Source organism: Neopararhizobium haloflavum, assembly GCF_002750855.1.
Classification (GTDB): domain Bacteria; phylum Pseudomonadota; class Alphaproteobacteria; order Rhizobiales; family Rhizobiaceae; genus Georhizobium; species Georhizobium haloflavum.
In genome coordinates this window covers 227,321-341,556 of sequence record NZ_NWUC01000004.1, presented here as the reverse complement: position 1 = coordinate 341,556, position 114,236 = coordinate 227,321, and the positions used below count along the sequence as shown (strand labels likewise).

General features: G+C 63.1%; 109 protein-coding genes and 1 pseudogene (2 of these 110 running past the window's edge). 57 read left to right on the top strand and 53 right to left on the bottom strand.

Annotation, left to right across the window (positions count from 1 at the left end; genetic code table 11):
• Positions 1-46 carry the end of a LysR family transcriptional regulator gene (locus CN673_RS11620; RefSeq protein ID WP_030091718.1) on the top strand. It extends 863 nt beyond the left edge of the window, so 46 of the gene's 909 nt are visible here — the last part of the coding sequence; its start codon lies off the left edge, out of view; the stop codon is at positions 44-46.
• A gap of 15 nt (positions 47-61) precedes the next feature.
• Positions 62-398: pseudogene (locus tag CN673_RS21565) on the top strand (transposase family protein); the annotation flags it as partial.
• A 501-nt stretch (positions 399-899) separates the two neighbouring features.
• Here the strand turns inward: CN673_RS21565 and CN673_RS11610 are convergent.
• Positions 900-1,229: a hypothetical protein gene (locus tag CN673_RS11610; RefSeq protein WP_157928883.1), complete on the bottom strand. Its 330-nt coding sequence runs from the start codon at positions 1,227-1,229 to the stop codon at positions 900-902.
• Positions 1,220-1,948 carry a BA14K family protein gene (locus tag CN673_RS11605; protein ID WP_099866417.1) on the bottom strand — a complete coding sequence of 243 codons (729 nt, stop codon included), beginning with the start codon at positions 1,946-1,948 and terminating at the stop codon, positions 1,220-1,222. Before CN673_RS11605 ends, CN673_RS11610 begins: the two co-directional genes overlap by 10 nt.
• A gap of 227 nt (positions 1,949-2,175) precedes the next feature.
• Between CN673_RS11605 and minC the strand changes: the two genes are divergently transcribed.
• From minC to CN673_RS11575, 7 genes are all read left to right on the top strand, one after another.
• The gene (minC, locus tag CN673_RS11600) at positions 2,176-2,949 is read left to right on the top strand and encodes a septum site-determining protein MinC (RefSeq protein ID WP_099866416.1); all 774 of its coding nucleotides are present in this window, start codon (positions 2,176-2,178) and stop codon (positions 2,947-2,949) included.
• A gap of 32 nt (positions 2,950-2,981) precedes the next feature.
• On the top strand, positions 2,982-3,797 hold the full coding sequence (gene minD / locus CN673_RS11595) for a septum site-determining protein MinD (RefSeq protein WP_099866415.1): 816 nt from the start codon (positions 2,982-2,984) through the stop codon (positions 3,795-3,797).
• Entirely contained in the window at positions 3,794-4,057 is a 264-nt protein-coding gene (minE, locus tag CN673_RS11590) for a cell division topological specificity factor MinE (RefSeq protein WP_099866414.1), read from the top strand. Before minD ends, minE begins: the two co-directional genes overlap by 4 nt.
• A 71-nt stretch (positions 4,058-4,128) precedes the next feature.
• Positions 4,129-4,293, top strand: a complete 165-nt coding sequence (locus CN673_RS21115; RefSeq protein WP_198585980.1) for a hypothetical protein — start codon at positions 4,129-4,131, stop codon at positions 4,291-4,293.
• A gap of 93 nt (positions 4,294-4,386) precedes the next feature.
• A complete protein-coding gene (locus CN673_RS11585) occupies positions 4,387-5,124 on the top strand; it encodes a GntR family transcriptional regulator (RefSeq protein ID WP_099866413.1) in 738 nt (245 codons plus the stop codon).
• A complete protein-coding gene (locus CN673_RS11580; RefSeq protein WP_099866412.1) occupies positions 5,105-5,488 on the top strand; it encodes a carboxymuconolactone decarboxylase family protein in 384 nt (127 codons plus the stop codon). The genes CN673_RS11585 and CN673_RS11580 overlap by 20 nt, the downstream gene beginning before the upstream one ends.
• A complete protein-coding gene (locus CN673_RS11575; RefSeq protein WP_099866411.1) occupies positions 5,469-6,365 on the top strand; it encodes an NAD(P)-dependent oxidoreductase in 897 nt (298 codons plus the stop codon). The genes CN673_RS11580 and CN673_RS11575 overlap by 20 nt, the downstream gene beginning before the upstream one ends.
• Before the next feature lie 64 nt (positions 6,366-6,429).
• Here CN673_RS11575 and CN673_RS11570 read toward each other — a convergent pair whose 3' ends face one another.
• The 6 genes from CN673_RS11570 to CN673_RS11545 form a co-directional block, all read right to left on the bottom strand.
• Positions 6,430-7,296, bottom strand: coding sequence for a ferric iron reductase (locus CN673_RS11570; protein ID WP_099866410.1), 867 nt, complete (start codon positions 7,294-7,296; stop codon positions 6,430-6,432).
• Positions 7,297-7,375: 79 nt separating this feature from the next.
• Positions 7,376-8,572 carry a GNAT family N-acetyltransferase gene (locus CN673_RS11565; protein WP_157928882.1) on the bottom strand — a complete coding sequence of 399 codons (1,197 nt, stop codon included), beginning with the start codon at positions 8,570-8,572 and terminating at the stop codon, positions 7,376-7,378.
• A gap of 1 nt (position 8,573) precedes the next feature.
• Positions 8,574-9,881, bottom strand: coding sequence for an oligosaccharide flippase family protein (locus CN673_RS11560; RefSeq protein ID WP_099866408.1), 1,308 nt, complete (start codon positions 9,879-9,881; stop codon positions 8,574-8,576).
• Between the two features lie 87 nt (positions 9,882-9,968).
• Entirely contained in the window at positions 9,969-10,910 is a 942-nt protein-coding gene (locus CN673_RS11555) for a cupin domain-containing protein (RefSeq protein WP_099866407.1), read from the bottom strand.
• Positions 10,907-12,175 (bottom strand): GNAT family N-acetyltransferase, encoded by a 1,269-nt coding sequence (locus CN673_RS11550; RefSeq protein ID WP_099866406.1) that lies wholly within the window; start codon positions 12,173-12,175, stop codon positions 10,907-10,909. Before CN673_RS11550 ends, CN673_RS11555 begins: the two co-directional genes overlap by 4 nt.
• 476 nt (positions 12,176-12,651) lie before the next feature.
• Positions 12,652-12,978 (bottom strand): helix-turn-helix domain-containing protein, encoded by a 327-nt coding sequence (locus tag CN673_RS11545; RefSeq protein ID WP_099866405.1) that lies wholly within the window; start codon positions 12,976-12,978, stop codon positions 12,652-12,654.
• Between the two features lie 440 nt (positions 12,979-13,418).
• Between CN673_RS11545 and CN673_RS11540 the strand changes: the two genes are divergently transcribed.
• Positions 13,419-15,230 carry a DUF4214 domain-containing protein gene (locus CN673_RS11540; RefSeq protein ID WP_099866404.1) on the top strand — a complete coding sequence of 604 codons (1,812 nt, stop codon included), beginning with the start codon at positions 13,419-13,421 and terminating at the stop codon, positions 15,228-15,230.
• Positions 15,231-15,348: 118 nt separating this feature from the next.
• Here CN673_RS11540 and CN673_RS11535 read toward each other — a convergent pair whose 3' ends face one another.
• Both CN673_RS11535 and CN673_RS11530 read right to left on the bottom strand, forming a co-directional pair.
• Positions 15,349-16,095: a glycosyltransferase family 25 protein gene (locus CN673_RS11535; protein ID WP_198585979.1), complete on the bottom strand. Its 747-nt coding sequence runs from the start codon at positions 16,093-16,095 to the stop codon at positions 15,349-15,351.
• 20 nt (positions 16,096-16,115) lie between these two features.
• Complete coding sequence (locus CN673_RS11530; protein ID WP_157928881.1) at positions 16,116-17,480, bottom strand: O-antigen ligase family protein; 1,365 nt, start codon at positions 17,478-17,480, stop codon at positions 16,116-16,118.
• A 336-nt stretch (positions 17,481-17,816) separates the two neighbouring features.
• Between CN673_RS11530 and CN673_RS11525 the strand changes: the two genes are divergently transcribed.
• A complete protein-coding gene (locus CN673_RS11525; RefSeq protein WP_099866401.1) occupies positions 17,817-19,793 on the top strand; it encodes a DUF4214 domain-containing protein in 1,977 nt (658 codons plus the stop codon).
• Positions 19,794-19,799: 6 nt separating this feature from the next.
• Here CN673_RS11525 and CN673_RS11520 read toward each other — a convergent pair whose 3' ends face one another.
• Positions 19,800-21,248, bottom strand: a complete 1,449-nt coding sequence (locus CN673_RS11520; RefSeq protein WP_157928880.1) for a hypothetical protein — start codon at positions 21,246-21,248, stop codon at positions 19,800-19,802.
• A 182-nt stretch (positions 21,249-21,430) separates the two neighbouring features.
• Here CN673_RS11520 and gmd point away from each other — a divergent pair, with 182 nt between their 5' ends.
• Both gmd and CN673_RS11510 read left to right on the top strand, forming a co-directional pair.
• Positions 21,431-22,405: a GDP-mannose 4,6-dehydratase gene (gene gmd, locus CN673_RS11515; RefSeq protein WP_099866399.1), complete on the top strand. Its 975-nt coding sequence runs from the start codon at positions 21,431-21,433 to the stop codon at positions 22,403-22,405.
• 3 nt (positions 22,406-22,408) lie between these two features.
• Complete coding sequence (locus tag CN673_RS11510) at positions 22,409-23,359, top strand: GDP-mannose 4,6-dehydratase (protein ID WP_099866398.1); 951 nt, start codon at positions 22,409-22,411, stop codon at positions 23,357-23,359.
• On the opposite strand, the gene CN673_RS11505 is transcribed toward CN673_RS11510, so the two are convergent.
• Genes CN673_RS11505 through CN673_RS11495 form a run of 3 tightly spaced genes read right to left on the bottom strand, consistent with a single transcriptional unit; the run spans position 23,343 to position 28,418 of the window.
• A complete protein-coding gene (locus tag CN673_RS11505) occupies positions 23,343-25,745 on the bottom strand; it encodes a glycosyltransferase family 4 protein (protein WP_099866397.1) in 2,403 nt (800 codons plus the stop codon). The genes CN673_RS11510 and CN673_RS11505 overlap by 17 nt on opposite strands.
• Positions 25,746-25,747: 2 nt before the next feature.
• Entirely contained in the window at positions 25,748-26,815 is a 1,068-nt protein-coding gene (locus CN673_RS11500; protein ID WP_099866396.1) for a glycosyltransferase family 4 protein, read from the bottom strand.
• A 31-nt stretch (positions 26,816-26,846) separates the two neighbouring features.
• A complete protein-coding gene (locus CN673_RS11495; RefSeq protein WP_198585977.1) occupies positions 26,847-28,418 on the bottom strand; it encodes a methyltransferase domain-containing protein in 1,572 nt (523 codons plus the stop codon).
• 206 nt (positions 28,419-28,624) lie between these two features.
• Between CN673_RS11495 and CN673_RS11490 the strand changes: the two genes are divergently transcribed.
• The 3 genes from CN673_RS11490 (at position 28,625) to CN673_RS11480 (ending at position 31,135) form a co-directional block, all read left to right on the top strand.
• The gene (locus CN673_RS11490) at positions 28,625-29,542 is read left to right on the top strand and encodes a DUF4214 domain-containing protein (RefSeq protein WP_157928879.1); all 918 of its coding nucleotides are present in this window, start codon (positions 28,625-28,627) and stop codon (positions 29,540-29,542) included.
• Between the two features lie 99 nt (positions 29,543-29,641).
• Positions 29,642-30,274 carry a hypothetical protein gene (locus CN673_RS11485; RefSeq protein ID WP_099866393.1) on the top strand — a complete coding sequence of 211 codons (633 nt, stop codon included), beginning with the start codon at positions 29,642-29,644 and terminating at the stop codon, positions 30,272-30,274.
• Between the two features lie 75 nt (positions 30,275-30,349).
• Positions 30,350-31,135, top strand: coding sequence for a SapC family protein (locus CN673_RS11480; RefSeq protein ID WP_099866392.1), 786 nt, complete (start codon positions 30,350-30,352; stop codon positions 31,133-31,135).
• 54 nt (positions 31,136-31,189) lie between these two features.
• Here the strand turns inward: CN673_RS11480 and CN673_RS11475 are convergent, their stop codons facing one another.
• From CN673_RS11475 to CN673_RS11445, 7 genes are all read right to left on the bottom strand, one after another.
• Entirely contained in the window at positions 31,190-32,545 is a 1,356-nt protein-coding gene (locus CN673_RS11475) for an HlyD family type I secretion periplasmic adaptor subunit (RefSeq protein WP_099866391.1), read from the bottom strand.
• Between the two features lie 83 nt (positions 32,546-32,628).
• Positions 32,629-34,377, bottom strand: coding sequence for a type I secretion system permease/ATPase (locus CN673_RS11470; RefSeq protein WP_245409871.1), 1,749 nt, complete (start codon positions 34,375-34,377; stop codon positions 32,629-32,631).
• 111 nt (positions 34,378-34,488) lie between these two features.
• Positions 34,489-36,171: a hypothetical protein gene (locus CN673_RS11465; protein WP_099866390.1), complete on the bottom strand. Its 1,683-nt coding sequence runs from the start codon at positions 36,169-36,171 to the stop codon at positions 34,489-34,491.
• Positions 36,172-36,445: 274 nt separating this feature from the next.
• Complete coding sequence (locus CN673_RS11460) at positions 36,446-37,597, bottom strand: glycosyltransferase family 4 protein (RefSeq protein WP_099866480.1); 1,152 nt, start codon at positions 37,595-37,597, stop codon at positions 36,446-36,448.
• Positions 37,598-37,623: 26 nt separating this feature from the next.
• A complete protein-coding gene (locus CN673_RS11455; RefSeq protein ID WP_245409870.1) occupies positions 37,624-38,865 on the bottom strand; it encodes an ABC transporter ATP-binding protein in 1,242 nt (413 codons plus the stop codon).
• Entirely contained in the window at positions 38,862-39,656 is a 795-nt protein-coding gene (locus tag CN673_RS11450) for an ABC transporter permease (RefSeq protein WP_099866389.1), read from the bottom strand. Before CN673_RS11450 ends, CN673_RS11455 begins: the two co-directional genes overlap by 4 nt.
• A gap of 154 nt (positions 39,657-39,810) precedes the next feature.
• The gene (locus CN673_RS11445) at positions 39,811-40,917 is read right to left on the bottom strand and encodes an acyltransferase family protein (protein ID WP_099866388.1); all 1,107 of its coding nucleotides are present in this window, start codon (positions 40,915-40,917) and stop codon (positions 39,811-39,813) included.
• 140 nt (positions 40,918-41,057) lie between these two features.
• Here CN673_RS11445 and CN673_RS11440 point away from each other — a divergent pair, with 140 nt between their 5' ends.
• From CN673_RS11440 to CN673_RS11425, 4 genes are read left to right on the top strand one after another with little or no spacing between them, the layout of a single operon-like run.
• On the top strand, positions 41,058-42,194 hold the full coding sequence (locus CN673_RS11440; RefSeq protein ID WP_099866387.1) for a glycosyltransferase family 4 protein: 1,137 nt from the start codon (positions 41,058-41,060) through the stop codon (positions 42,192-42,194).
• On the top strand, positions 42,191-43,168 hold the full coding sequence (locus CN673_RS11435) for an NAD-dependent epimerase/dehydratase family protein (RefSeq protein WP_099866386.1): 978 nt from the start codon (positions 42,191-42,193) through the stop codon (positions 43,166-43,168). Before CN673_RS11440 ends, CN673_RS11435 begins: the two co-directional genes overlap by 4 nt.
• A complete protein-coding gene (locus tag CN673_RS11430; protein WP_099866478.1) occupies positions 43,168-44,238 on the top strand; it encodes an MraY family glycosyltransferase in 1,071 nt (356 codons plus the stop codon). The genes CN673_RS11435 and CN673_RS11430 overlap by 1 nt, the downstream gene beginning before the upstream one ends.
• Positions 44,213-46,132 carry a nucleoside-diphosphate sugar epimerase/dehydratase gene (locus tag CN673_RS11425; RefSeq protein ID WP_198585976.1) on the top strand — a complete coding sequence of 640 codons (1,920 nt, stop codon included), beginning with the start codon at positions 44,213-44,215 and terminating at the stop codon, positions 46,130-46,132. Before CN673_RS11430 ends, CN673_RS11425 begins: the two co-directional genes overlap by 26 nt.
• A 69-nt stretch (positions 46,133-46,201) precedes the next feature.
• On the opposite strand, the gene CN673_RS11420 is transcribed toward CN673_RS11425, so the two are convergent.
• The 8 genes from CN673_RS11420 to CN673_RS11385 form a co-directional block, all read right to left on the bottom strand.
• Positions 46,202-47,278 (bottom strand): DUF475 domain-containing protein, encoded by a 1,077-nt coding sequence (locus CN673_RS11420; RefSeq protein WP_099866384.1) that lies wholly within the window; start codon positions 47,276-47,278, stop codon positions 46,202-46,204.
• A gap of 143 nt (positions 47,279-47,421) precedes the next feature.
• Positions 47,422-47,769, bottom strand: a complete 348-nt coding sequence (locus CN673_RS11415; RefSeq protein ID WP_099866383.1) for an ArsR/SmtB family transcription factor — start codon at positions 47,767-47,769, stop codon at positions 47,422-47,424.
• Positions 47,770-47,893: 124 nt separating this feature from the next.
• Entirely contained in the window at positions 47,894-49,123 is a 1,230-nt protein-coding gene (locus tag CN673_RS11410; protein ID WP_099866382.1) for an energy transducer TonB, read from the bottom strand.
• Positions 49,120-49,518: an ExbD/TolR family protein gene (locus CN673_RS11405; protein ID WP_245409869.1), complete on the bottom strand. Its 399-nt coding sequence runs from the start codon at positions 49,516-49,518 to the stop codon at positions 49,120-49,122. The genes CN673_RS11410 and CN673_RS11405 overlap by 4 nt, the downstream gene beginning before the upstream one ends.
• A gap of 10 nt (positions 49,519-49,528) precedes the next feature.
• Positions 49,529-49,909: a biopolymer transporter ExbD gene (locus CN673_RS11400; RefSeq protein ID WP_099866380.1), complete on the bottom strand. Its 381-nt coding sequence runs from the start codon at positions 49,907-49,909 to the stop codon at positions 49,529-49,531.
• Positions 49,909-50,616: a MotA/TolQ/ExbB proton channel family protein gene (locus CN673_RS11395; protein WP_099866379.1), complete on the bottom strand. Its 708-nt coding sequence runs from the start codon at positions 50,614-50,616 to the stop codon at positions 49,909-49,911. The genes CN673_RS11400 and CN673_RS11395 overlap by 1 nt, the downstream gene beginning before the upstream one ends.
• Positions 50,617-50,626: 10 nt before the next feature.
• Positions 50,627-51,079: a hypothetical protein gene (locus CN673_RS11390; protein WP_099866378.1), complete on the bottom strand. Its 453-nt coding sequence runs from the start codon at positions 51,077-51,079 to the stop codon at positions 50,627-50,629.
• A 164-nt stretch (positions 51,080-51,243) separates the two neighbouring features.
• Positions 51,244-52,980 (bottom strand): VWA domain-containing protein, encoded by a 1,737-nt coding sequence (locus CN673_RS11385; protein ID WP_210200118.1) that lies wholly within the window; start codon positions 52,978-52,980, stop codon positions 51,244-51,246.
• 225 nt (positions 52,981-53,205) lie between these two features.
• On the opposite strand from CN673_RS11385, the gene CN673_RS11380 reads away from it, so the two are divergent.
• The 7 genes from CN673_RS11380 to CN673_RS11350 all read left to right on the top strand — a co-directional run bounded on the left by CN673_RS11380 (position 53,206) and on the right by CN673_RS11350 (position 60,473).
• Positions 53,206-54,477, top strand: coding sequence for an ABC transporter substrate-binding protein (locus CN673_RS11380; RefSeq protein ID WP_099866376.1), 1,272 nt, complete (start codon positions 53,206-53,208; stop codon positions 54,475-54,477).
• A 31-nt stretch (positions 54,478-54,508) separates the two neighbouring features.
• Positions 54,509-55,510 carry a carbohydrate ABC transporter permease gene (locus CN673_RS11375; RefSeq protein WP_370853030.1) on the top strand — a complete coding sequence of 334 codons (1,002 nt, stop codon included), beginning with the start codon at positions 54,509-54,511 and terminating at the stop codon, positions 55,508-55,510.
• Entirely contained in the window at positions 55,507-56,550 is a 1,044-nt protein-coding gene (locus tag CN673_RS11370; protein WP_099866375.1) for a carbohydrate ABC transporter permease, read from the top strand. The genes CN673_RS11375 and CN673_RS11370 overlap by 4 nt, the downstream gene beginning before the upstream one ends.
• A 7-nt stretch (positions 56,551-56,557) precedes the next feature.
• Positions 56,558-57,670: an ABC transporter ATP-binding protein gene (locus CN673_RS11365; RefSeq protein ID WP_099866374.1), complete on the top strand. Its 1,113-nt coding sequence runs from the start codon at positions 56,558-56,560 to the stop codon at positions 57,668-57,670.
• Position 57,671: 1 nt separating this feature from the next.
• Positions 57,672-58,997 carry a TIM-barrel domain-containing protein gene (locus CN673_RS11360; protein WP_099866373.1) on the top strand — a complete coding sequence of 442 codons (1,326 nt, stop codon included), beginning with the start codon at positions 57,672-57,674 and terminating at the stop codon, positions 58,995-58,997.
• Complete coding sequence (locus CN673_RS11355; protein WP_157928878.1) at positions 58,900-60,021, top strand: glycoside hydrolase family 31 protein; 1,122 nt, start codon at positions 58,900-58,902, stop codon at positions 60,019-60,021. The genes CN673_RS11360 and CN673_RS11355 overlap by 98 nt, the downstream gene beginning before the upstream one ends.
• Before the next feature lie 89 nt (positions 60,022-60,110).
• Complete coding sequence (locus CN673_RS11350; RefSeq protein WP_245409868.1) at positions 60,111-60,473, top strand: PRC-barrel domain-containing protein; 363 nt, start codon at positions 60,111-60,113, stop codon at positions 60,471-60,473.
• A gap of 114 nt (positions 60,474-60,587) precedes the next feature.
• Here CN673_RS11350 and CN673_RS11345 read toward each other — a convergent pair whose 3' ends face one another.
• The 6 genes from CN673_RS11345 to CN673_RS11320 form a co-directional block, all read right to left on the bottom strand.
• The gene (locus tag CN673_RS11345; RefSeq protein WP_099866370.1) at positions 60,588-62,081 is read right to left on the bottom strand and encodes a helicase HerA domain-containing protein; all 1,494 of its coding nucleotides are present in this window, start codon (positions 62,079-62,081) and stop codon (positions 60,588-60,590) included.
• A 152-nt stretch (positions 62,082-62,233) separates the two neighbouring features.
• Positions 62,234-63,763 carry a tripartite tricarboxylate transporter permease gene (locus CN673_RS11340; RefSeq protein ID WP_099866369.1) on the bottom strand — a complete coding sequence of 510 codons (1,530 nt, stop codon included), beginning with the start codon at positions 63,761-63,763 and terminating at the stop codon, positions 62,234-62,236.
• A gap of 53 nt (positions 63,764-63,816) precedes the next feature.
• Positions 63,817-64,344, bottom strand: coding sequence for a tripartite tricarboxylate transporter TctB family protein (locus tag CN673_RS11335; RefSeq protein ID WP_099866368.1), 528 nt, complete (start codon positions 64,342-64,344; stop codon positions 63,817-63,819).
• 1 nt (position 64,345) lies between these two features.
• Positions 64,346-65,299 carry a Bug family tripartite tricarboxylate transporter substrate binding protein gene (locus CN673_RS11330; RefSeq protein WP_198585974.1) on the bottom strand — a complete coding sequence of 318 codons (954 nt, stop codon included), beginning with the start codon at positions 65,297-65,299 and terminating at the stop codon, positions 64,346-64,348.
• Between the two features lie 173 nt (positions 65,300-65,472).
• A complete protein-coding gene (locus CN673_RS11325) occupies positions 65,473-67,962 on the bottom strand; it encodes an extracellular solute-binding protein (protein WP_099866366.1) in 2,490 nt (829 codons plus the stop codon).
• Positions 67,952-68,659, bottom strand: coding sequence for a response regulator transcription factor (locus tag CN673_RS11320; RefSeq protein ID WP_099866365.1), 708 nt, complete (start codon positions 68,657-68,659; stop codon positions 67,952-67,954). Before CN673_RS11320 ends, CN673_RS11325 begins: the two co-directional genes overlap by 11 nt.
• 282 nt (positions 68,660-68,941) lie before the next feature.
• Here CN673_RS11320 and CN673_RS11315 point away from each other — a divergent pair, with 282 nt between their 5' ends.
• From CN673_RS11315 to CN673_RS11300, 4 genes are all read left to right on the top strand, one after another.
• Positions 68,942-70,102, top strand: coding sequence for a DegT/DnrJ/EryC1/StrS family aminotransferase (locus CN673_RS11315; RefSeq protein WP_099866364.1), 1,161 nt, complete (start codon positions 68,942-68,944; stop codon positions 70,100-70,102).
• 52 nt (positions 70,103-70,154) lie between these two features.
• The gene (glmU, locus tag CN673_RS11310; protein ID WP_099866363.1) at positions 70,155-71,519 is read left to right on the top strand and encodes a bifunctional UDP-N-acetylglucosamine diphosphorylase/glucosamine-1-phosphate N-acetyltransferase GlmU; all 1,365 of its coding nucleotides are present in this window, start codon (positions 70,155-70,157) and stop codon (positions 71,517-71,519) included.
• 70 nt (positions 71,520-71,589) lie between these two features.
• Complete coding sequence (gene glmS / locus CN673_RS11305) at positions 71,590-73,416, top strand: glutamine--fructose-6-phosphate transaminase (isomerizing) (protein ID WP_099866362.1); 1,827 nt, start codon at positions 71,590-71,592, stop codon at positions 73,414-73,416.
• 354 nt (positions 73,417-73,770) lie between these two features.
• Positions 73,771-74,856 (top strand): porin, encoded by a 1,086-nt coding sequence (locus CN673_RS11300; RefSeq protein ID WP_099866361.1) that lies wholly within the window; start codon positions 73,771-73,773, stop codon positions 74,854-74,856.
• A 154-nt stretch (positions 74,857-75,010) separates the two neighbouring features.
• On the opposite strand, the gene CN673_RS11295 is transcribed toward CN673_RS11300, so the two are convergent.
• Complete coding sequence (locus CN673_RS11295) at positions 75,011-75,934, bottom strand: alpha/beta fold hydrolase (RefSeq protein WP_198585972.1); 924 nt, start codon at positions 75,932-75,934, stop codon at positions 75,011-75,013.
• Between the two features lie 25 nt (positions 75,935-75,959).
• The gene (locus tag CN673_RS11290) at positions 75,960-78,005 is read right to left on the bottom strand and encodes a lytic transglycosylase domain-containing protein (protein WP_245409867.1); all 2,046 of its coding nucleotides are present in this window, start codon (positions 78,003-78,005) and stop codon (positions 75,960-75,962) included.
• Positions 78,006-78,398: 393 nt separating this feature from the next.
• Here CN673_RS11290 and dapA point away from each other — a divergent pair, with 393 nt between their 5' ends.
• Together dapA and smpB are read left to right on the top strand one after the other, a co-directional pair.
• Positions 78,399-79,280: a 4-hydroxy-tetrahydrodipicolinate synthase gene (dapA, locus tag CN673_RS11285; protein WP_099866475.1), complete on the top strand. Its 882-nt coding sequence runs from the start codon at positions 78,399-78,401 to the stop codon at positions 79,278-79,280.
• Positions 79,281-79,390: 110 nt separating this feature from the next.
• Positions 79,391-79,867, top strand: a complete 477-nt coding sequence (smpB, locus tag CN673_RS11280; protein WP_245409866.1) for an SsrA-binding protein SmpB — start codon at positions 79,391-79,393, stop codon at positions 79,865-79,867.
• 55 nt (positions 79,868-79,922) lie between these two features.
• On the opposite strand, the gene CN673_RS11275 is transcribed toward smpB, so the two are convergent.
• The 4 genes from CN673_RS11275 to CN673_RS11260 form a co-directional block, all read right to left on the bottom strand.
• Entirely contained in the window at positions 79,923-80,816 is an 894-nt protein-coding gene (locus tag CN673_RS11275; protein WP_157928877.1) for a GNAT family N-acetyltransferase, read from the bottom strand.
• 167 nt (positions 80,817-80,983) lie between these two features.
• Positions 80,984-81,724: a hypothetical protein gene (locus CN673_RS11270; RefSeq protein WP_099866357.1), complete on the bottom strand. Its 741-nt coding sequence runs from the start codon at positions 81,722-81,724 to the stop codon at positions 80,984-80,986.
• Positions 81,725-81,887: 163 nt separating this feature from the next.
• Entirely contained in the window at positions 81,888-82,607 is a 720-nt protein-coding gene (locus CN673_RS11265; RefSeq protein WP_370853029.1) for a uracil-DNA glycosylase, read from the bottom strand.
• Positions 82,588-83,163, bottom strand: coding sequence for a LabA-like NYN domain-containing protein (locus tag CN673_RS11260; RefSeq protein ID WP_099866474.1), 576 nt, complete (start codon positions 83,161-83,163; stop codon positions 82,588-82,590). The genes CN673_RS11265 and CN673_RS11260 overlap by 20 nt, the downstream gene beginning before the upstream one ends.
• 196 nt (positions 83,164-83,359) lie before the next feature.
• Here CN673_RS11260 and rpoZ point away from each other — a divergent pair, with 196 nt between their 5' ends.
• The 11 genes from rpoZ (at position 83,360) to CN673_RS11205 (ending at position 93,143) form a co-directional block, all read left to right on the top strand.
• Complete coding sequence (gene rpoZ, locus CN673_RS11255; protein WP_099866355.1) at positions 83,360-83,773, top strand: DNA-directed RNA polymerase subunit omega; 414 nt, start codon at positions 83,360-83,362, stop codon at positions 83,771-83,773.
• Between the two features lie 104 nt (positions 83,774-83,877).
• Positions 83,878-86,139, top strand: a complete 2,262-nt coding sequence (locus CN673_RS11250; protein WP_099866354.1) for a RelA/SpoT family protein — start codon at positions 83,878-83,880, stop codon at positions 86,137-86,139.
• 149 nt (positions 86,140-86,288) lie between these two features.
• A complete protein-coding gene (locus CN673_RS11245; protein WP_099866353.1) occupies positions 86,289-86,891 on the top strand; it encodes a DUF2062 domain-containing protein in 603 nt (200 codons plus the stop codon).
• Positions 86,892-86,901: 10 nt separating this feature from the next.
• Positions 86,902-87,321: a holo-ACP synthase gene (gene acpS, locus CN673_RS11240; protein ID WP_099866473.1), complete on the top strand. Its 420-nt coding sequence runs from the start codon at positions 86,902-86,904 to the stop codon at positions 87,319-87,321.
• Positions 87,322-87,401: 80 nt separating this feature from the next.
• Positions 87,402-88,157, top strand: a complete 756-nt coding sequence (gene lepB / locus CN673_RS11235; protein WP_099866352.1) for a signal peptidase I — start codon at positions 87,402-87,404, stop codon at positions 88,155-88,157.
• A complete protein-coding gene (gene rnc / locus CN673_RS11230; protein ID WP_099866351.1) occupies positions 88,154-88,870 on the top strand; it encodes a ribonuclease III in 717 nt (238 codons plus the stop codon). Before lepB ends, rnc begins: the two co-directional genes overlap by 4 nt.
• A 22-nt stretch (positions 88,871-88,892) precedes the next feature.
• Positions 88,893-89,822 carry a GTPase Era gene (gene era, locus CN673_RS11225; protein ID WP_099866472.1) on the top strand — a complete coding sequence of 310 codons (930 nt, stop codon included), beginning with the start codon at positions 88,893-88,895 and terminating at the stop codon, positions 89,820-89,822.
• A gap of 18 nt (positions 89,823-89,840) precedes the next feature.
• Positions 89,841-90,629, top strand: a complete 789-nt coding sequence (recO, locus tag CN673_RS11220) for a DNA repair protein RecO (RefSeq protein WP_099866350.1) — start codon at positions 89,841-89,843, stop codon at positions 90,627-90,629.
• A complete protein-coding gene (locus tag CN673_RS11215; RefSeq protein ID WP_099866349.1) occupies positions 90,626-91,138 on the top strand; it encodes a PaaI family thioesterase in 513 nt (170 codons plus the stop codon). The genes recO and CN673_RS11215 overlap by 4 nt, the downstream gene beginning before the upstream one ends.
• Positions 91,139-91,349: 211 nt before the next feature.
• Entirely contained in the window at positions 91,350-91,853 is a 504-nt protein-coding gene (locus CN673_RS20900; protein ID WP_157928876.1) for a hypothetical protein, read from the top strand.
• A gap of 90 nt (positions 91,854-91,943) precedes the next feature.
• Entirely contained in the window at positions 91,944-93,143 is a 1,200-nt protein-coding gene (locus tag CN673_RS11205) for a PqqD family peptide modification chaperone (RefSeq protein WP_157928875.1), read from the top strand.
• Between the two features lie 3 nt (positions 93,144-93,146).
• On the opposite strand, the gene CN673_RS11200 is transcribed toward CN673_RS11205, so the two are convergent.
• Complete coding sequence (locus CN673_RS11200) at positions 93,147-94,388, bottom strand: MFS transporter (RefSeq protein WP_099866347.1); 1,242 nt, start codon at positions 94,386-94,388, stop codon at positions 93,147-93,149.
• A gap of 273 nt (positions 94,389-94,661) precedes the next feature.
• Between CN673_RS11200 and nadA the strand changes: the two genes are divergently transcribed.
• On the top strand, positions 94,662-95,738 hold the full coding sequence (nadA, locus tag CN673_RS11195) for a quinolinate synthase NadA (protein ID WP_099866346.1): 1,077 nt from the start codon (positions 94,662-94,664) through the stop codon (positions 95,736-95,738).
• An 81-nt stretch (positions 95,739-95,819) separates the two neighbouring features.
• Here the strand turns inward: nadA and CN673_RS11190 are convergent, their stop codons facing one another.
• Entirely contained in the window at positions 95,820-96,350 is a 531-nt protein-coding gene (locus tag CN673_RS11190) for a LysM peptidoglycan-binding domain-containing protein (protein WP_157928874.1), read from the bottom strand.
• Positions 96,351-96,453: 103 nt separating this feature from the next.
• On the opposite strand from CN673_RS11190, the gene CN673_RS11185 reads away from it, so the two are divergent.
• Both CN673_RS11185 and nadC read left to right on the top strand, forming a co-directional pair.
• The gene (locus tag CN673_RS11185) at positions 96,454-98,040 is read left to right on the top strand and encodes an L-aspartate oxidase (RefSeq protein WP_099866471.1); all 1,587 of its coding nucleotides are present in this window, start codon (positions 96,454-96,456) and stop codon (positions 98,038-98,040) included.
• 6 nt (positions 98,041-98,046) lie between these two features.
• Positions 98,047-98,925 carry a carboxylating nicotinate-nucleotide diphosphorylase gene (gene nadC, locus CN673_RS11180; RefSeq protein WP_370853028.1) on the top strand — a complete coding sequence of 293 codons (879 nt, stop codon included), beginning with the start codon at positions 98,047-98,049 and terminating at the stop codon, positions 98,923-98,925.
• A gap of 46 nt (positions 98,926-98,971) precedes the next feature.
• Here nadC and CN673_RS11175 read toward each other — a convergent pair whose 3' ends face one another.
• Entirely contained in the window at positions 98,972-99,760 is a 789-nt protein-coding gene (locus CN673_RS11175) for a DUF4394 domain-containing protein (protein WP_099866343.1), read from the bottom strand.
• A gap of 289 nt (positions 99,761-100,049) precedes the next feature.
• Here CN673_RS11175 and CN673_RS11170 point away from each other — a divergent pair, with 289 nt between their 5' ends.
• From CN673_RS11170 to CN673_RS11160, 3 genes are read left to right on the top strand one after another with little or no spacing between them, the layout of a single operon-like run.
• Positions 100,050-100,586, top strand: a complete 537-nt coding sequence (locus tag CN673_RS11170) for a sigma-70 family RNA polymerase sigma factor (protein WP_099866342.1) — start codon at positions 100,050-100,052, stop codon at positions 100,584-100,586.
• Positions 100,583-101,326 (top strand): anti-sigma factor, encoded by a 744-nt coding sequence (locus CN673_RS11165; RefSeq protein WP_245409865.1) that lies wholly within the window; start codon positions 100,583-100,585, stop codon positions 101,324-101,326. Before CN673_RS11170 ends, CN673_RS11165 begins: the two co-directional genes overlap by 4 nt.
• A gap of 10 nt (positions 101,327-101,336) precedes the next feature.
• On the top strand, positions 101,337-101,732 hold the full coding sequence (locus tag CN673_RS11160; RefSeq protein ID WP_099866340.1) for a VOC family protein: 396 nt from the start codon (positions 101,337-101,339) through the stop codon (positions 101,730-101,732).
• Positions 101,733-101,758: 26 nt separating this feature from the next.
• On the opposite strand, the gene CN673_RS11155 is transcribed toward CN673_RS11160, so the two are convergent.
• The 8 genes from CN673_RS11155 to CN673_RS11120 form a co-directional block, all read right to left on the bottom strand.
• Positions 101,759-102,733 (bottom strand): NUDIX hydrolase, encoded by a 975-nt coding sequence (locus CN673_RS11155; protein WP_099866339.1) that lies wholly within the window; start codon positions 102,731-102,733, stop codon positions 101,759-101,761.
• Entirely contained in the window at positions 102,733-103,257 is a 525-nt protein-coding gene (locus CN673_RS11150) for a tyrosine phosphatase family protein (RefSeq protein WP_099866338.1), read from the bottom strand. The genes CN673_RS11155 and CN673_RS11150 overlap by 1 nt, the downstream gene beginning before the upstream one ends.
• Positions 103,254-103,844, bottom strand: a complete 591-nt coding sequence (locus CN673_RS11145) for an HD domain-containing protein (RefSeq protein ID WP_099866470.1) — start codon at positions 103,842-103,844, stop codon at positions 103,254-103,256. The genes CN673_RS11150 and CN673_RS11145 overlap by 4 nt, the downstream gene beginning before the upstream one ends.
• A gap of 43 nt (positions 103,845-103,887) precedes the next feature.
• On the bottom strand, positions 103,888-104,730 hold the full coding sequence (gene ygfZ, locus CN673_RS11140; RefSeq protein WP_099866337.1) for a CAF17-like 4Fe-4S cluster assembly/insertion protein YgfZ: 843 nt from the start codon (positions 104,728-104,730) through the stop codon (positions 103,888-103,890).
• A 74-nt stretch (positions 104,731-104,804) separates the two neighbouring features.
• A complete protein-coding gene (locus tag CN673_RS11135; RefSeq protein ID WP_099866336.1) occupies positions 104,805-105,551 on the bottom strand; it encodes a hypothetical protein in 747 nt (248 codons plus the stop codon).
• Between the two features lie 64 nt (positions 105,552-105,615).
• Positions 105,616-105,873, bottom strand: a complete 258-nt coding sequence (locus CN673_RS11130; protein ID WP_099866335.1) for a hypothetical protein — start codon at positions 105,871-105,873, stop codon at positions 105,616-105,618.
• A gap of 106 nt (positions 105,874-105,979) precedes the next feature.
• On the bottom strand, positions 105,980-106,372 hold the full coding sequence (locus CN673_RS11125; protein ID WP_370853034.1) for a TIGR02301 family protein: 393 nt from the start codon (positions 106,370-106,372) through the stop codon (positions 105,980-105,982).
• A 165-nt stretch (positions 106,373-106,537) separates the two neighbouring features.
• Positions 106,538-106,972 (bottom strand): NUDIX domain-containing protein, encoded by a 435-nt coding sequence (locus CN673_RS11120; RefSeq protein ID WP_099866333.1) that lies wholly within the window; start codon positions 106,970-106,972, stop codon positions 106,538-106,540.
• 99 nt (positions 106,973-107,071) lie between these two features.
• Here CN673_RS11120 and CN673_RS11115 point away from each other — a divergent pair, with 99 nt between their 5' ends.
• A complete protein-coding gene (locus CN673_RS11115; protein ID WP_099866332.1) occupies positions 107,072-107,824 on the top strand; it encodes an SOS response-associated peptidase in 753 nt (250 codons plus the stop codon).
• A 21-nt stretch (positions 107,825-107,845) separates the two neighbouring features.
• Positions 107,846-108,463 carry a LysE/ArgO family amino acid transporter gene (locus CN673_RS11110; RefSeq protein ID WP_099866331.1) on the top strand — a complete coding sequence of 206 codons (618 nt, stop codon included), beginning with the start codon at positions 107,846-107,848 and terminating at the stop codon, positions 108,461-108,463.
• Positions 108,464-108,465: 2 nt separating this feature from the next.
• Here the strand turns inward: CN673_RS11110 and CN673_RS11105 are convergent, their stop codons facing one another.
• Entirely contained in the window at positions 108,466-108,654 is a 189-nt protein-coding gene (locus CN673_RS11105; RefSeq protein WP_099866330.1) for a hypothetical protein, read from the bottom strand.
• Positions 108,655-109,094: 440 nt separating this feature from the next.
• Here CN673_RS11105 and cysS point away from each other — a divergent pair, with 440 nt between their 5' ends.
• The 5 genes in view from cysS to rarD are tightly spaced (at most 10 nt apart) and all read left to right on the top strand, a layout consistent with a single transcriptional unit that may run on beyond the window.
• Entirely contained in the window at positions 109,095-110,522 is a 1,428-nt protein-coding gene (cysS, locus tag CN673_RS11100; protein ID WP_245409863.1) for a cysteine--tRNA ligase, read from the top strand.
• The gene (locus CN673_RS11095) at positions 110,519-111,013 is read left to right on the top strand and encodes a GFA family protein (protein WP_099866328.1); all 495 of its coding nucleotides are present in this window, start codon (positions 110,519-110,521) and stop codon (positions 111,011-111,013) included. The genes cysS and CN673_RS11095 overlap by 4 nt, the downstream gene beginning before the upstream one ends.
• Positions 111,010-111,969 carry a prolyl aminopeptidase gene (pip, locus tag CN673_RS11090; protein ID WP_099866327.1) on the top strand — a complete coding sequence of 320 codons (960 nt, stop codon included), beginning with the start codon at positions 111,010-111,012 and terminating at the stop codon, positions 111,967-111,969. The genes CN673_RS11095 and pip overlap by 4 nt, the downstream gene beginning before the upstream one ends.
• Entirely contained in the window at positions 111,966-113,582 is a 1,617-nt protein-coding gene (gene cimA, locus CN673_RS11085; RefSeq protein WP_099866326.1) for a citramalate synthase, read from the top strand. The genes pip and cimA overlap by 4 nt, the downstream gene beginning before the upstream one ends.
• 10 nt (positions 113,583-113,592) lie before the next feature.
• Positions 113,593-114,236, top strand: the 5' portion of a protein-coding gene (rarD, locus tag CN673_RS11080; protein ID WP_099866325.1) for an EamA family transporter RarD. 319 nt of this gene lie beyond the right edge of the window; 644 of the gene's 963 nt are visible here — the first part of the coding sequence; its start codon is at positions 113,593-113,595; its stop codon lies beyond the right edge, outside the window.

Below are 114,236 nucleotides of genomic sequence, written 5' to 3'. Positions count from 1 at the left end.
CATCGACACGGTGCTGGCTGCGTTCCCTCGCGAGCCGGAGGCGTAGCGGCAAGGAGTTCGCTACCTGACCTTCGACAGGACCATCGCGCAGGCCCACCGACACGCAGTAGGCGCAAAAATGTCTGATAATTCAGTATATTGTCCGCTCCCGCGGCGACCTTAGCACCAAGATCCACCTGGCCGTGCGCAGCCTTGACTGCCCGGCCAGGATCATCCTGACCGCCGGTCAGCGCGGCGATGCGCCCCAGGCTGCTGCCCTGCTCGGTGAGGATCGGCCCGACGGGCGGCTGGCCGATGCCGCCTACGGCGCAAATCACTTCCGCGAGGCCATCACCAAGGCTGGCGCTGTCGCGATCATCCCCAACAACCCGTCACGGATGAAGAAGCGTCCGATCGACCGCTTATTTGGGAGGGTAATAGAGGGCTATGGAGTAGATATCGTTCTCATCGCTATCCCGCATGGCCCGCCATCGCTCGAAGTTGCATTTAAAAACAAAGATTTAGCGGAATGTCGCGCTACTGGTCGGTCTGCGGCCGGTTCCACGCATGCGGTCAGTAATTCTCGATCGATATCGCATCGACAAAGTCTCGGCGAACGGCCAGAACGCCGGCAGATGCGCGGATCAGGCGGCATTTGTGGCGCATTTCTCCCGTAGATACTTGAGTGCTTCGCGCTGAAGAAGGTGGCCACTTGGCTTTCCGGGAACGTAGGCACCCTTCGCTTTCATCCCGCCGACCATCTGGTCCTTGAGCACGACCATCTCCCCGACGCCCGTTTCCAATACAACGCGCTCATGCACAAAGTCGCCGGGTATGGTGAGCGTGCGATAACTGGCCCCGTCTCTCTGGCCGGCGATCGGCAATTCCGTGACCTCGATTTCGTTGAAGGGGACGGCGGTTCAGTCGACCGTGGTCGTCGTTTTCACGGTTGTTCCGGGCGCCCCTCGATCAGCTTCCGTCCGCTCGATCGCGACCACGCAGCCTTGGCGCTTGTCCGCTCGCATCATGTCTGGAGCGACTTGGTCATTGGAAGCGTTGGCGGTGTCGGTGAAAACATAGGCGCTCTCGGTGGAGCGGAAGCCCGCTGCCGCGACCCAGAAAACCACGGTCAGTGTCGCTTCCTCCGTCGACCAGGCCAGCGCGGGAGCGCTCGAAGCGAGAAGCAGTGCCGTGCCAGCGCACAGCCCCTTCAACAGCTCGAACGTCGCCGCCCCGCGCCTTACTGGCACTGCTGGCGCGGGCCGCCGCCGTAGGGCTGGTAGGTGTTGTCTTCCATGCGGTAGGACCGGTAGCGATTGAAGCAATCCTGCACGTGCTCCATCGTCACGCGCTGACGCGGCGCGGCATCCTGAGCGGCATAGGCAAGGGGCTGTGCTGCGGTTTCGCGCTCTTCGGTTGGAGCGGGGGCGCTGCTCCGCGCTGCCTGCTGGCCCTCGAGAAAGGGCGAGACGCAGGGCTTGGTGCCGCCGCTATAGGGCCGGTAGCTGTTGGTCTCCCGGCGATAAGAGCGGAAGCGGTCCTCGCACCAGGCAACATGTGCGGCCGGCAGGCGATTGGCTTGCGGCTCCGGCTTCGTCGCCGCCGGCTGCTGATCTTTGGTCTCGTCCATCTCGCCGGCTGCTGCGGCCATCGTCAGTTGGTCGGGCGTCGTCGGCTCGCTCGCCGTAGCGGTCGCGTCGTTCGCCGATTGCGGATCGGCCATGGCGACGAGAACTTCCTCATCCTGCGTGTCGTCGGCTGGCGCAGCGGCCGTCTCGATGCGCTCGAAATCCTGTTCGCTCGGGTCGACGCGCTTGGGGTCCGCGCTCCACATCGCAGCGACGTCCTGCCTCTGCTCGATATCCCGAACCGGTTCGGCCGCGAGGTAATAGGCGGCCAGTCCGCCACCCCCTGCGAACATGGCGAACGAGACGACAAATCCGGTGACGATGGCGAAGAACGGTTTCACGAGCGCGATCCTTTTCCCTTTGGTTAAGAGAATGCGGACCCCGTGATTCGGGTTCCGAGATTTTCTGCCAGGGTCGGAGCAAAGGACCCGCCCGGTATCGGGCACGGCGCTGTCGTCGAGGGGTGGAACGCCTAATTTTCAACGTCCTGCCACTGTAGCGAGCAGGGAAATTAACCATTGGTTAACCACCCCGATTGTAGAAATCGAGCAACGGAAAATTAACGTAGATGACCAAAGTGCTAACCGATACGCGTCCGATCCGGCTGAAGGGCCGCTCCTTTCTGGCACTCGTTCTGACGCCGGAAAACCCGCTCGAAGGCTGGCTGGCGAGGCTCGATGATCTGGCGGCCCGTTCGGCGGGCTTCTTCCTCGGCCGGCCGATCGTCCTCGATCTGGAGGGCCTCGATATCGGCAAGGCGGGCTTGAAGGAACTGATCGACGCGCTGAGTGAGCGCGGCGTCCGGATCATGGGCGTGGAAGGCGCGCGACTGTCGCTGCTTGGTCCCGGCATGCCGCCAGCCATGAGCGGCGGGCGCCCGGCGACCGATTTCGATGCGGACGCCGAAGCCGAGGCGGCGGCATCGGCCGCGGCCACGAAGCCGTCTGATTCGCCGGCTGAAGCGAAGGAAGACGAGCCCAAGCAGCGTGTCGAACCTCAGGTCGTGCGCGCCATGCCGTCGGTCATCATCAAGGAGCCGGTGCGCTCCGGCCAGTCGGTCATATTTCCCGAGGGCGACGTGACCGTCGTCGGCTCGGTCGCCTCTGGCGCGGAGATCGTCGCCGGCGGCTCGATCCACGTCTATGGCACCTTGCGGGGCAGGGCATTGGCCGGTTCGGTGGGCAACGCCTCGGCGCGCATCTTCTGCCGCAAGCTCGAGGCCGAGCTTCTGGCGATCGACGGCCTCTACAAGATGGTCGACGACATGGATCCCAAATTGCGCGGCAAGGCCGTCCAGCTTTGGCTCGACGGCGACGCGATCATGGCAGAGACACTTATCTGAGCCGGCGGGCGGCCAGCATCGAGGAGAACGAGATGGCAAAAGTAATCGTGGTGACATCGGGCAAGGGCGGCGTCGGCAAGACGACGTCGACTGCCGCGCTCGGCGCTGCACTCGCGCAGCGCGGCGAAAAGACCGTGGTCGTCGATTTCGACGTTGGTTTGCGCAATCTCGATCTGGTGATGGGCGCCGAGCGCCGCGTCGTCTACGACCTGATCAACGTCATCCAGGGCGATGCCAAGCTGCCCCAGGCGCTGATCCGCGACAAGCGTCTGGAGACGCTGCACCTGCTGCCGGCCTCGCAGACCCGCGACAAGGACAACCTCACCTCCGAAGGCGTCGAAACGGTCATGGCCGAATTGAGGAAATCCTTCGACTGGATCATCTGCGACAGCCCGGCCGGCATCGAGCGCGGCGCGACGCTGGCAATGCGCCATGCCGATATCGCAGTCGTCGTCACGAACCCGGAAGTCTCCTCGGTGCGCGATTCGGACCGCATCATCGGTCTTCTCGACGCCAAGACGGCGCGTGCCGAGCGCGGCGAGCGGGTGGAAAAGCATCTGCTCCTGACGCGCTACGACCCGGCCCGTGCCGAACGTGGTGACATGCTCAAGGTCGACGACGTCCTGGAGATTCTCTCGATCCCGCTGCTCGGTATCATCCCCGAGAGCATGGATGTCCTGAGGGCCTCCAACATCGGATCGCCGGTCACGCTCGCCGACACCCGCAGCGCACCGTCACTGGCCTATATGGACGCTGCAAAGCGTCTGGCCGGAGAGCAGATCCCGATGAGCGTTCCCGGCGAGAAGCGCGGTTTCTTCGGCAAGATCTTCGGACGGAGGGCAGCATGAGCATCTTCGGCTTTTTCAATCGGAAGACGTCCGCGCCGCAGGCGCGTGAGCGTCTCCAGATCCTGCTCGCCCATGAGCGCTCGTCGGTCGGTCATTCCGATCTCGTGGCGCTGTTGCGCGAGGAGATCGTCGCGGTCATCGCCAAGCATGTGCAGGTCGACCGCGACAAGGTGAATGTGAAGATGGACCGCGGCGACCAGGTTTCCACGCTCGAGGTGGATATCGAAATCCCGCTCGACGCCAGCGTGCGCGCGGCCTGACCCATCGGAACGCTGTCCGGCGAGACGGTTCGCCCGTACCGCCTGACGGCCCGACCCGAAAGGAGACGAGCATGACCCGGGTAGCACTTCTCGATCGGCTCAAGGAGCTCCAGCAGATGCCGAAGTTCCAGAACCGCGACATTCGTACGATCAGCGCCTGTATGACGATCGAGGCGTTGGCCAAGCATGTGGAAGTCTGCGAACAGGCAGCCGGCCAGCCTTCGCGGGAGGCCTGAGCGAGCAAGATAGCGCCTGGGCGAGGCACCTTGCCCAGGCGCAGCATGTCGATTGCAGATTGACAGATTGTCAGACAATCATAACCTGTCGGCATGATGCGCCCTCATGCCGAAACCAGACTGGCGCTCTCGCGCACCGATGTGACGCTGAGCCTTCGCCTCGTTGGCGCGATGCGGGACGCGATCCTCGATGGAACGCTTGAGCCCGGCCGCCATCTGCCCGAACGCGAGCTCTGCGCGCTCTTCGATGTCAGTCGAAGCCTCGTGCGCGAGGCGTTGCAGGCGCTGGCGGCGGAAGGCCTCATCACCATCGTTCCTCATCGCGGGCCCAAGGTGACGCTCATAGACCGGGATGCGGCGCGCGATCTTTATCGCGTGCGCGCGGCGCTGGAGGGGCTGGCCTGCGCCGAATTTGCCGAGCGTGCCGACGCTAGTCAGCGCGATGCCTTCTTCGCCGCGGCAGCACGGCTTCAGACATTGAGCGAGGATGATCCGCCACAAAGGCTGATCGACGCCAAGAATGTCTACTATGAACGGCTCCTTTCCGGCTGTCGCAATCAGACCTTGGCCGACATGTTCACCCGGCTCAACAATCGCATCGTCCAGCTTCGCCGGCTATCGCTGTCGGCAGCCGGTCGTCTCGGTGACACGCTGCGCGAGATCGCCGCCGTCGTGGCTGCGGTCGAACGGCGTGATCCGGTCGAAGCGCGCCGGCTGGCAGAGCTCCACGTCGAAAGAGCCGCCGCGGTGGCGGATCGGTGTTTCGCAGAACGCCAAAGATCACAAGCAATTAGGAATCAAGGAGATGCCGATGGACAAGGCAACATATGAGAAGGGGATGAAGATCCGCCGCAAGACGCTGGGCGACGCCTACGTCGACAAGGCGATGGGCAACGTCAACGAATTCACCGAGGAGCTGCAGGAATTCGTCACGACCTATTGCTGGGGTGAGGTCTGGGGCCGCGAGGGGCTCGATCACAAGACCCGCTCGACCATCAATCTTGCCATGATCAGCGCCCTCAACCGGCCGCATGAACTGGCGGCCCATGTGCGCGGCGCGCTCAACAATGGCCTTACGGAAAACGAGATCAAGGAAATCCTGCTGCAGGTCGGCATCTATTGCGGTGTGCCGGCCATGGTCGACAGCTTCCGAATCGCACGCCAGGTGATCGATGATGTCCACGCCGGAAAGTAGGTCCGAAACGATCGGGTTCGTCGGCCTTGGCATGATGGGGGCGCCGATGGCGCGAGCGCTCGGTGCCGCCGGGCACGACCTGGTGGTCCATGATGTGCGCACGGACATCGCCGAAACGCTCGCGACGCAGATCGGCTGCAAGGTCGCTCCCGACCCTCGGGTCCTTGGTGAGATTGCCTCCATCGTCATTACGATGCTGCCGAACGGCAAGATCGTTCGAAGCGCCGTGCTGGACGGGGGGATTGCCGAGGCCCTGCCGGACGGTGCGGTCGTCATCGACATGAGTTCGTCCGAGCCGCTGGCGACCCGCGAGCTGGGCGAAATGCTTGCCGCGCGCGGCGTCACGCTGGTCGATGCGCCCGTCTCTGGCGGTGTGCGCAAGGCGGTCTCCGCCGAGCTTGCCATCATGCTAGGCGGCGATGACGACGGTGTGCTCGACCGGGTGAGCCCGGTTCTCGGCGCCATGGGCCGCGTCTTCCGCACCGGGAGGCTCGGCTCGGGTCATGCGCTCAAGGCGCTCAACAACTATGTTTCCGCCGCCGGCCTTGCTGCGGCTTGCGAGGCGCTCATCGTCGGCGAGGCCTTCGGCCTCGATCCGGAGCGCATGGTCGATGTCCTCAACCAGTCCACGGGCCGCAACAACTCCACAGAGAACAAGCTGAAGCCGTTCGTCCTGTCGGAAAAGTTCCGCGAGGCAGGGTTCGCGATGGACCTGATGGCCAAGGACGTCGGCACCGCCGCCGATCTGGCCGATGCCCTCGACCTGCCGATGCCCGGTCTTCACGATGCCAGCGACCTTTGGAAGCGGGCGAGCGAGGCATTGGGGCAGGGCGCCGACCACACCGAGATCTACCGGTTTCTGGATCGGATGCGATAGAACGCATGTATTCTACAAGGAAGCGATCGGGAGGCTGGTGAAGAGGATGGGCATACCCTGCTCGTCAGGAGGACGCAGCCTGGGCGCGCAACAATTCGTCGCGCGCCTCGGGCTTTTGCAGCACACAGGTTGCGCAGAGCGAGCCGCCGTCGGTCTTGTAGTAACGGCAGCAGCCGCCGCGCGAGCGGTAGCGGCGTTTGACGCTCGCGTTGCCCGGGGAACCCGGAACGTCGAGATCGAAGAAATGCATCTGCGGATTGGCAAGCGGTGATCCAGGTTGCTTCAAGATGGCAGTCGCTTCCGTGCAGGCCGCGTCGACGGCATCGGCACGTTGGCCAATATCGAGGAAGACCGCAGCGACCGAGTCGGAAACGAGGCGCCACTGCGCCGCAGCCGGCAGCCCCGTCATCTCCCCGATGGCGTCGATCAGTGGTGAGAAATGCGCCTCCAGTCGCTGGCAGGCCATCCGGCGCAGCGCAGCGCGGTCGTCGACCTGCATGACACCATCCCGGCTTTCCAGAACCGGATCGTCGCTGAGAACGCCGCTCTTGAGAAAACGAAGCGAGACAGCCGTATACTCGATGCGCCTGCCGTCCGCTTCGAAGCTGTCGGGCGTCAGCCGTATCGCCATGGACCGGTCCGAAACGTCGGCAAGAATGCCGCCATGCAGATAGGCCGGCCCGAACGCGAACGCCACGCAATAGCTGTGGCGTGCGATGAGATAGGCTGCGAGTGTGCGACGATCGATCCCGGAACGCCCCATGGCCTGCGCGACGAGGAGCCGGTCGAGCGCCGGCTCTTCGCGGGTGAGGGCGTCGACCGTTTGCCAGCCATCTTCCAGTGCGCCGAGCGTTACCAGTGGACGGGGCCAGTGGGCCGCCTGCCACTGCAGCCAATGTGCCAGCCGATGGTTTTGCGGAACGTCGAGCATGCATGGTCCATTGCGATCGCGGGCGTTGCCCTTTATTTATGGACTATCGCACTCATGATTTAGACGCAAGACGCCGGGCTCAGATCGGCATGCCCTGTTGACGCAGCTTGTTGCGCATCGAAACGGCGATCGATTGCGCAAGCAGCCCGGCACGGTTGGCGGCCAGTGCGCTGCGACCGAACAGGGTATCGGGCGCCAGAGCGATATCGGCCATCGGCACCGTATCGTTCCAGAACCCGCCGATGACGTGATCGTCGATGGTCGTCGCCGAATCCATCAGCGTCCAGCGCTCTTCCTGGTGAAATGCCTCGATAACGAGATACTCAAGCAGCATGCCCGGCCCGTACTTGCGATAGCGCTCGTCATAGGCGCATTTCGGCGTGACGACGTTTTGGCCATCGACGATGTTGATGCTGACGGCGATGGGAACCTCATCAAGGAGCAGACTGTCGATCACGGCCGCGCCCTCCGGCGTCGAGCCGGACGAAAAGGCGGCGCGCGCGAAGGCCGCGTGATCATCGCGCGAGAGAAACGATGTGCCCCGCTCGCCCTTCCAGCCCGTATGCTCGATGCGCAGGAAATCTTCCACGCGCCGGCTGACGAGTTCCGGTGCGCGCGCCCGCTCGAATCGCACCGCGCCTGCCTGGCCAAGCCGGCGCAGATTGCGTCTGATGTCCTTCAACCGGCTGCGCGAGAGCACGGTCTCGACATGCCGGTCGAAGCCGCCCGGCATGGGGCGCAGCACCGGCCGCTCATAGCGACGCAGTTCCTCCAGCACGACGCCGGCCTGACGGCACGCATCGCTGAGCAGCGCGGCGAAAGGCGATGACATATCGATATTCGGCATGCTCCAGGCGCGCAGCAATGACGGATCGTTACAAAGCCGGTCCACGAACGCGGAAACGACGCGGGGCGCATGGGAGGCCGCAACGAGCGGGGCCGCGTTGACCTGATAGCAATTGCCGGCAGAGCGGATCATGGCGAGCGGTCCCGCGCCGATCCAGCGGAAGAAGAAGAGCCCGACCAGGCCCGCATCCGGACAGGTGAAGGCGAGGGCTCTCAGCCCGCCATCCGCGTCGATCGTGTCGAGCCCGGCCATAATGTATTGCCGCCCGTAGAACGGGTTGGAAACGAGGCTGCCCCTGGCCAGCCGGTCCCAGGCCGCGGGATCGAGCGCGGCAATGCCGGCCGCATCGAGTATTGTTGCCGAAAGCCCGTTGCCGGCAGTTGGATGCGGCATGTGATTGACGCGCTCGATGGCCTGGCCCTGGATCATGTCACGTTCCCCCTCTCGTCCCCCGCGTGGCATTGATGGTGCTTGCGATCGCGCCGGCGGCGAAGAAGGCCGGCAATGTCAGTCCCAGCCTGCGCCGCGCGAAAAACGCCAGCAGCGCGCTGCGCACCGCCAGTGCGCACGCCGAGGCGATGGCCGCGCCAACCAGCCCGAGCCAGGCGATCAAAGTGAAGTTCAGCGCGACATTGACGGCCAGCGCGATGAGGAAAGCCAGCGAGCAGACCCGCTCTTCGCCCAGCATCGAGAGCACGTCCTCGCCCGGCCCGAAGAGGCAGATCAGCACCGGACCGAGACACAGCAGCGGCACCAGAACCGCGCCCGCCACATAATCCGGGCCGAACAGTGCCAACAGCGGCTCTGCCGAAACCGTCAGGAAGATCATGCCGCCAAGGGTGATCGTCGTGGAGATGAGCGCAACCTGATGGATGAGGGTCTGCAGCATCGCCCTGTCGCTCGGCGCCGCGAGCGCGGCAAAGCGCTGCGCCGTCACGGCGGTGACGCCATAGGGCACATAGCCGAGGATCTGCGCCAGACGCGAGGCAGCGAAATAGTAGGCGACGAGCTCCGGCTCGACGAAAAGCCCCAGAACCAGGATGTCGGCGTTGAGAAAGAGAACCTGAGCCGTGTCGACCAGGGCGAGCGGCAGCGCCGCGCGCGTCCAGACGCGCCAGGCATAGATCGGGCGGGCACCTGAAAGGCGCGCGCGGATCGGCCGGGCGACAAGCCCGTACTGGATGATGACGCTGGCGAAAAGCCCGCCGATCGTCAGCCCCATGATATGGGTCGCGTCGGCGTCCATGCCGAGGAGGAAGAGCCCGCACATGCCGGTCAGAAGCGCCAGATGGCGCAGCAGGAACGCCGGCGCGATGCCGAGCTCCGGCCGGTCCATCCCGCGTGCGATGCCTTCGAGGAAATCCTGAAGTGTCAGGAGCGGCACGGCGGCGAACGCCATCAGCGCCAGCATCTGGAAGGCGGGATTTAGACCGAACGGGTTGAGCGCGGTGATCAGGAGCGCGCCACCGGCCACCAGCCCGGCGATGGCCATGACGACGGCAAGGACGAAACGCATCAGCCCCGCCGCTTCCCCCGCCTGTCCGCGGTGAAGATACTGCGCCAGGAAGCGGCAGACCACCTGGTTGGTGCCGGCCGTCGCGCCATGCCCCATCAGCATCAGCCAGACGAGCAGGAGGCTGTATTGCCCGAAACCTTCTGCGCCGACCATGCGCGCGGCGAGGATCTGCGCCATGAGGCCAAGGCCGGCCGAGGCCACGCGGATGCCGATGACGGTCACGCCCTGGCGTCCGCGCCGCGTGCCTTCATTCGTCGCAATGGCCGCAGGGGCCCCGCTATGGGTGGCAGCGTTGGTGATGGCCCGCTCCTATTCGCCGGCCTGAAGCGCGCCACCGATCGGCACGAGATAGCCCGGTTCGCGCGAATCCAGCCGGTATTTCATCGTCCGGCGGAAGCTCTGTCGCTTCTGCTGGCCCGAAAGGCGCCAACCCACCGCCAGCGCGCATTTGGCGTAGGCGGCAGCGCCGTGCACCGAGGCCGATCGCGGCGCGAGCCCGGCGGAGCGCAGGATCCCGTTGCCGTACTGCACGCCGAAATGGCGGCGGATCTCCGGCGTCCAGTGTTCCGTCGTGATCGATATGTTCAGGCAGTCCTTGTTCTCAACCCGGTGCGGTCCGTTGAGCGGCCAGTGCAGCATGTCGCCCGGCGCAAGGTCGTGGACCGCGGCGTGGCGGTCGAACCAGGCGTGGTAGGGCACTTCCTCTTCGGTGCGCCCGCGAATGATGTTCTCAAGGTCCGCCGGCCGAAGGAACGGCTCGCGGTTGGGATAGATGTAGATGCGCTTTTCGCCGCGGATCTGCCACAGCGACTGTCCCGGCACGTCGGCGTGGTAGAACACCTGCGCATTGGGCGAGGAGATCAACAGTCCCATGGATTTGCGGATGACGTCGAGATCCGGCACGTTCGCCTCGATCTCGCCGAACATTTCGCTGAGCAGCGCACCGAATTCCGGCACGATCTCGTTTGCCTTGGTCACGTTGATCCAGATGCGACCAGCGTTCACCGCCTTGATGAGCTCTTCGCCGCTCATGTCGCCGCGCTCGCAATAGGACCAGCTGCGCACATCATGGCCGGTGCGCCCCATGGTGTTGATCGCCATCTGGCCGGGCGGGATCGCATCCAGGATGCGCCCGAGCGCCGCGTCGGAGAAAAGGGACCGCTCATGCAGCCGGTGACGGAGCTTGACGTCGTGATGTCCCCACAATGCCCGTGCTACCGCGTCGAAATCGCTGAATATGCCCTCGCTCATGCGCTGCGTGCCTCCCCGCTGGTCGTCATTCCATCCGTCTCGTAGCTGGTTTGCGGTGTCTCCACCGCGATCAGCCGCGCCGTGCGCCGCTCATGGTTGCGTGTCACGAAGCCGCGCACCGTCTTTGCCCATCGCCACAGCCGCGGATTTTGCTTGATCAGTCGCTTGGAGCCGCGCTCGCCCATCAGGACCGCGGCCGCCAGCCGGCCCGCCGGCGTCAGCGCGATCGCTCCGTCATACCCGGTGGTGCGGTCGGTCCAGTCGTTCTTGTAGTCGAATTCGCCGATCCCCATGTCGATCGTCTTGATCCCCGAGGCCGACAGCGCCTCGATCAGCGACAGCATCAGGATGCCCATCAGGCTGTAGCGGGACGCCGGCCCGCTGGAGATCGAGTTGATGTACTGCGAGAAATGCGTGCCGGAATACGTGCCGAACGACACCGCGAGGATGTCCTCGCCGGCAGTAAGCGCGTGCATGGAAAGCGTCGGCCGCTCGTCGCCGAGCGAACGGATCGCCGCATCCTTGAAGAAGGCGACGAAGCCCGGCTCCGCGAAGATGTTGCGGATGCCTTGCTGGCGGAACCGCGCGCCGCGCTGTTCGAGGAAGGCGGCATGGAATGCCTCGACATCCGCCCGGCTTGCCGCGCGGCGCAGTTCGACCGCGCCATGGGCTTCTTCCAGCCGTCGACAGCCACGCCGAATGTTGCGGATGCGCTTGGCATTCGGCCGCTCCATCTCCGGCCCGATCGCACCGAAATAGAACGGATCGGGCGAGGGATGATGAGGCAGGCGCAGCAGCGGATTGGCAATGCCCTGCCATGCCCCAGGCTGGTTTGTGAAGAAGGCGACGTCCAGCCCGCCAACCGCGTCGGCCGCAGCCTTGAGCGCTGCGCGCACCACCGCCGGCGTCATGGCATGAGCGCCTTCCGCCGAAAGCATGGGAAAGTCGCTGTTGGCGATCGCCGAGGTCGGCATGCGCGCGATGGTCACGCCATAGCGCCGCTCGAGCATGAGGGGCAGGGCCCCGATTGTCCGCCCGTCGGCTGCCATTGTCACCAGAACGATGTCGTCCGGCGAAAGCCCGTTCGCCCGCGTGTGGCTCGCCACCCAGCCCGGCCGCTGATAGGGCGTCATCACGAGCTCGTCTTCAAGGCGCCGCCATTCCGGCAGCGCTGCGGCAAGCCCGCGATGCACCGCTATGGCAACGGCTCCCGCTGACCTGCGGTCGTCCTGGTTTTCGCTGAAATCGGTTGCGGCAATCGCCATGGCGCGCTTTCACGGGGGTCTGGTTCATCGGCTGACACCCGGCGCTGCAGCGCATGCCGGTGACAGGGGCGACGCTAACCGCGACGGCTTACCAAAGGTTGAAATCAGACCGCGCCGCGCCTCGCACGGCCCCGCTTTCGCAGCGGATGCTTAATGCGCCCTTTCATGACCCGCAGCGATTCGAACGATCGGTTCGGGGAGAGCCGTCGTGCCCAACTCGGCCGTCGGTGAAGCATCGCCCGCATCGCTGCGGATGGGCCGGCAGATCTTCGGAAGAGGCCGAGGATGACGAAGGAGAGGGGGGACGTTTCAGGAAGGGAATCGGGCACCGCGCGTCACCCCTCCCCAAATTGGTGGAGGGCGCACCACCGGGATCTCGGCGTCAGCCAAGGTGCCGGGTTTTTTGCTGGTGAGGGCTGAGCCTTCGAGACGCAATCATGCGCGCGCGGCGTCCCTCCGCCACGCACGCCGAATCACTAGGCGCCGTTGGCGGTAGAGTGATCGCTGTCCGGAAAGAGGATGCCGTGCGTTACGGGGTCGTAATAGCGCATAAGCTCGCGCACGAAAAAGCGCGGCTCGACATTGTAGGCGCGGGCGAAGGCGGCGTAGCGCTCCGGCGGGATGCGGCCGCGGCCGGCCTCGATCTGCGAGATGAATGTATAGTAATCCACCCCCACAGCCTTGGCGAGCTGGCGCTGCGAAAGCCCGGAATTCTCGCGCAGAATGCGCAGCCAGCGTCCGGCGCGCTGGCGCAGTTGCAGAACCTGCTCGCTATCCATGGTCTGTTGCGGATGAGTGTACATGTTGAGTGTCCTTTAAACCCCAGTCCAGACCGAATTGTGGCGGCCGGACAGGCCCAATAGGTTTAAGTGTCGCTGTATTCACTGAATGCTGTATGGCGTGTCTCCGTCACAATTGCAAGAGCCCTCAGCGTCCATAAGGTGTGACTTATTAGGGCGGGAATAGGGCGCGGCGGCGGTTTTATCGGGATATTTCACCCTTTACAGACGGTTAATATCATCAAGGAAAACAAAATATTACCGCATTCCGTGACGTCCTTCGCGCCAGGCTTTGCGGGAAAAATCATCATCCACTCATGCCAAATGTATAGCAACTATGAAATTCAAAGTTGACAGTTCGGTATTCGCTAGATAGTCAGCGATAGACCGCTAACGGTCATGCGGCGGAGTCCCCGCTTTGCCGTCGAGCCCCATGGTCGGAACACTCAAGAGGAAAATCTTTCATGGCTTCTGTGCAGGGAATTTACATCGCGCTCTTCGGGCGCCCCGCAGACCCCGCTGGTCTCGCTTTTTATCAGGAAGCATCCAACGATGGTGCGAACCTCGATGCGATCGGCGCACTTGCCGGTCAGCCGGAATACCTTGACCGCTTCGTCAACCTGAACAACCGCGGCATCGTGAACTCGATCTACGAATCGCTGTTCAACCGTGCCGGCGACGCAGCAGACCTCGATTATTGGGCTGGCGTCCTGGAAGATGGCACCTACACGATCGAGCAGATCGCTATCGCAATCTTCAATGCCGCTCAGGGCACCGACCTTGAGACCGTTCAGGCCAAGGAAGCTGCCGCCAACCTCTTCACGGCATCGCTCGACACCGACGCTGAAGTTGCTGCCTATGTCGGCCCCGACGCCATCGAAGCCGGCGTAAACTTCCTTGCTGACGTAGACGCCGACAACGCGCCGACGCAGGCTGAAGTTGATCTTTATATCGCCACTGAAATCGAGCAGGAACCGGTTGCTTTTGCACTTGGCAACCTTGAGGCGGCTCAAGACGATCTGTCCGATTTCTATCAGGAAGCTGTCGCAAACGAAGACGTTGCTGCCGAACTAACGGGCGGCGCAACGGCCGAAACAGCTACTGATGCGCAAATCTCGGCGGCAATTGCAGCTAATTTGGCTCAGGCTGAATCAGATCTTCAGAGCGATATCACGACCAACGGAACAGACAGCGCACTGGCTGCAGGTCTGGCAGATGCTGAGGACGCACTTGCTGATGCCGAAGAAGATGTGGCCGCGGTAGAAGGTCTTGCAGAGGCAATTGCTACATATGAAGCCGCTGAAGATGCACTGGAAGCAGCGGATGCTGCTGAAGTAGCGGCTGGAGCGGACCTGACAGGTGAAATTGCAGCGTTTGGCGCGTTGAATGCGGACTATGCCAATGTCACCGCTTTGGCGGATGGTAGCGTCACGGCAGACGTCGATGATGGCGCAGGCGGAACTACTACAGTCACGCTTATTGGCGTGAACGGCGATGGTGATCTCGAAATCGATCCGGCATACGACGATGTCGCTGGGATTGCTGATCTTCTCGCGGCGACCACTGCAAACGAAGCTGCTCAGGAAGTCGCTTCTGACGCACAGACTGCCCGGAACGATGCACTTCAGGTTGTTTTCGAAACGGAGAACGATGCTTACGCTGGGACCGTCGTAGATGGCGATGCAGTCAATGGTACAGACTCACCATTGACAGATGCACTTTTCACAGAGCGTGAAGACCTTACTGACGCTCAAGAACTTGTCGATGCTCGTGCGGAACTCAAGGCTGATGTAGACACCGCTCAGTCATTTGTAGACGCAGAAGATGGCTTCGAAGACGCCGTTGCTGATGCACTCGACGGTTTTGCCGACATTGGCTATGAACAGCCGGCAGAACTTACTGCCGATGTCACGGCAACAGCCGAGTCAGACATCTATCTTTATGACGACGCTACCGCTGCGGCGACCATCACCGACTTCAGCACAGATGGCGACGATGTCTTCTTCATCGGAAGCGAGTTCTCCTTCGAAGTCGTCACGCTGGAAGGCACCGATACGATCGCAAACACGGACCAGGGCGATGTCGCGGGTCTCGACATTTTTGCGGTTCAGAATGGTGCAGATGTCGATCTCTACATTGAAACCGCCACGTTCGACGGTTCCGACGACAGCGGTGCTGCATTCGGTGGTAATGTCATCAAGCTCGCAAACGTTGACGTCGCCGGTCTGTCGTTCGACGCAAACGGCTTCCTGACCTACAGCGACACCGTAGCCTAAAACCTCTCCCGAGGGCGCTACGGCGCCCTCGCTTCTTCAAGCCCCGGTCCTTCTTGCGAAGGGCCGGGGTTTTTCGTTGTCTGATCGTGGCCGGAAAACTCCGCGCTCCGCCGCGGTTCTAGATGCGCTTCAGGGCGTAGGCGACGCGTTTGGCGTAGTCGGCGCCGCGGAAGGCGGCGGTGGGCCAGCGTTTGGCGATCGGCGGCTTGGCGCTGTCATAGGTGGAGGCGGCGTCGGTGTTGATGTTGGACTGCGCTCTCAGCCCCGAAAAGGCGACCAGCGGATCGCGCACCGTCAGGACGTTGGCGCCGAAGGCCCAGCCGCGCTCCAGCGCCACGTCATAGGGCAGCCACATCGGGGAAAGCCCGGCGCGCAGGCGCTTTGCCCCCTCCAGCGTAACGAGGTAGCAGGCAGCCGAGCCCTGCGGGCCGTGCAGGCAGCGCCCATAGGCGTCGCCTTCCTCGCTGACGCCCTTCTGGACGAAGCCCTGGACCCGGTGATTGATCAGCTTGATCGCATCAAAGGGCCGCGCGGCGCGCGCCAGCGCCTCGGCCCGCGCAATGAGGCGCGCGTTGAGCGTGATGTCGTCCTCGCAGATGATGGCGAGCGGCGCACCTTCTGCGATCACCCGGTCGAGCGCGGCGAGGTGGCCGCGATAGCAGCCATATTCGCCGGGCAGCATGCGCCGCCCATGGCAGGTGTTGAAGCGCTCGGGGTCGACTTCCTGCCAGTCGGCGGGCGCGACTGCCGCCCCGTCGAAGCCCGGCACGCGCGTTGCGGTCAGCCCGCTCTTTTCGGCCGAAGCGGTGACGACGCGCCAGCGCGCCTCGGAACGATCGAGATTGATGACGAAGATCGGCAGCATGGCGGTCGTCGATTTCTGTTTCAGTGGCGGCCGCGGGGCGGGAGCGGCTTGCTCCATATGGGATCGCACATCCTATAGCAGCAGAAGCCGAAGCCGCCAGCCATCAACATGAAGGATTCGCCGATCGCCAGCCGGTTGCTCGAATTGGTGAGGATGGCGATGAGGAAGAACAGGGTGGCTGAGACGTAGAAGATGAAGACCGTGCGGTCGATCAGCCCGGCGCCGAGCGCCTTGTGCGCCTGGACCAGCGACCAGACCGTGACGAGCGCGAAGAACAGGAGCCCAAAAACGCCGTAGCGCATGCCGATCTCGAGAAAGCCGTTGTGGATCAGCTGATAGCCGACATCGGCATAGCGCGTTTCTTCCCACAGGTTCTCCCAGTAGATGCCGGTGCCGAAGGCGATGTTGGCGCTCCAGATCTCGGCGGCATTGACCCAGAGCATCAGCCGGTCGCTGAAATTGTCCGGCACATGGCCCGCGATGATCGGCGTTGCCAGGCCGTTGCCCGAAAGCAGCGCGTCCGCGATGGCGAAAAGGCCGGTCACCGAGGGACCGATGACATCGATCACGGTTTCGCGGAAGACGAGGGTCGCGGCGAAGACGGAAAGAAGCGCTGCGGAAAGGACGAGGCGGGCGGCAAAGCGCTCCTCGTAATAAAGCACCAGCGCGCCCATCACCGGCAGCGCCGTCGCCACCGCGATCCATACGCCCTTCGACTGCGCGCCGAAGACGCCGATCAGCGCCAGCACCGCCGTTGCCGCACCGGCAAGCGCGCCGAGGAGCCGCTGCGGGCGTGAAAGCTCTCTGCCCGTCGCGGCGTAAAGCCCGAAGCAGATGGCCGCCAGCGCGATGAAGCCGCCGCCGGTCGCCGCATGGATCGGGTTGTTGTGGTAGAGAAACGCCGCCCGCTCGCCCGATACGGCGACAAGCGGATCGACGCTGGCGACGAGCAGGAGAAGGCTGACGGCGACGAACAGCATCGCGATGGCCGCCATCTGTCTGCGCAGATGGAAAAGGACCATGCCGATCGCCGGATAGAGCGCGGGAAAGAAATAGATGCCCTCGGCCGACCCGCCCGTGTTTTCTGGATGGGCATACCCCGTATAGGCCATCCTGAGGCCGACATAGAGCGCGAACGCCATGCACAAGACCGCCATCCAGGACGGGGCGGGCCGGAAGCCGTCGCGCGCCCATTCGACAAGGCCGGCAAGCGCGAGCAGTGCCGCCGCATAGCGGTAGAGATCGCTTTCCACCCAGGCCGCGGAGGCAAGGGCCAGCACCAGTGCGGCGCCGATGAAGGGGAGGATGGCACGTTGTCCCCGGCGGCCGGATGCGGGCGAGGCCATGGTGTCGGCGCCGGCCATGCGGGCATTGCGGATGTGCATAGAAGAACGGCCTTCACCTTGCATTACGGCCCGCTACGGCATCATGCCGTGCTGTCCCTCAGGCCGTGGCCGGCGGACCGGCGGCATCGCCGCCGCGCCGAACCTATGTGAGCGGTAGCCAAAACACGACGCTTTGTCCATTCTGCGGCAACAGGACGCCTTGTTCGCACCACGCCGCCGCACCCGCCCGAGCGGCCGTGGCCGGGCCCGCGTCTATCCGCTTCCTAACGCCAGGTTAACGCTCCCCACACATTTGTCGTGTTGCCGAGAGCAATCTGTGAAGACGGCTCGTGTAATGCCTTACGCACTGTACAACGAGCAGGCTGGGCAGGGGCAATGTCGAGCGTCAAATCCGTGCAGACGACGGGCAATTCCGTCGTCGATGATCTTCTTGCGTCTTACGCATGGAGCGATAAGCGCATCACCTTCGGGTTCACGAAATCGCCTGGCGACTATGGGCGGGGCTACGGCGGCGGCGAGGCCGACAACGGCTATGCACCGCTCAGCGCCATCCAGATGGCCGCCGCGCGCGACGCGTTCGCCGCCTGGGACGACCTGATCGCCATCGACATCGTCGAGGCCGCCGGCGCCACGGCCGATCTGAGGCTGGCCAACTCCAGCGTTCCCGCGACCGCCTGGGCCTATCTGCCGGGCACGTCGGACGTCGCGGGCGACATCTGGTTCGGCCGCGCCAAGGGCTATTACGACACGCCCGACGCCGGGAACTATGCCTACATGACCATGCTTCACGAGATCGGTCATGCGCTGGGGCTGACCCATCCTCATGATGCGGCGACGGGCTCGAATTTCAGCGCCGACGACGGCAGCGCCGGCATCGTGTGCCCGTGCTGTGCCGGTGCCGTTCACCGCGCACCGGGCGAGGGCGGCAGTCAGGCTATCTTCGGCCTCTTCGACGGCAGCGACGACGGCGCCAGTACCGGTCCGGGCACGACAGGCAGCCGCCTCGATGCCGCCTATTTCGGCACTGATGCGATGCCCGGCGCGGCCGATGCGATGGCCGCCACGCTCATGAGCTACGCCTCGTTCGTCGGCGACAGCGGTGGCTACAAGAACGAATATTTCGGTTATGCCCAGACGCCGATGCTGCGCGACATCGCCGCCGTGCAGTATATCTATGGTGCCGACTATTCGACGCGTGCCGGCGACACGGTCTACCGCTTCGACCCTTTCACCGGCGAGATGTTCATCGACGGACGCGGAGCGGGCGCGCCGGCTGACAACCGGGTCTTCGAAACCCTTTGGGATGGCGGCGGGCGCGACACGATCGATCTTGCGGCCTATGGAACCGGCCTTGTACTCGACCTCGGGCCGGGCAGTTGGAGCGATTTCGGCACGCAGACGGCCGGTCTCGGACGCGGCCATGAGGCCCCCGGAAACCTGGCACTCGCCTATCTCAGCCGCGGCGACGCGCGCGGTCTGGTGGAAAATGCGATCGGCGGGTCGGGCCATGATGTGATCACCGGCAACCGCGGCGACAACGTTCTTGTCGGCGGGGCGGGCGACGACCGGCTCGAGGCGGTCGCAGGCACCAACATTCTGGCCGGCGACGGTGTCGGCAATGCGTTCGCTTTGCTCGGTCTCCAGAAGGCGGATTGGATCACAGCCAGCCTGCCGGCCTCGGTCATGCCCGGAAACGACCGCCTGGTCGGCGGGGAAGGCAACGACATCTTCGTGCTCGCCGGTGGCAGAGACGTGGTGGAGGGCGGCGGCGGCGTCGATACGCTGGTCATCGACCTGGTGCATTCGGCCATCTCGATGGCAAAAGAGGGTCTCGGCCTCCTGCTGAGCTATGCCGGCGGCGAGGTCCTGGCCTTCGACGCCACCTATCTCGCGGCTCGCGATGGCATCTTCGCGCTGAGCGAACTCGGCAACGAATCGCCGCGCCAGTCGGTCTTCGACGAGGACATCGCGCTGCTTTATTCCGCCGGGCTTGGCCGCGAGATCGAGCAGTCGGGTCTCGACTACTGGTCGGCAACGCTGCAATCGGGCAAGCCGCTCGCCTATATGGCGGCACATATCATCGACAGCGACGAATTCTGCGATCGCTTTGGCGAGCCCGAGACGATGGGCGATCCCGAATTCATCGACAGGCTCTACATGAACGTCCTCGACCGCGGCGCCGATGGCGCGGGCGCCGATTATTGGTGCGACGCCATGTCGGACGGATTGAGCCGGCCGGATGTGCTGCTGCGCTTTGCCGTCAGCGACGAAAACCGGTCCCAGCTGGCACAGGACGCACCGGGGACAACGACCGGCCAGCCGGCGGACCTCTATCACGACCTGTGGGCTTGACCCTCATCACCGGCAACTGGTGCGGCGCAGATGCGCCAGATAGTCGTTCCAGAAGTCGTCGCGGTCGACGAAGCCGTGCATCGAAACGACCTGATCGCGATCGACAAACCGTGCGGCTGCCTCAACGGGCAGGAGCTGCGCCGGGTCGCAGGCGAGGTGCCGCGCCCGCTGCCAAACCGCTGACTTCGTGGCCATGTCTTCGGCCAGCCGCAGATTGTGGTGATGGACCATGCCCGCGCCGAGGCCAACAAGCACGGCGATGACGCCGGCAAGGCGCGACGTCGCGCGTGCATTCGACGGCAGGCGAAGCACCAGGGCCATCAACCCGACGAACATGGCGACGATGCCGATGAAAGCCGTCCGGCTGTCGAGGAACACACAGTACTGGCTCTGCGAGCACCATTCCTGCTGCATGATCGTCAGCGACGGCGGCAGGACGACATAGGCGGCAGCAGCGAGCGAAAGGGCGGCGAGCCATCCCGGACGCGGCAGCGAGGCCAGGACGGACCGACCCGTATAGACGGCAATGCCGGTCAGAGCCGCAACCGCGACGCTCAACAGCAGCCGCTCATCGTCGACCGTCGGCCAGTCGAGCGCGAACGCCGTATAGGGCAGGAGGTGCAGGCCGAACATGTGCCCGGCCATGGTGACCCCCGCCTTGGGCAACGCCGTCGCATCGGCCAGCATGTTGCCGACATAGGAGGAAGGGTGCGCGAGCCGCCACCCGAGATAGATCGCCAGCGAGGCCAGAACGGAGCCAACGTCGAGCCAGAATCGGCGATTCCTCAGCGTGAGAGAAAGCGCTGCCCGCCCGCGAACGAGCGCCCCGGCATATTCGCACCCCAGCATGGCCGTGCCGAGTAGGAATGCGTACTCCGTCGGCAGCATCGCGAGCGCGAAAAGCATGCAGAGAACGGCTTCACCCATGCTGATGCCAGGTTGGGGCGACCGGCTCCGCATGTGGACGAGCGCCAGCCGAATTCCGGCCACGGCGAGAAATGGAACCGTGTTCTGCAGCGGATAGGACGTGGGAGACAGATGCTGATAGTCCAGGACGCTGAAAGCAACCAAAAGCAGGAAGAACAGGGCCGCCACCGCTCGCCTGGCCAAGATTTGAAGCCAGAACGCGATCAGTAGGAAGACACCGAAGAACAGCGCCACGTAGAGGACGCGAAAAGCAAAGGAATCGGCGAAATAGGCGCCGTAGATGACGAGCGGCATCAGGACATAGCCGCCGATCCGGCCCTGGTCCGTGGCCGCTCGCTGCATGCTCGCCCATACCTCGGGCCAGCCGTCCATGCCGTGCTTAAGGCTCATCACGTCGTCGGCGGTCAGACGATAGCCGACCGTGAACAGATAGCCCTGCAGCACGCTGAGCACCACGGCCATCAGCCATAGCGTCCGATTGGGGCGTGCCGCCATTGAAGTGAGCAGTCCGGTAAGGCTCTGGATCATCGGCGCTGCCTACCAAGGCCGCTCCGCGCCTTCCACAAACTTTGACAAGCCGCCTCTCGAAGATCCAGACAGGTGATGCGCCGGAAACACATTGCTAAGCGCGGCGCAATCGTGGCAGAAGGCGACCACTCCGCCGGGGGGCACAGCGGTTCGATCAATCTTCGGAGATACGACACGTGGCGATGAAAGCGCTGATTACCGGCATCACTGGTCAGGACGGAGCCTATCTGGCCGAACTTCTGCTCTCCAAGGGCTATGAGGTCCATGGCCTGGCGCGCCGCTCTTCCACGGCCGATGTGAATCTGACCCGCCTGAAATGGCTGGGAATCGAGGATGATGTCCGCATCGTTGACGGCAATCTGAGGGATCTGTCGGGCCTCATCCGCACCATGCGGGACGTCAAGCCCGACGAAGTCTACAATCTCGCCGCCCAGTCTTTCGTGCGCTCATCGTGGCAGCAGCCCATCCTCACCGGGGAGGTGACGGCGATGGGCGTGACGCATGTCCTCGAAGCCCTGAGGATCGAGCGCCCCGATGCGCGCTTCTATCAGGCGTCCTCCTCGGAAATGTACGGGCTGATCCAGGAGGTCGAGCAAAGCGAGGCGACGCCGTTTTATCCGCGCTCGCCCTATGCCGTCGCCAAGCTTTATGGCCATTGGATCACGGTCAACTATCGCGAAAGCTTTGGCATGCATGCCTCGAGCGGCATTCTCTTCAACCATGAATCGCCGCTCAGGGGCATCGAGTTCGTGACGCGCAAGGTCACCGACGGGGTTGCGCGGATCAAGCTCGGCATGGCCGATGAGTTGAGGCTCGGAAACATCGACGCCAAGCGCGACTGGGGCCACTCCAAGGACTATGTACGGGCCATGTGGCTGATGCTGCAGCAGGAAACGCCTGACGACTACGTCATCGCCACAGGTCGCACCACCACTGTGCGCGACATGTGCCGCATCGCCTTCGAGCATGCGTCCCTTGTCATGGACGATCATCTGGTCATCGACCCGGACCTCTTCCGCCCGGCAGAAGTGGATGTCCTCCTTGGTGATCCGGCGAAGGCGCGCGAAAAGCTGGGCTGGGAGGCGACAATCTCACTCGATACCATGATACGCGAGATGGTCGATGCGGATCTGGAACGCCTGAAACCAACGCGCTGACCGATGGAAGGGGCACGGCGCATCGCAATCACCGGAGCCGGCGGCTTCGTCGGACAATGGCTCCAGTCGGCCTTTGCCGGCAAGGTGCATGCGGGTGAGGTGGAACTTCTGCCGCTCAGCGCTTCCGGCGAAAAAGGCCGCACGCTCGACATCACCCATGCCGGCGATGTGCGGGCCGCAATGCTTGAACTGCGGCCTGATGTCGTCATCCATCTCGCGGCGGTCGCAGCGCCTGCCGACGCCAGGCGCGATCCCGGTCACGCATGGCGCGTCAATGTCGACGGGACGCTCAACATTGCGCGGACATTGATCGCGGAGCTTCCCAAGGCGAGACTGATATTTGCCGGTAGTTCAGAGGCATATGGCGAAAGCTTCAACCGCTTCGGCGGCATCGTCGACGAGGCAGCGCCGCTGGAACCGATGACAGCCTATGCCGCCACCAAGGCCGCGGCCGATCTGGCGCTTGGCCAGATGCGCCGCGACGGGCTGGATGTGGTGCGGTTTCGCCCGTTCAACCACACCGGGCCGGGCCAGTCGGATGCCTACGTCGTCCCGGCATTCGCAAGCCAGATCGCGGCGATCATCAAGCGGCAGCGCGAACCCTTCGTCGACGTCGGCAATCTGGACGCCGTGCGCGACTTCCTCGACGTGCGCGATGTGGTGGCGGCCTATGTTCTGGCCTGCGACCCCGAGCGCGTCTTCGACGATCAGGCGATCAACCTCGCATCGGGCACAGGGCGCCCCGTCCGCTCCATTCTCGACAGGCTGATCGAACGCGCCGACATGCCGATCACGGTTCGCACCGACCCCGCGCGTGTGCGGCCCTCGGAAGTGCCGCGCGCACTGGGCCGGGCCGATCGCGCACAGGCTCTTCTCGGATGGACGCCGCACTACGGCTTCAACGAGACAATCGACGCCGTGCTTGACGCGATGCTGGTTACGCCTGCGTCTTAAAGGCCTTGAAGCGGGCGTCGCACGCCTTCATGAACGCGTCGGCGATCGATTCCCAGGAGTAGCGATCTTCCACGAGTGTACGCGCCGCGACGACCATTGCCGCAAGATCTGACTGCGGCATGTCGAGCGCGCGGCTGATTCCCGCCGAGAAATCGTCGTCGGGGGTCACGATGAGATGGCGGCCCGGATCAAGCGCCAGTCCGCGTGTGCCGAAGGCCGTGGAGATCACCGGGATGCCCGCCGCGAAATAATCGAGCATCTTCAGGTTGGTGCCTGATCCCTGCGTCATCGGATTCAGCGCTAGATCCGCCCGGGCGAACAGCGCATCGCGCGTGGCGTGATCGACCATGCCCATCAGTTCCACGTTTGCTGGCAACTCGCGTCCTGTGAACGGGCCACATGCCGTCCCGGCGACGAGAAACAGGACATCGGAAAATTCGGGAGCCACGCGGATGATGCGCTCGATCGCATCGATGTTCGGTGGATGCCAACTTCCGATGAAGAGCGCGCTGCGCGCCTTGCCAAGGGCAAGGGGGCGACGGTCTTGCGGCGGGGTGTGCACGACGTCGTCGAGATCGACCCCGTTGGCGACCTCCAGCAATTCGGCCCGTGTCGGACCGTAGAGCGCGCCGAGTCGGTCAAGATCTCGCTGTGCGCAGGCAAAGACGAGGTCGGCCTCGCGCCAGGCCAGAGCTTCCACCCGCACGACTTCCTCCAGAAGCTTCGCTCCTGCGGGCGCCCCCGCATAGGCCGCCGCCTTGAGATCCTGCTCGACGTCCTGAGCTTCGTACCAAAGGGGCTTGTTCGGAGCGGCCTTGCCGATCTCCTCGACCAGATAGGGGTGGCATACGATGACAGCGTCGCTGGAATGCGCCGAATAGGCGAGCGCGGCGCGATAATCGGGCGTAAGCGCCGTCAGCAGCGAAGCACAGACGTCACCCACCGGAATGCGGTCCATGGCCAGCGTGAGATCGCGCTCGTGCGCGGCATGCCGTGCCGAACGTGGAACGCGGATCTCGGTCATGCCCGGTGCGATGGCGATTTCCTGATAGGTGCTGCCGGCGGGTGCGAGCGTGACAAGGTCGACATCGTGGCCTTGCGCTATGTGACGATAAAGATGGAAGACGCGGAGTTGACCGCCGCCGCGAGGCGGATAGACGGGGAAGGTTGCGGCGACGGTGATCTTGCCGGCTTTGCGCTGTCTGGCGCGCACGCTCCTTCGCTCGCCGAGGAGGCCTCGGCAGACCACATCCCAGGAAATGCCGGCCACCCGGTCGCGTGCCTGTTCTCCCATGCGTCTTGCGGCGGCCGGCTCGTCGGCCAGCCACTGCAGTCTCTCGCCGAGTGCCTTGGGGTCCGCCGCGGTGGCAAATCCCGTGCGCCCGTCCTCGACGAACTCCCGAGGGCCACCCGAATCGCGCGTCGTGACGACCGGCTTGCCGCTTTTCATCGCTTCGATGGTGATCAGCCCGTAATCTTCGTCATACGGCACGAACGGTATGGCAAGGGCGTCGGCATATAGACCAGGCATCTTGCTGTCGGGCACGAAGCCGAGGAAGCGGATGCGTGGATCATCGCCCGCGAGCGCACGCAATTCCGTTTCGGCAGGTCCCGTCCCGGCGATCAGAAGCGGGACGTCCGCGCTGACATGCTTCATCGCCTCGATAATGAGGCCGACCCGCTTCGGCCCGTCTAGCCGGCTGCCGGTGAAGAAATAGTCCTGCCCACCGCATTTGAAATCCTTGCCGTTGGCGGGCGGATAGAGGACGTCTACGGGAACGTCCTTCGGAAAATAGCTGGCGCGCTTTCGAACCGTATTGGCGATGGCGGCATAGCGGCGGATACGGCGCGGGTCGAGCCCGTAATCATCGAGAAAATGTACGATCTCCCGCGCAAGGGGGCCGGGATAGGCGAAAGCTGCTTCGCTAACGCCGGAGCGGCGCAATGATCGATAGCGATCGAAGGTTGCGGCGATGTCGGCCTTTGCGGGTGGACCCGCCGCGCGGATGGCGCGCAGGGTCGCCACGAAGTCTCTCACGGCCGGTTCGCCACCATCGAAATCGCCGCTCTGAGGCGCAGCGAAGGGATAGGTATCGTAAAGACCGCGCAGGCGATGCAGCATGTAGACGATGTGATTGGGATGATCGATCATCCAGGCCGGATACTTGCCCGTGATGACGCAGTCGTACCGCGAAACATCGAGTTTGGTGAACGCCTCGTAGGACGCGACAACATCGTCCAGATTGCGCTCCGGAGAAACCATTCCGACGATTTCGCAGTCGTGCGGTGTGGCTTCGTTGATATGGTCCTGCAGTCCCCAGATCAGGTTTTCGGCCCCGCCAAGGCCAAACGGAATGGGATGCGGTGAGACGAGGGCGATGCGCACGACTAGTCTCCCATGCCTTCAGGGATGCGTCCCGCCGCCAATAATTTTTCCACGACGTTGTCCCAGCTGATTCCCATCGATGCGTAGCGATCGCGCCCGTTGCGACCGAGCTGGGCGGCTCTCCGGCGATCGGCGTAGAGCCGGTCGATGGCCGCGGCGACCGCCGCCGGCTGCGGATCAGTGACAAATCCGGTCTGGCCGTCGATGACGAATTCCAGCGGGCCACCGGAATCGCGGCAGGTGATGACCGGCTTGCTCGAAAGCATCGCCTCCAGCGTGACGTAGCCATAGTCCTCGTCGAGCGGACCGAAGAAGACGCCGAGGCTTTTCGCGTAGAGGGTTATGAGTTCCTGACGGGTCACGTTGCCGAGAAAGCGGACGCGCTCCGCGATGCCGAGTTCGTGCGCCAGCGCCTCGCACGTCTCGCGCCGTCCGCCGTTGCCGGAGATGAGGGCAACCGCTGGCGATTTCGTTTCCGCCAGCGCCCTGATGAGAAGATCCTGGCGCTTCAGGGCCTCGATGCGGCTGGGAACGAAGATATAGGGCTCGGCATCGGACACATGGAACGCTTCGGCATCGGCTGGCGGGTGGTAGAGCGGGGTGGATGCGACGCCATTGTTGGCCATGAGGCGTTCCGCCACGCGTCCGGCATTGGCGAAGACCGCCTGCGCCGAACCGAGCGCGCGTGTGTCGTCGGCGATGATGGCCGTGCGCAACGCCTCCGCCTGTGCATCGCCGGCAGGAAACCCGTACTCTGTGCCAAAAAGCTCATAGGCCGGGCGATGCTGATGCAGCAACCAGACCACCTTGTCGGGATGCGACATCAGATAGGTTGGGAATTTCAGGCAGATCATGCGGTCGATCTGGCCACCGCCATAGCGCGTGTGGTCCTGGCTCGCCCAGGCATCCATCGCATAGCGCGTCGCCTCGACCGGCGAGAAATGAAACGGTCCGGTGATGCGGTGGACCTGATGCCCGGCGCGCTTCAGGGCGTCGACAAGCCCGTCTGCATGAAGCTCCGCGCCGCCCGCGACATCCGGCGTGAAGACGGTGGCCACCCCTACGCGCATGCGTCCTCCGTCGCATGAAGACCGCCATCATTCATGATTTGAACGCCAGGACGGCATAGTCGAGCGGGACCTGGAACCAGTCGTTGATTTCTTTCGGATCGAAGCCGCGCGGCTCGCGCTCAAGATCGAGATCGTCGTCATAACGAATGATGCGCGCTCGCTCGAAGCCACGCGCCTCGGCGAGAAACTGCGTCAGGGCCGGGGGCAGGGGATTGCGGTGGGTCGGATCGAAATAGAAGGTGTAGGCGCCGACCGTCAGGCACTCCGGGTTCGGTGTCTCGAAAAGAATCGCGCCGCCCGGCGCAAGCGCCCGCCGTGCCTCATCGAAGAGCGTGATGAGTTGGTCGTAGCTGATGTGCTCGATGATATGAAAGCCGGTCACACCAGCCAGGCTCGCGTCAGGCGTCTCCTTGAGCAGCGCGATGGCATCACCGAGGTGGACCGTATGGCCCTTGGCCCGCGCTTCCTCGACCATGGCGACATTGAGATCGGCGCCCTGGACGGCTACGCCTGCATCGCGCAACTCACTCAGCCATTCGCCGCGTCCGCACCCGATGTCGAGCACCGGCAGCCCGTCCATGGCCGGTGGCAAGGTCTTCATCGCCGGAATGTAGCGCCGAACACGGGCCGTTATCTCTTCCCTGGAGCCGCGGAACCGGTTTTCGAAAGCCAGATAGAGTTCGTCCAGCTTGTGCTCGTCCAAAACCTCCACGGTTTGGCGTGCCGGCGTCGACGTCTCAGGGAGCGCGCGCCGCGCTTCCTCGATGAGGCGTGAAAGATGCTGGCTGCGATCGACAAGCATGGTCTGCGCCGCGCGGGCCGCCGAAGCCGCATTGCTGGAGGTCGCTGTCGCATCCGCGATCAGCGAAAGTGCCTTCTCGCTCTTCTCTTCCGTCTTGCCGAGCGCAACTTCGTGTTCGCGCATGGCGCGATCGACACCTGCCAGAGACCGGTCAACGTGCATGTCAAAATCGCGCAGCGTCCGGCGAATGGCCGAGATCGTCTCGTTCGCCTGGTCGACGAGATGCCCGTGCCGCTCATCCATCGCCGAAAGGCGCTGACGCAGCGCCAGCATGTCTGAGCGCAGCGTGACGAGCGAAACAAGGGGCGCGAGAAGGCGGCCGATCACCGGCACACGACCGGCAATATCGAGCAGCCGGCGCTTCTTGACCCCGGCGATCTCGACGGGACGCTTTTCGGCCTCCTGGGAACGCATCAGACCGGAGAGGACCTGGGCGCGCGTCGCAGTGCCTGCGCGAAGCGCATCCGTCAGTGTTTGATGACCGGTCTGGTCGGGCTCGCGACGCAGAATCAGGTGATAGGCGGCCTGGATGAATTGCGTGTCGGACAGCCGCTGAAAATCCATCAGGCCATAGGCGCGGTCGCCAATAGGCAGAAGCTTGGCGCCATCAGTGTCGGCGACGCCCGGAATATGGATTCCTTGCTGGAAAGCGCGATGATCCACCGCCGCGCCGGATCCGTCCTGCGGGCGGGCGTTGCGCCGCTCCAGTTCGGCCGCCTCGGCGCGGATCTCCGCGAGCATGGCGTCGATGTCCATGCCCTTGCTTTGACCGGAATGGTCCTGATCGTCGCGGTCAGTCATTACGTGGCGTTCCTGCGGCATTCGGCCGAGGCGAAGGCATCGGCGCCGGCCTCACATAGCTTCCGTATCGCCAAATCGCAAACCCTCCTGATCGGTGCGGAAATGCGACGGCCTCACCTGTCCGGGTGATGGACGAAACATCCGCTCTGCTGCTTATCGGAAGCACAAATGTTCAATGTGAACGGTATTGTTTCAAGGGGGACAACATGGACCAGACAGAATTGACCGTCGGTGATCTGAGAGGCTTTCTGCAGTTTGCCGCGAGCGGTGTCATTTCTTTCAGCCCGGATCAGATATCAACGTTCTTTGACCAAATTCGGACACTGATCGACAACCAGGGTCAATTGACCGACGAGTTGGATGCCCAGATCGATCTTGCCGAACAGGTCCTGATCGATTTCTTCTCGGCCGGGTCCGTCGCCTTCGATCTGAACGCGACGATCGAGATCCTTGCGGGCTATCCGGACGACACGCCTCTATCCCAAACAGCAGAATTCGCTTATCTTTTTGATGGGACGGACGGCACCGACGATGGCGATGACGGTGTCGTCGATCCGGTGGTCGACGGCGTGGACTATGTGGTCGGCGATGTCGGCTTCAAGACCGTCGACCTGTCCTTCGCCGAAGTCGAGACTGTGTTCAACGCCGCGACCGGCGACGTCACGGTGAGCGGGCCGGGCATCGCACTGACGATCGATATCGATGTCACGGCCCGTGTCGAGCTCACCGATGGATTTCTCGCTTTCGACATCGACGGGGCAGCGGGGCAGGGCTACCGGATCTATGGCGCGGCCTTCGATCGCGCGCCGGACGATGCCGGTCTTGGATATTGGATCCGTCAGCTCGACGAAGGCAACATCGATCTCGTGACGATGTCTCGCGCCTTTCTGGCGTCGGATGAATTCCAGGCGGTCTACGGGTCGGCCGTGGCCAATTCTGATTTCATCGAATTGCTCTACCAGAACGTGCTTGAGCGACAGGCCGACGATGCCGGTCTCGACTATTGGCTGGATGCGATGGAGGACGGCGCCGCGCGGGAAGTCCTGCTCGCGAGTTTCTCCGAGAGCCTAGAAAACAAGGTGAACGTCGAGGCGGAATACGCCGGCGGCATCTTCTACGTGTGAGTGTCGGCGGGAGCGAGCCATTCAGCCGTGCTCATACGGCCGGTCTTGCTCCCGCATTCCACCTTATTCTCGCTGCCGCACCGTGCTAACGCTCGGTGCATGAACGATCAGACAAGCACCCCGCCGCCCGCCGTTCCCGCAACGCTTGATGCTCAGGAAGCCAAATGGCAGCTTTCGATTCGCTACGAGCAGATGGCGGACCGCATGCGCTTCGTCATCACCAAGCATCTTCCCGGGCTTTCGGCCGACGCGCCGCTGAAAACGGAAACATGCGAATGCGCGCTGACACGAAGGCTCTGCGGCCGGATGATCGACGCATTCGCCTCTCTGCTTGAGAAGACGAGCAGCGCCGCTGCGACCGCGCCAGCCGAGATGCGCGACGACATGATCGTTTTCGAACATCAAGGCGCGCTGTCGGAGGGCAAGCAGACTGCCACGCCTTCCGCCAAGTCAGCGAGTCAGCGCGAGCCGGAGCACAGGCCGATGCCTGCGGATCGCCTGCCGCTGGTCGATTCCGTTGATGTCGCGCTGAGGGCGGGCCAATTTCATCTGGCCGTGAAGTCGGCAGGACATCCGCTCGCGCGGCTTTCGGTGGGCAGGGATGAATTGCACCGCATCGTCGAACTGATGGCGCGCCAAGCCGATCGCGCGGGATGGAACCTGCAGCCAGAGACGGGCTGGCTCGCACGCCTGTCACTGACGGCAGACACCGGCGCCATCACGCTGAACTGACGAGACCACTTGTTTGACGGTTGTCTGCCCGCCGGATAACGAGGATCAAGCCCAAAACGAACGCAGGGGAGCCCAATGCCCAAATACGTCGCGCTCAGCCACAGCAATCATCGCAATGCGCGCTGGAAGCGGTTTCAGTCCTACACCTTTGCCGCGAACGAGACCTTCGTGCCGTTGGTTGCCGCCGATCTGGCCAAGACGGCCATGGGCTTGCCTGTCGCCTTCATCGAGCGCGACGAGAGGCTGGTTCTGGTCGCCGTGACGTCGCTGACACCGGGCATCAATCTTTTCGTCTCGATCGACGGCCAGTGGCTTGGCGGCTACGTTCCATCCATCCTCCGCGGCTACCCGTTTCGTCTGGTCCCGGTAAAGGAGCGCAACGAGAGCGTGCTCGCCTTTGATGAAGAGAGCGGGCTGATCGGCGAGGGCGCCGAGTTCGAAGAAGGCGAGACGCTGTTCGAGGAGGAAGGCCGGCCCAGCAAGCGCGTCAGCGAAACACTGGAATTCCTCAAGCAGTGCGAAAAGAACCGTGCACTGACGGAGCGGGCGACCGCGGCCATCAAGGAGACGGGCATCGTCGAAGACTGGCCGATCAGTGTTTCGGTTGACGGCGAGGAGCGCCGCGTCGGCGGCTTGAAGCGGGTCAGCGAGAAAGCACTCAACGGACTATCGGATGCCGATTTTCTGAAACTGCGGCAGTCGGCTGCGATGCCGGTGATCTACGCCCATCTGCTGTCGATGCAGAATATCGGAAACTTCGACCGGATCATCCGCCTGCGCGACCAGCTCGCCGCCGCAAGGGCGCAGCAAAGCGCCAAGCCGGCATGGCAGGTCGCCGAAGACGACGAACTTCTTTTCTGACGATTTTCTTCCCTGAAAGTGAAAAGGACCGGCGCTGGCCGGTCCTTCCATTTCTCATTCCTCGTTCAGGCCGCGGGTGATCGCGTCTGAAAGCGGGCGCAACAGGTAATCCATGAAGGTTCGCGAGCCGGTTGGTACGATGATGTCGGCCGGCATGCCCGGGTGAACGGTCTGGTCGCCGAGCTTCTTCATTTCTTCCGGTGGAACGGAGACCTGAACCAGGAAATATTCCGTATTGTTGGACTGGTCGACGATACGGTCGCCCGATACCGAGCGAATCTCGCCGAAGATCGACGGCAACTTGCGCACATCGAGCGCGACGAAACGAACCTCGGCGCGCTGGCCGAGCTTGACGTCGTGAACGTCGAGCGGCGTGACCCTTGCGGCCACCACCAATTCGGCCTGTTCCGGCGAGATTTCAAGGAGCGGCTCGCCGGGGGAGATGACCGCGCCGAGCGTCGTCACCGCCACATTCTGCGCGACTCCGGTCGTCGGCGCGTGAATGTTGAGACGGCTCATCACGTCCTCGGCCGCCGTCAGCTGTTCTTCAAGGTCGGCGATCTGTGTTTCGACCTCGCGCAATTCTGCGACGACCTCCTCACGGAACTGCTGCTTGAGCTGTTCCATCTCCAGCCGCGCCTCGGTGGCGGACTCGTTCGCCCGCGCGCGCCGTGATTCGATATCGCCGACTTCGCCTTCGAGACGGGCCGCTTCACGCTCCAGAGCAAGCAGGCGGGAACGCGCCACGAGGCCCTTTTCCAGAAGCGGACGGAGGCTGTCGAGTTCCTCGGTGATCAGCCGGATCTGCTCGCGCTTGGAGCCTTCCTGAACATTGAGCCCGTTCACCTCGAGATTGAACTGGATGATTTTTGCCTCAAGCAGTTCGATCTGCCCTTCGAAGGACTGACGCCGTTCCAGAAAGAGGCGTTGTTCACCCTCGATCATCGCCTGAATGTCGCTGCTTTCCCTTTCAAGGATGTGCTCGGGAAAATCGATCTCCGCCCGATCGTCGCGTTCGGCCCTGAGGCGAGCGGCCTGAACCTGGCGTGCATGCAGCTGATTGCGGAAACGATCCGCGCGGGAAGCTGCCTGAACGGGGTCGAGCCTGAAGAGAACTTCGCCGCGTTCGACCATCTGGCCTTCGCGGACATTGACCTCGGCCACGATCCCGCCTTCGAGGTGCTGAACGACCTGTGTGCGGCCTTCCGAGACCACCGACGCCGAGGCCGTGACGGCGCTGGCGAGCGGCGCGTAGGATGCCCATGCTCCAAAGCCGAAAAAGGTGACCCCGACGATGACTGCGCCGGCAAGGACGGTGCCCTTGGCGCTGCGCGGCGGCCGGGCAGCCTTTGTCGGTCCGCTCTTCTGGTCGAAGCGTGCCGGTGGCTTTGGTGATTCCTGTGCGGCCATCTGGCCTCTCCGTTATTTCCCAGTGTTGCGTCTGCCGCCGCGACGCGACAGCAGGGTGGCAACCTAAATCATCGATGCGGCGCTCAGGAGGCGGAAATCACCTTGGCCTGAGGCGTGCGAAGCTGGCTCACATTGGCGGCCTGGCCGGTACGGGAGCCGAGTACGACTTCCGGACGATCGAACTTGGCCACCGCGCCATCGGCGAGCACCGCGACCTTGTCGACCACCGAAAGCAGCGACGTGCGGTGGCTGATGATGATGACCGTGCGATTCTCGCGCTTGGCCCACAGGATGGCGTCGGCCAGCGCCTTCTCGCCTTCCTGGTCGAGGCTTGAATTCGGCTCGTCGAGCACGATCAGCCGCGGGTCGCCATAAAGCGCCCGTGCCAGCGCGATGCGTTGGCGCTGGCCGCCGGAGAGTGACCGCCCGCCGTCGCCGAGCTTCGTCTCATACCCATCCGGCAGCTTCAGGATCATGTCATGCGCGCCGGCCGTCGCTGAGGCGTGGATCACGGCGTCGGGATCGACATCGCCGAACCGGGCGATGTTCTCCGCAACGGTTCCGTTGAACAGTTCGACTTCCTGCGGCAGGTATCCGAGATGGTTGCCGAGATCTTCCGGGTGCCACTGGCTGAGTTCGGCGCCGTCAATGCGCACCGAACCGGAAACGGGGAGCCAGACGCCGACGATGGCACGCGCAAGCGTGGTCTTGCCGGCGCCCGAGGCACCCACGACAGCGACGACCTCGCCGGCCTCGATCTTGAGGTTGATGTTCTTGATCGTCGGTGCGTTGGAGCCGGGAGGCGCAACGAACAGGCGCTCCAGCGTCAGTTCGCCCTTGGGCTTGGGCAGGGGCATGCGCTCTTCATTGTCGCTCGGCACGGTCTCGAGCAGTTGCTTGATGCGCCCATAGGCCGAGCGTGCATTGACGAACTGCTTCCACTGGCCGACGGCCGCTTCGACCGGAGCGAGGGCCCGGCCCATGATGATGGAGGCGGCGATCATGATGCCGGCGCTGACTTCGCCCTGGATGACGAGGTAGGCGCCGACGCCGAGGATGGCCACCTGCAGCGACATGCGAACGGCCTTGAAGCTGCCCATGATCACGCCGGCGCGGTCGCTGGCCTTGGCCTGCAGGCCGAGCGCATCGAGGTGCAGCGCGTTCCAGCGGCCGATCAGCGCCTTCGACATGCCGAGCACATGCACCGTCTCGGCATTTCTGAGGCTCGACACAACGTACTGGTTGGCAGCGACCGAAGCGCCGGAGGCCTGGCTGAGGATGCTGCGCGTCATCAACTCGTTCGATACCGCGAGGATGAAGATTATGATCGCCCCGACCAGCGCCACCATCCCGAGCCAGAAGTGCATCAGGAAGCAGACGGTGATGAAGACGGGAACCCATGGCGCGTCGCAAAAGGCGATCAGACCGGCGCCCGTCATGAACTCGCGGATCGAATCGACGTCGCGCGGCGCCTGGCTGTAGGCGTGTCCGGGCTGGCGGACGTGGCCGCGAAAGGCGGTGTAAAGGACGTTATCGGCGAGCAGTTCATCGAACATGACACCGGTGCGCACCAGAATGCGCGAACGCACGATTTCCAGCATCGCGAAGACCATGAGAAGGCCAATCGCAAGGCCGGTCAGAACGATCAGGGTGACCTCGCTGCGGCTCGCCAGCACGCGATCGTAGATCTGCAACATATAGAGCGGTCCGACGAAGACCAGCAGATTGACGAAGAAGCTGAAAACGATGACCGCGATCATGTTGCCGCGGCATTGGCGCATGGCATTCGTCAGCATCTTCAGGCTGTTGTCGGCCGCATCTTTGCGTTTCATGTCCTGCCCTTTTGGCATTAACTCTGGTCTTCGAACCCGGCGATGTGCTTGATCTTGATTGTCGAACCGCCGCAGTCGCCCGTCTGCGCGGTTGTCGTCATCTGAACGCCGCTAGGCAGCGATGACCGCCTCGTACAGCCATATCGAGTGCCCATCAACACCAACCAGATGCACGTCTTTGTCGACGATGGAGATCTCGTCGATCCACTCGGCCGTCATGACCTTCATCGAGCCCGGTGCGTCCGACACCATCAACTTGTCCTGATCGAAGCGGAAACCCCAATAGGAGGCATCGCCGCCATCATGGATGACGTAATCGGTCTGGTCGTCCTTCAGCTTGCTGCCATCACCGTTTTCGGTGGTGAAGTGCGACACGAATGCGATCGCCGAGCCTTCTTCGCCGTCCTTGTCTCCGATACCATCCGGCGTGTCTCCGACATCCGACGTCTCGGGCTTTTCGACTGATACGACAGGCTCCGAATCTCCGATCTCGATCTGATCGCGCCGCGAGCCAAGCAGATCAGACAAATCGAGACTGGCGACCACCAGTCCGTCGTCATCATCGGCATCGCCGTCGACGCTTTCGGAGCCGTCATTGTCGGCATCCGCCGTCTCGGTCGCAGTGGGCTGCTTTGCCTGACCGGAACTTGGCGAGGAAGAAGAAGCCGTCTTGGTGTCGTCCGGCTCCTTGGCGGTGGAGGAGGAACTTGTGCTCGAAGCCGAAGCAGTCGCGGTGCCCGATCCCGAACTGTGGGTCGCACCGGCTTCGGCCGTCTCGGATCGCGAAGAACTGCCGGCGGACTGTTTTGCCGGAGCCGCTTCCAGCTGTTCCGGAGCCTCGCTCTGCGCGCCGTTGAAATCGAGTGCGAGATCGAGGGTCTGTTTCTCGAGGATGTGGTGGCCGGTCGGGTCGTCGACAGCTTCCGGCTGCTCGATCTTGCGGGCAAGGACGCTCTCGTTCCGCGCCTGCATATCCTCCATCGCCGCCAGATTGCCGAAGGTCTCGCCGTTGCTCAGCACGACGCCGGTGCCCTGCGCTTGCGCCAGGGACGGGTCGGAGCCGGATTGACCGCGCTCGGCCGCTGCCGAGCGTTCGACGTCGGGCACGTCGCCGGCTTCCGGCACGGTGGCGACGTCAAGCGCCAGGTTGCTTCCCGCCGCGTCGCTGCCGCCGAGTTCGCTTGCCATCAGGTCGATCGCCAGGGCCGCTGCCCCGAGGGCGCCAAACGCGGTGAAACCGCCGGCCAGGCCCTGCGACTGAGAGCCGTTCTCGCGGCCGAAAAGACGGCTGAGCAGATGCGTGGCGGCGTCGTCGTCGGTATGGCCTGCAGCGTTTTCGGCGGCCTTGGCCGATTCGACGTTGCGTGCCAGTTCCGTCACGACGATCGCGGCAGCCACGAATGCAGTGAAGACGGCGCGCGGATGGATGACAACCTTGCTGTCGCTGCGCTGGCGGGGAAGGGCGAGCGGCGCATCCTGCAGCATCTGCTCGGTGACCGCTCGGAAATCGACGCCGTGATAGCTCTGCCCGGTGGCGTTGTTGACGACGACCACTTCCTCGTTGATGCGCGCGATGTGCACCATGGGTTCATACGTATCGTCGCGCTCGAACACCGCCCAGGGCTCGCCCTCGTCGGTAATGCCGCGATGCAGGGAAATATGAAGGCCCGCTTCGACCAGGCGGTCACGGACCCTGTAGAGTTCCGCCAGTTCCTGTGTGCCCCAATCGGCACTTGTCCGGCGATTGGCCGTCTTCTGACGGGCGCGAGCAAAGGAGAAGATCGAAGCACTCATGTGATCAGCCGCTTTCCAATCCGTATGGTTTCAGGCACGACGTCTCCCGTCGTGTGACGAGAGGGTGGCTGGAAGAGCTGCTGATCGGGCACCCCGAAATGCGATCATGATCCCTCATCCCCCTTCATCTTATAACGGCTTCCGCATCGGACGGAAAGCATCAAGAGCGTTTGAAAGTGCTGTGTTGCCTAATCTCTACAAGAATAAGGCACCGTTTTGACATTGTCTTTTGTTAAAATGGATGAAAGTTAAACAATTGACATAGTCCGAAGGGTTAGGCGCGGGCTGCACGAGCATAGACGGCGGCCGTTTCCGTTGCGCAGCGGCGCCAACTGAACAGCGCCGCGCGATCCAGCCCCTTGCGGATCGAATCGCTGCGCCATTGCGTGTCGTCGAGGCCGCGCGCGATCGCCTCTCGCAGTTCAGCCGTATCCTCAGCCTCCACGTAAAGCGCCGCATCCCCGGCGACCTCGGGCAGTGAGGAATTGCGTGACACGATGACCGGGGTCCCCGAGGCCATCGCTTCCAGAATGGGCAGGCCGAAGCCTTCGTAGAGCGAGGGAAGCACGAAAAGCCGTGCGCCGGCGAAAAGCAGCGGCAAATGCGCATTCGGCACGTAGCCGGGATAAACGGCCCATCCTTCGCGAACCGCCCTTTCTATCTTCTCGTGGGCCGCCTCGCTCTGCCAGCCGCGATGCCCGACGAGAACCAGAGGAAAGCGCGTGCGGATCGCCGCGGGCAGTCCCTCATAAGCGTCCAGCAACCGCATGACGTTCTTGCGCGGCTCGATCGTGCCGGCATAAAGGCAGTAGCCCTCGTGCTCGAGCCCCAGTTCGGCAAGAACGTCGCGCGTCTGTGTTTCGTCCCTCGGGCGGAAATCGTCCGAACTTGCAAGCGGGATTGCCGTCACCCGATCCTGTGGCCAGTCGAAATAAGCGGCGGTCTCGTTTTTCGTATAGTCGCAGTCGGTGATCAGATGGGTCGCGCGCTTCAGCGAAAGACGGATCTGCTTGCGCATGTAGCGCACCCGTGCCGGCGGGTGGCATTCCGGCATTGTGAAGATCGACAGGTCGTGGATCGTCACGACATTTGGGCCCTGGCGTGGCGGCAGATAGTAGTTGGGTCCGTGAAAGACGTGTTCGTCATGCGCCAGAAGAGCCCGCCGGCGTCGCCAGTCGAGCGCCGACTGGCGTAGCGCGACCACCGTGTTGCTCTTTTGCAGCGTGCGCTTGATCCAGCCGACTGCCGCGCTTCCCTCATCCGAAGGCTCCGGCGCGCTGTCGAGAAAGCCACCCATGCCGAAGTAGCGCAGGTCGTCGATCCCGCCGACATGCGGCAAGTGCCGCGACAATTCATAGGCGTAGCGCCCGGTTCCCGTCAGCGGATACCGCACCGCTTCGACTGACAGGATCACCCTCGTTCCCATTGCCGTCTTTCCATTGCCGTAAGTGATCAAGCTTGGTCCGCTGGCCGGTGCGTGACCTCGATGGTTGGCGGAATGAAGGCCAACCCGTCAAAGACCTGACGCGCCGTGTTGACCACCGAGAAGGTAGCGGCAAGGTCGCACCATTCGTAATTCTTGGAAACGTGGTTTTCCTTCTCGCTGAGCGAGGTCGTGATGGAATAGTCGCCCGCCGCGATATTGAGGGGGAAGGACACCGTCACGTCGACGCGGTCTCCGGCAGACAGATTCTCCAGTTCCTGGTCGGTATAGTGGGTGTTGATGCCGAAAAGGGTCTGACCCATGCGGTTCTTGATGGCGTAGCCGAAGACGAGGCGCTGGACCGGTGCGTGCACCGCGATGGTGGCTCGAATCTGCATCTGCGAGCCGACGCTCGCAACCTCGATGGGATGGCCTTCGGCATCGTGCAGCGCGATCGCCTCGACGGTTGCCTCATAGGTTCCCGATCGCGTGGCGACGCGGCCGCGCACGAGCTCGGTGCTGATATCGCCGTCGCTCTGCGTGCCGATCATGGCGTTGTAGTAATCCATGATCTCGTCGGGCGCACCGTCCTTGGCGATGCGTCCGCGATCGAGCAGGATCGCCCGCTCGCACAGATTGAGGATGGCGGCCCGATCGTGCGAAACCAGAATGAAGGCCGTGCCGGCTTCGCGGAAACGCTCCACCCGGTCGAAGCACTTCTGCTGAAAGTAGGCGTCGCCGACGGACAACGCTTCATCGACAATCAGGATGTCGGGCCGAAAGGCGGTGGCCAGCGCGAACGCGACGCGCATCTGCATGCCGCTGGAGTATACGCGCATGGGCTGATCGAAATAGCTGCCGATTTCGGCGAACGCCTCGATCTCGTCCATCTTGCCTTCCAGCGCGTGATGGCTGTGGCCGAGCAGTCCGCCGGCCTGGAAGACGTTCTGCCGTCCGGTGAGGTCTGGATTGAAGCCCATCCCGAGCTCGAGAATCGCTGCGATCTGGCCTTTCAGGTGGACCTGGCCCTCGCTGGCGCGGAGCGTCCCGGTGATCATCTTCAAGAGCGTGCTCTTGCCGGCGCCGTTCTGGCCGATGATCGCCAGCGACTGGCCCGGCTCGATCGCAAAACTGATGTCGCGCAGGATCCACTTTTCCTCGTACTGGCCATAGCGCGCCGAAAACCAGGACAGAACCCGCCCGAGTTCGTGCGAATAGGACTTGAAGGCCTTGCCGAGCCTGTCGACGCGAAGAACGGGATCCTGGATCAAAGGACGTCCACCATTTCTGGGCTTGCGCGTTTGAACATGAACATGCCGAGCGCGCCGACGATCAGCGTCAGCACGACAAGACAGAAAAGTGTCAGGGGATCGGGCGCCTGCTTGAACACCAGGACGTCCCGGTGCACCGCCACGATCCAGTAGATCGGATTGAGATAAAGCGCGCCGCGATAGGCCTCTGGAATGATGTTGGCCGTATAGACGATCGGCGTGAACCAGAACCCGAACTGGATGAAGATCGGCACCATCTGCCCGACGTCGCGGATGAAGACGTTGAGCGTGCCGAGGATGACGCCGAGACCTGTCGCAAGGCCGGTGTTGACCAGGATGAGCAGTGGCAGCCAGAGCGTCGCCAGCGACAGCCCATGGCCGAGCGCCAGATAGACGAGGGTTACGGCAAGAAAGAAGATCAGATTGTTGATGATTGCGATCGCGGCGATGACGACAGGCAGCGTCACCTTGGGGAATACGATCTTCTTCATCGCATTGGCGTTCTCGATGAACATCGTCGAACAGCGCGTGACGATCTCGGTGAAGAGATACCAAGGCAGGAAGCCGGCCATCAGGTAGATCGCGTAGGCGAACTGGTTGTCGATGCCCGGAATGCGGCCGCGCATGATGGCCGAAAGGATGAGGGCGAAGATCGCAACCTGCACGAGCGGCGATATCACCAGCCAAAGAATGCCCAGGCGGCTGCGATTGACGCGGTTGTTCAACTCCGCCGCGACGGAGGAGACAACGAAGGCGCGGTAGCGCCAGACGCCTTTCAGCATGGCTTGCATGGTGTCACTCGGCCTGAGACGTGGACGGACGATCATTGAGGAAAGGTGCGGGATGGTTCACCCCGCCCGCAAGGAGCGCATCTCCTCGTCGACGAAAATGGCACTGAAGTGGCACGATGCAAATGGTCCTGTCAAAAGCGAAGTGGAGCGGGTTTCACGCGGCTTGAGGCGCAGCGTTCGCGGTCTTTGCGACATAGCGGCGCCTGAGGTCGAGAAATGGCTTTTCGATGGTGACGTAGGAAAGCCAGGAAAAGGCGAGTATGGCGGCCAGAACCAGCGGGAACTGAACGAGGGACGCAACGAAGCCTGCCGGCAGGTCGCCGACCAGCAGCCTGTGAAAGCCAAAGATGATGAGGCCATGCCACATATAGATGGAGAAGCTCCATTGCCCGGCCGTCGCCAGCCACTGGTCGATCCGGGTCGGCAGCTTGAGGCCAATGGCCAGATAGAAGACGGTAAATCCGGCCCAGACACTCGCCTCGGCCATGCTCCACCAGATCCAGAAGAGCTGTTTCGGCTGATCGGAAAAAAAGCTGGCGAAGCGGGCCTGCACCATCAGCGCGGTCCAGGCAGCGGCCGTGGCGAGGATGAGGCCGACCATACCGCGATCGGCGATCCACTGACCGTGGCGGCGGTAGAGGAGGGCGGCCAGCATGCCGATAAGGAACTGATCGAGACGTCCGACGAGGGTCGAATAGAGCATATGTGTGCTGTTCGGCGTCGCGAGATAGGCCCCAAGCTTCACGACGGCGAGGATCGCCAGCAGCCGCAGGATGTAGGCCGCACCCTCCGAGCGCACGAAGAGGGCGAGGAAGGGGAAGATCAGATAGAAGGTGAATTCGATCGAGATGCTCCACGCGGCGCCGGTTGCGAAATGGGCCGAGGTGGGCGGGCTGCCGATATTGGTGAACAGGACGTAGAAGATGTCCGCCGCCTCGAAACCGTCGCGATTGATCGAGATGGCTAGGACGAAGATGGTCAGGAACAGCGGCGCGATCCTGAGGACGCGATTGGCCATGAAGCGGCGATAGGCGATGGTTTCACCGCCGAGGGCGATCGTCATGAAGATGAAGCCGGATAGCACGAAGAACAGCGCGACGCCGGTATGCCCCTCGGTGACCGGAGCCAGGAAGAACCATTGCGGCAGGGGCTGCCAGCCGCCGAGATAGAAGTGGAAGAAGTGGAAACAGACCACCAGCAGCGCCGCCAGAAGCCTCAGATGGTCGAGGCGCGGGATATAGGAGACGTTCTTGGATTGCATGTGCCGCTGCTATCGCCCTTCCTGCTGGCCGCCCGGTTGTCTGCCGCGCATCATCCCTCTTTAAACGCCACGCACTGGCATAGGCCAGCCATTTTACCTATGCGTGGCGCCTCGCAATTCGCCAGGGCGCGCTGACCGACATGCATGTTCTCCACTTCTTCAAGACCTATTGGCCCGACAGCTTCGGCGGCATGGAGCGTGCGATCCACGCGATCGTCAAGGGAACCGCGGCGCACGGCGTGTCTTCGGAGGTCCTTTCGCTGAGCAGAAACCCGCGGGAAAGAACCGTCGAGTTTGACGGACACCTCGCTCTCAAGGCCCCGCTGACAGCCGATATCGCGTCGACGGGTTTGTCACTGACCGCGTGGAAGCTCTTCGCCGAACGCGCCCGCTTAGCAGACATCGTCCACTATCATTTTCCGTGGCCCTACATGGATGTGGCCCATTTCCTCGCCCGCCACGGCAAGCCGACCGTGGTCACATACCAGTCCGATATCGTGAAGCAGAAGCGTCTGATGGCCCTTTACCGCCCGCTGATGCGGCGGTTTCTCGGAAACGTCGATTCGATCGTTTGCGCATCACCGAACTATCTGCGGACCAGCGCGGACCTCCGCCCCTTCAAGGACAAGGTGACGATCATCGAGAACGGCCTGGCCGAAGCTGACTATCCGGCACCGTCCGACGAGCGGCTTGCTCATTGGAGAGCGGCGCTGCCGGCGGGGTTCTTTCTGTTCACGGGCGTGCTGCGCTACTACAAGGGCCTCCACGTCCTCATCGAGGCTGCGCGCCTTTCAGGTCTGCCGGTCGTGATCGTCGGGTCGGGACCGATGGAAGATGACCTCAAGCGCCAGGCCGCTGGCCTTGAAAACGTGCATTTTCTCGGCGCGCTCGATGATGCGGACAAGGTTGCGCTTCTGGCACTATGCCGGGCATTCGCGTTTCCCTCGCACCTGCGCTCGGAGGCCTTCGGCCTGTCGCTCGTCGAGGCGGCGATGTTCGCAAAGCCGATGATCTCCTGCGAGATCGGCACCGGCACCAGCTATATCAATCGCGATGGCGAAACTGGTCTCGTCGTCCCGCCGAACGATCCCGAGGCCTTCGCCGCCGCGATGCAGCGTCTGGCAACCGACGGCGACGCGGTCGAAGCCTTTGGCAAAGCGGCACGGGCTCGCTATGAAGCGGTCTTCACCGCCAAGCGCATGGCGACGGCTTATGCAGAGCTCTACCGCGGCCTTCTTGCCGGGAGGGACGGTGAGCGCGGGGTTGCCACACCATGAGTGGCTCGTCCGCGCACCGTGTTCTCGTCACCGGGGCGAGCGGATTCGTCGGCCGTGCCGTGATCGCCCGGATCGCCGAGGTGGAGCATCTCCAGGCGGTGGCTGCGGTGCGAAAGCCGGTTCCGACCTTCCCGGTGGACACGGACCAGCGACTGGCGCCGCATCTCGGACCAACGGCGGACTGGACGACGGCTCTTCACGGTATCGATCTCGTCGTGCACTGCGCGGCACGCGTCCATCGCCTCGGTGAAACGGCGGCAGAGGCCGAAGAGGCCCATCGCCAGGTCAACCGTGATGGCACGCTGGCCATCGCCCTGCAGGCCGCTCGCGCGGGGGTCTCGCGCTTCCTTTTCATCAGCACGATAAAGGTCAATGGCGAACGAACAGAGAAGGATGCGGCATTCGGCCCGGATGACGCTCCCCGACCGCTCGATCCCTATGCGGTGTCCAAATGGGAGGCCGAGCAGGGGCTGAGGGAGATCGCGGCGCGAACCGGAATGCAGGCGGTCGTGGTTCGCCCGCCTCTGGTCTATGGCGCTGGGGTGCGCGGCAACCTCGATGCCATGATGGGCTGGATCGCACGCGGAATACCGCTGCCGCTCGGCGCAATCGACAATCGTCGCAGCCTGGTCTCGCGTGACAATCTGGCCGATCTTGCCCTTGCTGCGATCACCTGCCGGCAGGTTCCCGACAAGGTGCTGATGGCCGGCGACGGTCACGATGTATCGACGCCCGAGCTTCTGCGCCGCGTCGCCGCCGCGATGGACCGGCCGGCGCGTCTCGTCCCGGTACCGGCGCCGCTGCTGCGCGCGGCAGCAATGATGACGGGCAGACGTGCCGCCGCGGCGCGACTCCTTGACTCGCTGCGGGTCGACATCTCACAAACGTGCAGCGAACTCGACTGGCGGCCCCCCCATTCCACGGACGCGGGGATCGCGGCCATGGCGAACGACTTTTTCGAAAGGAAGCGATGATGCAGCACCTCTGGCTTTTTGCCTCGGTGCTTGTCGCTTCCGCCATCCTGACGGGATTGGTGCGTCGCGTCAGCCAGCGTTCCGGCCTGATCGACCGACCCAACGCGCGCTCCTCCCATAGCCGGCCCGTGCCGCGCGGGGGCGGCGCGGCGATCGTCGTCACCTTCCTCGCGGCCCTGAGCCTGCTGGCGGGCGAGGGCACGATCGGCTGGCCGCTGGCGTTTGCGCTGATCGCCGGTGGTGGGATCATTGCCGCAACGGGACTGGTCGACGATATGCGCTCACTCGATGCGGCGCCCCGTCTTGTTCTCCATTTCGTAGGCGCCGGCATCGCGCTCTATGCGATCGGCGGCATGCCGCCGGTCTCTTTCGGCGGCCAGCCGGTCGATCTCGGTCTGCCGGGAGATGTCCTGGCATGGATCGCCGTTGTCTGGATGCTCAATTTGTTCAACTTCATGGATGGGATCGACGGAATTGCAGGCGTGGAAGTGGTTACTGTGAGCCTTTGCGCGGCGCTGCTTCTGATGATGCGAACCAATGCGGGGGCCGCCTTGCCCGGCGTGGCGCTGGCAGCCGCCGCAACCGGCTTTCTCATCTGGAATCTGCCGAGGGCGCGCATTTTCATGGGCGATGTCGGCAGCGGTTTTGTCGGCCTCGCCGTCGCCGTCCTTGCGCTCGGCTGGTCGGCGCTGAACCCGGCCATGTTCTGGGCGATGCTGATCCTGTGCGGGGCTTTCATCGTCGACGCGACCTATACGCTGTTGGCCCGTTTGGCACAGGGGCACGCGCCCCATATTGCCCATCGCACGCACACATATCAGATCGCCGCGCGTCGTTTCGCCGGTCATCTACCTGTCACGCTCTCTGTCGCCGTGATAAATATTGTCTGGTTATTACCGCTGGCCTGGGCCGTTGTTGATGGCTTCCTCGCTGGACCTTTCGCTTTACTTGCGGCATATGCGCCCCTGATCGCGCTGGCCGTCTGGTTCGGCGCGGGCAGGCCGGACAGCCAGAAACAGCAGGATCACTCGGACAATGCGCGCCATGAAGAGACCGATGCGTCTCATTGATCGTCTGCTCGCGATGTCGCAACTGCAGAAGCAGTTCGTCGTCCTCGCCGTCGACATGGCGCTGGCGCTGATCGCGACATGGCTGGCCTATTCGCTACGCCTGGAGCGGTACCACTATCCCTATAATGGCGAGCAGCTTGCCGTTTATGGGATCACGGCGGTGCTGTTCGTGCCGATCTTCATTCGGTTCGGCCTCTACCGGGCGATATTTCGATATTCCGGCATCGCGAGCCTGCGTGCAGTCGCGCAGGCCGTGTGTCTTTACGGTCTGATTCTGTTTTCGCTGCTCGTTGCGTTGAGGTTACCGGGCGTCCCGCGTTCGCTCGGCATCATGCAGCCGCTGCTCTTCTGGGGCTTTGTATCCTTCAGCCGTATCGTGGCGTCTCAATTGCTGCTCAAGCATCTCAATCTGGTCGAAACCGCTCGTCGGCCCACGATGATATACGGCGCCGGCAACGCCGGTGCGCAGGCCGCGAGCTCGCTGACCATGTCCGGCCAGAGCCTCATCGTCGGTTTTCTCGATGACGATGCCGCCAAGCAGGGCAAGCGGCTGAACGGCCTGAAGGTCCACGCGCCGTCCGACATCCCGCGTCTGATCGAACGCCATGGTGTCACCGACATCCTGCTGGCGCTGCCCGGCGCACCACTTGCGCGGCGGCGCGCCATTGTCGCGAGCCTGGAGCCTTTCAATATCCGCGTTCGCTCAATTCCCGAATTCTCCAAACTGGCGATCGGGCAGGCGACCTTTTCGGATATGGAAGACCTGCGGATCGACGAACTGCTGGAGCGGCAACCGCTCGCAGAGCCGATCGATGCGCGGACGATGGGTCTGCGCACCGTACTGGTGACCGGCGCTGGCGGCAGCATCGGCAGCGAGCTTTGCCGGCAGTTGCTGGCCACCGGCATCGATCATCTGGTGATGGTCGACCATAACGAGTTCGGCCTCTATCGCATCCATGCCGAAATCAGCGAGCTCATCACTCGCAATGAGTTGGCATCCGCCGTCACGGCGCACCTTGCCAGCGTGCGCGACCGAAGCCGCATGGACGATATCGTCCGGCTGCATCGGCCCGACGCCCTTTATCACGCCGCCGCCTACAAGCATGTCCCGTTGATCGAGAACGATCCGCTGGAAGGTGTGACCAACAACATAATCGGCACGATGAACACCGCTGACGTGGCGCGCGCAAATGGCGTCGGCCGCTTCGTGCTGATTTCAACCGACAAGGCGGTTCGTCCTACCAATGTCATGGGCGCGACAAAGCGCATGGCGGAGATGACGGTCCAAGCCCTGGCCGACGAGACGACGGGGACGGGCGGCACGGTCTTCTCCATGGTCCGCTTCGGCAACGTGCTCGACAGCAGCGGTTCCGTCGTTCCGCTCTTTCGCCGCCAGATCCGTGAGGGCGGGCCGATCACGGTGACCGATCCGGATGTCACGCGTTACTTCATGACTATTCCGGAAGCCGTCAGCCTTGTCCTGCAGGCCGGACAGATGGCCACCGGCGGCGAGGTCTTCGTGCTCGATATGGGCGAACCGGTCAAGATCATCAATCTCGCTCGCCGGATGATCCGTCTGTCGGGCCGCACGGAACGCACGGACGACAATCCGGGTGGGGACATCGAGATCTCCACCATCGGATTGCGGCCCGGCGAAAAGCTCTACGAAGAGCTGCTGATCGGCGAGAACCCGCTACCGACCGCCAATCCGAGCATTCTCAAGGCACACGAAAAATTCCTTGCCTGGGAAACGCTCAAGAGCGTTCTCGACCGTCTGGCTGCCGCGGCCGAGTGCAACGACGAGGCGGCATGCGCGGCAATCCTGTCCGAACATGTCAGCGGCTATGTCAGAACCGGCCCCTGCACCGACGCGGCAAGCAAGGCGGCCCAATAATCTTCATCGCCGCCAGACCACCGGAGTGCCATCTCGTTGACGCTCATTCGAGCATTTCCGTGACGGCGTTCAGCCGGGTTGATGCGCCGGTTCGGCGTCGCTCGCTTCAACGCCGTGGCGGCGGTTGTAGCGGATCGACGACCACAGGGCGAGGCCGATGAGCGAGGCGCCGCCAAGCCCGGTGATCACTTCCGGCACATGCACGAGCGACTGCGCATACATGATCACCGACAGGATCAGGATCGCATAGAACGCCCCATGCTCCAGGTAGCGGTACTGTGCGAGCGTCCCTTTTTCCACGAGCATGATGGTCATTGAGCGCACGTACATCGCGCCGATGCCGAGGCCGATGGCGATGACGAATAGGTTCTGCGTCAGCGCGAAAGCGCCGATCACGCCGTCGAAAGAGAAGCTCGCATCGAGAACTTCCAGATAGACGAAGGCGCCGAAACCGCCCTTGGCGGCCCCGGAAAGGGCCTGCTGCTTCTTGTCGAGTACGTTGCCCAACACGTCGACGAGCAGAAACGTCAGGAGCCCGTAGATCGCGGAGAACACGAAGGTTGTCGTCTCCTCGGCAGTGAGAAAGGACGAGAAGATGAGCATCAGCAGCAGAACGAACGCGATTTCGATGCCCTTGATGCTGGCATATTCGGAAACCCGCGACTCGATCGCGTGAACCCAGTGGATATCCTTGTGTTCATCGAAGAAATAGGTGAGCCCGACCATCATCAGGAAGGTGCCGCCGAACGCTGCGATCGACAGATGCGCCTCGCTCATGATGCGGGAATATTCGGCCGGTTCTGAAATCGCCAGCTGGACTGCGGCTATGGGTCCGATCCAGGCCGCGACCGCCACGATCACCAGGGGGAAGATGATGCGCATGCCGAAGACGGCGATGAGAATGCCCCAGGTCAGAAAGCGACGCTGCCAGACCGGCGTCATTTCCTTCAGCTTGTTGGCATTGACGATCGCGTTGTCGAAGGACAACGAGATTTCCAGCACGGCCAGCACCGCGCAGATGAAGAAGATGGAAGCTGTGCCGGAAATCGTGCCGGTATATTCCCAGCCGACCCAGGCGCCGAGCGCCAGACCGACGACTGTCGTGATGAACGCCCAGGTAAAATAGCGGTAGGTCGGTTTGTCCATGGTGAAAGTGTCTTTCAGTCCAAGTGTCTCAAAAAGGATGGTGATTGGGCGTCGCCGGATCGAGGCAGTCCACAGTTAGCCCGTTTCGTCGCGGCGGCAAGACCGTTCCGCGCGGGCAATGTCTCCCGCATCGTCGAACGCCGTCATTTGCTGCCGCGCGCCGGCTCGCAATAGATCGCATGCAACGTCTCGATGACACGTGCAGCTTCCGGACTTGCGATGGAGTAATAGATGATGCGGCCCTCCCGCCGGGTCGCGACGAGGCGGTCAAAGCGCAGGCGTGCGAGCTGCTGCGATACCGCTGCCTGCGGCATCGTCATGATCTCTTCCAGCTCGGAAACCGATTTTTCCCCCTCGACAAGCAGGCACAGGATGAGCAGACGGCTCTCGTGGGACAGCGCCTTGAGAAGGTCGCTGGCCCGACGCGCCTGATCGGCGAGCGCGTTGAAATCCTCGATGCGGTCTGGTGGAGTGACTTGCGGCAGACTCATGGTTCTCGTTTATCGCCATATGAGTGCAGTCAGCAACCCGGCTGTCGGGCGGCTGGCCGCTCGTTTACGTCTTATACCAGACTTGCGCTCCTTGCGGAAAGATATGCGTGCGGCTGCCTTCCGATCAGGGATTGAACGCGAGGGGGGCGTTGAACCGCCACGAGTTGCGGCCTGCTGCGGCCGGTATCGCGGGGAAGGGTGCTGCGCGCTGGACAGTCTGAACGGCAGCCTGATCGAGGACCGGCGAACCAGAACTGCCCGTTACGGCGATGCCACTGACCGACCCGTTGGCGGAAACCGTGAAGGTTACCTGGACCTGACCTGACAGCCGGTCGCGGCGCGCGGCCGATGGATAGCGAAGCGCCCGCAGCAGTCGCGACCTGACCTGTCCCTGATAGTTGGAAATGGCGGCGTTCTGTTCTGCCTGCGCCTGTGCACGCGCGGCCGCTTGTGCCTGTTGCGCTGCCGCTCCTTGCTGGGTCTGCCCGGATGCCGTGCCAGCACTTTGATTGACAGCCTGATTGCCCCGCTCACCCTGTGCCTGCTGGCGTTGGGGCTGCGGCGCCGGCTGTGGCTCGGCTCTTTGCGGAGGCGGGGGAGGCGTATATTCCGGCCGCGGTGTCGGGATGGGGGCGTCGACGATCGGGTCTGGCAAGGGTTCGACGGCTTCGGCGCTCTGAACCGGCTCCTCGACCGCAGGCTCAGGAGGCTCGGCCGTCACCGGCGGGCTCTCGGCCGCCTGCTCCTCCGGCGGCGGCGTCGGTGCCGTCACTGGCGGCTCGGCGATGACAACGCCATTGGGCGACGCTGGTTCGAGAGCTTCGGTATCGGCTGGCGCCGCGACAGACGGTTCGGCGAGAGGCTCATTCGTCGGCGTCTCGTTTGGCGCCACCGCGTCAGGTGTCTCCGCGGTTGTTGCTTCCGTGGGACTCGGAGTGTCTGGCGTGGTCGGGTTGACTGGCTCGACCGGTCGCGTGACGGTTGGCTCGTCTACCGCTTCGCCTGCCGACTGCATGTCTTCGAACGCATTGCCGAGAACCGAGACGGGGGTTGCCTCCCCGCCCGAGATCAGGACCGGCTCCGGCGGTTCTATGAAATAGTAGCTCACCGCCAGATGGATCGCCAAAGAACCGACGGCCGCAACGACCCATAAGGCAGGGTGGCGGCGCATGCCGGCCGCGCCGCGCGCGATGATCCCGGTCGCCTCGTCCGATTGGCGGGCGGTGATGGGCGCTTTGTCGTGCGCCGCTGCCAACGTTTCGGTGAGGGTCTTCTGCGTCAGCGTTGGGGCGAAATCGAGCGGGATGGGAACGGCGAGCGCTTCGGCGCTCAACGGATCGATCCGTTTGGTCATTGGGCGGCCCTCTCGGTCACCACGCTCACGCTTTCAAACCCGGCCTCGCGCAGCCGTCCCGTGATCGCGACCAGCATGTCGGCGGGCAGGGCGCGATCGACGACAAGGCGCATGGTCGTCTGGCCCGTCAGATCTTCATTCTCCGACAGGAAGCGCTCGAGGCTGGTTTCCGCACCGCGATAACGAAACGCGCCCTCAGCGGTCACGGCCAGGGCGTCGGGCGGCTCGGCCTGCTCCGCATTCTCCGTCTCGATCATCGTGACGGAACTGTCGAGCGGCGGCGCCAGCGTACCAGCGACGAGGAAGAAGATGAGCATCAGAAAGACGATATTGATGAGCGCGATGGTGTTTTCCATCGCCCGTCTCGGCTTTTGTTGTGGAAGCTTCAGCGTCACGTCGCCATCCTCACCGCGCCACGTTCAATGTCAGTGTCGTATCGCGGCGGATCTGTTCGACAGCCGTGACGAGCTGCTGCGACGTGGCCTCGCCGCGAACGAGCAGCACCGCGCTTTCAGCGCCCGCCGCCTCCAGACCCTGTAATTGCGCGATGGCGCCTTCGGGTTCGACGGTTTCACCGTTGACCGTCCACGCCTCGCCGTCGAGCCGGATCAGGATGTCGGGCTGTCCGGACGTTCCGGTGCCGCCCTGGCCGCCGGCAAGCTCCACCTCCGCAAACCGGGTGAAGGTCGACGACAGCATGAAGAACAGCAGCAGCAGGAAGATCACGTCGATCAGCGAAGTCAGCGACAGGCGCTGCCGGCGTCGAACGGCCGCATTGATACGCATCAGTAAGCGGCGCTCCTCTCATCGATCGTCGCGGCGAAATCGTGGTGCGTCTCAGGATGATCCTCGACAGTGCCGAGGGATCGCGACGAGAGAAACGCACCGGTCAATGTCTCGACGGCGACACGCTCGTTCTCCACCCGCGATTCGAACCAGGTCAGGACGAGCGATACGGGCATGGCGACGGCAAGTCCGACGGCCGTGGTCAACAGAGCCACCCAGATACCGCCGGCCAGGATCGACGGATCGACGGCGTTGCCCGCGCCCTGAAGCGCCTGAAATGCCTCGATCATGCCGAGCACCGTTCCGAAAAGCCCGAGCAGCGGCGCGATTTGCGCGACGGCGTCGAGCGCGCGGAAACCGCGTTGAAGATGGTGGAGGCGGCCAACGGCGATGCGCGCCACTTCCTCCTCGATCGCTGCCTTCGACGTGGCGCGTCGGCCGGAAAGCCGGATCGCGGTGCTCAGCGTCTCCGATACGAGCGACCTGTCGTTGGAAACCAGTTGCTCGGCACCCTTGTAGTCGCGCTGCGACCACAAGCGAAGCGCCTCACGCGGCCGGCCGTGCGATCCGACCCGTTCGCGTGCGAACTGCATGAATTTGAGAAGGATGACGGCGAGCGCGAAGACCGAGAGCCCGAGAAGCACCGCCACGACCCAGCCGCCGAGATCGATGAAGGACTGGACGATTTCGATGAGATTGTCGATCACGCTGGAATCCTCAGTTTGCGAATTCGACGTCGGACTGGCTGGAGACGGAAAGCCTGTCCATGCACGTCGCGGGCTCGACGCCGTCGCCCGAACAGGTCGACACGTCGTTGATCAGGACGCGAGAGACATCGCCGCAGCTTGTGTCGGAGAGATTGAACTGACGCACCCGCGTGCGCTCCGCGGGCAGATCCTGGAAATCCAGGACAGTCATGCGCTCGACCAGCCCTTCGCCATTGAACAGAACCACCTCATAGGCCGCCTTTTCCAGGCTGGCTTCCAGGCCGTTCTCAGCAACGAAGGTGAAGAGACAGCCGGTGTCCGTCTCCTGCAACGTGTTGAGCTCGAGCGAAAGCGCCCCGTCGGTTTCGCCCGCGTCCTGTGCGAGCGCGCTCGCCGACAAGATCGAAAGCGTCAACAAGGTAGCCGCGCCGCAACGGGCGAGGCGGGGTATCGAGAATTCCATGGCCGGTCCCTAAAGTATCTTTTTATAGTCAACTTTTGACGTCTTTAGGGGTTCCCGGCCCGCAGCGCAATAGTCGAGTTCGCCATTCGGAGCCTTCGCGATCGGCTCTGCCCAACACAAACGGCCCGCCGAAGGGCGGGCCGTTTGCAGTCAGATGGCCCGCGTCAGCGGTAGAGCCGGACGCCGGAAACCTTCGAACCGATCATGCCGAATGCGGTTTCCAGTTCCTTGTTGCTCGTTGCGTTGTAGTAGTTCGGCTTTCCGTCCCGGTCGAGCGATGCACAGCGCTCCAGCAGCGCCTTGACGGGCGAGCGGTTGTCGACATCGAAGGCGATGGTGAACACCATGATGCTCTTCGCCTTTGCCGCCTCGCAGACCTTGAGGAGATGGGAGTCCATCGCGCGGCTGAAATCGCTGCTTCGATGATAGTCGGTGCCGTCGAAGATCCGGCCATTGGCGGAAAAGCCGTAGGGTCCGTAGGTGGACTCGTTGCGGTTGTTGTCGGTGTAATAGGTGTTCTCGCCGTCGCTCATGACGACCATGGCTTTGATGTTGCGCTCGCTTCCATAGGCGCGCCCGCCGGTGAACGGCTCGCCGGGCGACAGCGTCCTGAGCCCCCAGGCCGCACCTTCGGCGATGCTGGTTGCACCTTCCGCACGCATGTCGTCCAGATGCTCGAGCGCGTCACGCCGGGACGCAGTCAGCGGCATGATCGGTATGGAAGTGCATGCATAGTTGGGACCGACACTGATCGGTTGGTTGGAGACCCGACCAGTCTGTTCATACTTTCTCATCCAGCTCTGACGGGCATGTTGAGCGGCGCCGTGGTAGGACGAATCTTGGTTGGAGGCAGACGATCTGCCAAGGAAATCGTCCTCTATATAGCTGTTTGTATACCAGCTCTCCCATTTGCCGTCGCGCTTGTACCGCGTCGGCGTATCCGGCGCGAACATCGGCACGAAATAGCTGTCGGGGTTGCCCGCCGAGGGGGCGGTGTCGTCGACGTTGAGGGGATAAGGACGGGCCTCGACGCAGCCGCCCCAATCGACGCTGACCTCGTCGAACAGCCAGAAGCGGTTGAGCACCTTGCCGTTCTTCTTCCATACGCCGTTCTGCTTGCTGGCGCCGGAGAGCGTCGTCCAATCGAAGTTCTCGTGATGGATGGATGACTTGCCGGCAGTATCCATCCAGCTGGCACTCTTGTTGCCTGGCCCGACATTGACGGCCCCGGCGAACGGCACGATGGCAAACTGGACGGCATTTGGCTCCGAATTCGGCGCGACGGCGCCGTGAAGGTCTTCCACCAGCTTGCTCGCCGCCGATTTGAGGGCCTTCAGCTTGTTGCCATCCATCGATCCGGAATTGTCCAGTACCAACGCCAGTTCCACGGTCGAGGTTGCGACGGCGACCTCACTCTTGAGTCCGAGGTCGATGCCGCCGCCACTGCCGCTACGGTCGTTGCCCTCCTCGCCATCTTCTCCGCTGCCGCCCTGGCTGAGACCGTTCTTGTCGAGCATGGCCCAAAGAACCGGCATGAAGCGCGGCTGGACCTGCGTTTGCGCGCGCACACGGATGAAGTTGGCGTCTTCTCCGGTGAAGAACCCGTCATAGGTGTACACGACGGTTTCGCTGACCCCGTTTTCGTCGAGGTTGGCGCGAAAGACAGCCGCCGAATCCTGCGTGATCGCAGCGCCCGAGCGCTTCTTCGCATAGCCATCAGCTGCGACGAACGCTGCGGCGTCCAGCGCCTCGGCGATGTGCGACCTGGTCCGAAGGATTTCACTATAGTCAGCCGCAAGCCCGACGGCACCGACGACCGGAACCATCACGATTGCGCCGAGCACCGCAAAATTGCCGCGTCGGTCCTCGCGCAGCCGCATCGGGTCGAGCCGGCGCATCATAGCCGGCCACGCCCCGCGTAAAACATTCCTCATGAATGCACCCGCTACATATTAGGCGATCTTGATCAGATAATGGATGGCGCTGAATTCGCGCTTAAACGGATTGATAAGATTGTCGGGATCGGTGCATTTCGATCGCAGGTTATGGACGCGGGCCGCTTGTCTTCCGTATGAAACGGAAAGTCTCTAGCATGCCCATCACATGACGGAACGGGAGGATCATTCATGACCAACACTCGGCTCACCCTCGGCGTGGCCCTTGGCGCGATGGTCGCCGCTTCGGCGGCAAGTGGTGCCGAATTGCGTTTCAGCTGCTACCAGGACGGCGTCGAATGCGACGTCTGGGCCGAGCAGTTGAAGCAGTTCGAAGAGGAAAATCCCGACATCACCGTCGCCGTAGAGGTGGTGCCGTATCAGTCGATCCTGGAAAGCCTGCCGGTCAATCTGGCCAGCGGAGACGGTCCCGATCTGGCACGGGTCACGGATTTCGGCGGCCTTGCCGAATACATGCTGAACGTTCGAGACTATGTCGAGGATCCGGAATCGATCGAGGATCGCTTCGGCGCGTCGCTCGATTGGGCGCGTGTCGGCGGCAACGCGGAAGATGGCATCTACGTGGTGGTCGACCAACTGACCGCGACCGGGCCGTTCGTCAACAAGACCCTTTTCGACCAGGCAGGCGTCGAGATGCCGGGAGAAGGTGCAACATGGGAAGAATGGGCGGAGGCAAGCCGCCAGGTCGCCGAGGCGACCCAGTCGCCCTACGCCATGGCGATGGACCGTTCCGGCCACCGGTTCATGGGGCCGGCGATCAGCTATGGCGCCGAGATATTCCAGGAGGATGGCGCGCCCATCACTGTCGATGACGGGTTCCGGGCCTTTGCCGAACAATTCGTCGCCTGGCACGAGGACGGAACCATGGCGATGGATGTTTGGGCCGGTGCCGGCGGCGCGACCTATCAGGACGCGGCGCAGGAATTCATCAACGGCTCGCTTGTCTTCTACCTATCCGGTTCCTGGCAGATCGCCCGGTTCGGGCGCGACATCGGCGACGCGTTCGATTGGGTCGCCGTGCCTTCGCCCTGTGGTGAGGTCGGCTGCACCGGCATTCCGGGCGGCGCAGGCATCGTTGGCTTCAATCACACCGAGCATCCCGAGGAAGTCGGCAAGCTGCTCGAGTTCATCGCCAGGGACGATGTGCAGGCAGCCGTGATGGCTGCGACCAAGAATATCCCCGCCAGCCGCACATTGCAGGAAGAGGGCATCGATTATGCCAACGCGTCCGACCAGGAGCGCGCCGCGCTGGAGGTCTTTTCGTCTGCGGTCATCGACTTCAGCCCGGTCGCCTATGCCTTCCAGGGCTACGCCAACAACCGCGCCATCATGAATTCCACGGTCGAGCGCCTGACGCAGGCGATCGTCGGCGAGGTCGCGCTCGATGCGGCGCTCGAGCGGATCGACCAGGACGTGGCTGAAGCTGTGGAAGCGGCCGAGTAGGCAGCGGCAACGCCGGGCGTCTGGAGGCTTCATGAGCGGCATCGTCAGGCGTGCGGCGGCATCGCTCTACGCATTCACGTTCAACCTGTTCGAGCGGCCGATGCTCGCGGCGCAGCGCGCCGTGGGCATGCGCCGCGTCGCCTGGCTCTTCCTGCTGCCGAACCTTGTGGCCTTCGCCCTGTTCACGTTTCTGCCCATCGGCCTCAATTTCGTCTATGCGCTCACGGGCAGCGACGCGATCCTTCTGGCCGACCGCCCGTTCGTCGGAACGGCCAATTTTGCCTCGCTGCTCGACTGTGCAAGCTACCTCGACCCAAACAGCTGCCGGCGCGACATCTTCTGGCGGGCGGTTCACAACACAGGATGGTTCGTGCTGCTGCAAGTGGGTTTCATGGTGGCCCTTGCGCTCGTGACGGCGCTGATACTCAACCGGGATATCCCGCTTCGCGGCTTCTTCCGTGGCGTATTCTTCTATCCGGTCCTCCTGTCTCCGGTCGTGGTCGCGCTGATCTGGAAGTGGGTTCTCCAACGCTACGGCGTTCTCAACGCAGGTCTGGAGGAAATCGGCGCTGAGCCAGTAAACTGGCTCGTGCGCGCCGACTGGGCCTTCTTCTGGGTCGTCTTCGTCTCGATATGGGCGCATATGGGCTTTTACGTCCTGATCCTCCTGGCCGGCCTGCAGGCAATCCCTGCTCATGTGTACGAAGCGGCCGAGATGGATGGCACGTCGAAATGGCGCGTCTTCTCGCGCATCACCATGCCGCTCCTAATGCCGACAATGGTGGTCGTCCTGGTGCTGTCGCTCATCCGCGCCGTTCAGGCCTTCGACGAGATCTATGTCCTGACCGGCGGCGGGCCGGGCTCGGCGACGATGCTCGTGCTGCAGTATATCTATGAAACCGGCTTTGCCTCGCAGCCACGTCTCTTCGGACTTGCCGCCGCCGCTTCGATCCTCATGGCCGTCGTGCTCTTCGTGCTGACCCTTGGGCAGCTCTGGCTGACGCGCAGCCGCGCCGAAGGGGACAGTCGATGAAGCGGTTTCTGACACGGCGGCGCGGGCGATACCGCATGGATTGGATGGACTGGTTGAGCTGGGGCTATCTGGTGGTCGGGCTTCTCTTGATGCTCGGTCCGGTCCTGTGGCTCGTCCTGTCCTCGTTCAAGACGGAAACTGCGCTCGCCGAATATCCACCGCGCCTGCTACCCCTTTCGGCGGTCACCGCAACGGTTGAGGGCCATGACGCGCCGCTGCCGCTTTTCGATATCACCGGTGGAGAGCATGCCGGCCGGCAGCTTGCCGAAATCCGCCGTATCGGGCTGGAAGCGCAGATGGTCGATCCCGCGGCGCCCGGCGAGACCATCAGCATATCGATAGACGATCGCACACCGGCACGCGAGTTCAAGCTCGCGACAGAGAATTACACGTCCCTGTTCAGTCGCTTCAACTTCATGCTCTACTTCTGGAACTCGGTGTTCATCACCGTGGTTGCGACGATTCTCACCGTTCTGGTCAACTCGATGGCCGCTTTCGCGCTGTCGAAATATCGCTTCCGAGGACGCACCACCGTCTTTCTGCTCATCATCGCGACATTGATGATCCCGCCGACGATCAATCTCGTGCCGATATTCATCGTGGTGTCCGAACTGGGATTGGTCAATTCGCCCTGGGCGGTGATCTGGCCCGCGATCGCGACGCCGACCGGGGTTTTCCTGCTCCGGCAATACATGCTGTCGATCCCCGACGACCTGCTCGACGCAGCCCGCATGGACCATGCCTCCGAATGGCGGGTCTATTGGAAGATCGTGATGCCACTGTCGGCGCCGGCGCTCGCCGTCCTGGTTATTTTCTCCATGATGTGGCGCTGGAACGATTTTCTGTGGCCGCTGATCGTCCTCAACCGATCGGACGAGTTCACGCTGCAACTGGCGCTCAACTCTTTCCAGGGCGAGTTGCAAACCAGTTGGAGCAACCTTCTGGCCATGACGGTGCTGACGCTGCTGCCGATCACGATCGTCTTCGCTTTTCTGCAAAAGTACATCACCACGGGCATCGCCCAGACCGGTGTGAAATAGGAACCGCATGGCACAGCTCGACCTGGACGGATTGATCAAGGACTACGGCGACGTGCGTGCCGTGCACGGTGTCGACCTCGTCGTCGAGGAGGGCGAGTTCTGCGTCTTTGTCGGCCCGTCGGGCTGTGGGAAGTCGACGCTGTTGCGGATGATCGCGGGTCTCGAGGAGATTACCGGCGGAGAGCTTCGCATCGACGGGGTGCGCGTCAACGAGCAGCGGGCATCCGAGCGCGGCCTGGCAATGGTGTTCCAGAGCTACGCGCTTTATCCGCACATGACCGTGCGCCAGAACCTTGCCTTCGGTCTGGAGAATATTCGCCTGCCAAAGGGGCAGATCGTCGAAAAGGTCGCGGAGGCGGCCCGGATGCTGCAGCTGGAGGAATATCTGGACCGCAAGCCCCGGCAACTCTCCGGTGGCCAACGCCAGCGCGTCGCGATCGGCCGGTGCGTCGTGCGCGAACCGCGCGTTTTTCTTTTCGACGAACCGCTCTCCAATCTCGACGCCGAACTGCGCGTGACCATGCGCGGCGAGATTGCCGATCTGCACAAGCGGCTCGGCAATACGATGGTCTACGTCACGCACGATCAGGTCGAGGCGATGACCATGGCCGACAAGATCGTCGTTCTGCGCGAGGGGCGCGTCGAGCAGGTCGGCCGGCCGCTCGATCTCTACAATCGGCCCGCCAATCTGTTCGTCGCCGGATTCATCGGTTCGCCGCGCATGAATCTCTTTGACGCGACGGTCGCCGGCGTCGAGGTCGGCGCGCTTAAGGTCAAGGATGCGCAGGGCCGCGCATTTCATGGCGCAGTGGCCGTCGACGGCCTGTCGCCCGGCGAAGCTGTCGTGCTCGGCATCCGGCCGGAACATGTGCTGCTCAGCGACCATGAGGAAGAAGACTGTCTTGCCGTCACGGTCGAAGGCATCGAGCAGCTGGGCGGGCATTCCTATCTTCATTGCCGAAGCGATGCCGGAGCGTCGTTGACGGCGCATGTGGCTGGCCAGACGGCGTTGCGCCGTGGCTCTTGCACCAACGCCGTGCTGCGGCGCGCCTTCATTCACGTTTTCCGAAAAGCCGACGGAGCCGCGTTCGAGCGGCAGGTGATCGGCGAGGCCGCTTGAGGTGGCCTTCCTCGCGCGCAAGGACGACCTGCTGGAAACGCCGACGGGGGCCGCCGCCAATCTCGAAGGTGGTTTCCGGCTAAGGCTCGATATCCTGGAAGACTGGCTGCTGCGCGTCTCTATCGTGCCGGACAAGGGAATGGCGGTTGATCGCGGCTGGATGATCGACCCTGCGGGCGACTTGCCGTGGGAAGGGCGTGAGCGCCTTTCGGTAGAAGGTTTCGCGGCGCCGGGCGGACGGGTCGAGGGCAACAGGCTTATCGGCAATGCCTTGCGGGTGACAGTCGAAAAGGCCCCATTGCGGCTGGTGGTCGAAAGGGCGACGGACGACGGATGGGTGACGATCGCTGAAGACCGTCCGGCCGGTGCCTATCAATGGCTGCCGCGAAGCCATCTTTTCCAGCACTGGCAGGCGCGGCTGCCAAAGGACCGGCACTTCGGCCTTGGCGACAAGACAGGTCCGCTCGATCGTACCGGGCGGCGGCTTCGATGCCTTCAGGTCGACAGCCTGGGCTATGACGCGGAAAGCACGGACCCGCTATACAAGCATGTCCCCTTCGTGATCGCCGAGACGCCCGCCGCCGATGGAGGCGGGGGTGAGGCTTGCGGGCTTTTGTACGACACGCTTTGTGAGACGACGTTCGATCTCGGCGCCGAACACTCCAACTATTTCCCCCATTACAGACATGTCGTAACGGCAGATGACACGCTGATTTATCATGTCATCGCCGGCCCGCGCATGCGCGACGTCGTTCCGCGCCTGATGCGGATGACGGGCCTGCCGCATCTGCCGCCACGCTGGTCCTTCGGGTTCGCCTTCACCACCATGCATCACGCCGACGATCCCAAGGCCCAGGCGGTCATGACCGGATTTGCCGAGCGCTGCCGCGCCGACGGCATTCCCATCTCGGCGATCCATTCGGGATCGGGATATACGACAAAGGAAGACGGACGCCGCTACGTCTTCACATGGAATGAGAGCAAGTTTCCTGATCGCGCTGCCTTTTTCGCGCGGCTGGCCGAACTCGGCTACAAGACCTGCGCCAACGTCAAGCCGGTGCTTTTGACCGAACATCCCGATTTTGCCCAGGCGCAACGCGAAGGTTGGTTCATTCGCCGCGAGGACGGCAGCCCGGCGATCGAGATGTTCTGGGGCGGGCAGGGCGCGAGCCTCGACATGACCAATCCGGCGACGATCGACTGGTGGAAGAAAGGAAATCACCGATCAGGTGCTTGGCGCCGGTTTCTCATCTGCCTGGAACGACAACAACGAAGCCGAACTTTCCGACGAGACTGCCACCGTCGTTGGTTTCGGCAGGCCTCTTAAGGGGGTCGATGTGCGCCCGCTGCACGCGTTGCAGATGACGCGAGCGACCTTCGAGGCGACGGCTGCGGCAAGCCCGGGCAAGCGCCCCTTCACCATCACCCGCGCCGGGCCCATCGGCATAGCGCGTTATGGCGAAACATGGACGGGCGACAACCGTACGAGTTGGCATACGTTGAAATGGAACCTGCGGCAGGGGCTGTCGATGAGCCTGAGCGGCATGCCTCTCATCGGCCACGACATTGGCGGCTTCGACGGTCCAAGGCCCGAGCCGGAACTGCTCGTTCGCTGGGTGCAGATGATGGCGCTTCATCCGCGCTGCGTCATGAATTCCTGGAAGCCGCAGTTGCATGACCCTGCCACCGTACCGTTCATGTACCCGCAGGTGCTTGATTGCGTGAAGGCGGCGCTGACGCTGCGATATCGTTTCCTGCCCCATATTTATGATCTTAGCTTCAGGGCAAATCGAACCGGCGAGCCCGTGATCGCACCGGCATTCTACCATTTTTCCGAGCCGGCCTGCTTCGATGATGCCGATTGCTTCATGCTCGGTGCCAATGTCCTGGTCGCGCCGGTGGTCAACGCCGGCGATCGATCCGTCAGTGTGTATCTGCCTTTCACCGAGGATGGTTGGTTCGACTTCTGGTCCGGAGAGCATTTTGTCGGCGGAAAGACCGTTACGGTCGATGCGCCTTTGGAGAGGCTGCCGATCTTCGTTCGCGGCGGCGCCGTGCTTCCGCTCGCCGGCCAGTGGGAGGAGACCGCACCGCATGATGCGAAGGACCTCGCCTTCACGCTCTACGCATCGGGCGAGAGCGGCCATGCGCGCGGCGAATTTTTCTGGGACGACGGCGAGAGCATTGTTGCGAACGGTGCCGCGTCGCACCGTATCGGGGTGCGGGCGGAGTGGTCCGGCGGCGAAGCGTCTGTGACAATCGAGCCGGGGCCGATGGCGGCTTGCCCAGCAATTTCGGCCGCTTGTGTCGACGACCGGATTCGACGCTTCAACTGGCGTCTCAACGCATGATTCCGGGCTTTCATCCGGCGTGATGGGCGCGGCGAGGAACATTGGATTCCGGCAAACGTTCTTCTCTCGTCAACAATGGGAGAATGACAATGACAGCCCCTAGTGTTTCTTCCGAAAATATTCGTGCCACCCGCGTTGAGGGCACGGAAGTGCGAAATGCCGCAGGCGAACACCTTGGAAGCGTCGACGACCTGGTCATCGGAAAGCGTGATGGACAGGTCAAATACGCCATCATGTCGTTCGGCGGCTTCCTCGGCATCGGCGAGGAGTATCATCCTTTGCCGTGGGAAAAGCTGACATATGACGAGCGCGAAGGCAGCTATGTCGTCGACCTGTCGCGCGAAGAACTCGAAGGCGCGCCGCGCTACGCACGCGAACGGGAGTTCGACTGGACAAACCGCGAGGATACCCGCCGCATCAACGACTATTACGGCGTACCCCCTTACATCTGACGCCGCGTTTTCTGAGGCAACACGCATGAGAGGAAACCAACTTGGGCGGGCCGAAAGGCCCGCCTCTTTTTTCGCGCCGTCCAAAGTCAGGTATGGCCAGGCTGCGTTTGCCGGTCAGGCCGCCGAGCGCACATCGGCAGCATCCGGATCACCGGGCATGGTCTCACAGCCGAGATCGGGAAAGGCCACGACACGCTGGCCGGAGAAATCGGTTCGAAGAACCACCAGGTCCCGCTCTTCGAAATAGCTGAGCAGACGGCGGGCACGACGTGTCGAATGCGTGCCGTAGACCCGCGCCAACGTGGCATCCGAAGGGCAGGGCTGTCCCTCCAGAGCCGCTTTTGCAACGAGAATGAAGACGCCCTGGATATCATCGGCAACGGTCTGTGCCAGCGTCATGACGCGCTGCCAGTCCTCGCCGCCCGCTGCTGCCGTATCGACGCCGACCCTTGCCAGCGCGAATCGGCGGCGAAATTCGGTCATGGCAAGCGGCGGCCCCTGCAGGCGCTGGATGCGGCAGCGCACCAGAAAATCCTGGTAGAGTTCCGCGTCCGTTCGGAAGGCCGCGTCCGGATCGTCGAGAATCGCCGCCATGATCTGCTCGATGAGGCCGTCGCGCTCACCATCGGCGATTTCGGGAAAGAGCTCGGCAGGCGTTTCGGGTTCGGGCTCGGACTGGGCCAGATCGGCAAGAATGTCGTGCGTCGGACGTGGGGGTGGGGCCGCACGGCGTACCGGCATGCGGGCCTCGTCCGGGCTCGGCGTGAAGATCAGGTCGCGTGCCTCCTCCGGCGCCGGGCTTTCCGGCAGCGGCGTCAGTTTCGGGCTCGTTGATCGCGCTTCGGTTTCCACCGCGCCGATGGCAATTGGCAGGGGGCGGCGCGACAGGGCGGGACCGAGAGCGACGAACCGGCCGCGCGCAAGGTCTCGGAACATTTCCGCCTGGCGCCTGTCCATGCCAAGAAGATCGGCGGCACGTGCCATATCGATATCGAGAAAGGTGCGGCCCATAAGGAAATTGGACGCTTCGGCCGCGACATTCTTGGCCAGTTTCGCCAGCCGCTGCGTTGCAATGACGCCGGCAAGGCCTCGTTTCCGCCCGCGGCACATCAGGTTGGTCATCGCCCCCAGCGACGCACGCCGCGCATCCTCCGCGACCTCGCCGCCCGCCGATGGGGCGAACAGTTGTGCCTCGTCGACAACGACCAGAACGGGATACCAATGATCCCGCTCGGCATCGAACATGCCGTTGAGGAAGGCGGCCGCGCAGCGCATCTGCTGGTCCGCCTCCAGCCCCTCCAGTGTGAGGACGGCGGAGACGCGGTGCTGGCGGATCCGCTGGGCGATGCGGGCGAGTTCCGTTTCCGAGCGCGCGCCGTCGACGACGACATGGCCGTATTTGTCGGCGAGCGTGACGAAATCGCCTTCCGGGTCGATGACGCACTGCTGAACCCAGGGTGCGCTTTGTTCCAGAAGCCTGCGCAGCAGATGGGACTTGCCCGAACCGGAGTTGCCCTGGACCAGCAACCGGGTCGCCAACAATTCCTCAAGATCGAGCAGCGCCGGCTTTTCCGCCGACGTGGTTCCCATGTCGATGTCGACCCGCATCACCACTCCTCGTTTCTCAGACAGGCCTCCATAGCATCGATGAGGCACCGGCTTCGCCCCTTCACCCGTGACAACCCACAGATGTTATCGGCATGCCGGATCACCCGCGCGCAATTGCACACGGGTGATCGCCTGTCGGCCTGATTGGAAGGTCAGTGTTCGTGCAGTGCCTTTGAGGCTTCGATCCCGCGTTTGCTGAAACGCGACCAGAGAAGCGGGCCGGCAACTGCGGCGACGGCGATCGCGTAGATCGTCAGCGCGATCCATGAGGTGACCAGGAAGCTGAAATCGCCCTGGTTGATCATGAGACCACGACGCAATTGCTCCTCGGCAAGGGGGCCGAGAATGGCACCGACAAGGACGGGGGCGAGCGGGTAGTCAAACCGGCGCATGACGAAACCGACAAGACCGAAGACGAGGAGCAGGATCAGCGAAAACGGTGTGCCCTGCGCGCCGATGATGCCGAGCGCGGCAAACGTCATGATGCCCGCATAGAGCCACGGCTTGGGAATGGTGAGAAGCCGCACCCAGACGCCGACGAAGGGCAGATTGATGACGACGAGCATCAGATTGGCGATGAAAAGGCTTGCGATCAGCCCCCAGACCAGTTCCGAATTGCTGGTGAAGAGCAGCGGCCCCGGCTGCAAGCCGTATTGCTGGAACCCGGCCAGCATGACGGCCGCCGTCGCCGAGGTCGGCAGGCCGAGCGTCAGCAGCGGGATCAGCGTGCCGGCGGCAGATGCATTGTTGGCAGCCTCCGGCCCGGCAACGCCCTCGATGGCGCCCTTGCCGCTGTCGAATTCTTCGCGGGCGATGCCCTTGGCGGTGCGCCGCTCGGCCGAATAGGAGAGAAATGTCGGGATTTCGGCGCCCCCCGTCGGCAGCGGACCGAACATGAAGCCGAGCCCGGTGCCGCGCAGAAACGGCTTGAGGCAACGCTTCAGCTCGCCGAGCGTCAGCCAGACCGACCCCTTCACCGCCTGCATCTTTTCATTCATCGTGCTCGACTGGGAAGCGATGTAGAGCGTCTCCCCGATGGCGAAGAGCCCGACTGCCACCGTGGCGATGGAGATGTTGTCGCGCAGTTCCGGCACGCCGAAGGAAAGGCGCGCCTGGCCAGTGAGGCGATCGATGCCGACGAGGCCGATCGAAAGGCCGATGAACAAGGCCGTCAGCCCCCGCATCAACGAGCCGCCGAACGCAGCCGAGACGGTGAGGAAGGACAGCACCATCAGGGCGAAATACTCGGCCGGGCCGAAGGCCAGCGCAACCTTGACCATGAGCGGTGCGATGATGGCGAGGCCGATCGTGGCGCATGTCCCGCCGAAGAATGATCCAATGGCCGCCGCTCCCAGCGCCTTGCCGCCCCGGCCATCCTTGGCCATCTTGTTGCCCTCGAGCGCCGTCATGATCGAGGCTGTTTCGCCCGGCGTGTTGAGCAGGATCGACGAGATCGCGCCGCCATACATGCCGCCGTAATAGATGCCGGCGAACATGATCATCGAGCCTGTCGCGCCGAAGGAGAGCGAAACCGGCAGCAAGAGGGCGACGGTGAGGGCTGGTCCGAGCCCCGGCAAAACGCCGACCGCGGTGCCGAGCAGCACGCCGAGAAGCGCAAAGCCGAGATTGCCCGGCTGCGCGGCGACGAGCAGGCCGTCGAGAAGGAGCGAGAAGGTATCCATAGGCGTCTAACGATCCCCTGGTCGGCGTCGATGCAGAATGCGTCCGCCGGGTGTCAGCGAAACAATACGTTGATGTAAGGCTCGATCAGCCCGCCGGGCAGCGACAGCCCGAGGCCTTGCCGGAAAAGCACGTAGAGCATGCAGTTGAGCAGAAGGCCTACCAGGAAGGTCAACCAGACGGGTTTGCGCCCGAAGCCGCGCGCGGCGAGGCCGAATAGCACGGACGATGCGATGATGAAGCCTGATCCGGCATAAAGCAGAGCCGTCATGCCGCCGAGGGCAGCAAGCAGCCAGAGGACCGGGGCGAAGTTCAGCGCTTCGCGTTCCGGAAAATCGCCCCTTCTGGCCATGACGATGGTGAGCACGCCGAAGATCGCGATGCCGGCCCCCACGATATAGGGAAAGATTTCCGGTCCGATCTGGGCATAGCTGCGCCGCTCCGGGTAGGAGGATGCATCCCATGCGATGAGCGCGGCGAACACGAACAGGCCGAGCGCGATGCCCAGCCCGCCGATATCGGTGGCGCGGGAAGAGCCATCGGGCCGGCTTGCGCCGGCCCCCTTGTCTTCGTGCGTAGCCATTTTACTGGCTGATGCCGAGTTCGGAGAGGATCGCGGTGGTCGCCTCGATCTCTTCCTGGAGGTAAGTCTGGAATTCCTCTCCGTCGAGGTAGGTGTTGACCCAGCCGCGGGTCTCCAGCTCGTTGGCCCAGGCCTCCGATTCCGACATGGTGCGGATGGTCTCCGTCAGTTGCGCCCGCTCTTCCTCGGTGATGTCGGGTGCCGCCGCGATCATGCGCCAGTTCTGCACATCGACGTCGAAACCCTGGTCCACGAAGGTCGGAGCGTCGACATAGTCCTGCGGTTCCGGCGCCGTGATGCCGATGACCTTCAGTTCGCCGGCCTCGATCTGGGCGGCGAATTCGCTGTAGCCCGAGATGCCCACCGTAACCTGTCCGCCGAGAATTGCGGCGAGCGCTTCACCGCCGCCCGAGAACGGGATGTAGTTGAGGCCGCGCGGGTCGACATCGGCGGTCTGGGCGAAGATCCCCGCTGCGATGTGGTCGACACCACCGGCCGAGCCGCCGCCCCAGGTAACCGAGCCCGGATCGGCGCGCATGGCCTCGGCAAGATCCTCGGCATTCTCGATCTCGCTGTCGGTCGGTGCGACGACGACGACATATTCGCCGGTCAGGCGCGCGATCGGCGTGACATCGGCCAGCGTGACGGGCGCATTGTTGGCGATGATCGCACCGACCATCACGTAGCCGCCGACGATCGTTGCGCTCGGATCGCCCGTCGACTGGTTGACGAACTGCTGCAGGCCGATCGTGCCGCCGGCGCCGGCCACGTTTTCAACCTGGATATTCGAGGCAAGGCCCTCGGCCTGGATGACCGACTGGATGGTTCGCGCCGTCTGGTCCCAGCCGCCGCCAGGTGCTGCCGGCGCCATGATGCGCAATTCGTCCATCTGGGCAAATGCTGCTGTGCTGGAAAGAAGCGCTGCGATTGCGCCCGCGAAAATGGCTTTTTTCAAGATGACCTCCCGAATGTTGACGTTGCGGCGCCGTTTGGGCGCCGGACCGGGTCGGGAGTTGATCTTGGCTGATGATGGATCGGCATGCGGTGGCCGCATGCGCACTCCTCCCTCGCCCAGGGCTCCCAAACCTGGTTGGACAGACGTTAACACTGTCACCTGTCGCTAACCTGTCATCGGCGCGGAGAGACGATGCCGCGCCAGGTTTCCAGGAATCGGCTCTTGCGCTGCTGGTCCAGCGCGACCATGAGCGCCGGTCCGAGTGCGATGGGCTGCACAGCGCCGCTTCCGAGTTCGGTGATGTTCCGCGTCGTGAACATGCCCCGCACGTCCGGCATGACCGCCCCGAGCGCGGTTGGACCGGCTGCCACCGCCTGACCCTGCCGCGAGAGCGCGAAGTCGACGAAGGTTCCGGCAAGGCCGGGGCTGGGCGCATCGCGCGGGATCAGCATGCTGCGTGTCAGGACGAGCACGTAGTCGTCCGGAACGACGATGCCGATATTGGCGCCTGCCGCCTGTCGGGCGAAGGCGTACGAGCCGAGGACATTGTATGCAATGGCGAGTTCGCCACTTGCCACCCGGCTCAATATGTCCGGGCTGGAGCCGCTGAGAACGGCATCGGTCCGCCCGAACGCGTTGGCCAGGCGCCAGAATTGGGACGAGATCAACTGATCCTGAACGGCGAGAAGGTAACCGACCCCGCTTGCGGCAATGTCGTATGTGGCGACCCTGCCGCGGAAGCGCTCCGGATCGGCTTCCAGGACCTCAGCCAGTTCGAGATGCGTGCGCGGTGCTTCGTCGCCGGAAACGAGATCCGGATTGTAGATGATGACGGCGGGCTCGAAGGTGAAGCCGAAGACCTCGTCGCGCCATTGTGCCCAGCGGGGCAGGGCGGCGACCTCGTCGGAGCGATGGGCCACGGCATGCCCGTCATTGGCCAGCTTGACCTGGAGGTCAGAGGCCGAGCTGATCAGAAGATCGGGGGCGGGCTGCAGTCGGCCAGTCAGATAATCCTCATACATCGGCAGCGTCTCGGTTTCCTCGTAGCTGACGGCAATGCCGGGATTTGCGTCCTGGAAGGCTGCGACGAAGATCGAGAAGATCTGCGTGTCCGTGGTGCCGACGATGGTCAGCGTCTGCGCACCGTTTCCGCCGCTCGCCGCTGGATAGTGGACGGGATCGGCATAGGCGGGGTCGATGAAACAGGCGCCGAGCGCCAAGAGGACCGCGGCGGCGCCCAGCCGTGAGCCGCGTCGCTGCGGGTCCGGCGCGCTTTGAGGCGACGCGCCAAACGGCAGATGCACTTCGGCAGCAAGTCCGCCGCCTTCTCGCGCACTTAGCGAAAGCCGGCCCCGATGCGCGTCGACGACCCGCTTGACGATCGAAAGGCCGAGACCGGAGCCGGGCTTGCCCTCGCCGCTCCTGCCACGACCGAACCGCTCCAGCACCTTGTCGCGTTCGTCAGGCGCGATGCCGGGGCCGCGGTCGAGCACGGCGAGATAGAGATCACTCACGGTTTCCGTTCCCTCGCGCCGCGCAACGACGATGTCCACGGCATCGTGAGAATAGGCAAGGGCATTGTCGACAAGGTTGCGCAGCATCTCACGCAGGGAGATGCGATCGTAGGGCAAGGACTGGCGTGCGATCTCGTCATCCATCGACACCGAGAGCCGCAAGAGCGCGTCGGGATCGAGGCGCTGAACGACCTCGTCGACGAGGCTTCCGAGCGTCGTCGTCTGGGCGTCGCGCAGCTCCAGTCGATGTGAGATCGTGGCATCCATCAGCAACTGACTGACAAGCTGGCTCGATTGAACGGCGCCCTGGTGGATGCGGCCGATACGCTCGCGCAAGGCCACGGGGTCGTTTTCGTCCATGGCGACCTCGGCCTGCGCCCGCAGCGAGGCGAGGGGGGTGCGAACCTGGTGTGCGGCCTCCGTCACGAGCTCGCTCAGCCGTTCCATCGATCCTTGAAGGCGCGCCATGAAATCGTTGAGCGCGTTGACGAGATGGCGCACCTCGGCGGGGACGGGAATGTCGACGGCCGAGAGGTCATCCTGTGCCCGTGCGCGCAATTCCTGTTCGAGCGCCAAGAGCGGCGCGAAACTGCGTCGAATCAAATACCAGACAAGCCATCCGGCAAGGACCGTCAGCGCGATGAGTGGAACGATCGCGTTCGAGATGATCTCGCGCGACAGGGCATTGCGGGCGCCTTGCGTTTCGGCGACGCGGATCGTCACCCAGCCGGTCGACTGCGCCGTCGACACCAGCCGGCCGATGCTGGCGACCCGGACGGTCTCTCCGCCATAATCGACATCGTCGAACTCGGCCTCCAGTGATGTCGCGAGCGGCATGGTCGACGCCAGGTCTCCATAGCCGGTGACCAATTGACCATCCGGTGCGCGAACCGCATAGAAGATGCGGTCATTGCCGGAAAACATGGCGAAGGAGGCATAGGGAAGCTCCAGCGTCACGGCCCCGTCCTCGATCTGAACGGCGCCCGCGATCGTCAGGGCCGAGGCGGCCAGAAGCCTGTCGAAGGCGCGGTCGGACGCCCGTTCGGCGTAGTCGCGGATGAAAACGACCAGGATGAGGGCGGCCGACAGGAGCAGCACCACCGCCAGGACAGTGATGCGCCGGCGCAGCGAAAATCCGTCAGCCTGCATGGCCGACCTGTCCGTCGTTGCACAAATCCGGTTCGACATGCCGTGCGAGATAGCCGATGCCGCGCACCGTTATGATCTCGACGCTGGCGCCCTCGATCTTGCGCCGCAGACGCGAGACGTAAAGTTCCAGAGCGTTGACCGCGACCTCCTCGTCGATGCTGAAGAGCTGGGCCATCAGGCGATCCTTCGAGACGACCTGCCCGGCGCGCGACAACAATATCTCCAGGAGCCGAAACTCTCGGCGACCGAGCTCGACCGCCCGCCCGGCCAGTTGAACGGTGTGGCCTGCGAGATCCATCGTCAGATCGCCGACGACGAGCATGCTGGTGGTCTGCCCGGCGGGCCGGCGCATCAGCGCACGCAGGCGCGCCTGCAACTCTCGAAGATCGAACGGTTTGACGAGATAATCGTCGGCGCCCATGTCCAGCAGGCTGACCTTGTCGTCGATTTCCGAGCGGGCCGTGACGACGAGAATCGGCACGTCCCGTCCCGAACGGCGCAGCTCCGAGATGACCGAGATGCCGTCGCGACCGGGAAGCATGAGATCGAGGATGACGGCGTCGAAATTGTCACCCACGGCGAAGGACAGGGCCGCCTCGCCATCGCGAACCCAGTCGACGGAATGACCTTCCCGCTTGAGACGGCCTTCGACCGCTTCGCCGAGATCCCGGTTGTCTTCGACAAGTAGTATACGCATCTCGCATGCCCGTATTGCCCATTTGAGCTTAGCGGAAGAGATCGGTCGCGGTCATCCCTTCACGTGCCGTTACGTGAATGCTTTCAAATGTGTCGCTTGGCGGACCCGGCCGCGCAGGCTGCGCTTGTTGGGCTGCGCGAACTGTGGCAATCGGGAGGAGCCGGCGCGCCGTTCTTCGCCGGACCCTTCTTCATGTCCCGATGATGGCGATGCGTTGGACAGATCGCGGATTTATCCGCTAATGCGAAACGGGATGCCGAATTCACTGTGAAAGAGCCGACCATGACCCAAGACGCCATTCCCTTCATCGATCTTGCCGCGCAGCAGGTACGCATCCGCGACCGTGTCGAGGCGGCGATGAAGCGGGTTCTCGATCATGGCAAGTACATCATGGGCCCGGAGGTCACGGAATTCGAGGATAAACTGGCCGAATTCTGCGGTGCCGCGCATGCCATAGGCTGCTCCAACGGCACGGACGCGCTGGCGCTCTGCCTGATGGCGAAGGGCGTGAAGCCGGGCGACGCGGTGTTCTGCCCGAGCTTTACCTTCGCTTCGACCGGCGAGGTCGTCGCCTGGCTCGGTGCGGTGCCCTATTTCGTCGATATCCATGAAGACACGTTCAACATGGATGTCGCCAGCTTGACCCAGGCGATATCTGACGCGAAGGCAGCGGGCCACCGGCCCGTCGGCATCATTCCGGTCGACCTTTTCGGACAGCCCGCAGATTACGATGCCATCGAGCCAGTCGCGCGCGAAGAAGGGCTCTGGCTTCTGTGCGACACGGCACAGGGGTTCGGTGCGACCTACAACGGCCGCGTGACAGGTTCCATCGGCGACATGGCGACCACGAGCTTCTTCCCCGCAAAGCCGCTCGGTGCCTATGGCGACGCGGGGGCGGTGTTCGTGGCTGATGACGAGACGGCGCATGTGATCCGCTCGCTTCTCAATCATGGTTATGGATCGGAGCGCTACGACAATGTGCGGATCGGCATGAATGGCCGGCTCGATTCGCTGCAGGCCGCTATTCTCATCGAGAAACTCGCGATCTTTCCCGACGAGATCGAGGCCCGTGATCGCATCGCCGCGCGCTATTCGGACCTCCTGGGCGAAGAGGTGGTCACGCCGCACGTCATGTCAGGCGCGCGCTCGGTGTGGGCGCAATACACGGTCCGCGTGCCCGGGCTAGATCGGGCTGCGATCGTGGAAGGCCTCAAGGACCGCGGCGTGCCCACAGCCATCTACTATCCCAAGCCCATGCACATGCAGACGGCCTACAGCCACTATCCGGTTGCCGGAAACGGTCTCCCGGTCAGCGAGCGACTGGCGCGGGAAGTCTTCAGCCTGCCCATGCATCCCTACCTCGACGAGGCGACGCAGGATCGCATCATCGAGGCTGTGCGCGATGTCGTGCCGCAGACCGCCAGAAGGGCGGCGGCGCACTGAAGGCCGTCCCGGCCGGCCCCACCATGAATTGAGGAGACGATAGGCGTTGTCGATGACGGAACGGACATGTCTTGCGGTCGTGCTGGCTGCGGGTGAAGGAACCCGGATGAAGTCGGAGCGCTCCAAGGTGCTCCATGCCGTTGCCGGTCTGCCGATGATCGGCCATGTCGTCGCGGCAGTCGAGGCGGCCGGTGTGGAAGACGTCGCGCTGGTGATCGGCCGGGACGGCGATGCCGTTTCCGCCGCGGCGAGCAGCGGCGCGGCGAGAATCTCGACCCATCTCCAGACTGAGCGTCTCGGCACGGGGCATGCGGTACTGGCAGCGCGCGAGGCGATCGCGCGTGGCTATGACGATGTGCTCGTGCTGTTCGGCGACACGCCGCTTCTTTTGCCTGACACCTTAAAGGCCGCCCGCGCCGCGCTGGCCGATGGCGCCGACGTGACGGTGATCGGATTCAACACCGACAAGCCGACGGGATACGGCCGCTTGCTCGAACGGGACGGCGCACTGGTGGCTATCCGGGAGGAGAAGGACGCCAGCGAGAAGGAGCGCGCGGTCACGTTCTGCAATGGCGGCCTGATGGCCATTCGGGGAGGGGATGCGCTGACGCTGATCGACGCGATCGGCAACGACAACGCCAAGGGCGAATACTATCTGACGGACATTGTCGAGATCGTCCGGGCGCGTGGCGGGAGCGCCGTCGCGATCGAGGCGCCGGCCGAGCAACTGATGGGTGTCAACACCCGCGCCGAACTGGCGGTTGCCGAAGCCGTCTGGCAGGCGCGCCGCCGCCAGACGCTGATGCTGTCGGGCGTGACGATGATCGCGCCGGAAACGGTCTTTCTCGCGCATGACACGGTGATCGAGCCCGACGCGGTGATCGAGCCGAATGTCGTTTTCGCATCCGGTGTGACGGTGCGCGGCGGAGCGGTGATTCATCCCTTTTGCCATATCGAGCAATCGGAAATCGGACCGGGCGCGCAGATCGGGCCTTTCGCAAGACTGCGTCCGGGGTCAAAGCTCGGTGCCGGCTCGAAGGTCGGCAATTTCTGCGAGGTCAAGAAATCGGTCGTCGGCGAGGGCGCCAAGATCAACCACCTCTCTTACATAGGCGACGCGCAGATCGGCGCGAAGGCGAACATCGGCGCAGGCACGATAACCTGCAATTACGATGGCACGAACAAGCACCTGACCGAGATCGGCGCCGGCGTCTTCGTCGGCTCGAACACGTCGCTCGTCGCTCCTGTCTCGATCGGTGAGGGCGCCTATATCGCCTCGGGCAGCGTCATCACTGAAAATGTCGAGGCCGACGCGCTGGCACTGGCGCGGGCGCGTCAAACGGCCAAGCCCGGCCGGGCGCGCGATATCCGTGCGCGCAACGCGGCATTAAAGGAACGGAAACAGGGCAAGTCCTAGGGTCCCGACCCGGAAGGCCGCTCAACCGGAGCGGATATCGACCAATCGCTGTCACCAGGGAGCACGGCGCATGTGCGGCATTATCGGAATCATCGGCCAGGACAACGTGGCACCGCAAATGGTCGACGCGCTGAAGCGGCTCGAATATCGCGGCTATGATTCCGCCGGCGTCGCGACGATCGACCATGGCCGCATGGATCGCCGCCGGGCCGAAGGCAAGCTCGTCAACCTCGAGCGCAAACTGGCGGCCGAGCCGCTGGCCGGCTCGATCGGGATTGGCCACACCCGCTGGGCGACGCATGGCGCGCCGACCGAGAACAACGCCCATCCGCATTTCACCGGCGGCGTTGCTGTCGTCCACAACGGCATCATCGAGAACTTCGGTCCCTTGCGCGCCGGGCTGCAGAAAAGGGGCGCGACCTTCAACACGCAGACCGACACGGAAGTGGTGGCGCACCTCATCGCTTCGCTGCTTGAGGAGGGGCTTGCGCCCGAAGCGGCCATGCAGGCCGCGCTCAAGCAGTTGTCGGGCGCCTATGCGCTTGCGGTGATGATCGAGGGCAGGAGCGACATGCTGATGGCCGCGCGCCACGGTCCGCCCCTGGCGATAGGCCATGGCGATGGTGCGATGTATCTCGGGTCCGATGCGGTTGCGCTTGCGCCTTTCACCGACCGCATCACCTATCTTGAGGACGGCGACTGGGCGATCGTCACCGGCAGTGGCGTCGTCATCCACGATCGTGACGGCGCGATCGTGCAGCGCGACGAGATGCGGTCTTCGACGACGGCGACGGTGGTTGATCGCGGCAATCACCGTCATTTCATGGAAAAGGAAATCTACGAGCAACCCGAAGTCATCGGACGCACGTTGAGTCATTTTGTCGATTTCGCCGAGGCGCGCATTCGTCCCCTGGACGCGGCGATCGACTTCGCTGAGGTGAACCGGCTGGCTTTGTCGGCCTGCGGAACCGCATTTTACGCCGGCTCGATCGGCAAATACTGGTTCGAGCGCTATGCCCGCCTTCCGGTCGAGATCGATATCGCGTCGGAGTTCCGTTATCGCGAGATGCCGCTGTCGAAGAAGGACGCGGCCATCTTCATTTCGCAATCGGGCGAAACGGCCGATACGCTCGCCTCGCTGCGCTATTGCAAGGAAAATGGCTTGCCGATCGGCGCCGTGGTCAACGTCTCCGAATCGACCATCGCGCGCGAATCGGACGTGATCTATCCGACACTCGCCGGCCTGGAGGTCGGCGTCGCCTCGACCAAGGCGTTTACCTGCCAGCTTTCGGTGCTGGCCGCGCTTGCCGTTGGTGCCGGCCGGGCGCGCGGCACGATCGATGCCGATGAAGAGGCGAGGCTGTGCCAGGCACTTGCGGAAGTGCCGCGCCATGTCACCCAGGCGCTTCACGATCTCCAGCCGCAGATCGAGCGGCTGTCGCACGAATTGTCGCGGTACAAGCACGTTCTCTATCTCGGGCGCGGCACCAGCTTCCCGCTCGCGATGGAAGGGGCGCTGAAGCTCAAGGAAATCTCCTATATTCACGCCGAGGGATACGCGGCCGGCGAGCTGAAGCATGGCCCGATCGCGCTGATCGACGAAACGATGCCGGTCATCGTGATCGCGCCTTACGATTCGGTTTTCGAGAAGACCGTGTCCAACATGCAGGAAGTCGCCGCGCGCGGTGGCCGGATCATTCTGATCACGGATGCGGAGGGAGCGGTTGCGGCCGGTATGGAGACTTTGGCGACAATCGTCGTTCCGAAGGTGCCGGAAATCGCAGCGCCCATCGTCTATACCGCCCCGATCCAGCTCCTCGCCTACCACACGGCTGTCTTCATGGGCACCGATGTCGACCAGCCGCGCAACCTCGCCAAGTCGGTGACGGTCGAATAGCACACCCACGCCGGAGCGACGTCGATTCGACGGCTCGGCCCCGGCGACGGGTGCTGGCAGCACCGTTTCGCCACGATTCACAGCGCCAATTTCGCGTTTTTCCTTAACCCCCTGTTAATGAACGCTCAGCCGTGCGGCGAAAACGTGGCTTTTGTGCAACAAGCCGTTTTGAACCCGGCGGGGTATATGGCCAAAAGCGCAAATGCCGATTGCTTCGCCGGAGGCTCCGCGTATTTTCAAACTCGGAAGAACGGGCGGTCACCGTCCAACTTCTCATGTTGGGGATGGGGCAGGGAATGCTGTCCTTCAGCAAAATACCCAGACCCGTTTGAAACTTTGACTGGAGGTCAGACAATGAACATTAAGAGCCTTCTTCTCGGCTCCGCTGCGGCTCTCGTCGCAGTATCTGGCGCCCAGGCTGCTGACGCGATCATCGCTGCCGAGCCTGAGCCCCTGGAATACGTCCGCGTTTGCGACGCTTTCGGCACCGGCTTCTTCTACATCCCGGGCACCGAAACCTGCCTGCGCATTCACGGCTATGTCCGTCACGACATCCTCGGCGGTGACCTCCTCGGTCTCGACACCGACGGCGACGGCGACGGCGACGCATATGCCAAGAACAGCCGTCTGTCGCTGCGCACCAGCACCGCGACCGACACTGAGCTCGGCACGCTGCGCACCTACACGGAAACGCGCTTCAACTACAACAACAACACCGGCAACCAGACTCCGTCGCTCAACTTCGCATGGATCGAGCTCGGTGGCCTGCGCGTTGGTAAGGACGAGTCGGTCTTCACGACCTGGACCGGTTATGCTGGCTCGGTCATCCGCGACGACACGGCTTTCGGTTATGGCCCGTTCGACACGCAGCTGATCAGCTACACCTATGACGCCGGCAACGGCTTCTCGGCTATCCTGTCGCTCGAAGACGACGGCCCGCGCCACCAGTTCGACGACTACACCGCCGTTTACGAAGACGATGAAGGCTACATGCCGGACGTCGTTGCTGGTGCCAAGTACGAAGCTGGCGCATTCGGCCTCTCCGTCGTCGGTGCTTACGACGAAAGCATGTCTGAAGGTGCTGTCAAGGCTCGCCTCGACGGTTCGTTCGGCGGCTTCTCGGCCTTCGTCATGGGCGGCTGGTCGTCCAATGGCGACGAGTTCACCACGACTGGTTCCAACCGCTTCGCGGCTTGGGGTGGCGACTGGGCTGTTTGGGGTGGCGTCTCCGCTCCGATCACCGATCGCGTAACCTTCAATTCGCAGATCCAGTACGACGATTACGAAAACTTCGGTGCCATCGGTAACCTGGTATTCAACGTCGTCGACGGCTTCGCTGTCACCACCGAAGTTATCTACGTTGATAACCTCGACGACAACGACCTGCTCGACAACGATGGCGAGTGGGGCGGTGTTCTCCGCTTCCAGCGTTCGTTCTAATCGAACCTCGGTTTGATTGCGGAAGCCCGGCAGCAATGCCGGGCTTCTTTGCATTTGGGGTATGGGCATGAATAGTTCGAAGCGGCGCAGCATGATCTGGCCGGTGCTCGTCGCCCTGGCTTTGGTGCTCGTTCTGTGTTTGTGGTTCGGCGTGCTATAGCCGGTTGGCGCCGAGAAAAGCGTCGATTGCCTTTGGAAGAGCGGCAAGATGCAGGATCGGAGCGTGGCCATGGCCGGCAACGGTGATCGCCGTGAGGTTGGGATGGCGTCGTTCCATCTCTTCCACCGTTTCGGCTGACAGGAGCTGCGAGTTTTCTCCGCGGATTGCAAGCGCCGGAACATGCGTCAAGGCCTCGAACTGCGGCCAGAGCGTCGGCAGCGGCGTGCTGAAGTCGATCCCCTCCAATTGCCTGGTGAGCGCAGGATCGTAGTCAGCGACAAGCTTTCCCTTCTTCTCTACATAGATCGCCCGCGCCATCTCGCGCCAATCGTCCTTTGAGAGGCTCGTGAAGGCTCGGCCGTGCACCGTTTGCAGCAGCTCCGCGGCCTCGTCCCAGCCTTTGGGTTGCGGAGTGCGGGTCAGATAGCTCTTGATCTGCGCGAGCCCGGCGCCCTCGATGACCGGGCCGGCGTCGTTGAGGATCACGCCGGCGATGCTCGTCGCTCGCAGCGCGGCGAGCATATGGATGATCAGGGCGCCGCGCGAGGTGCCGAGGAAGACGGCGCGGTGGATGCCGAGAGCCGCAAGACCGCTGAGGACATCGTCGCTTTCAACGGCCAGATTGTAGTTCGCAGGATTGTCGTCGCGTGCCGATCCGCCACGCCCGCGGTAGTCGAAGCAGACGACTTTGCGCGCGGCGGCAGCGGAGAGGGGAGTTGCCCGCCCGCTGAGGGCCATCGCCAAACCATGGAAGTCGCGGGCGTTGCGGGTGAGGCCTGGAAGGCAGACGAGCGGTGTCGGGGCCTCCGGCAGACCGGCGGCCGGCGGATAGATGCGGGCATGAAGGATGAGCCCGTCCGCCGCACTGAACCGCGTCTCGATATAGTCGGAGGACGACGTTTCCTCTGCGGCCCGCAATCTCTCGCCCTTCACAAAGCCCCCGTCAGTTGCGCCCGAAACGAAGGTCGTGAACGATATCGGTCTCGGCGCCGAGGCGGGCCTTGTAGACCTGATAGTTCTCCATCACCCGTTGCACGTAGTTGCGCGTTTCGGGGAAGGGGATCCTTTCGACCCAGTCGACGACTTCTTCGATGGATTTGCCGCGCGGATCGCCATAGCGTGCTATCCACTGGGGAACACGGCTCGGCCCGGCATTGTATCCGATGAAAGTCATGATGTAGGAGCCGCCGAAATCGGCGATCTGCTCCCCGAGGTAGTGCGAGCCGAGCGTGGCGTTGTAGCCGGCATCTTCGGTCAACCGGGACGCGGCGTAGGGCAGCCCGTGACGCCCGGCAACGCCCCTGGCGGTTCCGGGAAGCAGTTGCAGCAGTCCGCGCGCGTCTGCAGGCGAAACGGCGGCCTTGTTGAACTCGCTCTCCTGGCGCGCAATCGCATAGGCGAGGGCCTTGCCGGCGCTCGAAATGTTCGCGCTCGCCGGGATGACGCCGATCGGGAAGGCGAGTGCCGCGACATCGACGCCGCGGTAGAATGCGGCCTTGCCGACCCGCAACGCCATCGTGTGATCGCCGCTCTGCTCCGCCATGTAGGCAAGCAAGGCAAGCTCGCCGGGATTGTCGATCTCGTCGGCCAAGGCCCGGTAGAGCACGGTCGCACGACGTTCGTGCCCGGCATCTTCCAGGCGCTTGATCGCCGTGGCGGCCTGGCGGGCAGCGAACTGGTTGCGCTCACGATCGCTCGGAGAGGGATAGGAGACGTTGATCGTCGTGCTGCCTAGCTTGGCCTTTGCGAGTTGTCCGTAATATGTGGTCTGGTGCTGCGCAGCCTTGGAATAGTAGTCGCGCGCACTGCCGGGGCCACCGGCCTCGGCTGCCCGGCCGAGCCAGTAGTAGCCGCGCGACAGCGAAAGCGGCCGTGATGAGATCTTGATGATGTTCTCGAAGTGACGGTGTGCCGTGCTGGCATCGTTGAGGTCACGCAGCGCATACCAACCGGCATGAAACTCGGCGTCGACACGGTCGACGTCGCTGACGGCGCGATGGGCGCTGACCACCTTGTAGGCGGCGCGGGCATTGCCCTCGTCCATCAATCCACGCGCAACTATGCGTCGCTCGTTCCACCAGGCATCCGGGTCGATCAGTGCGCTGACGTCTGCGGGTGCGCGGTCGAGCAGCGCGGCTGCTTCCGCATATTTGTCCTGATGGCGCAAGTGTTCGATGCGGGTGAAAAGGTAGCTCGGGTCGCCATGCCATGAGCGGTCGACGGCATCGAGCAGCTGGCCGGCATTGCCGGCATCGCGGATCACCGCCGCGCGCGCTTTGAAGAGCGAATAGGCCTCTCCCTTGGACGAGAACCGCTCCGCCTGGCTCACCCGCTCGCGATAGAGCAGCAAGTCCATGCGCTGCTTGTGGTCCGCCGTCGAAAGCAGATTGTCGAACTCCCGGAGGAAGAGATTCTCCTGATTGACGTTCATCGCCTCCGAGTGCCACCAGTGGCGCACGAGCGATCGGGCCCGGTCGCGCTGACCGCTGGACGCCAGGGCGCGCGCGTAGATGAGCGCGCCTTCCGCGGTGGTCGGCTGACTGTTGGCGAAGGCACCGAGAACCCGGTCGGCTGGCGGATTCTCGTGATAGAGTGCCCGTTCGGAATGCCCGCGCAGCGCGTCGAGGCCGGGCCAGCCCTGAAGTTCGACCGCCGCAGCGGCGATTTCAAAGGAGGGGACGCCCTCTTCGCCGGACATGGCGATGGCCCACGTCATGATCTGCCGATCCAGGCTGCCGCGCGCCATGCTGTCGCGCACGGACCGGGCCTCACCGACGTTACGGTTGATGGCATCGAGCCCGCGCTTGAGAGACGCGCTGGCCTGGCCCGATGTCTCGACCGGGTTGCCCGGTCGCACGATCGAGCCGGTGATGTCGGCCGCGCTCGGCTCGGCGGGGGCCTGATATCCGGCAGCAAGGCTCGGCATCGATTGCGGCCTGAATGCGGGAACCGGCACGCCGGACGGCGGCACGGGCTGCGCTGCAGACATGCTGGTCCCGGCAAGGAGAATCCCCAACGCGGCAAGGGTGGTACGGTATGTCGACATCGATATCGCTCAGCCCCGAAATACTGGCAGTGGTGTTTCGCTGCGCCCGCTCGTCCGGTACGCCGCAGCGCGCCGGTTGTGCCTCGAACGCACAGATGAGGACGAGAATGCCGGCGAAGCAGTGAAGTAACCGTTAATCAAAGGTTATTCGCACCTGACAAATGCAATCCTTCGCGATAGGGTTGTGCCCGCACAGCCAGGAAAAACCAACCCGTTCGCGCTTGCGACAACTCTGTCGCGCGACTATTGTGCGCCGCCTCACGCCCTGTGGGGGCGAGATGACAATGACAATATGGCCAAAGCAAGAGACATTGGCCGCACGCTTCAGGAGCCATGATGTTCAAGGGGTCCATACCGGCGCTCGTCACGCCCTTCGATGATGCAGGGGCTGTCGACGAAGACGCCTATCGCGCCCATATCGCATGGCAGATCGCGGAAGGGTCGAGTGGGCTCGTTCCCGTCGGCACGACCGGCGAGTCGCCGACGCTTTCCCATCAGGAACACAAGCGCGTCATCGAGATCTGCCTCGAAGAGGCGAAGGGCAAGGTCCCCGTCATCGCAGGCGCCGGCTCCAACTCGACCCACGAGGCAGTTGATTTCGCCCGCCACGCCGAAGACGCGGGCGCCGATGCGATCCTCGTCGTCACGCCCTACTACAACAAGCCGGGTCAGCGCGGGCTCTACGAGCACTACGCCGCCATAGCGCGTGCCGTATCGCTTCCGATTTTCATCTACAACATCCCCGGTCGGTCGATCATCGACATGACGCCGGAAACCATGGCGAGGCTGCATCACGACCACCCCAACATCGTCGGGGTCAAGGACGCCACGGCGAAGATCGAGCGCGTCTCCGAACAGCGCGCGGCCTGCGGGTCCGAATTCATCCAGCTTTCGGGCGAGGACGCGACGGCATTAGCGTTCAATGCCCATGGCGGCGTCGGATGCATCTCGGTTACGGCCAATGTCGCGCCGCGGCTGTGTGCCGAATTCCAGGCTGCGACACTGAAGGGCGATTTCCACAAGGCACTTGGCCTGCAGGACCGGCTCATGCCGCTGCACAAGGCCCTGTTCATCGAGCCCAATCCCGGCGGCGCGAAATATGCCCTGTCCAGGCTGGGCCGCATGAAGAATACCCAGCGGCTACCGCTCGTGCCAGTCGAGCGGACGACCGAGGAGCGGCTCGATGCCGCCCTTCGTCATGCAGGTTTGCTGAATTGATCCGATCGACATCCAGGCCCTTGCGCGTGCCTTTGAATAGCGCGCTCGGTCCGACTACATAGAATTGAGCGGTAAGCGGATGGGCCGGGCCGCTCCAGGCAAGGATTATGATGGCCAAGGCGAATGCCAAGCCGGCGCGCAACATCGTCGCGGAAAACCGCAAGGCGCGCTTCAACTACGAGATCATCGACACCTTTGAGGCCGGTCTTGAACTGACCGGCACGGAGGTGAAGTCATTGCGCGAAGGCAAGGCCAATATCGCCGAATCCTATGCCACGGAAGAGGGCGGGGAGATATGGCTGATCAATTCGTATCTGCCGGAATATCTGCAGGCCAACCGTTTCAATCACGAGACCCGCAGACGGCGGAAGCTTCTACTCCACAAGCGTGAAGTCAGTCGCCTGTTCGCCGCCGTCAATCGCGAGGGAATGACGCTCGTTCCGCTCAAGATCTACTTCAACGATCGCGGTCGTGCGAAGCTCGAACTGGCCCTGGCCAAAGGCAAGAAGCTGCACGACAAGCGCGAGACCCAGAAACAGCGCGATTGGCAGCGCCAGAAATCGCGCCTGCTGCGTCAGCATGGTTAGTCGTTGAGGCGTTGCATCCTGGCCTGTTGAGCCTCGGAGAGAATTGGCCCTCAGACTACGTCTTGGCCAGTTCTGGATAGTGGGTCACCCGGCCATGGGGCGAAGGCCTGCCGCGGGCAAAGAACGGATTGGCATTGCCGTCGTCCGGCGCCATGCGCAGACGATCGATGCTCTCACTCTCAAGCCATGACGTCGGATCGAAGCCGAACGAAACCGCATTGCAATCGGAAAGCGCGAGTCCGTCGAAATAGGGATCAAGCGCGAAGGGTTCCGGAGCGATCACGTCGTGGATTTTCAGGTTCGCTCCGGTTTGGCTGACGATGACCGCAGCGTTCCTCTCCGCAATACGGCGAGCTTGCTGGCCGAAATAGGTCAGGTGCCAAAGCATTATCGGAAAATAGTCGATCGCGCAGAAATCCTGGCTCAGCGGCGCGGACGTTGCGGCCATGGCTTTCAGGGTGAGCCGATCCTGTGGGCTTGCCATGTCAAGCACAGGCAGCGCGTGCGCCGCATGAGCGTTCGTGGCCCGATCGAGACTGAAGGCACGTTGTTCGATCCGCTCGAAGCCGAAACGCTGATACAGATCGGTGACGGACGCGTTGCCGAACACGAAAACCGGACGATCGTCGAGGGGCGGAAGCGCCAGGATGTGCGTCATCAAGTGCCTGAGATGCCCGCGGCCGCGCATGTCTCGCCGCGTCGCGACAGCGCCCAACTGGTAGGCGTCAACCGTCATCCCGTCGACGATAAGGCGCATGGCCGTGCGCGCGATGGTGCTGACGATTTCTCCGTCCAAGAGCATGGCGAAGACAGTGAAACGGTCGTCCCAACCGCCACGATCGGCCCAAAGCCGAAACGACACATCGGTGAACGCCTCTTCCGTGAAGCGAAAGAAAGCCTCGTGGCCCTTCGTGTCCCGCGGTCCGATTTCAATGAGGTCGCAGGTCATTGGGTCGTTTTTATAAGCAATTGCGAATATCATATTCGTATCGCTTGATGTCGTCGTTGCCTAGGAGAAATGTCAAAGGTTTTCATGTTCGTCCCGCTTGCCGGCGGGCATCGGTGGGATGCAACGCCGCGGCGACGCGCGGCGTTGCTGGGTTTGGCAATTCGGATTCAGCGATCCATGGCCTGACAGTCGGCAACGATGCGCGCCGCGCCGGGCGCCCGAGGCGAAATCATGCCCCGGCACTCCCGAGCCATGATGGCTTCGGCTGACATCTCGCCCATGTTGCCGGGGCGGCCCATGCCATTCGGGCCGCCGTCGCCGCCACCCATGTCGCCGCCACCCATGTTTCCGCCGCCCATGTCGCCGCCTCCCATGTCGCCGGGGTTGCCGCCATTGCCGGGACCGTCGCCGTCGCCGTCCATGCCGCCACCGCCGCCTCCGATGATGCCGCCACCGCCGCCGCCGCCGATCCCGACGCCAACATCGACATCGGCAACACTGTCACCACCAACGGTCGCGCCGACATCGGCGTCTACGCCGCCGCTGCCGCCGATGGATACGCCAGCGTCGACATCAGCCACGCTGTCGCCGCCGACGGTCGCGCCGACGCCAGCATCCACACCGCTGCTGCCGCCGATCGAAGCACCGGCACCGACATCGGCGACGCTGCCTCCGCCGCCGATGCTTGCGCCGACACCGGCGTTGACGCCATCGCTGCCGCCGACCGATGCGCCGACGCCGGCCCCGAGGCCGCCATTGTCACTGCCGACCGAGACGCCTGCGTCGATGCCGCCGACGGAAACGCCGACATCCTGAGCGAGCGTGGTCGAAGAAAAGAGGAAAGGTGCTGCAAGAAGGGCGGCGAACACAGCCGTCCGCGGCCTCGCTTGGATCGTGTCTGCAATCATGGTGTGCCTCCATTGTTATCGCACAATTTATTCGCGCGTAATGAAGACGATTGTGGACCAGAAAAGTTTCACGCAGAAGTGGTCACAAAAATAAATACAACCAATCGTTGACTGAGGCAGGTTGTGAATTTTTAGCGATCTGTACCAAAATGGTGCGAAGGCGTTACTCGCCCGCAGTATTGGCTGTTCTCGGCCGCCGAATGTGCGCTCGTGCAGCGCTGAACACATCGCGGAACATCGCTTCGGTCAAGCGCCCCGTGTTGGTGTTGTAACGCGAGCAGTGATAGCTGCTGAAGATCGCAAGACCATCGATGTCCGTCTTCAGATTGTGCCCGAAAGGATGGTGCGCGACCTTTGCTCCGAGCGTGCGAACGGTCGAATCGTGCGAAATCTTGCCAAGCGTGATGATCGCCCTGAGGTGGGGCATTGCATCCAGCTGGGCGGCCAGAAACTGACGGCAGGTGTTGATTTCCGCGCCGACCGGTTTGTTTTCCGGCGGCACGCATCGCACGGCGTTGGTGATCGCCGTTCCGATCAGACGCACACCGTCATCCGGCCGGGCCGCGAATGTTCCGGTTGAAAAGCCGAAGTCGCGCAGCGTCGCATAGAGCAGGTCGCCGGCATAGTCGCCGGTGAAGGGACGACCTGTGCGGTTGGCGCCCCGCAGCCCAGGCGCAAGGCCAACGATGAGCAGTTCGACGCCGTCAAGGCCCTCCGGCGGCAGGAAGGTCGCGACCGGCCCGTTGAACCAGTCGGGATGCGTCGATCTCTGTTGCAGGATGAAGGCGCGTAGCCGCGGGCAAAGCGGGCAATCGTGCGACGGCTCGAGAGGGCCGGCTTTGGTCGGATGCATGGTGATGGTGTCAGTCTTCGTCGTCTTCATCCGGAGCGGGCTGCCGCGCAGGCCGTTCGCTGGGTGCGCGTCCGATTTCCGACTTGAGCGAGATCAGGTCGATGAAGTGGTCGGCATGCCGGCGCAGATCGTCGGCGATCATCGGAGGTTGGCTTGCCAGCGTCGAGACGATGGAGACCTTGCGCCCGCGTCGCTGCAGCGCGTCGACCAGCGAGGTGAAGTCACCGTCACCGGAGAAAATGACGAAATGATCCACTGTGTCGGACTGCTCCATGGCATCGATGGCGAGTTCGATATCCATGTTGCCCTTGATCTTGCGCCGCCCGGACGCATCGGTGAACTCCTTGGCCGGCTTGGTGACGACCTTGAACCCGTTATAGTCCAGCCAGTCGATCAGCGGCCGGATCGAGGAGTATTCCTGGTCCTCCACCAGCGCCGTATAATAATAGGCCCTCAAGAGGTAGCCGCGCTTTTGAAAGGCAGCCAAGAGCTTCTTGTAGTCGATATCAAAACCGAGGCTGCGGGAGGCGGCGTAGAGATTGGCGCCGTCGATGAAAAGAGCGATCTTCTCGCGGGGGTCGAACATGGCGATGCTTTCGGCAATCAACTATGAATATTCACGACGTCCGGACCGGCACCGATGACATGGCCGGCGAGGGCGGCAAATGGACGCGAAATGCGAGGTCAAACGGCGATCTTCCAGCAACGTTCTTGAATTAGTACAGGGCAGGGAGTATGGAAAGGCCAATCCCGCAAATTTCCCTGACTGTAAAGGACAGGCCATGGCCCGCGTCACCGTCGAAGATTGCATCGACAAAGTCGACAACCGTTTCGAGCTCGTTCTTCTTGCAAGCCACCGCGCACGCCTGATTTCGCAGGGCGCCGCGATCACCATCGATCGCGACAACGACAAGAACCCCGTCGTCGCGCTGCGCGAGATTGCCGACGAGACCTTGTCCCCCGGCGACCTCAAGGAAGATCTAATCCACTCGCTGCAGAAGCATGTCGAGGTTGATGAGCCAGAGCCCGATGCAAGCGCGCAGCCGGCGCCGGCCGAGGCGAGCTCTGAAGAGACGATCGAGGTCGCACCGACCGAGGACGAAGAGGACAAGATCACCTTCGACCAGATGTCGGAAGAAGAGCTTCTCGCCGGCATCGAAGGCCTTGTGCCGCCGGAAAAGAACGACGACTATTGATCCGGCGGCTGTCGCTGCCGCCTGCCCACGTTGTCGATTTGATTTCTCGTGCGCCGGTCGTTCTATCCGGCGCACGTTTCGTTTGAGCGGAGAGCGTTTCTGAGATGATGCGCCAGTACGAGCTCGTGGAGCGCGTGCAACGGTACAAGCCCGACGTGAACGAGGCCTTGCTCAACAAGGCTTACGTCTACGCCATGCAGAAGCACGGCAAGCAGAAGCGGGCGAGTGGCGATCCCTATATTTCCCATCCGCTCGAAGTCGCCGCGATCCTGACGGACATGCGGCTCGACGAGGCGACGATCGCGGTCGCGCTGCTGCACGATACCATCGAGGACACCAGCGCGACGCGCGACGAGATCGATGACCTTTTCGGTCAGGACATCGGCGCCCTGGTCGAGGGCCTCACCAAGATCAAGAAGCTCGATCTTGTGTCCAAGCGAGCGAAACAGGCCGAGAATCTGCGCAAGCTGTTGCTTGCTATCTCGGACGATGTCCGCGTCTTGCTCGTCAAGCTGGCCGATCGTCTGCACAACATGCGAACGCTTGGCCATGTCCCGCCGGAAAAACGCGCGCGCATCGCCGAGGAGACGATGGACATCTATGCCCCGCTGGCCGGGCGCATGGGCATGCAGGACATGCGCGACGAGCTTGAGGAACTCGCCTTTCGCTACATCAACCCCGAGGCGCACGACACGGTCACCAAGCGGCTTGCAGATCTTTCGGCCAAGAACCGTGACCTGATCCGCACGATCGAACAGGATTTTTCCGCACTCTTCGCAAACCACAAACTGGAAGCGAAGGTGAAGGGACGTCAAAAGAAGCCCTATTCGGTCTTCCGCAAGATGCAGTCCAAGTCGCTGTCCTTCGAACAGCTTTCCGACATCTATGGATTTCGCATCATCGTGGAGGACATCGCCGCCTGCTATCAGGCTCTCGGCATCGTCCACACGCGTTGGTCCGTCGTGCCGGGCCGGTTCAAGGATTACATATCGACACCGAAACAGAACGATTATCGGTCGATCCATACCACGATCGTCGGTCCTTCGCGCCAACGCATCGAACTGCAGATCCGCACCGCCCGCATGCACGAGATCGCCGAATACGGCGTGGCCGCGCACGCGCTCTACAAGGATGATCTGAAGGGTGGAGAGGACCTGCTCTCGCGAGACAGCCGCGCCTATTCCTGGTTGCGTCACACGATCGAGCAGCTGTCGGAAGGCGACAATCCGGAAGAGTTCCTGGAGCACACCAAGCTGGAGCTCTTTCAGGATCAGGTCTTCTGCTTCACGCCCAAGGGGCGCCTTATCGCCCTGCCGCGCGGGGCAACGCCGATCGATTTTGCCTATGCCGTCCATACCGACGTCGGCGATACCTGCGTCGGCTGCAAGATCAACGGCCGGATCATGCCGCTGGTGACGCGCCTCAACAACGGCGATGAGGTCGAGATCATACGGTCCGGCGTGCAGGTTCCCCCGCCGGCCTGGGAAGAGGTCGTCGTCACTGGCAAGGCGCGTGCCGCGATCCGCCGTGCCACGCGCGCCGCGGTTCGAAAACAGTATGCCGGGCTCGGTTTCCGCATCCTGGAGCGGGCCTTCACGCGGGCCGGCAAGACGTTCTCGCGCGAACTCTTCAGGCCGGTGCTGCATCGGGTCGGTCAGAAGGACGTGGAGGATGCGATCGCCAGCGTCGGCCGCGGCGAGCTTTCCTCACAGGACGTTCTGAAAGCCATTCACCCCGAGCACGCCGATGAGCGCGCGCCGATGTCGAAGGCGGCTGCCGACGAGGGCTGGTTCAATCTGCGCAGCGCTGCCGGTGTCATTTTCCGCATGCCGGGGCTCGGCAAGAAGGACAAGGTCAAATCCCGAATCGCCCGCAAGACCAACGGCGCCGGCAAGGGCGGGGTGGGTGAGCCCGACGACGCGCTTCCCATCCGTGGCGTGGACCAGAACGCAATCGTCTCCTTCGCGCCGGCCGGCGCCGTTCCGGGTGACCGGATCGTCGGTATCATGGAGCCGGGCGCGGGCATCACGATCTATCCGATTCAATCGCCGATCCTGACACGCTTCGACGACCAGCCCGAACGCTGGATCGACATCCGATGGGACATCGACGAGGCGACGAAGACCCGTTTTCCGGTCCGCATTCTGGTCAATGCGCTCAACGAGCCGGGGTCGCTTGCGGAGATGACCGACGTTATCGCTCAGCGCGATGCCAATATCCGCGCTCTGTCGACTTTGCGCATCGCCTCGGACATCACCGAGTTGATGATGGAAATCGAGGTCTGGGATCTCAAGCAGCTCAATCAGTTGCTCATGCAGTTGAAGGAGTGTGCCTGTGTTTCCACGGCAACGCGCCTCTACGAATGAGGGGCAGGCGTCGAAATTGCGATCGCGCGTCCCAAAAAAGATCGGATTTGCACGGTTGGGTAACGGTTTCCATCTTTAGGTAATGCAATGAGAGACGGCCAGATATCGCGGCCGTCGCATAACGCGAAGATCAGGGTCACGTCAGCTTCATGCTGTTTCGCAGACGCAAGAAATTGGGACTTTGGGAACGCTTCCGGCTGTTCATTTGGCCGCAGCGCTCATTCTCGCGTTCGATTCAGTATTTTGCCAAACGTGTTCTGCGGCTGCGCGCCACGCCCCATGCGATCGCCGCCGGGGTCGCTGCCGGTGTGTTTGCGTCCTGGACCCCGCTTATCGGCTTTCACTTCGTTCTGTCCTTCGCTATCGCCTATGTGGTCGCCGGCAACATGATCGCCGCCGGGATCGGTACGGCTGTCGGCAATCCCTTGACGTTCCCATTCATCTGGGCCGGCACCTTCAAGCTCGGCCATTGGATCCTCGATCGGGGCAAGGATTTGCCGCCGGTTCATATCGACCTCGTTCAACTGATCCGCGATATCGATTTCAATCAACTCTGGACGCCCGTCATCCAGCCGATGCTTGTCGGCTGCCTGGCGCCCGGCCTGATTTCGGCCCTGTTCTTCTACGTCCTGACCTATTGGGCAGTTCAGCGTTTTCAGGACCGTCGTCGTCGCCTTCTGGCCGATGGAGCGCGACGGCGCAACGGCGCCCTTCCGGCCGGCGCTGCGACCGTCGGCGGCGAGAAGCATTGAAAAGACATTCATGATCATCGGCATCGGCAGCGACCTCATCGATATCCGCAGGATCGAAAAGACCCTCGCACGCTTTGGCGAACGCTTCGTCAGCCGATGCTTCACCGAGGTGGAACAGGCAAAGTCCGATCGCCGCAAGGAACGTGCCGCATCCTACGCCAAGCGCTTCGCGGCCAAGGAGGCGTGTTCGAAGGCATTGGGAACCGGTCTGGCTGCGGGCGTGCACTGGCGTGACATGGGCGTGGTCAATCTGCCGGGCGGCAAGCCGACCATGCGTCTGACGGGTGGTGCGGCACGCCGCTTGGAAAAGATCGCGCCGGTCGACCATGACTGTGTCGTCCACCTGACGATCACCGACGATTTTCCGCTCGCCCAGGCGTTCGTCATCATTGAAGCGCTGCCGCGAAAGGGCCAGAACACCGTCGCGTGATGGCGGTCATGGCTTTGTTGCCGCCATTGGGCGAACGGTCTAAAGAGGTGCCGCGGCGACAGTCCATTCTAGAGGAACCGATGAGCGTGTCTGATACCAGCAAGAAGCAGAAATCCGGCGCCCTTGGCGAGAACATCAAGGTCATTGTCCAGGCACTGCTCTTGGCACTGGTCATCCGCACTGTCCTCTTCCAGCCTTTCAGCATTCCGTCCGGCTCGATGATGCCGACGCTGCTCGTCGGCGACTACCTGTTCGTGTCCAAGTTCTCCTACGGCTACTCGAAATATTCCATACCGCTCTCTCCCGATCTGTTCGAAGGCCGGATCTGGGCGGCAGAGCCCGAGCGCGGGGACGTGGCTGTCTTCCGCTATCCGCCGAACCCGGACCTTGACTATATCAAGCGTGTGATCGGCCTGCCGGGTGATACCGTGCAGATGCGCGATGGCATTCTCTATATCAACGGAGATGCCGTGGAGCGGGAAGAAGTCGGTACCTATCAGCCCGAAGGTCAATATGATCGCGGCCAGCCCGTGCCGCTCTACCGCGAGACCCTGCCGAACGGCGTCAGCTACAACACGCTCGATCTCTCGTCCAATTCGCCGGGCGACAACACGCAGGAATTCCAGGTGCCGGAGGGGCACTATTTCATGATGGGGGACAACCGCGACAATTCGGCCGACAGCCGTTTTGAAGTCGGGTTCGTTCCGCTCGAGAATTTCGTCGGCCGCGCCAACATCATCTTCTTCTCGATGGATGCAGGCACATCGCCGCTGGAACTTTGGAAATGGCCGACAAACCTGCGATTTGACCGCCTATTCCAGTCTGCACAGCAATGACCCGCGCCCGACCGCTCTCGGACAAGGATATCGACCGGCTGTCGGAGAGGATCGGCCATGTCTTCGCCAACCGCGATCGCGTCGTGCGGGCGCTGACTCATTCCAGCTCGCACAACGCCCGCGGCGGCAACTACGAGCGGCTGGAATTTCTCGGCGATCGCGTGCTTGGCCTCTGCATCGCGCAGATGCTGTTTAACGACTTCAAGTCGGCCAGCGAAGGCGAGCTTTCGGTGCGGCTCAACCAACTGGTCAGCGCGCAGACATGCGCCGCTGTCGCCGACGATCTCGGCATGCATGAGTTCATCCGCACCGGCAGCGATATCAAGTCCGTGACCGGAAAGCGTATGGCGAGCGTGCGCGCAGACGTGATGGAAGCCCTGATCGCCGCGATCTATCTCGACGGCGGACTTGAGGCTGCACGCGGCTTCATTACGCGCAACTGGTCGACGCGCGCCCGCGACCAGCATGCGGCGCGGCGTGACGCCAAGACCGAGCTTCAGGAGTGGGCGCATGCCCGCTCCGGCGTGACGCCAAGTTACCGGGTCCTCGACCGCAGCGGCCCGGACCACGATCCGCAGTTCACGGTGCGGGTCGAGATCGAAGATCTTGAACCCGAGACCGGGATCAGCCGCTCCAAGCGCACGGCAGAGCAGGAAGCGGCGACGAAGATGCTGAAGCGTGAGGGCGTGTGGCCCTCCGAAACCGCCGAATAGGACGAAGATGAGCGACAGCGACATGCAGCCCGGCCCTTCCACGGAAGAGGCCGCATCGACCGATACACGTTCCGGTTTCGTCGCGCTTCTCGGCGCGCCGAATGCCGGCAAGTCGACGCTGGTCAACCGCCTGGTTGGAGCCAAGGTGTCGATCGTCAGCCACAAGGTACAGACGACCAGGGCGATCGTTCGCGGCATTGCGATTGAAGGACGGACCCAGATCGTCTTCATCGACACGCCCGGCATCTTCAAGCCCAAGCGCCGGCTCGATCGCGCAATGGTCACGAGTGCCTGGGGCGGCGCCAGGGACGCCGACGTCGTGCTCTTCATCCTCGATGCCGAACGCGGCCTGGTGGGTGACGCGGAATCGATCCTCGCCGGCCTGCCAAACGTGCACCAGCCCAAGGTCCTGGTGCTGAACAAGATCGATCAGGTGAAGCGTGAAAAGCTTCTGGAGTTGACGGCCAGGGCCAACGAGACCGTCACCTTCGACAGGACATTCATGATCTCGGCGCTCAACGGCTCGGGATGTGACGACCTGATGGCCCATCTCGCCGCTGCACTTCCCAATGGCCCCTGGTACTACCCGGAAGATCAGATTTCGGATCTTCCAATGCGCCAGCTCGCCGCCGAGATCACGCGCGAGAAGCTCTATCTGCGTCTCCACCAGGAACTTCCCTATTCCTCCCATGTCGAGACGGAGCGCTGGGAGGAGAAGAAAGACGGCAGCGTGCGCATCGAGCAGGTGATCTATGTCGAGCGCGACAGCCAGAAGAAGATCGTTCTCGGCAAGGGCGGCGAGACGGTCAAGGCAATCGGCCAGGCGGCGCGCAAGGAGATCGGCGATATTCTGGAGCAGAAGGTTCATCTGTTCCTCTTCGTCAAGGTGCGCGGCAACTGGGGCGACGATCCTGAGCGCTACCGCGAAATGGGACTTGAATTTCCCGGCTGACGGCGCGAGCGTGGCGCGATGGAATGGATCGATCGCGGCATCGTGCTCGGCGTCAGACGCCATGGAGAGACCAGCGTCATCGCCGAGGTGATGACTCACGGCCATGGCCGCCATCTTGGCCTCGTGCGCGGCGGGCGCTCGCGCCGTATGCAGCCGGTGCTTCAGCCGGGCAATGTCGTCGAAGTGACGTGGCGCGCCCGTCTCGACGAACATCTCGGCATGTACCAGGTCGAGCCGCTGGCTTTGCGCGCTGCCCGTCTGATGGAGAACGCGACATCCGTCTACGGCGTGCAGGCCATGGCGGCTCTCTTGCGTCTCCTGCCCGAGCGCGATCCCCATCAGCGACTGTTCGAGGCCATGGACATCATTCTGGAGAGCCTCCATGCACCGCACGAGGCCGGCGAGCTTTTCGTGCGATTCGAGCTGGCCATGCTCGATGAACTGGGCTTCGGCCTTGATCTGGCGGCGTGTGCCGTCACGGGCGCGCGCGATCGGCTGGCCTATGTTTCGCCAAAGACGGGACGGGCCGTGGTGGACCATGTCGGCGCACCCTGGTCCGATCGCCTCTTCGCGCTGCCACCGTTTCTGCTTCGCGGCAGGGCCGAGGCTGCCGATGCGCAAGAGCTCGCAGCCGCTTTCCGCATGACCGCATATTTCTTCGACCGCGATATCTATGGTCCGCGGGGTCTGACCCGCCCCACCGCGCGTGACGGCTTCGTCGCGGCCGCGCTCAAGGCTCGGCAAAAGTTCGCTGATGAAACGACCGGGACACATCCCGTGTCCCCGACCGAAAAGGCCGCTCCATGACATCGGGTGCAACCACTGCAAGACGCCGTACGCTGCATTACGGCACCATTCCATTGTCGGTCGTGGCAAGGGAGGGAGGACTGAACGTCCTGCGTGCCATCCTTGCCGGTGAGCTTCCCAACCCGCCGATTGCCGAAACCCTGGATTTTGCCCTGAGCGAGGTCGATGAGGGAAGAGTTGTCTTTTCAGGCAACCCCAATGCGGAGCATCTCAATCCGCTCGGTGCGGTGCACGGAGGGTGGACGGCGACGATCATGGATTCCGCGCTCGCCTGCTGCATCATGACGACGCTGGCACCGGGCGAGGGGTACACGACCGTGGAGTTCAAGGTGAATCTCACCCGTCCGCTCTTCGCCGACATGGGCGAGGTTACCTGTGAGGGCAATCTCGTTCATCGCGGCCGGACGATCGCGACGTCCGAGGCGTTCCTGCGCGACGCCAATGGCAAGCTGCTGGCGCACGGGACGGAGACATGCGCGATCTTTCCGATCGACAATCTCACCCGCTGATCTTCGTCGGCCGCGCGGCAGCGACCTCAAAATTTTACCATAGCATTTTCAAAAGCTTGGGAGAGAGCCTCCTGCTTTATTGCCGCTACGCGGGAATAAGTCGCGTGCGCTCGCGTTCGTCAGTCCATGCCGCGGCGACACCAGCCCGACTTTCCAAGGGCGGGGCCGGTGCCACGACAGGCAAAATACGTTGAGAACGAAGGAGAACAGTATGTCGGATAAGAAGAACAGACACAACAGTGCCGACCATGCGTCGGGTGCCGTGGAGAAGACTGTCAGCCGGCGCAAAATGCTCGGCATTCTCGGCCTGACCGCGGCGGCGGCCTACACCGCACCCACTCTGCTCACCATCCGCCAGGCACGCGCCTCCGGGTCCGGCGGCGGTGGATCGGGCGGCGGTGGTGGCTCCAACGGCGGCGGCGGCTCTGGCGGCTTCGGCGGCGGCGGTTCGAATGGCGGCGGTTTTGGCGGCGGTGGCTCCAATGGCGGCGGCTTCGGTGGCGGCGGCTCGAACGGCGGTTCTGGTGGACGCGGCGGTTTCGGCGGCGGCGGCTCGAATGGCGGCTCGGGCGGACGTGGCGGTTTCGGCGGCGGCAACCGCGGTTCGGGCGGGCGAGGCGGCTGGGGCGGCGGCTCCGGTGGACGCGGCCCACAGACGCTCGGCAGCTTCGGCCGCAGCATGGGCAACGCCATGGGCGACGTATTGCGCCGCTGATCAAAGACGGAGCATGTAACGGCAAGGGGAGCGCGGCTGTGCGGCGCTCCCCGCATGACTTGGGGACGAGATCGGAAGGACAACGGAACGATGCAACTTTGTTGCTTTCGCGGATTGCCGGCTCCCATCGGCATCGATCCCGATGTCAGCCGCATTGCCGATGACTTGCGCACCGTCCTGGTAGGCTGGCCGCAGGTTGATCCCGCCGACATGCCCTTCGATCAACCGTTCCTCACCGTTTCAGGGACCCCGGACCATGTGATCGTTCGGCGCCAACCGTCCGGCGAGACCCGAAGTGAGCCGAGCACGACGAGCGCGATCTGCACGATCATCGTGGAATTGATGGCCGCTTTTGTCCGCAACGTGCAATCAATCGGCAATCTGCATGCGGCAGCGGTAGAGTTCGGCGGCCGCCTGGTCGTCTTTCCCGCGACGAATCGCGCCGGCAAATCGACACTGGTCAGCGCGTGTGCCGCTGATGGTCGGCGGGTGTTCAGCGATGATCTTCTGCCGATCGATCTGAAAACTGGAGATGGCGTGGCGTCAGGCTGTCTGCCGCGTATCCGATTGCCGTTGCCGGATGGCGCGCCTGAGCGGCTGAAGCGGTATGTCGAATCCCATACCGAGGTCACTGATGGCTACTATGCGTTTCTCTCGGCAACGAAGGGACGGAGCGTCCAGCATGGAGAGAAAGCGTCGATCGGTGCCATCGTTCTGCTGGAACGGTCCGACCAGCCATGCGCGGCCCGTCTCGAACCTGTGGCTCTTGAAGATGGGTTGACGCGGTTGCTTGTGCAGGACACGAGCGAGGTTCCGGCGCAGTGCATGCTCGATGCCTATCTGGACCTGCTGGCACATCTTGCCGTCTATCGGCTGGTCTATTCAGACATATCGGATGCGCAAGCACGGCTGGAGGAAGGCTTCTCCACCTGGCCAGCGACCGAGATTTTGGCCCGGAGTGATCCGCGCCGGCAATCGGCATCGGCGTCCGGTTTCGATTGGCCGACGCCTGCAACGGATATGCCAGTATATCGGCGTGTCGACGAGGTCGCGGTCCGCGTGGTCGGCGACAGCGCCTTTCTCGTCGACCAGCGAAATGACAAGATCCATCATCTCAACACCTTGGGCCTCGGCCTGTGGAACCTGCTTGAGAATGATATGGATGAGGCGACCATTCGCACAATCGTCGCAGGCGCCTTTGCCGACGTTCCCGAGGAGGTCGTGGAGGCGGATGTCGGCGCGCTGCTGCAGACCTTCCTGGCAGAAGGCCTGGCGCAGCAAAAAGGCTGAAGCCTATTCCGCCGGTTGCACGACGTCGCGAACGACGGCGCGCTCCTCGATCGGCCAGTGAACGAGGGCGGCGAAAAGGCCGAGCGCCACGCCGAGCCACCAGACGGGGTCATAGGTGCCCAGCCGGTCGTAGAGAAAGCCGCCGAGCCAGACGCCGAGAAACGAGCCGATCTGGTGTGAAAAGAAAACGATCCCACCCAGCATGCCGAGATAGCGCGTACCGAACATGATCGCGACCAGTCCGTTGGTCGGCGGGACGGTGGACAGCCACAAAAGCCCCATCACGATCGAGAAGACGACCACGGAAAAACCGCTTTGCGGCAGGAGCAGGAATGCGGTGACCGCGATCGAGCGCCCGATGTAAATCAGGGCGAGGAAGGCTGGCTTGGAATAGCGCTGCCCGATGATGCCGGCGGCAAGCGAGCCGATGATGTTGAAGAACCCAATCAGCGCGATGGCCGTCACGGCATAGGTCGCATCGATGCCGATGTCGCCGATATATGCGGGGAAATGCGCCGTGATGAAAGCGACCTGGAATCCGCACACGAAAAAGCCGGCCGTCAAAAGAAGATAGCTGCGGTGTCCCAGCGCTTCCGAGAGGGCGGCTCGGATGGTCTGCTCGACATCGGTCTGCTTCTGGCTGCCGCTCGCGGCATTGCCGCGCAGCGGGATGGCGAGAACGGGAATTGCCAGCATGATGACGGCCAGCACGACCAGCGCGTCCGACCAGCCGAGCGATACGATGAGGCCCTGAGAGATTGGGGCGAACACGAACATGCCCGCAGAACCGGCCGCCGTGCCCAGACCGAAGGCGAAGGAACGTTGCTGCGGTTCGACGTTGCGGGCGAAGGCTGCCAGGATGATGCCGAACGATCCGGCCGCGACCGCCAGGCCGACGAGAATTCCACCGCCGATATGCAGCCAGATCGGCGCGTCGGCAAAAGCCATGATGACCAGCCCCGTCGAATAAAGCAGAGCCGATAGCAGAAGGACCCGCCAGGTGCCGTACTTGTCGGCGATCGCGCCGAAGAATGGTTGGCCGACGCCCCAGAAAAGGTTCTGCAGCGCCATTGCGAGGCCAAAGGTCGTGCGATCCCACCCGGTATCTGCCAGCATCGGCAACTGGAAGAAGCCCATGACCGAGCGCGGCCCGAAGGCGAGCAGCGCGATGAGGCACCCCGAGACGATGATCATCAGGGGCAGGGGGGCGGCGGGCAGTGATGAAACGGAAGACTGGGTGCTCATGCGCGTCCTCGCTGGCGCCCGCCGTCAGCCGGGCTGATCTGCCAAAAGGCATCTGTCGGCCGTTGGTACTGCAACCGGACGAAGCCCGGAAGCCATTTTTTTGACATGTATCGTTCAACACAATTGATTGCTGCACCTCCAGCAACGCGACTTAGGTCGGCTTGCAATTGGCGCGGCGAGGTCATACATCAGGCGCGTCGGCACTGTCGGCTTTCTTTTCGACCCTCTTATGCTCAAATTGAGCAATAGGGCCGCAGCGCAGGGAGAAGCGGCATGGTCGCGACGGCAATTGCTTCCAACAATGAAGTGAACTCAGCACGCAACGCGGCAGAGCGATACGGCGTGAAAAGCCGTCCTGATCTGTCCTATACGCCGGCGGTGGCCCGCGAGACGGCGCATCTTTACGAACGCGTGAAGCACCACATCCCCGCGATAGAATGGCCGGTCCATGCGCCCTACATTCATGCGATCAATCGGTTGAAGGCCGAGCGTGGCGCTGTCATTTTGGCGCACAATTACCAGACGCCGGAAATTTTCCACTGCGTTGCCGACATCGTCGGCGACTCGCTTCAGCTTGCCCGGGAGGCGACCAAGGTTGATGCCGAGATCATCGTCCAGTGCGGCGTTCATTTCATGGCGGAGACCTCCAAGCTTCTCAACCCCGAGAAAACCGTGCTGATCCCGGACATGCGTGCCGGTTGCTCGCTTTCCGAATCGATCACTGGCGCCGATGTCCGTCTGCTGCGTGAGCGCTATCCCGGCGTTCCGGTCGTCACCTATGTCAACACATCGGCCGACGTGAAGGCAGAGACGGATATCTGCTGCACCTCATCGAACGCCGTCGCAGTCGTTGAAAGCCTCGCTTCCGATACGGTGCTCTGCATTCCCGATGAGTACCTGGCGCTCAACGTTGCCAAGCAGACCAAAAAGACCATCCTGACCTGGAAAGGGCACTGCGAAGTCCACGAGCGCTTCACCGCCGAGGAACTGAACGCCTACCGCGAAGCCGATCCATCGATTGAGATCATCGCTCATCCCGAATGCCATCCTGACGTCATCGCGGTCGCGGACTATGCCGGCTCCACTTCGGGAATGATCAACTACGTCAAGGATAAAAAGCCGGCGCGCGCGCTGCTTGTCACCGAATGCTCGATGGCGTCCAACATCCAGTCCGAGGTTCCTGAGGTCGACTTTGTGAAGCCCTGCAACCTGTGTCCGCACATGAAGCGCATCACATTGCCCAAGATCCTGGATAGCCTCTTGGAAATGCGCGAAGAAGTGCTTGTCGATCCAGCCATTGCATCGCGCGCCCGGCTTGCCGTCGAGCGCATGGTCGCCCTGTCGCAGTAGCGGCCGTTGCGCCCCCTCTCGATCCTTTTTGGGCCAAGGTCCGGCGGCGCGCGCGTCGCCAGGGGCGGCCGGTCTTTCGCCTCAGCTAGCCGGAACGCGAATTGTCTGTCCGACCGACAGACGATTGGGCACGACGCCGGGGTTGGCCTGGAGCAGCGATTGCAGGGCAAGGCCGCGCGAGCGTGCGATCGCGCCGAGCGTGTCGCCGCGCTGGATGCGGTAAAGAGCGCCCCCGGTCTCCTGCCGCATGGTCGGCGCCGGACGACCGCCCTGGCTGACGATCGGCTTTTGCCGTGTGGCACGAATGCGTGGCGGGCGCGGCGCGATCTCGTTGTTGAGCGTGTTCGGAACAGCGGAGGTCCTGCCTCCGGGAATGTTGAGCAGTCCCGGCCTGTCGAGGTCGCGGCCCGGATTGGCACGGCGAAGATCGCCAACGGTGGTGCCGCAGCGTTGGGCAAGGGCCACGGCGCTCGATCCGACACCCGTCTGCAATCGCGAGGTGCATTGCGCGCCGGCCGGTTCGACGCCGCTGGCAAGAAGCAGCGACGCGACGATGGCGCCCCCTGCGATCGTCAAGCTCGGGAATATGCGGCGTTGTGTGCCGTGGGGCATGGCTTGGTCCATTGTGTTGGCATCGTTGCTGTCCTTTCATGCAATCTAGCGCCGGCACTGGCGATTTTCCATGTGGGGCCGACCAGCGGCCGAGGATGAGGCAATGAATTCCAGCACGTTTCCGCCGGTATCCTGGACGGGCATTGACGACGTCGTCATCGTCGGCGGCGGGTTGGCAGGGCTTTTCTGCGCGCTGAAGCTGAGCCCGAGGCCCGTTACCGTTCTCGCGGCTGCGCCGATCGGTCAGGGCGCCTCATCTGCCTGGGCGCAAGGCGGCATAGCGGCGGCGGTGAGCGAGGGCGACACGGCCGAAAGCCATCTCTCAGACACGTTGGCTGCCGGCGCCGGCCTTGTCGACGAACGCATCGCACGCATGATGGTGGAGGAAGGCCCGGCGCGGATCGACGACCTGCTGGCCTATGGCGTGCCCTTCGATCGCGATCTGGAAGGGCGGCTCGCGCTCTCCCGTGAAGCGGCCCACTCGACGCGGCGCGTGGTCCGGGTACGTGGCGACATGGCGGGCCGCGCGATCATGGAAGCCCTTATCGCGGCAGTGCGCCAAACGCCGTCCATTCGCGTCATGGAAGGCTACGTCGTTGAGGATCTGGTGTCGGAGGGGCGCTACATCGCAGGCGTCGTGGCACGTCCGGATGCCGGTCGTGCCACCCAGCGCGTCACCTTTCCGGCCCGCGCGGTCGTTCTTTGCACGGGCGGCATCGGCCACCTTTACAGAGTGACGACGAACCCATTCGAGGCGAGGGGGGGCGGCATGGGCATGGCCGCACGCGCCGGCGCGGTGATCGCCGATGCGGAATTCGTGCAATTTCATCCGACAGCCATCGACGTCGGACGTGACCCCGCGCCGCTGGCGACCGAGGCGCTGCGAGGTGATGGTGCAACGCTTGTCGATCGCGATGGCCATCGTTTCATGCTCGACCTTCATCCAGATGGTGAGCTTGCACCGCGCGATATCGTGGCACGCGGAATTTTCCGTCAGGTGCAATCGGGCAAGGGCGCTTTTCTCGACTGCACACGGGCGGTTGGCGCTCGCTTTCCGGAGATTTTTCCCACGGTCTACGGCTATTGCAAGGAAGCGGGCATCGACCCCGTCCACGATCCCATTCCCGTGGTTCCCGCCGTCCATTACCACATGGGCGGCATCCTGACGGACGCGCAGGGCAGGACGTCGCTCGACGGGTTGTGGGCGGCCGGCGAGGTCACCTCGACGGGCGCGCACGGCGCCAACCGGCTCGCCTCCAATTCCCTGCTCGAGGCAGTCGTCTTTGCGGCCAGGATCGCCGAGGACATCCAGGGCCTGCTGCCGACGCCGAAGCTCAACGATTGGGGTGGGTTGTCGGAGGAGAGTGACGATGTCTTCACAATCGAGGACAGCCCGCCGCTGAAGCGCCTGCGTGCCATCATGTCCGACAAGGTCGGCGTCGTTCGCGAGCGTGGGGCGCTTGTCGCGGCCATCCGCGAAATCGCCGAACTCCAGGCCGCCGGCAACCGGCTTCGCTTCGCCAACATCGTGGCAACCGCCAAGCTGATCGCCGTCGCTGCGCTGAAGCGGGAAGAAAGCCGGGGCAGCCACTACCGATCCGATTTTCCCGAGACGGCGCCTGGCCGCCCGAGCCGTAGCTACCTCACGCTTCAAGATGCGGACGCGGTCATTCGCGACATCGCTGGATAGGACATGATGACCGACAGACCTCCGCTTCCCCAATTGCCGTCGATCATGGTCGAGGGGGCCGTGCGTGCAGCCTTGCTGGAAGATCTCGGCCGGGCCGGCGACATCACATCGGCAGCGACGATCGACCCCGGCGCGCAAGCCACCGCCCGCATCGTAAGCCGGCAGGACGGCTTTCTTTGCGGCATGCCGATGGCGCGGATGGCGTTTCAGTTGATGGATCCGACGATCAGGATCGAGAGCGCCTTTGGCGATGGCAAGATACTTGCACCAGGCGCAGAACTGGCGCGCGTCGCCGGTCCGGCGCAGGCAATCCTTTCAGCCGAGCGGACCGCGCTGAATTACCTTATGCATCTGTCCGGTGTTGCCAGTCATACCGCGCGTTTCGCCGCACAGATTGCAGGAACCGGTGCAAGGATTTGCTGCACCCGCAAGACCATACCCGGCATGCGGGTGTTTCAGAAATACGCTGTGCGCATTGGCGGCGGATCCAACCACCGCTTCGGACTCGACGATGCGATCCTGATCAAGGACAACCACATCGCCATAGCCGGGGGCGTCGCCAGAGCGATCGAAAAGGCGCGGGCGGCAGCCGGACATCTGGTGGCGGTGGAGGTCGAGGTCGATACACTCGACCAACTCGGAGAGGCGCTTGCGGCAAAGCCCGACGTGATTCTTCTTGACAACATGTCGACGCAAAGCCTTGGCAAAGCGGTGCAAATGAACCGCGATGCGGGTTCATTCTGCCGACTGGAAGCCTCGGGGAATGTCGATTTCGACACGGTGCGGGCTATTGCCGAGACGGGTGTCGACTATATCTCGACATCGAAGATCACGATGGCGGCGCCGACCCTCGATATTGGTCTGGATATTTCGATAGAGGCTTGAGGCGAATGAAGCCGGCGCAGGGCCGGCTTCATCTCTGGTTTGCGAATCACATCGCAGGGAGAACCGTCAGGTCGACGAGTTCGCCTTCGAGACCGGAAATTTCTCCGGCTTCCGTTGCGGCGCCCGTTTCCAGGTCCACGGTGTAGAGCATGCCACCGGTCGCGAGCCACGCGGTGTTGGTGCCGTCTTCTGTGGTCTGCACGTCGAAGGCATGGTTGGTGCCGCCGTCCTCGATGCCGAGCTTGCCGATTGCGGCCAGCGTTCCATCATTGGGCGACGTCTGCTGGATCAGCCCGCCAATAGTCGCATCGATGTCGTACATGGCCGTCTCTTCAGGCGTGCCGAACGAGTTGATGTAAGCGGCGGCGACGATATTCGGTGCCTCACCGGCATGCATGTCGGCTTCCTCGAAGGCGAGTTCCCCGTCCACGGTGACTTCGCCGGTATCGACGTTGACGCGGTGGTTGGTGGTGCCCGTCATGTAACGCAGGCGGTCGGCCATCGGGTTGAAGTCGACGACAACGGGCCCGTCACCGATTTCAAGCGGGGTGTCCATCGTCGAAAGCTCGGTCGCTTCGCCCGTTTCGGGATCGATTGAAACGACGACGCTTTCCGGCGTGACGCCGATAAGGGTGTTGTCGGCCGGGCGCAAGTCGATTCCGACGAGGCTGTCGACGCCTGTGACGTCCATCGTACCGGTGACCTCAAGCCCCTCGGTATCGAACATCACCAGAGTCTTGTCGCCGGTCAGGCCGACGACCGGCGCGGCCAGCGCGGCGCCGCCTGCAGCGAAGATGAAGGTCGAGGTGATCAGTGCACGTTTCAGACTTGTCATGGTGGTTCTCCCTGTGAAACGGATGAAGACAAGGGTCTTTGCCCGCACGTCTTCATGGCTACGACACGCGGCGGATGCGGATGGATGCACCCTTTGCAAAAAAAATTCTCCGACTGCGTCCACACCGGTGAGCCTTGTGTATTCCTGGCAACGGCACTGCCGGAACGGCGGATCGTCGCGCGCATCTCCACGGTGATGCTGGACGGGACCGCATGTGATGTGCCAACTGAACCGAGAGGTGGCATCGATGCTGTGCCGCGAAGCAACTCGACCTCTGGATGGTGAATTGATGCTGGATCATGCGGAGGCGCTTTCGCGCTGTGCAAATGGGGATCGTGCGGCGCTGAAGGCACTGTTCGAAGCCGAAGCAGGGCGCCTGATCGCAGTCGCCGAGCGGATCCTGCGCCGCCGCGATGTCGCTGAAGAAGTCGTTCAGGATGCCTTTATCCAGATATGGCGAAAGGCCGATCAATACTCCGCCGATCGCGGATCGGCGCGCGGCTGGATTTATGCGGTCGTTCGCAACCGTGCATTGAACGTACTGCGCGATGGGCGGCGCGAGGATCTGGCTGACGAAGCGGATCTGACGCGCTTGAGCGAGACGGCCAATCTCCACGACGACCGGGTCCTGGACCGACTGGACGCAACGAGCCGCCTGAGGCAGTGCCTTCAGCAATTGGATGAGGCCAAGCGGCGAAGTCTCTTGATGGCCTATATGTCCGGCTATACCCATGGCGAGATCGCCGGAAGAATGAACGTGCCGCTCGGCACGGCGAAAGCCTGGGTTCGCCGAGGACTTTCGGCATTGCGGGAGTGCATGGGATGACCAGCACCACCACCCCCATGGACGGGCAAAACTTGTTGGAACTGGCTGATGAGTATGCTCTTGGCCTTCTCGACGCGCAGGAACGTGCGCAGGTCGAAGATGCCCTTTTGCACGATGATGATTTGCGCCGGGCCGTGGATAATGCGCGCGACAGGTTCCACGAGCTGGACCTGACGGCCGAGCCGGTGACGCCGTCGCCGCATCTTTGGGAAAACATCGAGACGGCGGCGGCTGAGCGCGTCGATGACGGGCCGCCCTTGCCCAGCGCGAGCGGCGCAAGAACCGTGACTGCGGCGAACGACAACGCGGTTCGGCGCTGGCGGTGGGCGGCGTTGGCCGGCATAGCAGCTTCGCTGGTCCTGGCTGTCGGATTGTTGCGCATGCCATCAACAACGCCTTCCGCAGCCGTCATCGCCGTTCTTGTCGATGAGGCGGGCGAACCCTTGGTCATCGTCGAGGATTTCGGCGACCGCAGCACACGGGTAACGCCTCTTGTGGATGTGACCGTGCCGGCTGGGCAGACGATGCAGCTCTGGACCTTGCCTGACGAGGAGACGGGCCCCGTCTCGCTCGGGCTGATCGAGGAACCGGAGACGATGATCCTGGACGATGGGCCGCAACTGCCCGCTCCACAGGCCGATCAGCTCTATGAGATCACGATCGAACAGGATGGCGGCTCGCCGACGGGCCGGCCCACGGGCGAAATCCTGGGCAAGGGCTTTGCCAAGCAGCCACGATGAGGGACGTGCCATGCCATCGACGATGAATCCGTTTCTCATGTTCCAGGGTGATGCGCAGGCGGCGATCGACCACTATCTCGCCGTCTTCCCTGAGGGCCGGATCGCAGAGATATCGCATTACGGTCCCGGTGAAGGAGCCGGTGAGGGCAAGGTCGTCAAGGCCCGGATAATCTTGAACGGCCTGGAGGTCATGGTGATCGACAGTCCGCCCGTGCACGATTTCACCTTCACGCCCGCAACGTCGCTGTTCGTTCATTTCGATCAGGAGGCCGAGCTCGATCGCGCATTTTCGATGCTGGGCGAGGGTGGCTTGGTTCTGATGCCGCTCGACACCTATCCCTTTGCGCGCAAATACGCTTGGCTCAACGACCGCTTCGGCGTGTCCTGGCAGCTGAGCCTTTCCTGATCGGTCCCGTTCAGTCGAAAACGATCTCAGACGTTTCGCCCGCCGAGCTTGAGACCGGGCGCCGGCCGCTCCTCGAGGATCGCGCGGCGGAATCGGTAGAGCGCCGCCGGCCGGCCGCCGGTGCGCGCGCTGCTTTCGCCCGTCGGCTCGACCAGTTCCGCGCCTTCGACGAGCCGCCGGAAGTTCTGCTTGTGCACATGACGGCCCGAAATCGCCTCGACGGTCGCCTGCAACTCCGTCAACGTGAACCGCGGCGGCATCAGCTCGAAGATCACCGGTCGATACTTGATTTTGCCTCGCAGCCGCGAAACGGCCGTTGCCAGAATGCGGCGGTGGTCGAATGCCATGCTGCGGCCGAGCGGCTGGGGGAGGGACGTCTGCACGATGCGTCCGTCCGCAACGGCCTCCTCGACCAGTCCGGCTTCATAAAGCAGTTCGTATCGCTCCAGCACACGTTCCTCATCCCAGGGAAAGTCGTCGAGACCGAAGGCCAGGCGAACCCTTGAACGACGGCTGAGCGCCGATGGCGCCTTGCCGGCAGCAGGTGGTCCATTCACCCATGCGGCAAGACGCGGCAGGATCGTCCGATCGAGCAGCGCCGGTCGGCCCGGCCGCCAATCCTCCCATGGCAGGTACCGGTACCAGTCCGTCCAGCCTCGCCCCCCTGTATCTGCCTCGCTCTCTATGCGTGTGAGGGCGAGATAGCCCACGGAGACGATATGCAATCCGGCATCGTCTCTGCGTTCATGCCGGCCGCGATCGCCGAATGTATAGAGTTGCTCGACATACCCGAGGTCGAGGCCGGTCTGATCGGCGACAGATGCGCGCAGCCCCATTTCGAACGTGCGATGAACCTGCGGGTCGAAAGGGCCGAGCGGTAACGAATCGCTCTTTGATCCATTGCCTGGTTCGTCGACGATCAGGACACGCGGTGTCAGGCCGGAAATCGCGATGATCGCCGCATTGAGCCCTATGGCGATGGTCACCGCGTCAGCCTTCATCACTGGTCGCCCGCTGCGATATCGAAGCGGAATGGCTCGCCTTCCATAGCATCCGCTCCGCGGCCGATGGCGGCAACACCCGCCACAAGTGCTCCGCCGCGTCCCAGTGCCTCGTCTCCAATGGCGATCAGCCGGGAATTGGGGGTCGCAGCCGGCGCAGCCCTCCTCAGTCGTTGCGCCAGCGCGGCGTCGTCCTGTTCCGGATTGCAGGCGAGGGCCGCGATGAGGGCTGCGGCCGGCGATCGCGAGATACCCATCCAGCAATGAACCAGCAGCGGAGTACCCCGGTCCCAGCGCCGCGCGAATTCGACGATTGCGCGCACATGGTCTTCCTGCGCAAGCACCAGGCCGCTCATCGCCTTGTCGATGTCGTTGACGCCGATGTGCAGATGGCGGTCGGCAGGCACCCGGCCCGGTCGGTGGAAAGCGTGCCCCTCGCCAAGAAGGCTGATCATGTTGCCAGCGCCGTATCTGGCAGCCACTTCGCCGATGCGGCTGAGCGGTGCGACCACGATGAAGCTCATGGCGGAAATCTCCGTGAAGCGGCGGTCCGATCGCGCTCCAGCGCATCGAAGCGGGCAAGCAGCCGGGCCTGCGCCTCGGCCGTGGCGACTGCGTGAAGATCGAGCGTATCAGGATCGATCATGCGCGGCTGCCCGAAATAGCGCCGCGCCTCGCCTTCCGAAAAACCTGCCAGCCGCGTCGCTTCGAAATAGGCGGCGATCGTGTCGGCCTTCTTGGTAAGCGCCTTGGCGGCACGCGGCGGAATGGCCGGCAAGGCAAAGCGCATGTGGATCGCAGCCTCCAGGCGCTTCTCGATCGCCTTGTAATCGCCGCCGATCACCGCCTTGAATGGCGAGATCATGTCGCCGATCACGTATTCCGGCGCATCGTGGAGCAGGACGATCAGGCGCGTCTCGGCCGACAGGTCAGGCTCGATCATCCCCGCGATTTTTTCGACAAGAAGAACATGCTGGGCAACCGAGAAAGCGTGGTCGCCAAGCGTCTGACCGTTCCACCGAGGCACGCGGGCAAGGCCGTGCGCAATGTCGGCGATCTCGATATCGAGAGGTGACGGATCAAGCAGATCGAGGCGCCGGCCTGACAGCATGCGCTGCCAGGCGCGCGGCGGGGCGCCGGAACGCACCGCCAAGTCAGGCCTCTTCTGTTGCGGAGAGGAAGCCAAGGCCGGTCCATTCGGGCAGCATCAGCTTAACTGCCAAGCCATCGACCGAAATTTCATCCTCGCGCTCGAGAGCGGCAGCGACGCGGTCGGTGCGAACGATCGCAAGTCCGCTTCGCTCGACGACCGTGCCGAGCACCCCAAGCTGTTTTCCATCGGCTGAAACAGCCGTTCCCGCCGCAGGCAGCGGTTCATCGGCGGCCACCTGCACCAGACGCCGGCGCGCGGTTCCGCGGTGCTGCATGCGGGAGACGACTTCCTGCCCGACGAAACAACCCTTGCGGAACGACACGCCGCCATTGAGATCCATCAGGACATCGTGCGGGAATATATCGGAAAGGGCGTAGTCCCTGCCGGATTCGGCTACGCCTGCGGATATTCGAAGCGCATCATAGGCCAGCATATCCTGCGGATCGGAAGCGTTCGGACCATAGACGCGATAGACATCCGCGCCGCTGCGAAAACGCCGGTCGCGATGAGCTTGCGCCGGTGACGCTTCGTCCCACGCAGCCGAAACGGCGATGTCGGAAGCGGCCGCGATCTCGACTTTCGCCCGCAAGCGATAGAGCATCATCCTCTTGATGAAATCATCCCGGATGGCGCGATCGAGATCGATCAGGAACCCGTCCGAGCCATCCCGGGCGATGACAAAATCGAACATGATCTTGCCTTGCGGCGTTAGGAGCGCACCGCCGACCGCTTCATTCATGGCGAGCTTGTCGAGATCGGGGGTCAGCACGTCCTGCAAAAGACGCCCGGCTTCGGGCCCGCAAATCCGAACGACAGCCCTGTCGTTCAATGCGACGCTTGGCATGGGATGCTCCGCTGAGATTGGCTTCGCCGCCACAGGTAGCGTTTCGACCTGCCGCCCGCAAGCCAGGGCGCTCCTCAGTGGCCCGCCACGAAATAGGACCAAGCGCCTTCGGCCGTGATGCCGATCCGGTAGAAATTATAGCCGCCATAGACCTGCATTTCGGCATAGTCACCGGCTGTCACGATCCGCATGAGCTCTACCTTCTGAGGGTCCGTCAGCTCTTCCAGCGGAACGGCGAAGAAATAGGGCCAGAGATAGACGGGCGTTTCGCCCTCGCGCTCGACGAGGACAAAACCGGCGTCGAGAACGTCGAGCAATATGGCGAGGATTTCCTGCCCGCCCTCGTCGCCTGATGAGGCGCGCAGAAAGTCGATCGGATCGTCATTAAGACCGCCGATCGTCAGACGCGTTGCTTCCGGCCCGATTCCGATGAGGGGGCGCAGCGCCTCCAGGTCACCCGTGGCGGCCGCCTCCATGATGAGGGTGCGCATGCGTGCGGCCGGCTCGGGCAGGATGTCTGTGTCGTAAAGGATTGCGACTGCGCCGTCCGTTTCCGGCTGGCTGGCGCCCTCTGCTTCTCCATCCGGCGCATCGGGCTCGCCGGTCTGGAGCAACGGTTCTGGATCGGGAATCGCCGGCGTTTCCGGACTGGCGTCCTGGGCTGAGTCGGGATCGAAGGCGTTGAGATCGCTCAGTGCGAGGATGGCGGGCTCCTTGCCGGGCGCAAGGGCATCCTCACCGGCATGAGTGACCGTGACACCAAGCGCCAATGAGGCAAGAACGGCGCCGATGAGCCGCCCGTCTCGAATCAAAGCTGCCATGTGTCCCTCGCTGGCGCTCATGATTCCGATGCGCCGTTCCGGCGGATCGCGTGGGGCGAACGTCCTACTGCACGGAACGAAGCGGTGAGAATTCGCCCGACAGGATGCGCTCTTTGAGCTGTTCGACCAAGGCTTCAGCGCCGTCTTCGCCAAAAAGGCGAACCGTTTCACGCATCGCTGTGGCAAGAGCCGCGTCCGCGAGGATCTCAGGTTCGATGCCGTCAGCCACGCCATCGGCCCAGGCGTCGCTCTGATGTTCCAGCGCGACCTGCATCTTCTCGTGCACGATCATCTCGTCGATTTCGTTGAGGCGATGTTCCATGCCTATGCTCATATGGCGCAATCCACTCCTTGCGAGTTTCTTAACAGCACTAACACGGTTCATCTCAAAACGGGACGTCCGCGCGGCGAAAGGGGTTAACAACCCCCTAATTTCCGAACCTGGCGATGATTTCCGACGCAAGTGTTGCGCCTTCGCTACGATATCGGGCTTCTGCAGCAGTCGCTGCTGGCGTGCAGTCGGTATAGACCGAGGCAAAGGAACGATATCCGCGGTTGAATGCTGCGGTGAGCCGTGCCCGGCGGTCGGGTTCCGGCGCTTCCGCCTCGATCAGATCGCGCATCAATTCGCGCCACTGCCGGTCTGACTGAGCATTGCACAGCTCGCGCAGGTAATGCACCGAGCCGACGATCTCGGAGAGGCGAATCAGGCGGTCGTCGTAAGGAGCCGTCGGCGCAGGCTCAGGCGCAGTGCTTTCCGTCTCGCTCTCCGCGCTTGCCGGATCATCGGCATCGCTCTCTGCCTCCTGTGCGGCGCACATGCCGTTCAGTGCGGCGGCGAACAACGCTGCGCTCAATCCTGTTCGCATGATGGAACGTGCAATGGATCGCTTGGTCATTGGCCTTGGCTGGTATGTCGGCCGCGCATTCTGTTGCGGCGCCGTGGTCGTCCTTCGGGCCCGGCGTAGCATCTTTCCGGCGCGCCGCTAAGATGTCGTTCCGGTTTGCGCGAGAATTTCCCGTATGCATTCGGCGACACTGTCAGGCATCGGCAAGGCCAGCGCTTCGTCCCGGGTGAACCATCCCGCTTCCGCCGCGTCGTCCGCTGCCACAGGCTGCACCGGTGAGGCGGGGTCGAGCGAGACGCGGAAGACGGTGAGAAGGAAATGGGACAGCACCCTCCCGCTCTCGTCGCGGTCGATCAGATCGTAGTCGCGATAGGGGCGCGCCGCGCCGCCGATGAGACCCGTCTCTTCGGCAAGTTCGCGCAATGCTGCCGCTGCTGGTGCTTCGTCCACATCGACCCGGCCGCCAGGAAATGCGTAGAGATCGCGGGCAGGGTGGTTCGCCCGCTTGACGAGGAGCACGCGTTCCTGGTCGACGACGATTGCGGATACCGCTTTTCGTGGCTGCTGGCACATGACTCCGCTCGTTGTGAAGCGATGAGGCTTCGCCTACAGCCCTCCGGCCTGCCTGGCAATGTGCTTGACGCCATCGGTCGGTGGTGAGATCAAACCGCGATGTGCGGACGTTTTGCATTGACGGCCATGCCGGAGGAATTGCGAGAAGTCTTCGGCGTCATGGAGGCCGAGGACTTCCCGCCGCGCTACAATATTGCGCCGACGCAGCCGATCCTCATCGTCAGGGCGCGTCAGAACCTGCCGCCCGGCAGCAATCGTCCGATGCGCGAGTTGATGCTTGCGCGCTGGGGCCTCATTCCCGGTTGGGCGAAGGATCCCTCCAAGCTGCCGCTCCTTTTCAATGCCCGCAGCGAGACCGCCCATGAAAAGGCAGCGTTTCGCGCGGCAATGCGCCACCGCCGCATCCTCGTGCCTGCAAGTGGATTCTACGAATGGCGGCGAAGCGACAAGGGGCGCAGCGGCGCCCGACCCTTCTGGATCCGCCCGCGGCAAGGTGGCATCGTCGCATTTGCGGGGCTCCTGGAAACCTATCTCGGCGCGGACGGTTCGGAAATCGACACCGCGGCTGTGCTGACCACGCGGGCGAACGCGACCCTTGCACCAATCCACGATCGGATGCCGGTGGTCATCGCTCCCGACGCCTTTTCCCGTTGGCTCGATTGCAAGGACAGCGAGCCGCGCGATGTCGCCGACCTGCTCGGCCCCGCAGACGACGATTTCTTCGAACGGGTGCCGGTTTCCCAGGCGGTCAACAAGGTGGCCAACGACAATCCGGACCTTCAGGCGCGGTGCGACGATGACGAGGCCGCAGCCGAGCCTTCGCCGCCGGGCGAACAGCTCTCGCTGCTTTGAACCCGAAGGCCTGATCGTTCCATGTCATTTTTCGCGAACCCTGCCGTGGCGGGCTTCTTTCTCGGGGCGGGGCTCATCATCGCCATCGGAGCGCAGAACGCATTCATACTGCGCCAGGGTCTTTTGCGTCGGCACGTCTTCGTTCTCTGCCTGATCTGCTCGCTCTCCGATGCGCTTTTGATCGCCGCCGGCGTCGCCGGCCTCGGAACGCTCGTTGCCCGATCCGATACGCTGTTGCCGATCGTCACTGTGGCCGGCGCCGGGTTTCTTCTGGCCTACGGCGCCATTGCCTTTCGCCGCGTACTGCGTCCGAAAGCGCTTGAAGCGAGGCAGGGCGATGGGTCGGACCTGATGGCGGCCATCATGGCGTGCCTCGCCTTCACATTCCTCAACCCGCATGTCTATCTCGATACGGTCGTGCTCGTTGGCTCGTATTCGGCGCGGTACGACGTCGATGACCGTCGATGGTTCGCGGCCGGGGCCATGGCGGCATCATTCGCGTGGTTCTTCGCACTCGGCTACGGCGCACGCTTCCTGGCGCCTCTCTTTGCTCGGCCGTCTGCGTGGCGCATTCTCGATACCGTCATCGGCATCGTCATGTGGGCGCTCGCAGCGAGCCTTCTCGCCGGCATGCGCTAGGCTCAGGGCTTGCGCTTCGTCTGTGACGCGAAGCCCTTGCTCTTGAGGCCGTCATCGCGGCGCGAAAGCAGGCTTGCGGCCTTCACCGCGGCGCAGCCGATGGCCCCATAACGTGTTTCCAGTGCGTCTGGCTTGTTCGCCGTCTTCTTGTCGCCCGTTTCTCTGCGATCGAGCGTGTCGGTCCGTGCCATATCGGTGCTCCTGTAAGCTGGCACTTACGTTCGCCGCAACTCATGCGACGAACCATAGTCAAGCAAAGACTCGATCGTGATGGAAATATGTTAACCACACATAAAAACCCGGTGCCGCCTCTGAAGACGGCACCGGGCCAACGACCGGCCCGGTGATTGGGGCACCGTGCGGGCCGGACATGTCAGGATTACGAAGTTAGTTGAAGCCGAATGGCGCGGCATCCCCCATTTGGGGGAGGTTTTTGACTTTTTGGTCTAAAATGGACACGAATGCCCACGGGCCTTGACCTGTCGGCGGCGAAACGCGATAAGCGGGCCATGAAGAACGGTCATGGCGCGTTCGCCATCTGCATTAGCCGGATCATTATTTGCTAGCGATTTCGCTGGCCCGGCCCGTTTCGTCCTCCTGACAGACCCGACAAACGACCAGGCCGGCAGGCATGGGAGATTTTCGTCGCATGGTCGAGGGACCGACACTCAAGCTCTACAACACCATGACCCGCGCGAAAGAGAGCTTCGCGCCGATCGATGCCGACAACGTGCGCATGTATGTTTGTGGTCCGACGGTCTACGATTTCGCGCATATTGGCAACGCGCGACCTGTGATCGTCTTTGACGTTCTCTTTCGCTTGCTCCGCCATCTCTATGGCGAAGAGCATGTGACCTACGTGCGCAACATCACCGACGTTGACGACAAGATCAACGCGCGGGCTTTGCGGGACTATCCCGGCCAGCCACTCAACGAGGCGATCAGGGCCGTTACCGAAAAGACCGAGAAACAGTTCCAGGCCGATGTCGGCGCGCTCGGATGCCTCGAGCCGACGGTGCAGCCGCGCGCGACCGATTTCGTCATGCCGCGTGCCGACGGCAAGACGGACATGAAAGGCTTGATTCAAAGTCTGATCGATCGCGGCCATGCCTATGTTTCGACAGGCGAAGTCCTCTTCGATATCTCCTCCATGGCGGACTACGGCCGATTGTCGAATCGCCGCCTGGAAGACCAGCAGGCCGGTGCCCGTGTCGCTGTCGACACCCACAAGAAGAACCCCGGAGATTTCGTCCTGTGGAAGCAATCGGACGAAAGCGAACCGGGTTGGGACGCAACCTTCCAGGTCGACGGCCGAGATGTGACGATCCGCGGTCGTCCTGGCTGGCATATCGAATGCTCGGCGATGAGCGCCGCCTATCTTGGCGAGACCTTCGACATTCATGGCGGCGGGTTGGACCTCATCTTTCCCCACCACGAGAACGAGATCGCGCAATCACGCTGCGCTCACGGAACGCCGGTGATGGCCAATGTCTGGATGCACAATGGCTTCCTGCAGGTCGAAGGGCGCAAGATGGCCAAGAGCGAAGGCAACTTCGTCACCATCAACGAACTCCTGGAGACCGAGACCTTCGGTGGCCGCAAATGGCCGGGGGAAGTGCTGCGCCTGGCAATGCTGATGACGCACTATCGCGAGCCCATCGATTTCAGCCTCAAACGGCTGGAGGAAGCCGAGGCACTGCTGGCCAGATGGCGGCGTCGTGCAAAAAGGGATGCGTCGGTGCGCGTGTCGGATCGTTTCCTGGGCGCCATCGCCGATGATCTCGATTTTTCCGAATATTTCCGATTGATGAGCGCTTCCGACACCTCGGCCGAAGAACTCTTCGCTGCGGCCGAGCTTGTCGGGCTCGACCTTTCCCAACTGGATACGAACATCGATGTCGCGGCGCATATCGAGCGACGCCTCTCGCTGATCGGACAGAAAAACTGGGCTGAGGCCGACCGGATCCGCGATGCGTTGCTGGAGCAGGGTATCCAGCTCAAGGACGGCAAGGATCCCGAAACCGGCGAACGCGTGACAACCTGGGAGGTGATGCGGTGACCCTCGACAATACGCCCGAGTTTTCCGGTGGCTGCCAGTGCGGCGCGGTGCGGTTTCATGTGCGGGGCCGGCTCGGCAAACCGTCGATCTGTCATTGCCGCATGTGCCAGAAGGCTTACGGCAATTTCTTCGCACCGCTCGTGTCCGTGCATGAGGGTACGCTGGCCTGGACGCGGGGCGCGCCGAAGCGGTTCCAGTCGTCCAATCACGTGAAGCGCGGTTTCTGCGAGGCGTGTGGCACGCCGCTGACCTACGAGGCGCCCGATGGCGTGGCTCTCTCGATCGGAGCATTCGACGATCCAAGCACGATCGCACCCGAGATCGTATTCGGCATCGAAGGCAAGCTGCCCTATGCTGACGGACTGGCCGCGCTGCCGGCGCGCACCACGGCCGAGGATGAGGCCTCCAATCCGTTTCTCGCCTCGATCGTCACGTTTCAGCATCCTGATCACGATACGCCTGAGTGGCCGATGCCGGGAGACCGTTCATGAGCACCCTGCGCGATCTATACCCGGCGATCGAGCCATATGAGACGGGTACGCTCGACGTCGGCGACGGGCATGTCGTTTATTGGGAACGCGTCGGCCAGCGCGGCGCCAAGCCGGCCGTCTTCGTCCATGGGGGACCGGGAGGCGGCATCAGTCCCAAGCAGCGCCGGCTTTTCGATCCGACACGCTATGACGTGCTCCTGTTCGACCAACGCGGGTGTGGCCGTTCGACGCCGCATGCCGAACTGAACGCCAACACGACCTGGCATCTCGTGGCGGACATGGAGCGACTGCGCGAGATGATGGGCGTTGAGCGTTGGCAGGTTTTCGGCGGTTCCTGGGGCTCCACCTTGTCGCTTGCCTATGCCCAAAAGCACCCCGAGCGGGTCTCCGAAATCATTCTGCGGGGCATTTATACGCTGACCAAAGCCGAACTCGACTGGTATTATCAATTCGGCGTCTCGCAGATGTTTCCCGACAAGTGGGAGCGATTCATCGCGCCGATACCGGAGGGTGAGCGGCACGATCTGATGGCAGCCTATCGCCGCCGCCTGACCGCCGACGATCGTGCGGTGCAGATGGAAGCCGCCCGCGCCTGGAGCATATGGGAAGGCGAGACCATCACCTTGCTTCCGGATCCGGAGACGAGCGACAAGTTCGAGGAAGACGACTTCGCGCTCGCTTTTGCCCGGATCGAAAACCACTTCTTCGTGCATGGCGGCTGGCTCGATGACGGCCAGTTGCTGCGCGAGGCCCATCGTCTTGCCGATATCCCTGGCGTCATCGTGCACGGCCGATATGACATGCCGTGTCCAGCCCGCTTCGCCTGGGAATTGCACAAGGCCTGGCCCCAGGCCGAGTTTCATCTGATCGAGGGCGCTGGCCATGCCTTCACCGAGCCCGGTATTCTCGATCAGTTGATCCGGGCCACCGACAAATTCGCAGGAAGCGCGCAATGAGCAAGGATCGCCTTTATCTGTTCGACACGACGCTCCGTGACGGTCAGCAGACGCCCGGCGTCGATTTCTCCGTCGAGGACAAGACCCTCATCGCAAAAATGCTCGACGACTTCGGGATCGATTACGTCGAGGGCGGATATCCCGGTGCCAATCCGACCGACACCGCGTTCTTTGAAAAGCGGCGGACACGGCGGGCCGGCTTCGTCGCCTTCGGCATGACCAAGCGGGCAGGTGTATCCGCCTCCAACGATCCGGGTCTTGCGGCGCTGATCCAGGCGGCCGGCGACGCCGTTTGCTTCGTGGCGAAGAGCTGGGACTACCATGTCGATGTCGCCCTAGGGATTACCAACGAGGAAAATCTCGAATGCATCGCACGATCGGTCGAGGCAACGATCGCCGCCGGCAAGGAGGCGATGGTCGATTGCGAGCATTTCTTCGACGGCTACAAGGCAAATCCCGACTTTGCCACCGCTTGCGCGCTCGCCGCCTATGAGGCCGGTGCGCGCTGGATCGTCCTCTGCGACACCAATGGCGGCACACAGCCCGGCGAGGTGAGGGAGATCGTCGGCGCGTTGATCGAAGCGGGAATCCCGGGTGATCGGCTGGGCATCCATGCGCACAACGATACCGGCCAGGCCGTTGCCAATTCGCTGGCAGCCGTGGAAACCGGCGTCCGGCAGGTGCAGGGGACGCTGAACGGCATCGGCGAGCGCTGCGGCAATGCCAATCTCGTGACGCTGATCCCGACACTGGCTCTGAAGCCGGTCTATGCCGATCGCTTCGAACTCGGCATTTCCACCGAAAAGCTTGGTGAACTGACGCGCTTGTCGCGCACGTTCGATGAACTGCTGAACCGCAACCCGGAGACCCAGGCGCCTTATGTCGGCCAGTCGGCATTCGCGACCAAGGCCGGCATCCACGCCTCGGCGATCCTCAAGGATCCAAAGACCTACGAACACGTCGATCCCGAGAGCGTTGGCAACATGCGCCGCGTCATGGTGTCCGACCAGGGTGGAAAATCCAATTTCCTCAACGCGCTGAAACGACGCGGTATCGAGGTTGCCAAGGACGACCCGAAGCTCGATCGGCTGATCTCTCTGGTCAAGGAACGTGAGGCGACCGGCTATGCCTATGAAGCGGCCGACGCGAGTTTCGAGCTGCTTGCCCGGCGCACGCTCGGACGTGTGCCGGAGTTCTTCGAGGTCCAGAGTTTCCGCGTGATGGTGGAGCGCCGCTTCGATGCGCTGGGCAACTTGAAGACCGTGTCGGAGGCGGTCGTTCGCGTCACCGTAGACGGCGAGGAAATTCTGTCGGTTGCGGAGGGCCACGGTCCGGTCAACGCGCTCGACATTGCGCTTCGGAAAGACCTCGGCAAGTTTCAGTCGGAGATCGTCGACCTCGAGCTGGTCGACTACAAGGTCCGCATCTTGAATGGTGGTACGGAAGCCATCACCCGCGTCCTGATCGAATCGAGCGATTCGACCACTGAACGGTGGTGGACGGTGGGCGTATCGGACAATATCATCGACGCATCCTTCCAGGCGTTGATGGATTCGATCGTCTACAAACTCCTCAAGAATCGCGATCAGGCCGGACGCGCTGCGGCCGAGTAAGGCAATTGTCATGAGAGCTTCAGAAGAATGCGGCGCCGCCGGGCCGGCTGCGACGGGTGCACAGGCGCCTGTTTCGCCCGGTGACACCAGGCAGGGTTTTGCCACAGCAATCGCCGCCTACCTGCTTTGGGGCCTCGTGCTGCCGTTCTTCATGAAGGCCTTGAGTCATGTCTCGCCAGTCGAGATCGTCGCGCACCGCGTATTGTGGGCTCTGCCGGCTGGCGCGCTCATCCTACTCTGGCTCGGCCGAACCGCTGATCTGAAGGCGGCCCTGATCAAACCGCGCGTTGTCGCCATGGCCGCGGTGACGGCTACCGTCATCTCCCTGAACTGGGGGATCTACGTCTATGCCATCGTATCCAATCAGGCGCTGGAGGCGTCGCTGGGCTACTACATCAACCCGCTGATCAGCGTGGTCCTCGGCATGGTCTTTCTCGGCGAAAAGCCCAACCGGCCGCAATGGGTCGCGATCGCACTCGCCGGGCTCGCCGTCATCATCCTCACCGTGTTTGCCGGGCGCCTGCCATGGATCTCGCTCGTTCTGGCGCTTTCCTTCGGGACCTACGGCTATCTGCGCAAGACCCTGCCGATCGGTCCGAGCCAGGGCTTTCTGCTTGAGGTCATCATTCTCTCGCCGATCGCGATCGCACTGAT

Coding starts and splice junctions, on each gene's coding strand:
- minC (WP_099866416.1), top strand. CDS start 2,176: ATGACCAAAGTGCTAACCGATACGCGTCCGATCCGGCTGAAGGGCCGC.
- minD (WP_099866415.1), top strand. CDS start 2,982: ATGGCAAAAGTAATCGTGGTGACATCGGGCAAGGGCGGCGTCGGCAAG.
- minE (WP_099866414.1), top strand. CDS start 3,794: ATGAGCATCTTCGGCTTTTTCAATCGGAAGACGTCCGCGCCGCAGGCG.
- CN673_RS21115 (WP_198585980.1), top strand. CDS start 4,129: ATGACCCGGGTAGCACTTCTCGATCGGCTCAAGGAGCTCCAGCAGATG.
- CN673_RS11585 (WP_099866413.1), top strand. CDS start 4,387: ATGATGCGCCCTCATGCCGAAACCAGACTGGCGCTCTCGCGCACCGAT.
- CN673_RS11580 (WP_099866412.1), top strand. CDS start 5,105: ATGGACAAGGCAACATATGAGAAGGGGATGAAGATCCGCCGCAAGACG.
- CN673_RS11575 (WP_099866411.1), top strand. CDS start 5,469: ATGTCCACGCCGGAAAGTAGGTCCGAAACGATCGGGTTCGTCGGCCTT.
- CN673_RS11570 (WP_099866410.1), bottom strand. CDS start 7,296: ATGCTCGACGTTCCGCAAAACCATCGGCTGGCACATTGGCTGCAGTGG.
- CN673_RS11565 (WP_157928882.1), bottom strand. CDS start 8,572: ATGATCCAGGGCCAGGCCATCGAGCGCGTCAATCACATGCCGCATCCA.
- CN673_RS11555 (WP_099866407.1), bottom strand. CDS start 10,910: ATGAGCGAGGGCATATTCAGCGATTTCGACGCGGTAGCACGGGCATTG.
- CN673_RS11550 (WP_099866406.1), bottom strand. CDS start 12,175: ATGGCGATTGCCGCAACCGATTTCAGCGAAAACCAGGACGACCGCAGG.
- CN673_RS11545 (WP_099866405.1), bottom strand. CDS start 12,978: ATGTACACTCATCCGCAACAGACCATGGATAGCGAGCAGGTTCTGCAA.
- CN673_RS11540 (WP_099866404.1), top strand. CDS start 13,419: ATGGCTTCTGTGCAGGGAATTTACATCGCGCTCTTCGGGCGCCCCGCA.
- CN673_RS11535 (WP_198585979.1), bottom strand. CDS start 16,095: ATGCTGCCGATCTTCGTCATCAATCTCGATCGTTCCGAGGCGCGCTGG.
- CN673_RS11530 (WP_157928881.1), bottom strand. CDS start 17,480: ATGCACATCCGCAATGCCCGCATGGCCGGCGCCGACACCATGGCCTCG.
- CN673_RS11525 (WP_099866401.1), top strand. CDS start 17,817: ATGTCGAGCGTCAAATCCGTGCAGACGACGGGCAATTCCGTCGTCGAT.
- CN673_RS11520 (WP_157928880.1), bottom strand. CDS start 21,248: ATGATCCAGAGCCTTACCGGACTGCTCACTTCAATGGCGGCACGCCCC.
- gmd (WP_099866399.1), top strand. CDS start 21,431: ATGAAAGCGCTGATTACCGGCATCACTGGTCAGGACGGAGCCTATCTG.
- CN673_RS11510 (WP_099866398.1), top strand. CDS start 22,409: ATGGAAGGGGCACGGCGCATCGCAATCACCGGAGCCGGCGGCTTCGTC.
- CN673_RS11500 (WP_099866396.1), bottom strand. CDS start 26,815: ATGCGCGTAGGGGTGGCCACCGTCTTCACGCCGGATGTCGCGGGCGGC.
- CN673_RS11495 (WP_198585977.1), bottom strand. CDS start 28,418: ATGACTGACCGCGACGATCAGGACCATTCCGGTCAAAGCAAGGGCATG.
- CN673_RS11490 (WP_157928879.1), top strand. CDS start 28,625: ATGGACCAGACAGAATTGACCGTCGGTGATCTGAGAGGCTTTCTGCAG.
- CN673_RS11485 (WP_099866393.1), top strand. CDS start 29,642: ATGAACGATCAGACAAGCACCCCGCCGCCCGCCGTTCCCGCAACGCTT.
- CN673_RS11480 (WP_099866392.1), top strand. CDS start 30,350: ATGCCCAAATACGTCGCGCTCAGCCACAGCAATCATCGCAATGCGCGC.
- CN673_RS11475 (WP_099866391.1), bottom strand. CDS start 32,545: ATGGCCGCACAGGAATCACCAAAGCCACCGGCACGCTTCGACCAGAAG.
- CN673_RS11470 (WP_245409871.1), bottom strand. CDS start 34,377: ATGAAACGCAAAGATGCGGCCGACAACAGCCTGAAGATGCTGACGAAT.
- CN673_RS11465 (WP_099866390.1), bottom strand. CDS start 36,171: ATGAGTGCTTCGATCTTCTCCTTTGCTCGCGCCCGTCAGAAGACGGCC.
- CN673_RS11460 (WP_099866480.1), bottom strand. CDS start 37,597: ATGGGAACGAGGGTGATCCTGTCAGTCGAAGCGGTGCGGTATCCGCTG.
- CN673_RS11450 (WP_099866389.1), bottom strand. CDS start 39,656: ATGCAAGCCATGCTGAAAGGCGTCTGGCGCTACCGCGCCTTCGTTGTC.
- CN673_RS11445 (WP_099866388.1), bottom strand. CDS start 40,917: ATGCAATCCAAGAACGTCTCCTATATCCCGCGCCTCGACCATCTGAGG.
- CN673_RS11440 (WP_099866387.1), top strand. CDS start 41,058: ATGCATGTTCTCCACTTCTTCAAGACCTATTGGCCCGACAGCTTCGGC.
- CN673_RS11435 (WP_099866386.1), top strand. CDS start 42,191: ATGAGTGGCTCGTCCGCGCACCGTGTTCTCGTCACCGGGGCGAGCGGA.
- CN673_RS11430 (WP_099866478.1), top strand. CDS start 43,168: ATGCAGCACCTCTGGCTTTTTGCCTCGGTGCTTGTCGCTTCCGCCATC.
- CN673_RS11425 (WP_198585976.1), top strand. CDS start 44,213: ATGAAGAGACCGATGCGTCTCATTGATCGTCTGCTCGCGATGTCGCAA.
- CN673_RS11420 (WP_099866384.1), bottom strand. CDS start 47,278: ATGGACAAACCGACCTACCGCTATTTTACCTGGGCGTTCATCACGACA.
- CN673_RS11415 (WP_099866383.1), bottom strand. CDS start 47,769: ATGAGTCTGCCGCAAGTCACTCCACCAGACCGCATCGAGGATTTCAAC.
- CN673_RS11410 (WP_099866382.1), bottom strand. CDS start 49,123: ATGACCAAACGGATCGATCCGTTGAGCGCCGAAGCGCTCGCCGTTCCC.
- CN673_RS11400 (WP_099866380.1), bottom strand. CDS start 49,909: ATGCGTATCAATGCGGCCGTTCGACGCCGGCAGCGCCTGTCGCTGACT.
- CN673_RS11390 (WP_099866378.1), bottom strand. CDS start 51,079: ATGGAATTCTCGATACCCCGCCTCGCCCGTTGCGGCGCGGCTACCTTG.
- CN673_RS11385 (WP_210200118.1), bottom strand. CDS start 52,980: ATGATGCGCCGGCTCGACCCGATGCGGCTGCGCGAGGACCGACGCGGC.
- CN673_RS11380 (WP_099866376.1), top strand. CDS start 53,206: ATGACCAACACTCGGCTCACCCTCGGCGTGGCCCTTGGCGCGATGGTC.
- CN673_RS11375 (WP_370853030.1), top strand. CDS start 54,509: ATGAGCGGCATCGTCAGGCGTGCGGCGGCATCGCTCTACGCATTCACG.
- CN673_RS11370 (WP_099866375.1), top strand. CDS start 55,507: ATGAAGCGGTTTCTGACACGGCGGCGCGGGCGATACCGCATGGATTGG.
- CN673_RS11365 (WP_099866374.1), top strand. CDS start 56,558: ATGGCACAGCTCGACCTGGACGGATTGATCAAGGACTACGGCGACGTG.
- CN673_RS11350 (WP_245409868.1), top strand. CDS start 60,111: ATGACAGCCCCTAGTGTTTCTTCCGAAAATATTCGTGCCACCCGCGTT.
- CN673_RS11345 (WP_099866370.1), bottom strand. CDS start 62,081: ATGCGGGTCGACATCGACATGGGAACCACGTCGGCGGAAAAGCCGGCG.
- CN673_RS11340 (WP_099866369.1), bottom strand. CDS start 63,763: ATGGATACCTTCTCGCTCCTTCTCGACGGCCTGCTCGTCGCCGCGCAG.
- CN673_RS11335 (WP_099866368.1), bottom strand. CDS start 64,344: ATGGCTACGCACGAAGACAAGGGGGCCGGCGCAAGCCGGCCCGATGGC.
- CN673_RS11325 (WP_099866366.1), bottom strand. CDS start 67,962: ATGCAGGCTGACGGATTTTCGCTGCGCCGGCGCATCACTGTCCTGGCG.
- CN673_RS11320 (WP_099866365.1), bottom strand. CDS start 68,659: ATGCGTATACTACTTGTCGAAGACAACCGGGATCTCGGCGAAGCGGTC.
- CN673_RS11315 (WP_099866364.1), top strand. CDS start 68,942: ATGACCCAAGACGCCATTCCCTTCATCGATCTTGCCGCGCAGCAGGTA.
- glmU (WP_099866363.1), top strand. CDS start 70,155: ATGACGGAACGGACATGTCTTGCGGTCGTGCTGGCTGCGGGTGAAGGA.
- glmS (WP_099866362.1), top strand. CDS start 71,590: ATGTGCGGCATTATCGGAATCATCGGCCAGGACAACGTGGCACCGCAA.
- CN673_RS11300 (WP_099866361.1), top strand. CDS start 73,771: ATGAACATTAAGAGCCTTCTTCTCGGCTCCGCTGCGGCTCTCGTCGCA.
- CN673_RS11290 (WP_245409867.1), bottom strand. CDS start 78,005: ATGTCTGCAGCGCAGCCCGTGCCGCCGTCCGGCGTGCCGGTTCCCGCA.
- dapA (WP_099866475.1), top strand. CDS start 78,399: ATGTTCAAGGGGTCCATACCGGCGCTCGTCACGCCCTTCGATGATGCA.
- smpB (WP_245409866.1), top strand. CDS start 79,391: ATGGCCAAGGCGAATGCCAAGCCGGCGCGCAACATCGTCGCGGAAAAC.
- CN673_RS11275 (WP_157928877.1), bottom strand. CDS start 80,816: ATGACCTGCGACCTCATTGAAATCGGACCGCGGGACACGAAGGGCCAC.
- CN673_RS11270 (WP_099866357.1), bottom strand. CDS start 81,724: ATGATTGCAGACACGATCCAAGCGAGGCCGCGGACGGCTGTGTTCGCC.
- CN673_RS11265 (WP_370853029.1), bottom strand. CDS start 82,607: ATGAAGACGACGAAGACTGACACCATCACCATGCATCCGACCAAAGCC.
- CN673_RS11260 (WP_099866474.1), bottom strand. CDS start 83,163: ATGTTCGACCCCCGCGAGAAGATCGCTCTTTTCATCGACGGCGCCAAT.
- rpoZ (WP_099866355.1), top strand. CDS start 83,360: ATGGCCCGCGTCACCGTCGAAGATTGCATCGACAAAGTCGACAACCGT.
- CN673_RS11250 (WP_099866354.1), top strand. CDS start 83,878: ATGATGCGCCAGTACGAGCTCGTGGAGCGCGTGCAACGGTACAAGCCC.
- CN673_RS11245 (WP_099866353.1), top strand. CDS start 86,289: ATGCTGTTTCGCAGACGCAAGAAATTGGGACTTTGGGAACGCTTCCGG.
- acpS (WP_099866473.1), top strand. CDS start 86,902: ATGATCATCGGCATCGGCAGCGACCTCATCGATATCCGCAGGATCGAA.
- lepB (WP_099866352.1), top strand. CDS start 87,402: ATGAGCGTGTCTGATACCAGCAAGAAGCAGAAATCCGGCGCCCTTGGC.
- rnc (WP_099866351.1), top strand. CDS start 88,154: ATGACCCGCGCCCGACCGCTCTCGGACAAGGATATCGACCGGCTGTCG.
- era (WP_099866472.1), top strand. CDS start 88,893: ATGCAGCCCGGCCCTTCCACGGAAGAGGCCGCATCGACCGATACACGT.
- recO (WP_099866350.1), top strand. CDS start 89,841: ATGGAATGGATCGATCGCGGCATCGTGCTCGGCGTCAGACGCCATGGA.
- CN673_RS11215 (WP_099866349.1), top strand. CDS start 90,626: ATGACATCGGGTGCAACCACTGCAAGACGCCGTACGCTGCATTACGGC.
- CN673_RS20900 (WP_157928876.1), top strand. CDS start 91,350: ATGTCGGATAAGAAGAACAGACACAACAGTGCCGACCATGCGTCGGGT.
- CN673_RS11205 (WP_157928875.1), top strand. CDS start 91,944: ATGCAACTTTGTTGCTTTCGCGGATTGCCGGCTCCCATCGGCATCGAT.
- CN673_RS11200 (WP_099866347.1), bottom strand. CDS start 94,388: ATGAGCACCCAGTCTTCCGTTTCATCACTGCCCGCCGCCCCCCTGCCC.
- nadA (WP_099866346.1), top strand. CDS start 94,662: ATGGTCGCGACGGCAATTGCTTCCAACAATGAAGTGAACTCAGCACGC.
- CN673_RS11190 (WP_157928874.1), bottom strand. CDS start 96,350: ATGCCCCACGGCACACAACGCCGCATATTCCCGAGCTTGACGATCGCA.
- CN673_RS11185 (WP_099866471.1), top strand. CDS start 96,454: ATGAATTCCAGCACGTTTCCGCCGGTATCCTGGACGGGCATTGACGAC.
- nadC (WP_370853028.1), top strand. CDS start 98,047: ATGACCGACAGACCTCCGCTTCCCCAATTGCCGTCGATCATGGTCGAG.
- CN673_RS11175 (WP_099866343.1), bottom strand. CDS start 99,760: ATGACAAGTCTGAAACGTGCACTGATCACCTCGACCTTCATCTTCGCT.
- CN673_RS11170 (WP_099866342.1), top strand. CDS start 100,050: ATGCTGGATCATGCGGAGGCGCTTTCGCGCTGTGCAAATGGGGATCGT.
- CN673_RS11165 (WP_245409865.1), top strand. CDS start 100,583: ATGACCAGCACCACCACCCCCATGGACGGGCAAAACTTGTTGGAACTG.
- CN673_RS11160 (WP_099866340.1), top strand. CDS start 101,337: ATGCCATCGACGATGAATCCGTTTCTCATGTTCCAGGGTGATGCGCAG.
- CN673_RS11155 (WP_099866339.1), bottom strand. CDS start 102,733: ATGAAGGCTGACGCGGTGACCATCGCCATAGGGCTCAATGCGGCGATC.
- CN673_RS11150 (WP_099866338.1), bottom strand. CDS start 103,257: ATGAGCTTCATCGTGGTCGCACCGCTCAGCCGCATCGGCGAAGTGGCT.
- CN673_RS11145 (WP_099866470.1), bottom strand. CDS start 103,844: ATGCTGTCAGGCCGGCGCCTCGATCTGCTTGATCCGTCACCTCTCGAT.
- ygfZ (WP_099866337.1), bottom strand. CDS start 104,730: ATGCCAAGCGTCGCATTGAACGACAGGGCTGTCGTTCGGATTTGCGGG.
- CN673_RS11135 (WP_099866336.1), bottom strand. CDS start 105,551: ATGGCAGCTTTGATTCGAGACGGGCGGCTCATCGGCGCCGTTCTTGCC.
- CN673_RS11130 (WP_099866335.1), bottom strand. CDS start 105,873: ATGGAACATCGCCTCAACGAAATCGACGAGATGATCGTGCACGAGAAG.
- CN673_RS11125 (WP_370853034.1), bottom strand. CDS start 106,372: ATGTGCGCCGCACAGGAGGCAGAGAGCGATGCCGATGATCCGGCAAGC.
- CN673_RS11120 (WP_099866333.1), bottom strand. CDS start 106,972: ATGTGCCAGCAGCCACGAAAAGCGGTATCCGCAATCGTCGTCGACCAG.
- CN673_RS11115 (WP_099866332.1), top strand. CDS start 107,072: ATGTGCGGACGTTTTGCATTGACGGCCATGCCGGAGGAATTGCGAGAA.
- CN673_RS11110 (WP_099866331.1), top strand. CDS start 107,846: ATGTCATTTTTCGCGAACCCTGCCGTGGCGGGCTTCTTTCTCGGGGCG.
- CN673_RS11105 (WP_099866330.1), bottom strand. CDS start 108,654: ATGGCACGGACCGACACGCTCGATCGCAGAGAAACGGGCGACAAGAAG.
- cysS (WP_245409863.1), top strand. CDS start 109,095: ATGGGAGATTTTCGTCGCATGGTCGAGGGACCGACACTCAAGCTCTAC.
- pip (WP_099866327.1), top strand. CDS start 111,010: ATGAGCACCCTGCGCGATCTATACCCGGCGATCGAGCCATATGAGACG.
- cimA (WP_099866326.1), top strand. CDS start 111,966: ATGAGCAAGGATCGCCTTTATCTGTTCGACACGACGCTCCGTGACGGT.